Raw genomic sequence first — 113,485 nt, 5'->3', positions numbered from 1 at the left:
GCGCGCGTCTTGGCCAGGGTGGAGGTCATTACGACCGCTGGCTTGTTGCCCACCCGGACACCACGAGCATCGGCCTTGCCTGGGACACGCAGCGGGTGGACAACCTGCCCGTGGAAGCCCACGACCAACCGCTGTCGGCCATCGTTACCCCAACCCGCATCTACGGACCTTTCGGATGAGAGACGAACCCACCTGGCGTATCCCGGTTGGCCTGCTTGGCTTGCTGCTGGCCCTCACCGTCTACGGGCTCGTGATCGCTCGCTACGCCCCCGATCTAATCGGCGACTGGCCGACCCTTGTGCAGACCGTCATCTACATCGCCCTCGGCCTGATCTGGCTGCTGCCGCTCAGGCGATTCCTGATCTGGATGGAAACCGGCCGCTGGGGCTAATTGCCAAGCGGCCCGTGGGTCATTAGCCTTCCCTTCCAAAGGGAGAGAGCATGACCACACAGGCACTGGAGGGCGACAAGCCTTCCTTGGGGCTCAAGCTGGCCTACGGCTTCGGTTCCGTCGCGTTCGGCGTCAAGGACGGCGGGTTCAACTACTTCCTGCTGCTGTTCTACGGCACGGTGATCGGGCTCGAGCCGGGACTGGTCGGCCTCGCCATCCTGTGCGCTTTGGTGCTTGATGCCGTTAGCGACCCGCTGGTTGGCTATTGGTCGGACAACTTCCGTTCGCGTTGGGGGCGGCGCCATCCCTTCATGTACGCCGCCGCGCTTCCCGTCGCGGCGAGCTATTACTTCCTGTGGAATCCTCCCGACTGGAGCCAGGCGGCCCTGTTCGCCTATCTGTTGGGCCTTGCGGTGGTCATTCGCACCTTCCTGACCTTCTACGAGACGCCCAGCTCGGCGCTGCTGCCCGAGCTCACCGCGAATTACGAAGAGCGCACAAAGCTGCAGTCCTACCGCCTGCTGTTTGGCTGGGCGGGCGGCAATCTGATGACGGTGCTGATGTTCGGCGTGCTGCTGGTCGAAACGGCGCAATATCCCACCGGCACGCTCAACCGCGATGGTTATGCGACCTACGGCGTGATCGCTTCGCTAATCATGCTGGCGGCCATCCTGGTCTCGGCGATCGGCACGCACAGCCGGATTCCCCACCTGCGCCAGCCTGTCGAAGCTCCGAGGATCTCGGTCAGGCGAATTTTCAGCGAGATGTTCGAGACATTGCGGGAGAAAAGCTTCCTCGCGCTGTTCTGGGCCACGCTGCTCGGCTCGGTCGCTTCGGGCTTTTCGGCCGCGCTGGCGTTTATCATGTTGACCTATTTCTGGGGCTTTTCGAGCGAGCAGCAGTTCATCTGGACAGCGCTCGTCTTCTTCTCGGCGCTGATCGGCTTTGTCGTGGCGCCCGCCACGGTCAAGCTGTGGGGCAAGAAGAAGGCGGTCATCATCTTGGGGCTAGTGGCGTTCACCGTCGCGCCGGCGCCCGTCATCCTGCGGCTCTTCGGCCTCTTCCCGGAAAACGGGGACCCGATCCTGTTCCCGCTGGTCGCGGTCATCAACACGCTGGACCTGTCGCTAATCATCGCGCTGCAGGCGGTGCTCTATTCGATGATCGCGGATCTGGTCGAAAGCAGCGAGCTGCGCACCGGCAGGCGGTCCGAAGGCGTGTTTTACGCCGCCGTCACCTTCACCCGCAAATGCACGGTTGGGCTCGGCTCGTTTGCCGCCGGCATCGTGCTGTCGCTCGTCGCCTTTCCGCAAGGGGCGAACCGCGAGGACGTATCGGGCGCAACACTGTGGCAGTTGGGGGCATTCTACGCGCCGACTCTATTGCTGCTATGGATGGCGATGATCTTCGCGATCAGCCGCTACAAGATCGACAAGCAGGGCCACGAGGAGAACCTGCGCAAGCTTGCCGAGGCGCGCAAAGCGGCACCGGCTGAGTAGGCATCGAATTGTAGGAAAATCCCCAAGTGGCGCGAGTGACGGGGCTCGAACCCGCGACCTTCGGCGTGACAGGCCGACACTCTAACCAACTGAGCTACACCCGCGCAGCCACTTGGGAGCCGCGCATCTACGGGCGGCTCCGATTCCTGTCAATGAGGATATGACGCTTTTTTTGCTCTTTTTTCGAGCAGCGATTTGGCGACCCTTCGCAAGCGGTATTCCGGTATGAAAAAAGGCACCGGAGCCGCGCTCCGATGCCCTTTTTCCAGGTCTTTTCCGACCCCGTGAAAGCGGCGCGAAGCGCTAGTCGACGAGGATAAGCGCCGGTGTTTCCAGCAGCTTCTTGAGCGCCTGCACGAAACTGGCCGCGTCCCAGCCATCGACCACGCGATGGTCGCAGCTGATCGAAATGTTCATCAGCTTGCGCTTCTCGATCCGTTCGACGCCATCGCTGCCCGTGACATACATCGGGCGTTCGATGATGCGGTTGGGGCCGATGATCGCCACTTCGGGGCGATTGATGACCGGAGTGGTCGCCACACCGCCCAGCGGACCGAGCGAGGTGACGGTCAGCGTGCCGCCCTGCATCTCGTCGCTCTTTGCCGTGCCGGTGCGCGCCGCTTCGGCGAGACGCGAAATCTCACTCGCAAGCTGCCACAGGTTGCGCGCATGGGCGTTCTTGATGACCGGAACCATCAGGCCCGCATCGGTCTGCGCAGCCATGCCCATGTGCACCGCCCCGTGACGGGTCACCACGCCCGCTTCATCGTCGTAGCGTGCGTTGATCATCGGGAAGTCCGGCAGCGTCTTGCAGATCGCGGTGATCAGCAGCGGCAGGATCGTCAGCTTGGGCTTGTCGCCGCGGCTGGCGTTGAGCTGCGCGCGCAGCACCTCGAGGTCGGTCACATCGCATTCTTCGACATAGGAGAAATGCGGTATGTTCCGCTTGGAAGCGGCCATGTTCTCGGCAATGCGGCGGCGCATGCCGATGACCTTCTTCGCCTCGTCCTCGCGGGTCTTGGCGGCAGCGCCATAGCCCGAGTTGTAGGACAGGAACTGGTCAAGATCGCCGTGACGGATACGGCCGTCTTCGGCAGGCTTCACCTGCGCAAGGTCGACGCCGAGTTCCTTGGCGCGCTTGCGCACGGCCGGGGTCGCAAGGACCTTGGCATGCGGAGCCGGTTCGGGAGCCGGGGTCGGCGCGGGCAGCGGTTCAGGCTCGGGATCGGCGGCAAGCGCATCGTCTGCGTCAGAGGCGTCGGACGTCTCGACCTCGATACGCTCTTCGACCGCCTCCGCCTTAGGAGCGGGCGCTGGGGCCGGAGCTTCCTCGGGCACGTCTTCGGGAACGTCGCCCTCGACCTCGATCACGACCAGCATCGAGCCGATCGAGACCATGTCGCCCTCTGCGCCGGCGATCTCGAGGATCTTGCCATCGACCGGGCTTTCCATCGGCACGGTTGCCTTGTCGGTCATCATGTCGACGAATTCCTCGTCTTCACGGACCGTGTCGCCGACCTTTTTGTGCCACTGCACGATCTCGGCCTCGGCAATGCCTTCGCCGATATCGGGCATGTTGAAGGTGAATTTCGCCATGGTGATCAGTCCTTGAGGATCGTGTCGATGGCCTCGCCGATGCGGATCGGGCCGGGGAAATAGGCCCATTCGAGGCTATGGGGATAGGGCGTGTCGAAGCCGGTGACGCGTTCGACCGGAGCTTCGAGATGGTAGAAGCAGCGCTCGGTAACCAGCGCGGACAGCTCGGCGCCGAAACCGCTGGTGCGGGTGGCTTCGTGGACGATCAGGCAGCGCCCCGTGCGTTCGATCGAGGCTTCGATGGCCTCGATATCGAGCGGGACCAGCGTGCGCAGGTCGAGGATGTCGGCTTCGACGCCCTTCTCCTTGCACACCGCCTCGACCACGTGGACCATCGTGCCATAGGCAAGGATCGTGAGCTGTTCGCCCTCGGTCACCTGGCGCGCCTTGCCGAGCGGGATCTTGTAATACCCCTCCGGCACCACGCTGGCGTCGAAGTTCTTCCAAGGCTGCACCGGCTTGTCGTAGTAGCCGGAAAACGGACCGTTGTAGATGCGCTTGGGCTCGAAGAAGATCACCGGATCGTTGTCTTCGATGCAGCTGATCAGCAGGCCCTTCGCATCATAGGGCGTGGCCGGGATCACCGTCTTCAGGCCCGAGACGTGGGTGAAGATCGCTTCCGGGCTCTGGCTGTGCGTCTGGCCGCCGAAGATACCGCCGCCGAAGGGCGAGCGCACGGTCATCGGGGCGATGTATTCGCCTGCCGAACGGTATCGCAGGCGCGCCGCTTCACTGATGAGCTGGTCGAGGCCTGGGTAGATGTAGTCCGCGAACTGGATTTCCGGCACGGGGCGCAGGCCATAGGCGCCCATCCCCACCGCCGCGGCGATGATCCCGCACTCGGAAATCGGCGTGTCGAACACGCGGGTCTTGCCGTATTTGTCCTGGAGGCCCGCTGTGCAGCGGAACACGCCGCCGAAATAGCCAACGTCCTCGCCCATGATGATGACGTTGTCGTCACGCTCCATGGTAACGTCGAGCGCGTCGTTGATCGCCTCGATCATGTTGAGACGGCGTTCGCTCGTACCTTCGGATGCGGGCGCGTTCTGGGTTGCGGTGTCGCTCATCAGCCCTGCACTCCCTTCGCCGGAAGCCCTTCCGGGAACTTGGTCTCACGCTCGCGCACGGCCTGTTCGGCCTGTTCCTTAAGGTGCCAGGGCAGCTCTTCGAACACGTCTTCGAACATGGTGCGGAACGGGTGGTGGAGGCCGTGGCCGAGAATACCGTTGGCTTCGGCTTCCTTGGTGACCTTCTTGACGTGCTCGGCCGCCTCGAGGTCCATCTTTTCCTGCCGCTCTTCGTCCCATTCGCCGATCGCGATAAGGTGGTTCTTGAGGCGCATCACCGGATCGCCCAGCGGCCATTCCTCGCGCTCCTGCGCGCTGCGGTAGCCGGTCGGATCGTCCGAGGTGGAATGCCCTTCGGCGCGGTAGGTGAAGAACTCGATCAGCGTCGGGCCGGCGTTGGCGCGGGCGCGGTTGGCAGCCCATTGCTCAGCCGCGTAGCAGGCTAGCGCATCATTGCCGTCGACACGCAGACCGGCAAGGCCATAGCCCAGCGCGCGCGCGGCGAAGGTCGTCCGCTCGGCGCCGGCAAAACCGCTGAAGCTCGAGATCGCCCACTGGTTGTTGATCACGTTGAGGATGACCGGCGCGTTGTAGACGGTCGCGAAGGTGCAGGCCGAATGGAAGTCGCCTTCCGCGGTGCTGCCCTCGCCCACCCAGGTCGCGGCAATCCGGCTGTCACCCTTCATCGCGCTCGCCATCGCCCAGCCCACGGCTTGCGGGGTCTGCGTCGCGAGGTTGCCGCTGATGGTGAAGAAGCTGTGCTCCCGGCTCGAATACATGATCGGCAGCTGGCGCCCCTTCAGCTTGTCGCCCCGGTTCGAGTAGATCTGGTTGATCATCTCGATCATCGGATAGCCGCGCTGGATCAGGATGCCCTGCTGGCGATAGCTCGGAAACACCATGTCGTCCGCCGCAAGCGCCATGCTGGCCGAAACGCTGGTCGCCTCTTCGCCGGTGCACTTCATGTAGAAGCTGGTCTTGCCCTGGCGCTGACCGCGGAACATGCGCTCGTCGAAGGCGCGGGTCATGGCCATGTGGCCGAGCATCGCGCGCAGCGTGTCCGCATCCAGCTTGGGATCCCACGGCCCATGGGCCTGGTTGTCATCGCCCAGCACGCGGACAAGACCGAAGGCGAGATCGCGCATTTCGGCGGGATCGCAAGCCTCGTCGGGCCGCGGCGTGGTGCCGGCTTCGGGCACCTCGATATGCGAGAAGTCGACCGCGTCGCCGGGCCGGTATTTGGGTTCGGGAACGTGCAGCGAAAGCTTGGGGCGGTTGTCGCCCTTGGCTGCACTACCCTCGGGCCTGTCGGCCATAGAATCGTCTCCCAGACGTAATCTTACGCTTGCGCGTTATTTTATTTCGCTGGCAGGAAACGGTCAAGTAGGCCTGTGCATACGATTTCGTTCACACCGCGACGGGCGCCTTGATGGGCCCGTGCGGCGCATAGTCGTGAACCGCAAAATCCTCAATCGCGTAGTCGAAGATCGAGTTCGGGCGCCGCACTATCTCAAGGCGCGGATGGCCCTGCGGTTCCCTGGAAAGCTGTTCGCGGATGAGATGTTCGTGGTTGAGATAGAGGTGCGTGTCCCCGCCCATCCAGACAAACTCGCCCGGCTCCATGCCGGCCTGCTGCGCCAGCATCCGCTGCAACAGCGCTGCCGACCAAAGGTTGAACGGCAAGCCCAGCGCGACATCGCAGCTGCGCTGGTAGAGGAGGCCATTGAGGCGCGGCGCCCCGTCGCTGCCAGTACTTACGTGGAACTGGTAGGTCTTGTGGCAGGGCGGCAGCGCCATCTCCGGCAGCTCGGCCACGTTCCAGCCTTCGATGATGTGCCGGCGGCTGCCCGGATTGGCCTTGAGCGATTCGACCACTTCGGCGACCTGGTTGACCCCGCGCCCCTTGCGGAACAGCCCGCCTGCAACCGGCTTGTAGGTCGGCCAGTCGACCCATTGCTTGCCATAGACCGGTCCAAGATCGCCCCAGCGCGCGGCGAACTCCTCGTCGTCGCGGATGCGCTCGACGAAATCCTCCAGCGCAATGTCCTCACCCGTTTCCTCGACATAGCGCGCGTGCGGCCACTCGTTCCAGATCTTGACGTTCTGGAGCACGAGCGGGCGAATGTTGGTGTCGCCGGTGAGGAACCAGAGCAATTCGCGCGTGGCGGTCTTCCAGTAGACACGCTTGGTCGTCACCAGCGGCATCGCCCCGCCGGATAGGTCGAAGCGCAGAGTGGCGCCGAACACCGAGCGTGTGCCGACCCCGGTCCGGTCCTGGCGCTCGTCTCCCTCCAGCCAGATGCGGCGCATGAGGTCGAGATACTGCTCTTCGTAGTGCGGTTTGGACACGGGATTTCGGCTCGTTGACGGTGTCAGACGCCTGTAACGCGAATTTGTGGAAATTGCCCGCTTGCGCGCCCGCCAATCCACACCTATAGGGCGCGCCTGCCTCGCGGGGGACCACCCCGCAACGCATCCGGTCGGGGAGTAGCTCAGCCTGGTAGAGCACTGTCTTCGGGAGGCAGGGGCCGGAGGTTCGAATCCTCTCTCCCCGACCATTTTTGCACCATCGCGCGAAACGCTGGCTCGTCTTAGAGCCCGATCTTCACGCCAGCCCACACCGTGCGCGGCACGCCGAGGTCGATCGAGCCACCCTGGTTGCGCGTGACGATGGTCTCATCCAGCAGGTTCTCACCCCGCAGCACGATCGCAATGCGTTTCGTCACCGGCACTTGCGCATAGGCCGCCAACGTGGTCGCCGACGGCAGCACATTCGTTTCCAGGTCATCTTCGAACTGCGCGCCGGTATGGCGGACGGTTGCCGAGAACAGCCAGTTTTCTGCCGGACGGTAAGCGAGCGTAACACCGCCAGCAAAGCGCGGCGTCTGCGCCGGGCGGTTTCCATCAAGCGCGGCAGCGAAGCCAGTCCCTTGCGATTCGGCATCGGTCCAGGCGGCCGAAGTGTTGATGCTGAACTGCCCGAAGGTAGCGCGCGCGGCGGCCTCAATTCCGCGCGCATGGATTGCGTCGAGATTGCGGCGCTGGCGAAGGTTGGTGCCGATGGTCACATTGGCAATCGCGTTCTTCACGCGGTTGTCGAAACCGGTCAGCGACAAGGTGACATTGGGCACTGGCGTAATGTCGATACCCGCCTCGAAACCTTCGAGCCGCTCGTTTTCCAGCGCAGCATTGGCCTCTGTCACGACCGGGAAGACCACGAAGGGTCGGTAAAGCTCGTTCAGCGTGGGCAGTCGCAGGCCGGAATAGGCCGCGGCCCGCAGGGCCACCGCCTCGCTCGCGCGGAAAAGGATGCCGCCGCGGAAAGAGGCATCCCAGCCCGAACGGTCGGGATAGGTCGATGCGCTTAGCAACAGACCGCCCGCATCGCGCTCTGAATAGAAGCCGTCGCGGATCGTCCAGCGGTCCAACCGGGCCCCCGCTGTCAACACCAGTGCGCCGAGCGTCCAGTCATCCTCCACGAAGATGCCGAGATCGGTGTTGGTACCGCCGGCGTTTCGCCGCGCGCGGATCGCGCCGGTAAACGAGCTGATTGCATTCTCGTAAAGCTCTCCGTCGGAGCGCCGGTAATCGACCCCGACGCGCAGCACATGGCCGCCGCCGACCGGCGGGCGGACCTCGATCTTGCCTCCTATCCCCGTCGAGGGCGTGTTGCGCTGGTCGAGGACGGGCACGAAGCGGGTCGAGGAGATCACGCGGTTGGTGAAGTTGCGCGCCTGGATGTAGGCGATGGCGTCGAACTGCCAGGCACCGCGCCCAACCAGGCGCAGGCTCGCGTCCTGCCCTTCGATGCTGCTGTCGGCGCCCTCAAAGCGCAGCGTGCGTTCGTCGCGAAAGGCGAGGCCGCGAACCTGCAGCTCGACATCGCCCGAGACCGGCACGACACCGCGGATCTGGGCAGACCAGCCATCGAAACTTGCCCGCGCGGATGCCGGAACACGATCGGCGACAGGCGTGGTGTAGAAGCCCTCGCCCCGGTCCCAGCGACCCGAAGCGACGACAAAGCCGCTGCCAAGCCGCGTGGCGGCAGTTGCGGAGGCTTCGGTTTCTCCGCGATCATTGGCGAGGAGGTGGCCGGAAAACCCGTCGAGCGCATCGATGCCGGCGCTGTCGAGTTCGATGGTCCCGGCAAGCGCCCCGGCACCAAAGGGACCCGAGCCCCCGCCCCGCGTGATGCGGACCTGCTCCAGCCGTTCGGGAGCAAGCGCGCTGTAGGGCACATAGCCGAAAAAGGGATCGCTCATCGGGACCCCGTCGAGCAGGACGAGCGCGCGACTGGTGGCGTTGCCGCCGAGCGCTCTCAGCGTCGCTCCCTGCGCCGACGCGTTGGCCGAGCGGCTGTCGGAACGGCGGAACTGCTGGAATCCGGCGACCGAGGAAAGCGCATCCTCGATCCGGCCGGAGGAGACCGATTTCAGCTCCTCGCGCTCGATAACCTGCGCGTCGTAAGCGGGCGTGGCGGGCGTCTCTTCGAGCCCCGTTCCGGTGACAATTATGACACTAGCGTCATCCTGCGCGAAAGCGGGAGGGGCAGCGGCGAAAGCGAGGCCGCTGGCGGCGAACAGGTAACGGGAGAAAGCCATTGCCGCGCAGCCCTAACGAGGTGCCTTGAAAAATGCGAGCGCAAGCTAACCGTTTGCACGCGAGCAACGAATGCCTAGAGAAGTCCGTGAAAGAGGAGAGTGACGGCATGAGTGAAGCTGCGGACCGTTCGGAATGGGTGCATCGCCCCGCTGCGGCGATGGAGGGGACGAACTGCACCCTGGAGGACTACCAGGCGCTCTACGCTCGCAGCATCGAGGACACCGACCATTTCTGGGCCGGACAGGCCGAGCGGCTGGACTGGTTCACGCCTCCGACCAAGATCGCCAACTGGTCCTATGACCCCGTGTCGATCAAATGGTTCGAGGACGGGGTTCTCAACATCTGCCACAACGCGGTCGACCGCCATGTCGACGCCGGTAACGGCGATCGCCTGGCGCTGATCTTCGAGCCCGACGATCCCGAAGGCGAAGTCCGCCGGATTACCTATGCCGAGCTGCAGGCCGAAGTCATCCGCATGGCCAATACGCTCAAGGCTATGGGCGTCCAGAAGGGCGACCGGGTCACGATCTACATGCCGATGGTGCCGGAAGGCGCCTACGCCATGCTCGCCTGCGCGCGCATCGGGGCAATCCATTCGGTCATCTTCGGCGGGTTCAGCCCCGAGGCCATCGCGGGCCGTGTCGAGGATTGCGCAAGCGACTGGATCGTGACCGCCGACGAGGGTCTGCGTGGCGGCAAGCGTATCCCGCTAAAGGCCAATGTCGATGCGGCACTGGAAAAGGTTCCGGCCAAGGCTGTCCTTGTCCTGCGCCACACGGGCGGCGACATCTCCATGACCGAAGGCCGCGATCACTGGTATCACGAACTGTCCGATGGCGTTCCAGCCGAATGCCCCTGCGAGCCCATGAACGCGGAAGATCCGCTGTTCATCCTCTACACCAGCGGCTCGACCGGAAAGCCGAAGGGCGTTCTGCACACTACCGGCGGCTATGCCGTGTGGACCGAGACCACCTTCCGCTACATCTTCGATTACCGTGAAGGCGAAGTGTTCTGGTGCACCGCCGATATCGGCTGGGTCACCGGGCACAGCTACATCGTCTACGGCCCTCTGCAGAATGGCGCGACGGCGGTGATGTTCGAAGGCGTGCCCAACTATCCCGACCACGACCGCTTCTGGGCCGTATGCGAGAAGCTGGGCGTCAACATCTTCTATACCGCCCCCACCGCAATCCGCGCCCTGATGCGCGAAGGCGATGACCATGTGACCAAACACGATCTGTCCGCGCTCCGCCTGCTCGGCAGCGTGGGCGAGCCGATCAATCCGGAGGCCTGGCGCTGGTACCATGAGACGGTCGGAAAGGGCGCGCTGCCGATCATCGACACCTGGTGGCAGACCGAAACCGGCGGCTGCATGATCACCACCCTGCCCGGCGCGCACGACATGAAACCGGGCAGCGCCGGACGCCCCTTCTTCGGGATTATCCCGCAGCTGGTCGATAACGGCGGCAAGGAGCTCGACGGCGCAACCGAGGGGAACCTGTGCATCACGCGCAGCTGGCCGGGCCAGGCGCGCACGGTGTACGGCGACCACGACCGCTTCGTGCAGACCTATTTCAGCACCTACAAGGGCAAGTACTTCACCGGCGACGGCTGCCGCCGCGACGAGGACGGATATTACTGGATCACCGGCCGCGTGGATGATGTGATCAACGTCTCCGGCCACCGCATGGGAACGGCCGAGGTCGAAAGCGCTCTGGTGCTGCATCCCAAGGTCAGCGAGGCCGCGGTCGTGGGCTTTCCGCACGATATCAAGGGCCAGGGCATTTACTGCTATGTCACGCTCAACGCGGGCGAGGAGGAAAGCGAAGAGCTGACCGCCGAGCTGCGCGCCCATGTGCGCAAGGAAATCGGCCCGATCGCCACGCCCGACCACCTGCATTTCACCCCCGCCCTGCCCAAGACGCGTTCAGGCAAGATCATGCGCCGCATCCTGCGCAAGATTGCAGAGAACGAGTTCGGATCGCTTGGCGACACCTCGACACTGGCCGATCCCAGCGTTGTCGATGCCCTGATCGAGGGGCGCCGGAACCGCTAGCGGGAACCGCCCTCCTCACCCTGCATTGGCGAGAGCGTATGCCCTCTGCAAAAGTCCTGTTCGTCTGCCTAGGCAATATCTGCCGTTCGCCGCTGGCTGAAGCCGCTTTCCGCGAGGCCGCCGCGCACGCCGGCCTCGATGTGGAGGCGGACAGCGCGGGCACTGCCAATTACCACGTCGGCGAGCCGCCCGATCCGCGCAGCGTTGCCGAAGCCCGGGTCCACGGGATCGACATTACGTCCTACCGCGGGCGCCAGCTGACTTCAGCGGACTTTCACGAGTTCGATTTCATCCTCGGCATGGACCGCTCGAACATGGCGAATATCGCGCGGGTCGATCCGGGCGACGGCAAGGCCAAGGTCGCCATGCTGCTCGATCTCGTACCCGGCCAAGAGGGGCGCGAGGTAGCCGATCCCTGGTACGGCGAGGACGACGGTTTTCGCGCCACCTGGCACGAAGTCGACGCAGGCGCCCGCGCGCTTGTAGCCGCGCTGCTGGACGAGCATGGCTGACGAGGAGCGCAAGGGGCGCCACCGCGCCATTCCTGCTTCGCGGCTTTCGCGTCTCACGGGGTTCGGCCGGCTCGCAGGCGGCATAGCTGGCGGGGCGCTCAGTGAAAGCGCGCGGCGCCTTGCTGCGGGCGAACGTCCCCGGCTCGACCAGGTCCTGCTGACGCCCGGCAACGCCAAGCGGCTTGCCGACCGCCTGTCCCACCTTCGCGGCGCGGCGATGAAGCTGGGCCAGATGATCTCGATGGACGCCGGCGACCTCCTGCCACCAGAGCTTGCCACCATTCTCGCTTCGCTGCGGGACCGGGCGGATTTCATGCCCCCGCGCCAGCTCGACAAGGTCCTCGCCGAACAATGGGGCAGCGACTGGCGCCGCCAGTTCCGCAGGTTCGAACCGCGCCCAATTGCCGCGGCCTCCATCGGGCAGGTCCACCGCGCGATGACGCCTGATGGCGAGCTGCTGGCGATCAAGGTGCAATACCCCGGCATCGCGCAGAGCATCGATGCCGATGTCGACAACGTCGCCTCGCTGCTCTCGATGACCGGCCTCCTGCCGAAAGAGCTCGACATCGCGCCCCTGCTGGAAGCGGCCAAGGAGCAGCTTCACGAGGAAGCCGACTACCGTCGCGAAGGCGCAATGATGGAGCGCTTTGGAGAGCTGGTGGCCGACCGCGAGGAGTTCGTCGTCCCGCAGCTCGTGCCGGAGCTGACGCGCGACCGGGTCCTGGCGATGAGTTTCGAAGAAGGCCGCCCGATCGAGAGCCTCGTCGACGAACCGCAGGAGCTGCGCGACGAGGTCTTTGCCCACCTCATCGAACTTGTCGCTCGCGAGCTGTTCGAGTTCGGGATCATGCAGACCGATCCCAATTTCGCCAACTACCGCTACCAGTCGGCCTCGGGGAAGATCGTGCTGCTCGACTTCGGCGCTGCGCGACCGGTTTCGGACAAGCTTTCCGGGCACTATCGCCGCTTGCTTGAGGCGGGCCTGGCTGAGGACCGCGAGCGGGTGATGGACGAGGCGGTGGCTGCCGGTTTCGTCAATCCAGTCGCGCTCGAGCGGCATCCCGAACGGATGCGCCGCGCGGTCGATATCGTGGTGACGCAAATGGCGCGCGAACAGGCGCTCGACTTCGGGGACCGCGCCTTCGTGCCGGAGATCCGCGAGGAAGTCATGCCGATCGCGCAGGACCGGGCGAGTTGGCACCTGCCCCCGGCCGAAACGCTGTTCGTCCAGCGCAAGGTCAGCGGCACGGCCCTTTTGGGCGCACGGCTCGGGGCGCGGGTCGATGTGCGGGCCATCGTGCGCCGCATTCTCGACGCGACTGCCTGAGGCCCTAGCCCCCGCGAAGGGTCTTCACGCCGAAATCCCGCTCGAAGAGGTAGAGCAGGACCCGCGCCGCTTCGCCGCGGCTGCCCTCCAGCCCGCCGTCGCGTTCCATCAGCAGGCGCGCGTCGTCGTAAGCTGCGGGGAGCAATTCGGTAATCTGCTCCAGACTCGCGACGCTGAAAGGCGTATCGCCCGATTGCCGCGTACCCAGCAATTCGCCGCCGCCGCGCAGTTTCAGATCCTCTTCGGCGAGCCGGAATCCGTCCTGCGATTCGCGCATCAGGGCGAGCCGCTTCTGGGCGGTTTCGGACAATGTGTCGCCATGGAGGAGGACGCAGAAGCTCTTCTCGCTACCGCGCCCCACGCGGCCGCGAAGCTGGTGCAATTGCGCAAGACCGAATCGCTCCGCCTGTTCGATCACCATGAGGGTCGCATTGGGTACGTCCACGCCGACCTCGATGACCGTGGTGGCCACCAGAAGCTTGGCCTGCCCGCTGGCGAAGCGCTCCATCGCCGCGTCCTTCATTTCGGGCGCCAGCTGTCCGTGGACCATGACCACATCCTCGCCGAACCGCTCCTTGAGCGCCGCGTAGCGCGCCTCGGCAGCGGCGATATCTTCGGGGCCGTCCATTTCGCGCACCATGGGACAGACCCAATAGGCCTGCCGCCCCTCCGCAATCTGCGCCGCAAGCCGTTCGACCAGCGCGCCGATCTTGCCCTGCCCCATGACCACAGTGTCGATCGCCTGCCGGCCCGGCGGCAGCTCGTCGAGCTTGCTGACGTCGAGCTCGCCATATTGCGCCAGCGTCAGCGTGCGCGGGATCGGCGTTGCGGTCATCGCCAGCACATGCGGCGCGCGCTTGCCCTTGCTCGCGAGCATCAGGCGCTGACCGACACCGAAACGGTGCTGCTCGTCGATCACGACCATGGCGAGATTGCGATAGGCAACCTTGTCCTGGAAGATCGCGTGCGTGCCGACAACGATATCGATGCTGCCGTCGAGAAGGCCCATCAGCGTTGCCTCGCGCGCCTTGCCCTTGTCGCGACCCGTCAGCAGCGCGACCCGCGCGCCGGTGGGTTCGGCCATGCGGCGCAGGCTTTCGAAATGCTGGCGGGCGAGGATCTCGGTCGGGGCGAGCAGCGCCGCCTGCGCACTTGCCTCCACCGCGATCAGCATGGCTTCCAATGCGACCACGGTCTTGCCCGCGCCGACGTCGCCCTGAAGCAGGCGCAGCATGGGCGCTTCCTGCGCCATGTCGCCCTCGATCTCGGCAATCGAGCGCTGCTGTGCGCCGGTGAGCGGGAACGGCAGGTCGAGCTTGCCGCGATAGCTGCCGTCGCCCTTCAGAGGCTGGCCCTTGCGCTTGCGGTTGTCCGCCCGCACCAGCATCAGCGCCAGGCTGTTGGCGAGCAACTCGTCATAGGCGAGCCGGTCACGCGCGCCCTTGTTCTCGCCCTTGTGAGCCAGCACCAGCGCATCGCGCCATGCAGGCCAGCCTTCCTTGTCGAGCTGGGTCTTTTCGATCCACTCGGGCAGTTCGGGGGTGCGGGCGAGCGCCTGCTCGACCAGCCCGGCGATCTTGGGCTGTGTGAGCCCTTCCGACAGGCGATAGACAGGTTCGCACAGCCGCTGGAGCGTCTCTCCGCCTTCCTCGACGACATGGTCGGGATGGACGATTTGTAGCATGTCGCCGAACCGTTCCAGCTTGCCCGCGACCCAGCGCGCTTCGCCCACCGGCAGCTGCTTTTTCGCCGTGTAGGACGCGCGCCCGAAATAGGTCAGCGCCAGAATATTGCCGACAGCGTCCTGCGCCAGCACGCGGTAGGGCGCGCGCGGGCTGCGGCCGCCGCGGTGTTCGGTGACGGTCAGCTTGACGACGATCTGCTCGCCCTCGCCCGCCTCGTCGACATTTTCGACCGCCCGCCGCGTCACGAAGCGCTCGGGCAGGTGATAGGCAAAGTCGCGCAGCCGGGTCAGCCCAAGCCGGTCGAGCGGCTTCCTGAGCTTTGGACCTACCCCTTCGAGGGTCTCGCTCTCGGCAAACAGGGGATTGAGGATATCCGGGCGCATGGGGCGTGCTATAGCCGCTTGCACCGCTTTGGCGAGTGCCCTACCCGCTGCCTATGCCCGATCTCCTCACCTTCGATGGCCGCATCCAGCGCGCCAAGTTCCGCGCCTGGCACCGTGGCACGCGCGAGGCCGATTACATGTTCGGCGGCTTCTTCGACCGCTATCACGCGGAGTGGAAGGAAGAGGAGCTCGCCTGGTTCGAAGCGCTGCTCGAGGAAGACGATGTGGACGTGATGGCCTGGGCCATGAAGACCCAGCCTACACCGCCGCGCTTCCAGGGCGCTATGATCGAAGCGATGCAGCAGCTGGATTTCGTCGACATTCCGCGTTGACGCGGAGGCCCTGAGGCCTATCTCGCATCCATCACACGCGCCGCACCCCCTCTCCAATCCGGACAGGGGGCAATCGTGCGTGTGCGGAACGCTGCGCGCCCTCGAACGCTAGGAACACGATGCCCGACCTCTCCCGTATCCTGAAATCGGCCGAACCGCTCACGCTGGCACAGGTTGCGCGCGGCGCGCAGCCGCTTGTGATGGCCGATCTTGCGCGCGCCAGCAGGGGCCGCGCCGTGTTCATCGCGCCAGACGATGCCGCCATGCGCGGGATCGTGGACGCAGCCGCCTTCTTCGCGCCCGAGCTTGAGGTCATCGAATTCCCCGCCTGGGATTCGCTGCCTTACGACCGCGCCAGCCCCGCCCTGTCGATCAGCGCGCGCCGGCTTGCAGCGCTCCATCGCCTGCAAGCGGGCAAGGCAAAGGCGCAGCTGGTGGTCACCACCGCCAACGCCGTAATGCAGCGCGTCCTCACCCCCTTCCGCATTCGCGAAAGCGTGCGGGAATTCAAACCGGGGTTCGAGATCGGCCGCGAAAGTCTCGCCGCACTTCTCCAGCGGCAGGGCTATGGCCGCACCGATACGGTGATCGACAAGGGCGAATACGCCGTGCGCGGGTCGATCGTCGACATCTTCCCCTCCGGCATGGACGAGGCCCTGCGGCTCGACTTCTTCGGCGACGAGCTGGAGAGCCTGCGCACCTTCGATCCGAACACGCAGATGAGCACCGGGCGGCTCGAAAGCCATCTCCTCCTGCCCGCCAGCGAGGCGCTGCTCGATGAAGACAGCATCAAGCGCTTCCGTGGCCGCTACCGCGAAATGTTCGGCGCCAACGCCACCCAGGACCCGCTCTACGAAGCGGTCAGCGAAGGGCGCCGCCTTGCGGGTATGGAACACTGGCTGCCCCTGTTCGAGGAGAAGCTGGCGACGCTGTTCGACCATCTCTGGAAGGACGACCTCGTGGTCATCGACCAGGCTGCCCTTGCCGCAGCCGACGAGCGGGCAAAGGACGTGGCCGATTACTACGACCAGCGCACCGCCATCGCCGGGCAGGCCAAGGGCAATTACCGTCCGCTGAAGCCCGACGCACTTTACCTGCCGCTCGACGAATTCCGCGAAGCGCTGGCCGCTGTGCCCGCACACCGCGCAACGGTCTTCGACGAGCCGGAAAGCGACAGCGTGGTCAGCTTCGGCTTCCGTTCGGGCCGCGATTTCGCGCCGGAACGCGCGCGCGGCGACAATGTCTATCCCGTCCTTGCCGACCATCTGAAAGCGCTGTCGAAGGCCGGCAAGCGGCCGCTGCTTGCCGCCTATTCCAAGGGCAGCCGTTCGCGCATTGCCTCGATCCTGGAAGAAGCGGGAACGCCGGTGCAGATGGCCGACAGCTGGCAGGAGGCACTGGGCCTGTCAGCCAAGGGCAAACCGGCGGCCATGATCCTGCCGATCGAGGCGAGTTTCGCCAATGACGAGATGGAGCTGCTCACCGAGCAGGACATCCTCGGCGACCGCCTCGTGCGCCGCAAGAAGAAGCGCAAGGATGCCGACGCCTTCCTTGCCGAATTGCAGGCGCTCAGCGTCGGCGACCTCATCGTCCACACCGAACATGGTATCGGCAAGTACCTCGGCCTCGAGGCGATCCCGGTCGGCAAGTCGAAGCATGACTGTGTCCAACTGGAATACAAGGGCGGCGACAAGCTGTTCATCCCGGTCGAGAACATCGATGTACTGAGCCGCTACGGCTCTTCGGAGGAGGCGGTCATGCTCGACCGGCTCGGCGGCGAGGCATGGCAGAAACGCCGTGCGCGCCTGAAGGAACGCATCCGCGAGATCGCTGGCGAGCTGCTCAAGGTCGCCGCACAGCGCGCGCTGAAGAAAGCGCCCGTGCTGGAGGTGGAGGACGGCCCCTACAACCAGTTCCTCGACCGCTTCCCTTGGGAAGAAACCGACGACCAGGAACGCGCCATCCAGGACGTGCTGCGAGACCTGGAAAGCGGCAAGCCGATGGACCGTCTGGTCTGCGGCGATGTCGGCTTTGGCAAGACCGAGGTCGCTTTGCGCGCTGCCTTCGTAGCCGCGATGAACGGGCAGCAGGTCGCCGTGGTCGCCCCCACCACCCTGCTCGCTCGCCAGCATTACGAGAACTTCGCAAGCCGCTTTGCTGGTTTCCCGCTCAAGGTAGGGCGCCTGTCGCGCCTCGTTTCCGCCAAGGAGATGAAGGAAACGCGCCAGGGTCTTGCCGACGGGCAGATCGACATCGTGGTCGGCACGCACGCGATCCTCTCGAAGCAGACGAAATTCAAGGACCTCGGCCTCGTGATCGTCGACGAGGAGCAGCGCTTCGGAGTCACCCACAAGGAAAAGCTCAAGCAGCTGCGCGCCGATGTGCACATGCTTACGCTCACCGCCACGCCTATCCCGCGCACACTGCAAATGGCGATGACGGGCCTTCGCGAACTCTCCACCATCCAGACCCCGCCGGTCGATCGCCTCGCGGTGCGCACCTACGTCATGGAATGGGACGACATGGTGATGCGCGAGGCGCTGCTGCGCGAACACCATCGCGGCGGGCAGAGCTTCATCGTCGTGCCGCGAATTTCCGACATGGAAGGCATTGCCGACTGGCTGCATGAGAACGTGCCGGAGGTGAAATTCGTTTCCGCCCACGGCCAGATGAGCGCGGGCGAGATCGAAGAGCGCATGAGCGCCTTCTACGAAGGAAAGTACGAAGTCCTGCTCGCCACGACGATCGTCGAAAGCGGGCTCGACCTGCCGAGCGCGAACACGATCATTATCCACCGCGCCGACATTTTCGGCCTAGCCCAGCTCTACCAGCTGCGCGGGCGCGTGGGCCGCTCGAAACTGCGGGCCTATGCCTATCTAACCTACGAGAAGGACACGCAGCTTTCCGAAGTGGCCGAGAAACGCCTCAAAGTGCTTGGTGACCTCGACAGTCTCGGCGCGGGTTTCCAACTTGCCAGCCACGATCTCGACATCCGTGGGGCCGGCAACCTCCTCGGCGACGAACAGTCGGGCCATATCCGCGAGGTCGGCTTCGAACTCTACCAGTCGATGCTGGAGGACGCGATCCTTGCCGCCAAGGCAGGCGAACTGGGTCTGGAGGCGAAGCCGGAGAAAATCAGCCCGCAGATTACGGTCGATGCACCGATCATGATCCCGGAAGATTATGTGCCCGACCTCGCCGTGCGCATGGCGCTTTACCGCCGCCTCAACGATGCCGAAGACAAGGCCGAAATCGAAGCGCTGGCCGCCGAGATGATCGACCGCTTCGGCGACCTTCCGCCCGCCACCGCCAACCTGGTGAAGCTCATCGAGATCAAGCACCAGGCAATCGAAGCGAACATCGCCAAGATCGATGTCGGCGCGCAGGGCACGCTGGTCACCTTCCACAATGACGATTTCCCCGATGGGCCGGGCCTCATCGCCTATGTCGACCGGCTGCAGGGCACGGCCAAGCTGCGGCCTGATATGAAGCTGGTGATCGCGCGCGCCTGGAACTCACCCGAAAGCCGTTTGAACGGCCTGTTCCAGCTTACAAAGGGTCTGTCCGGGATCGTGCGCAAGGCACGAAAGCGCAATAAGAAGGCGGCTTAAGCCTCTACCAGATCAAGAAATTCCTGCGACCCCATCGGTGCGGCGCGCAGGAAGCCCTGATAGTATTCGCAGCCCTCGGCCTGCGCGAGCGCGCGCTGGCCATCCTTCTCCACGCCTTCGACCAGAACCTTGAGATCGAGCGCCTGCGCCATGGCCAGGATCGCGCGGAACACGGCGAGGTCGCGCTCGTCCTCGAGCACCCCGTCGAGCATGGAGCGGTCGAGCTTGATGCAGTCGATCGGCAGGACCTTGAGGTAGCGGAAATTGCAGAAACCGGCCCCGAAATCATCGAGCGCGATGCGTATGCCGAATAGCTTGAGCTGATCCAGCACGCCGCTGACCCGGTCGAGGTCGGCAAGCAGCACCTGCTCGATGATTTCCAGCGTAATGCGTTCGAGAGGAAAACCGGCCTTCTCCGCCATGCGCGCGAAATCGATGGCGAAGTTGTCCGCGGCGAGGTCCGCAGGCGTGATATTGAGCGAAAGGTGGAGATTATCGGGCCACTGGACGGCCTGCTCCAGTGCCCGCTTGGCGATATGACGCGAGAGGTGCGCCACATGGTCGGCCCGCTCCGCAATCTGGAACAGCGTTCCGGCCCCGACCCGCCCGATCACAGGGTGATCCCAGCGCGCCAGCGCCTCTGCGCCGATCAGCCTGTCATCCGAGAGTGCATACTGGGGCTGGAAGAGGATCTGGATTTCATCGCGATCGATGGCCGCCAGCAGATCGGCTTCGAGCTGCTGGTTCGAGCGGCCCGCACGCGCCACCGTGCCGGTCGACCAGTCGATCCGGCGCCGGTTGCTGTCGCGCATCCGCGCGGCCACTTCCGACAGACGGTCGAGCACGCTGTCAGGATCGTCGTTTTCCGTCACCCGCATCAGCGCCAGGCGCGGCCAGAGGCGCAGGCTTGCCCCACCTTCGGGATTGGCAATCGGCATGGCGATCGCGTCGGCCAGCGCTTCGGCCAGCCATTGCCAGCGCTCGCGGCTGCATTCCTGCCGGGCGACGAGGAGGAAATTGCCTCCGCTAAGGCGCGCCGCGATCCAGGCGCTGGAGCTTTCGAGTTCGTCCGCTGCGAAATGCTGGATGCGCTGCGCCACTTCGACCAGCGCCCCGTCCCCTGCGCTCTCGCCGAAAGCGACGTTCACGGTATCGATCCGGCCGAGCGTGATCATCATCGCCTGCATCGGACAGGCGATGGTGTCCTGCGGCCATTCGCGCTGCCATTGCGCAATGGTGGCACGGGCCAGGGCCTGGTCGGCCAGGCCGGTCAGAGTGTCGCGCGACTCAACCATCATATCGTTGGGCAAGCTTGCCATGCGGTGCCTCTTATCGCGACCTTGTCATCAGTTTGCCAGTTTTTCCCGCATGTTGCCAAATGGGACGGGCAACCATAGGTAGCGCCACGTGCCCGGAGCGATCCCGCCGGGACGGGAGGACACGAGAGGACCATGTCCACATTCAACCGCCTCGCCCTGCTGGTTTCCGATTCCGATCGCGCGCAGCAAGCCGCGGACAAGGAGTATCGCGAGCTGGCCGACTGGGTTCCGCTCGATGAAGCGGACGCCGTCGTCGTGCTCGGCGGTGACGGGTTCATGCTGCAAACCCTCCATGCCATGCTCGACAAGGGCCGGATCATACCGGCCTATGGCCTTAACCTTGGCACGGTCGGCTTCCTGATGAACCGCAATCGTAATCCGGAAACGCTCATCAAGCGCATCGGCAAGGCGAAGCCGCATACCATTGCTCCACTCCGGATGCGTGCGACGACGCAAAAGGGCAAGAAGCATACGGTCTGTGCGATCAATGAGGTCAGCCTGCTGCGTGAAACGCGCCAGACGGCGAAACTCGAAGTGACGGTCGACGACAAGGTCCGGATTCCCGAGCTGGTTTGCGATGGTGTGCTGCTGGCGACACCTGCCGGTTCCACGGCGTACAACCTGTCCGCCGATGGCCCGATCCTTCCGCTCGATTCGAACCTCTTGGCACTAACTCCGATCAGCCCGTTCCGCCCGCGCCGCTGGCACGGAGCCATCCTTCCCGATCGCAGCCGGATCAGCCTGAGCGTACTGGAGAGCGAGAAGCGCCCTGTCTCGGTCGTGGCCGACCAGCGCGAGCTGCGCGACATTGCCCAGGTGGACATCGAGATCGCCCGCGATGCGGAGCTCACCCTGCTGTTCGATCCCGGCCACGCGCTCGACGAACGCATTGTCGCAGAGCAGTTCGTGGTCTGAAATCCACACCTCCCGCCGCGGCCCAAAATTTTGCAAATTGCCCGCTTGCCAAACCGAAAAGTGACCCATATAGGCGCACCCCTGACTTGCTGAGGGAAACCTTGGCGGGCTGCTCCCCGATAGCTCAGCGGTAGAGTAGGTGACTGTTAATCACTTGGTCGTTGGTTCGAATCCAACTCGGGGAGCCATTTTTCTCACACATCGAAAAGCAGGCGCGCGCCAACCCACGCGGTGAGCGCGGCTGTGCCGATGCGTATCCAGCGCTGAGGCAGGTATTTGAGGGCCAACAGGCTGCCGACCTGCCCGCCGATCGCTACCGCGACCAGCAAGGGTAAGCCGAGGTCCACGGCGGCGCCCAACCTCCCCGCCCCGCCTTTGAGCAGCTGCCCCGCAAGCCCAAACAGCGAATTCACGAGAATGAAGAGGCTGGCCGTCGCGGCAATCGCGCGTGCATTGTCCCAGCGGGTCAGGTGCAGCAGCGGAGCTAGGAATATGCCCCCTCCGATCCCGACAAGCCCGGCAAGATAGCCCAGCGGCAGAGCGGCCACTGGCATGGCCCGCGCCAGCACGCTCTTGGGGCCTTCCACCTCGGTTCGCGGTGGAACCAGCAATGTCGCGGCAGTCAGCAACAGGCTGGCGCCCAGAAGCGCAAGGAACGTGATCTCATCGATTGGGGTGAGACCGCCGAGGAAAGCGGCAGGCGCCGCGACGCCGGTGAGCACCAGCGCGCCTTCCCAGGGCGTGACGCCCGCACGGCCGAACCGCACCGTGCTGCCAGCGACCACGACGATGTTGCAGCTCAGCGCCAGCAGGGGAAGGATGCGATAGTCGACCTCGGCCAATGCCAGCAGCGCGGTGTAGGTCGATCCTCCGCCGAACCCGACGCTGGCGTAGAGCAAGGCGGTCACCAGGAATGCAACGAAGAGCGCGGCCATCAGCCGTCTCTAGACCGCCGGGGTGCTGCGGGCTAGCGTTGCGCCATGGGAGGGATGATAATGGACGCAGGCGCCATCGATCTTGGGACAGAGTTGCAACGCGCAAGGCCCGCCGACGCGAAGCAGCTCGGCGATATCACCGCAGACGCGTTCCGCAACGATCCCTTCAACCTGTGGCTGTTCGGCCGGTTCGCGGGGATTCGCAGCCTGTTTCGCCTGCAAGCGAGGCGCATCTACGCACCACGCGGCTTTTGCTACACCCACGGAGACGAAGGTGCGTGCATGTGGATGCTGCCCGATGGGGACAGTAGCTTCGGGACCCGTGATTACGCTGAGTTTGCGCTGAAGACCGTGCTCACCTGCGGCATGGGCGCGGTCAAACGCGGGATCCGGACCGGTGAAGCGATGGATGCGCGCCACCCGACATTCCCGCACGCTTATCTCTTCAGCATCGGTGTGCGGCCCTCTGGCCAAGGCAAGGGGCTCGGCCGCAAGCTGATTGCGCCGATGCTAGAGGCTTGCGATCGCACCGGAACGCGCGCCTATCTGGAAAATTCGAACCCCGCCAACACCGGTTTCTACGCCAGTTGCGGGTTCGAAAACCTCGGCGAGCCGATCCATCCCGAACCGGGCAGCCCGCCCTTGCAGCCGATGGTGCGCGAGCCCCGCAGCGGCTAGCTGCGAGGCTCACAGGGCCGGTCAGGCCTTGGCGCCGATGGCGCCGTGGCAGTGCTTGTACTTGTTGCCCGACCCACAGGGGCACGGTGCGTTGCGGCTGATGTCCATGCCCGCATAGGGATTTTCGGTGATCGAACCGCCTGGGCCGACTGCGGCGCGCGAGCTGCCGGCAAGAGCGCCGAATAGCGCCTCGCGGCCACGCGAGCCGTCGTTGTCGTCCGAATTGTCGAGACCGGTGAGCGGGTCGATATGGCCAGTGAGGAAGTCCGGCAGCTCGGGAAGGTCCACTTCCGGCAGCGGAGCCGGTTCGACCAGCTCGAGGCGGATCAGCTTGTTGGTCACCGTCTCGCGCAGCTTGTCGAGCATGGTTTCAAAGAGGCTGAAGGCTTCCTGCTTGTATTCATTGAGCGGCTGCTTCTGCGCATGGGCGCGCAGGCCAACCACCTGGCGCAGCGCATCGAGCGTGGCGAGGTGGTCCTTCCACTGCCCGTCAAGCTCCTGCAGCAGCACGCTCTTCTCGATCCGGCGCCACATGGCGGGATCGGTCGCTGCCAGCTTGTTGTCCATGATGCGGTCGGCCTCGGCGGCGAGACGTTCCTCGATGATTTCCGGTTCGACCTGGTCTTCCTCGACCCATTCGTCGATCGGCGCATCGAAATTGAGCACCTCGTTGACCCGCGTACGAAGGCCTTCGACGTCCCACTGCTCGGGATAGGATCCCGGAGGGCAGGCTTCGCTGACCAGCGAATTGATCGCATCGTGGCGCATGTCGAGCACCACGTCGTCGACCGCTTCGCTGTCCATGATCTCGGCGCGCTGCTCGTAGATCACCTTGCGCTGGTCGTTCATCACGTCGTCGTACTGCACGACCTGCTTGCGGATTTCGTAGTTGCGCGCCTCGACCTTCTTCTGTGCGGTCTCGATGGCCTTCGACAGCCACTTCGAGCCAATAGCCTCGCCGTCCTCCAGGTTCGAGTTCATCATCTTCGCGAACAGGGTGTCCGGGCCGAAGATGCGCAGCAGGTCGTCTTCCAGGCACAGGTAGAACCGGCTGAGACCCGGGTCGCCTTGGCGGCCCGAACGGCCGCGCAACTGGTTGTCGATACGGCGGCTTTCGTGACGCTCGGTGCCGAGGACGAAGAGACCGCCCGCTTCGAGAACCTTCTCGCGCTCGGCCGCGACTTCGGCCTTGATGCGCTCGATCTCGAGGTCCTTGGCCGCACCGTCTTCCATCGCGCCGAGTTCATCGTCGATGCGAAACTCGACGTTACCGCCGAGCTGGATGTCGGTGCCGCGACCGGCCATGTTGGTTGCGATGGTGACCGCGCCGATGCGGCCGGCCTGCGCCACGATATGCGCCTCGCGCTCGTGCTGGCGGGCGTTGAGAACCTCGTGCTCTACGCCTTCCTGCTTGAGGAATTCGCTGAGCATTTCCGACTTCTCGATCGACACAGTGCCGACCAGAACCGGCTGGCCGATGGCATTCTTCTCGGCAATCGCCTTGGCGATGGCTTTGAACTTGTCCTGCGTGTTCTTGTAGAACTCGTCGTCCTCGTCGATGCGGGCGACGGGAACGTTGGTCGGGATCTCGACCACGTTCATCTTGTAGATGTCCCAGAATTCGGCCGCTTCGGTGGCGGCGGTGCCGGTCATGCCCGACAGCTTGGGATACATGCGGAAATAGTTCTGGAAGGTGATCGAGGCGAGCGTCTGGTTCTCCGGCTCGATCTTGACGCCTTCCTTGGCTTCGACTGCCTGGTGCAAGCCGTTCGACCAGCGGCGGCCGTCCATCATGCGGCCGGTGAACTCATCGATGATGACGACCTTGTCGTCCTTCACGATATAGTCGGTGTCCTTCTTGAACATGTGCACCGCGCGCAGCGCCTGGTCGAGGTGGTGGACGACCTGGGTGTTCTCGACGTCGTAGAGGTTCTCGGTTTCGAGCAGGCCCTTCTCGATCAGAAGCTTCTCGACCTCTTCCGTGCCCTCTTCGGTCAGCTGAATGTTGCGCTGCTTTTCATCCTTCTCGTACCAGTCATCGGGGAAGGTCTTCACCACCTCGTCGATCGAGATGTAGAGGTCGGACTTGTCCTCGGTCGGGCCCGAGATGATCAGCGGGGTGCGCGCTTCGTCGATCAGGATCGAGTCGACCTCGTCGACGATCGCGAAATTGAAGGGGCGCTGCACCATCTGGCTGCGCTCGTGCTTCATGTTGTCGCGCAGGTAATCGAAGCCCAGCTCGTTGTTGGTCGAGTAGGTGATGTCGGCGTTATAGGCTTCGCGGCGCGCCTGCTCGGGCAGGTTCGGCACGATCACGCCGATGGTCAGGCCGAGGAACTTATGGAGGCGACCCATCCATTCCGCATCGCGCGCGGCGAGGTAATCGTTGACGGTGACGACGTGGACGCCCTTGCCCTCGATCGCGTTGAGATAGGTCGCGAGAGTTGCAACGAGGGTCTTGCCCTCGCCGGTGCGCATTTCGGAGATTTCGCCGCGGTGGAGGACGATACCGCCGACCATCTGCACATCGAAGTGGCGCATGCCGAGCACGCGGACCGAGGCTTCGCGCACGGTGGCGAAGGCTTCGGGCAGGATATCGTCGAGCGTCTTGCCATCGGCGAGCTGTGCGCGGAACTTGTCGGTCTGCGCGGCAAGCTCCTCATCGGTGAGCGCCTGAAGCTGCGGCTCGAGGGCGTTGATCTTGTCGACGATCTTGCCGATCGATTTGACGTAGCGGTCGTTGGAGGAGCCGAACACGGCCTTGACGATGGAATTGAACATGTGAGGGGCCTTCGCGCCTTCCTGGAATACTGATGTGCTGGAAAAACACCCGCGCACGCCAAGGGTGCCGGGCGGAAATCAAATCTGGTCGGGTGAGCCTATTCGTAGGCGCGGTCGACACCCACCTGCACGGTCGGGATCAGGACCGTGATAGTGGGGCGGGCTCCGCAGGGCTCTGCCTTGCGGGGGCTGGCAAGCGACTGGCGCGTAGCCGTGCGGCATTCGCGCGCGGCGGCCTTGCCGGCTTTTTCCGTTCCGGCAGCGACTTCGACCCCGCTCGCCGCGTTGTACACAACGGCATGGGCAGGCGCACCGGCGGCAGCGAGGCCGGTCAGGAGCGCAAGCAGGGTGAGTATGCGGCGAAGCATTGCTCGATCCAGATAGGGTGTAGGCGCCGCCCCGTCCACCCCGCTTGACCGTTTACCCCGCGCCCGTCTGGCCCTATCGGCTCTGGCCATGGATCTACAGCGCTCCCCTCTCGCGCGTCCCTTCCCGGACCTGCCCGCCATCGACGGTGTCACCCTGCGCGTCGCCCGCGCCGGCTACAAGGAATGGGACCGCGCGGATCTGACCTTTGCCGAGCTGGCCGAAGGCACCGCCGTCGCGGGTGTTTTCACCCAGTCCGCCTGTGCATCGAGCGAGGTCGAGATGGGCCGCGAGCAGGTGCAACAGGGCCGCGCCCGCGCGCTGATCGTGAACGCCGGCAATTCGAACGCCTTCACCGGCTATCGCGGCCGCGAGGCGGTGGAGCAGATCGTGGCGCAGGTCTCCGAAGCGCTTGGTTGCAGCGGAGAGGAAGTCTTCGTTTCCTCGACCGGCGTGATCGGGGTGCCCCTTCCCAAAGACAAGGCGCGCGCCGGAGTTGCTGCCGTGCTGGGCGCCCAGCCCTGCGGCTTTGAGGACGCGGCCAACGCCATCGGCACGACGGATACCTTCACCAAGGGCGCGAGCGCGGCCGCCATGGTCGGCGATACGCGCATTACCTTGTCGGGCATCATCAAGGGCAGCGGCATGATCGCGCCCGACATGGCCACCATGCTCGGGTACATTTTCACCGATGCTGCGGTCGAGCCCGAATTCCTGCAAGAGATGCTGTCCAAGGCGAACGCAGAAAGCTTCTCCTGCATCACGGTCGATGGCGACACCTCGACCAGCGACACCGTGCTGGCCTTCGCCACCGGAGCGGCCGGTAACGCGCCCCTCGCCGCGTGGGACGATGCCGGGGCGGATGCCGTTTATGCAGCCCTGCTTGATGTGTGCCGCAGCCTCGCCCATCTGGTCGTGCGCGACGGCGAAGGCGCGCAAAAGTTCATCGAGATCGCCGTCAGCGGTGCTGCCGATGACGCGAGCGCGCGCCGTGTCGGCCTCGCCATCGCCAATTCCCCGCTGGTGAAGACCGCCATCGCCGGCGGCGACGCCAATTGGGGCCGCGTGGTGATGGCGGTCGGCAAGGCAGGCGAACCTGCGGATCGGGACAGGCTGTCGATCGGCTTTGGCGGCATCTGGGCCGCGAAAGACGGGCAGCCTCTGGCCGACTATGACGAGGCCCCGGTGGCCAAGCATCTCGAAGGGCAGGATATCCGCATGGATGTCGATCTGGGGATAGGCAACGGGCGCGCGACCGTGTGGACCTGCGATCTCACCCACGGCTACATTTCGATCAACGCGGACTACCGCTCTTGAGCGCCCTCGATGCGGAAATCCTCGCGCTGATGCAGCGCGCGACCGAGCAAGCCATCCTCCCGCGCTATCGCAACCTCGGCAAGGGCGATGTCGAGGACAAGGGCGGCAACGATCCGGTCACGATAGCCGACAAGGACAGCGAAGCGCTGCTGCGCGAAGGGCTGACCACGCTCGATGGAAGCCTCGCCTTCGTCGGCGAGGAAGCCGCGCACGCCGATCCCACCGTGCTCGACCGGCTCGACCAGCCCTGCTGGATCGTCGACCCCATCGATGGGACGCGCAATTTCGCCGCCGGGCAGCCGCCCTTCGGGATCATCATCGCGCGCGCCGATGGCGGGGAAACGCAGTCGGGCTGGATCTACGATTGCCTCACCGGCCGGTTTTGCGTGGCGCACAAGGGCCTCGGTGCCTTTGTCGATGGCGAGCGCGTGGAAGCGCGCGCCACTGGCAGGCAAACGCCCGTCGCGGCGATTTCGCTGATCTTCATGGACGAGGCGCGGCGCGAGGCGACCAAGCGTCATATCGCGCCCTCGTACGAGCTGGTGGACATTCCCTACTGCGCCGCCGAGCAGTACCCGCGCCTTGCGCTTGGGACGAACGATGTATCGATTTTCGAACGCACGCTCGCCTGGGACCATGCGGCTGGCATACTGTGGCTCAACGAAGCGGGCGGAAAAGCAGCAAGGCCCGACGGCTCACCCTATCGCGTGGACGAGGTGGGCCGAACGGGCCTGCTGGGTGCGGCGAGCCCTGCCCTGTGGGACGAGCTCGCCGATCGCTATGCGAAATTGGATTAAAGAGCCCCCTCGAGCCACTGCTTGAGCTGGCCTTTCGGGGCCGCGCCGCGCATCTGCGCTGCCGGTTCGCCGTTCTTGAACAGCACGAGGTAGGGGATCGACTGGACGCCCATCGAGCCCGGGATATCGGGGTTTTCCATGATGTCCATCTTGGCGATGGTGACCTTGTCGCCCAGTTCCTCGCTCAGCTCTTCGAGGGCCGGTGCTATCATCTTGCACGGGCCGCACCAGTCGGCCCAGAAGTCGACCAGCACGGGCTTGTCGCTTTCGAGGACATCGGACTTGAAGCTGGCGTCGGTTACGGCAGTGGTAGCCATGGGTATTCTCCTGGAACGTCGTGTGGCCATCGATGTGGGCACATCATGCAATTACTCAACCGGCGGGAGGGCAAAACTTTCCTGCGCGGCTGCAAACGCGCTCTTGTAAGCCGCCAGTTTCTCGCTCGGCAAGGCGAAGAGCTGCGGGGTCTGGGTATAGAGCACCGCCGCCTCCACCCGCCTGCCGGGGTAGATGGTTTCGAGCGCCGCGACATAGGCGGCCATCTGCTTCATCGTGCTGTCGGGAATGGCCTCGAGCCGGTCTGGCGGGCGGCGCGCGGTCTTGAAATCGACCACGGTGACCGCCTCAGATGTGATCAGCAGCCGGTCGGCCGTGCCCATCACCACCTGTCCTTCGACCGTGGCGGCCAGCGGGACTTCAGCCAGCGCATCGGGCCCGAAAACCGGCGCGAAGCGCGGGTCGGCGAGCACCTCCATCGCGCGGTCCAGCATTTCGGCACGATCCGCCTCGGCAAGGTCTGGCGCCTGCCGGGACAGCCACGCGCGAGCCTTCTCAGCGCGTTCCTCCAGCGCAACCTGCGGGAGCCGTTCGAGAAGCGCGTGGATCAACGTTCCGCGCCGCGCCGCTTCGGCAGCATGGGCCGGCGGCAGCGGCGGATCGCTCCCCTCGACCTCGCCAAGCCCGGAAGGGGCCAGCGGACGCGGCGGGCGCGGTTCGGGGCCCACGGGACGCACCGCCCATTGCGGCAGGTCAGGCTGCGCATCGGGTCCTGCCACCTCTTCGTGGGCAGGAACCGGCGCGGCGCGCTCGCCAATCTCCCAGCGCGCTCCCCAGATCGCGTCCTCGAGCCCCTCGTCTTCCCCGAACAGGGGTTTGAGCCGCGCGTACCAACTGTCGTCATGCGGCCCGTTCTTCGCATCACGCGGCCCCAGCGAGCCGGTGATAAACAGCGCTTCCTGCGCACGCGTGAGCGCGACGTAGAGCAGGCGCCAGTGTTCCTGCAGCGCCTTGGCAACTTCTGCTTCGTCGGCCTCGGCAACCGGCCCGACCTTCTCGTCTTTCCCGAGCGAAGGCAGCGGAATCTTGCGCGGCGAGACCTCGCCCGGCAGCGCCTCGGCCAGAACCAGATCGCCCGCGCCATCGGGGCGGATCGCCGCATCGGCAAGGATGACGATCGGCGCTTCGAGCCCCTTCGACCCGTGAACCGTCATCACGCGCACCTGCTCGTTCCCCTCGCCCGCTTCGCGCTTCAGCTCCCCATCGCCGGCGTCGAACCAGCGGATGAAACCCTGCAGGCTGGCAGTATGCGCGCTGGCGAAGGCGTTGGCGGCGTTGAGCAGTTCGTCGATCGGATCGTTCGCCTCGCGTCCCAGCCGCGCGACCAGCGCACGGCGACCATCCATCGGGCCGAGCAGTATCCAGTGCAGCAATTGCTGTGGGCTGTCGTAATCCGCCCGCCGCAGGATTTCGCGCAGCCGATCGACCGTCGCTGTGACAAAGCCATCCTCGCTTGCGCGCAGATGCTCCCAGAGGCGGGTTCGCGCGGGTCTGTGGCCATGTTCGAGAAGCTCTTGCTGGCTCCAGCCCACCAGGGGCGAAACGAGCAGGCTGGCAAGCGTCAGGTCATCGAGCGGCTGCGCGGCAAAGCGCAGCGCCGCCATCAGGTCCTTCACCGCCAGCGGATTGCCCAGCCGCAACCGGTCGACTCCGGCCACGGGCACACCGTGGCGGTAGAGGCGCGCGACAATCAGCGACGCCAGCTCGCGGCGCTTCTGGACGAGCACCATGATGTCGCCCGCCCCGGCGCGCCGCTTCTCGCCCTTGGACAGGGTGAAGCCATCGCCGTTGGGATCGAGCCACCGGGCGACCTGCTGCGCGATACGGTCGGCCAGCAGGCGGTCGTGCCGGGCGAGCCAGCCCTCGCGTTCGCCGTCCTCGTCCTCCTCCTCGGAGACCCGCACCACGTTCCACAGGCCCACCAGCCCCGGCTCCCCGCTGCCGCTGTGCGGATCGGCCGGGGTGTCGAGCCCGAAACCTTCGTAGCCAATCGCGTTGATGGCGCGATCGACAAAGCCCAGCACTTCCTGGTTGGTGCGATAGCTGCGGCCGAGGCCGTAGGTTTCCAGCTTGCGGATATCGGGCCCATCGCGCAGGCCGCGCGCCGCTTCGGCCGCGCGGGAGATCTTGTCGTCGAAATGGTCGCGAGCAAGGCGGAAGTTTTCCGGGCTGGTGCCCTGAAACCCGAAAATCGCCTGCTTGTAATCGCCCACCGCAAAGATCGTGCGAACGGTATCGCCGCGCGCGCTTTCGCCGTCGAAGAAGTCGTCCGCAAGCGCCTTGACGATAGCCCACTGGTCCTCGTTCGTATCCTGCGCCTCGTCGACGAGGATGTGATCGAAACTGCGGTCGAGCTTGTAGCGAATCCAGTCCGCCATCTCGCTGTTGGCCAGCAGCGTGGCCGCGCGGGCAATGAGGTCGTCGAAATCGACCAGCCCCTCGCGCTCCTTGGCCTTCTGCCAGGCAAGCGCAAAGGCCCTCCCCGCTTCGAGCTGCGGGGCGAGGAAGGCTGCAAGGCCAAGCAAGGCCTTGCGTTCGGCGACCACAGCCACCGCCTCGGCGATACGATCCTGGTTATCCGGGAATGCCGGGTCGACCTTTTCGGCGCCGCCCATCTTGCGCGGCGTGCCGTCTTTCTTGAGCAGTGTGTCGAAGAACCCGTCGAGTGTCTCAAGACGCGCCGCAGGGTCTGCCGCCAGCCAGCCTTGGATGAAGTCCGCAGTCTTCTGCCCTGTCGCAGCCTTCCAATCGCGTGTCGCCGCCTGGCAAGCACGCAAGGTGGAGACCCGAAAAGCATCGTCGGAGCAGGCCTCGGCAACCCAGGCTGCATCCGCGTCCGCAGGGATGCCGAGCAGGCGGTGCACGCGCGGCTGCATCGGGGGCTGCCAGCTTCCCGGCCCTTCCCACATATCGGCGTGGCGGGCGCAGCGCATCAGCCAGCCGCGCACCGCGTCTGGCCCCTTGCGCTTGCTCATCTCCGCAATCGCGCCGGTGACCCGCGGATCGCCCTCGCCAAGCAAATCGGCCAGCACATCGCGGCTGAGGAGGTCTCGCTCGCGGTCTTCCATCGGGCGCGAACCGGGCAGGATGCCCGCCTCTCCCGGAAAGGCCGCCAGCAGGTATTGCGCAAACGCGTGGATCGTATCGATCCGCAGCCCGCCTCCCGGGCAGTCGAGCACCCGCGCGAAGAGCGAGCGGGCCCGCGCGCGTGTTTCCGGGTCCGCCGGCGCGCCGAGATAGCCGAGTTCGATACCCAGCTGCTCATTCGCCATGCGCACCCAGCGGGCGAGCACGGCGTTGACCCGCACCGCCATTTCCGCCGCGCCGGCCTTGGTGAAGGTGAGGCACAGGACCTGCGCCGGGTCGGCCCCGGGTTCGAGCAGGAGGCGCAGCACGCGGGCGGAGAGCACCTGCGTCTTGCCGGTCCCCGCGCTCGCCGAAAGCCAGACGCTGCCCAGCGGATCGACCGCGAGGCGCTGCTTGTCCTGCAGCTCGTAAACCGCGCCGCTCATGACCCGTCCCCGTCCTGATGCGCGATCCATTCGTCGAGGCGCATGAGCTGGTCGAAGGTGTCGTAGGCCGGGTAATCGGGGTTCTCGCGCGCCAGGAACGGGTCGCGCCCCTTGATGAAGCGGGAAATGGTCAGCGCCAGCTTGTCGGCGGTGTGCGGCAGGAAATCCTCCGGCAGCACGCCGGAGGTCTTGCGTCCCACCTTCAAGGGGACCTCGGTGTAACCGAAGCCGAACGGATTTTCGTCCTTCGCCTTGCCTAGAGACCAGTATTCGTAGCCCCCGGGGTCGCCTGAAAGACCCTCGAACCCGTTGTCCTGCGCAATCAGTCCGAGGATGCCGAGCTGGAGCGCGAAACCCTGTTCGACCATGGCGGCGCTGGGCGGCTTGCCAGTCTTGTAGTCGATGATCGCGAGGCGTCCGTCCTCCATCCGGTCGATCCGGTCGGCGCGGCCGTGGACCTTCACGCCATCGAAGGTCATGCTGCCCTTCTTCTCAACGGCCAGGACCGCGCGGTCCTCGTAGCTTTCGACCTCGCTCTGGATCCAGCGTAGCGCCGCCTCGAGCCGGGGCTGCCACAGGCCGCGCATCAGCGGGTCGGCGTTCTCTTCATCGAGCACCTGCTCCATGATCGGCGCGAGCGGTGCCTTGGGATCGGTCTTGCGAGCAATATGCCAGCGCTCAAGGATCGTGTGCGCGACATTGCCCTGCCACAGGGGCGATGGCTCGGCGTCGAGCGGCTCAAGGTCGCCCAGCCCCATGATCTTGCCGGCGTAGAACTGGTAAGGATCGCCCAGCAGCCGGTCGAGCGCGGTTGCGGAAATCTCGACATCGCGCTGCTGCGGCGTCGGGTCGGGAGCTGGCCGCGGATAGCGGTCGGCCGCCGGAGCGCGTGTCATCGCGCGCGCCAGCTCGACTGTCTGCGTATCCTTGTAGGTGTCGAGCGTATCGCCCAGCAGCGCCTGTACCCGCAGCAGGAAGCGCGATGGGATGGCTGGGCCGCCCTCGTCCCGTTCGGCATGCGACAGCACCACTTCCGGCGCGCCCATCGCTCCGGCAAGGTCGTGCGCGGACAGGCCGATGCGGAAATCCGCGCCCGGAACGCCCAGCGCGCGGAGGACGGGCGGCGCTAGCAGCGCGTCGACCCCACCGCGTGCCGGCCACACCCCTTCGGTCAGCCCGGCGCAGATCACCAGTTGCGCCCGGTTCATGCGGCTTTCGAGAAGGCCGAGGACCTGCACCCGGGCGTGTCCGCCATAGGGTGGACGCACGGCGATCGGCTCCATCGCGTCGCGCAGTGCAAGCGCAGCCTCGTGCGGCGCGAGCGCAAAGCCCGCCTCACGCGCGTGGAGGCGCATGTCCTCGACGAACGCCGCCAACGCGCGGCCATCCTCCTTGGCCCAGAGCTTTTCGCCGCACAGCGACTCGCCCGCATCGGCGAGCGTGTCGAACACCTGCGCAAGCTCCACCCGCTCGCCCTCGCCCAGCGTGACAAGCGGACGGAGCGCCATCTCGACACTTTCAAACCATTCGGGAACTTGCGGGTGCTGCTCAGCCAGCACGCCCACGATCCCGGCCAGCGGAGTGAGCCCGCCGGCCTTGCGCGGCCCGCGCAGTGCGCGCTCAACGCGCCGCAGCTGCCGCAGCCAGACCCCGCGCTCCATGCCGCCATCGACCAGCGGATGGGCGAGCAGGCCCATCAGCGGCACCGGCGCGGCCTTCTCCGCCATGACCTCCGCCAGCAGCAGGAACAGGCGGCCTGCTGGTGTCTGCGAGAGGGGGCGGCCCGCGGAATCGTCGGCCATGATGTTCCAGCGATCGAGGTGGTGCACCACCCGCCGGGCAAGCGCGCGGTCGGGCGTGACCACGGCAACGCGCTTCTCCGGCTCTTCCAGCGACTCGCGCACCAGCAGCGCGATGGCCTGCGCTTCCTCTTCCGGGTTGGCGCTGGTCATGATGCGAACGCCCGCCATGCGCCGCTTTTCGGCCGGAAGGTCGACCCAGCGCTTGCTCGCTTCGGGCGGCAGGAACAGCGACGAGATCGCATGGCTGCGAACCGGCGGGGCCGCGGCCATGCCCTTGCGGTGCCAGGGTTGCACTTCGGCACGCGCGACGCTCATTCGGTTGAGCAGCAGCTTGAGATGGTATTGCGGATGGGTCACCGCATCCTCGCGGGCGAAGGGCGTATCGCCCGGCTGCGGCGCAGCGCCTGCGCGGCCAAGCTCGTCCCAAACGTCGTCCGCCATGGTGAGGTCGAAGTCGGGCAGGATCACCGCGCCATCTTTCAAATCGGCAATCACGCGGAGCAGTTTTGCAAGCGATGGCGCTGCGCTGGTGACGCCGGCGGCGACTATCGGTGTTTCCGGCGGCGCTTCCTTCCAGCGGCGCGCGGCCCATTCGAAAAGCCGGTTGCGGCGGGCAGCAGCGTCCAGCAGGCCTTCCTTTTCCAGCTTCTGCTTCCACAGGATCTGCACGGCGCTGAAATCGCGCAGGCTGTTCTGCCAATGCGCAGAAAGGTCGGGATAAATGCCGGTCACGCTATCATCCAGCAGGTCGCCCGGATCGACGCCCTCCACCAGCAGCCGGTCCATGGTAGCCCCCGCCTCGCGCGCAAGGCGCAGCAGGGTCGCCCCGCTCGGTGCGCGTTCGCCCATGACCTCACTCAGCAGAGCGGCGAGTTCGAACAGGCGGCGCTGGGGATCGATCGCGGGCGGAGTATCGGCCGCACCCAGCGGATCGAGCAGCGGGCCAAGCGTTTCGTCGAGATCGAGGTCGCCGATCACCGCCATGCGCGGCATGAGGAGGCCTGCGCTTCCCTGCTCGCCCGCGTGACGGATGAAGGCTTCGGATAAAGTCCGCCGCGCGCGGCTGCTCGGCACCAGCAGGGTTAGCTTGGCAAGGCCGAACTCGTCCTGTGAGTACCGCGGGACCAATCCGGCCACGAGCGCATCGGCAAACCCGCGGTGCGCGGCGATGGAATAGATGTTCGGCGCGGGCCTGTCAGCCACCCGTCAGCGCCTGCTCGGTCGGCCGGATATGCGCCGGCGTGCCCACTTCGTACCACTGGCCGGTAAAGGCGAGGCCGTAGAGCCGGTCTTCGGCAATGGCGCGGTCCCACAGCACATTGGTGGAGAACTTGCCCTCCGGCGCTTCGCGCAAAAGCCGGTGCGAGACGATCTGGATGCCGGTGTAGATGAAGGGCGCAATGCGGCCCGCCGTCTTGCGGGTCAGCCGCCCGGCCCCGTCCATGTAGAAATCGCCCGTGCCGTCGAAATTGTAGGCGCGCGCGTGCGTCACGACGAGCAGCAGCGCGTCCATCTTGTCCGGATCCCAGCGTGCCGAAAGATCGGCAAAGGCGTTGCGCGGCCCGTCAAGCCAGATGCTGTCTGCGTTGCAGGCGAAGAAGGGGTCGGGCAGCAGGCCGTCGGCGCTGGCCTTCACCATCCCGCCACCCGTTTCGAGCAGCAGGTCGCGCTCGTCGGAAAAGGTCACCGCCGGCATGGGACGCTGGCCGATATGGGCCTCGATCGCATCGGCGAGGTAATGAACGTTGACCACCGCCTTGCCGACGCCCGCTTCCTCGAGCCGGTCGAGCGCACGGTCGATGAGCGGCTTGCCGGCCACGCGCACCAGCGGCTTGGGCGTCGCGGCAGTAAGCGGGCGCATGCGCTTACCGAGGCCCGCCGCCATCAGCATGGCGGTGTCAGACACGAGGCCGGTCATGGCATCTTCCCTCCCGATGCATCGCGCAGCTCTTGCGGGATGTTGGCGGCAAACCAGTCGGCCACCGGGCCGAGCGCCGGATGCGCCAGATCGCGCTCCATCGCGTCCCACACGCGCGGGATCATGGCAAGGTAGCGGGCCTTGCCGTCTCGCTTTGCAAGCCGTGTGAAAATGCCAACAATCTTCGCGTTGCGCTGCGCACCAAGCCGGGCATAGTCCGCGTCGAAATCCTCGCCCGGCGCAGCCTTGGCGCGGTAATGCGCCAGCATCTCCGCCTCGAGCTCGGGCGAGACATCGCGCCGGGCGTCCTGCAGCAGGCTGACCAGGTCGTAGGCCGGATGGCCGACCAGCGCGTCCTGGAAATCGATCAGGCCCTGCCCGCCATCGGGCGGGAGCATGATGTTCTCGGCGTGGTAATCGCGCAGGACCGTTACGCCGGGCTGTTGCCGATCGAGGAGCGGCGCAAGAGCGGCTTCCCATGCCTGCCGATACCCCTCTAAGTCGACGTCCAGCCCCACCGCCGGACAGTACCATTCCACCAGCAGCATGGCTTCGCGCAGGTAAACCGCCATGTCGTAAGGCGGGAACGGGCCTGGCGGGATCGTGTGCAACTGCGCCAGAGTATCGATTGCAGCGGTATAGATCGCGCGTTCTTCGCCCGGGTGGGCATCGATCCATTCGCGCACGCGCTCGTCGCCGAAATCCTCGGTCAGCACCCAGCCGGCCTCCGCATCTTCTGCGATTATCCGCGGCGCGCGCAGGCCAACATCGGTGAGCCAGTGGGCTACGTGGAGGAAGGGTTTCGGGTCCTCATGCGGCGGCGGGGCGTGCATCAGCATCGCGCTTTCGCCCGACAGGTTCAGCCGGAAATAGCGCCGGAAGCTGGCGTCCCCCTCAAGCGGGGCAACCGTCGCATCGGCCCAATCGGTCTGGCCAAGGAATTCGTGGAGCCCGTCGGGCAGCGCATCACTCATGGCCAGCGGCTTTGCCAATTTGCGCCCGGCGTTACAACGGCTTCGCGCCCCTCGCCCACTTTTTCGAGCGCAATCGAAAGGCAGCCCGCCTCATGCGCGAAGCCGCCCGCGTGATCGGGCCATTCGGCGAGCAAGGCCGCACCCTCGCGGTAATCGTCGAGGCCCAGTTCATCGACCTCGGACGGGTCGTCGAGGCGGTAGAAATCGGCGTGCACCAGCGGCACGCGCAGCGCATCGTAGGTTTCGATGATCGTATAGGTCGGCGACGGCACTTCGCCCTCATGCCCCAGCGCAGCGAGGATCGCGCGCGCCAGCGTGGTCTTGCCTGTGCCAAGCGTGCCCGACAGCGCCACCACGTCACCGGGTCGAAGCTTGTCCGCAATGCGCGCGCCCAGCGCGTCCATCGCGTCTAGATCGGGCAAGGCAAGTCTCACGGCAGGGTGATCGTCGCCGTGGTGCCGGCGTTCTTGCGGCTGTGGATTTCGAGCGTCCCGTCATGCGCTTCGACAAGCTGACGCGCGAGCGGGATGCCGAGCCCCTGCCGCCGTTCGATGCCGCGCCCGTCGGCCGACATGCGGATCCCTTCGAGCGCGCGGGCAAGCTCGTGCTGGGTCATGCCCTTACCATTGTCGGCAATCACGATCTTGGTCTCTCCGCGCTTGCGCCCGATGTCCACCACGATGCGGCCGCCGCGCGGGGTGCCGAGAATAGCGTTGTCGAGCAACTGCGATATTGCGCGCCGTAGCTGCTGGGGATCGGCATTGACGGTCTTTTCGGGGTGCCCCTTGAGATCGAGCGTCAGCCCGCCATCGACAATGCGCTGTTCCTGCTTGCGCACGATCTGCGTGACGAACGGCATGAGTTCGACCTTCGTCTTGCGCAGCGGCATAAGTCCGGCCTCGGACTGTGACAGGTCGAGCACGTTCTCGACCTGCTCGGTGAGCTTGCCGACCGAGAGAGAGATCGCCTGCGCGTATTCCTTCGCTTGCGGCGAAAGCTCCCCGGCAATGCCGCTGGTGAGCAGTTCGGCAAAGCCGCCGATCGACGTCAGCGGGGTGCGGAATTCGTAGCTCATGTTTGCAAGGAAGCGGGTCATGACCGCATCGGCCTCCTCCAGCGCGCGGTTGCGCTCGCGCAGCGCCTCTTCGGCCTGGCGCGAGGCAGTGACGTCGAGGACGGTCAGCATGCCGTTCCCATCGGGCAGCGGGACGCCAGCAAAGTCGAGCGTTCGGCCATCGGCCAGTTCGATGCGCCCGTCGCTCTTCTTGCGATCGAGCGTCGCGGCGCGAATCACCTGGTTGATCGTGGCGATGTGCTCCGGATCGGAAAGGTTCTTGGCAATAGCCGCCAGCAGGGTTTCGGCCTGCGGGTGCCCATCGAGCACTTCGGGATCGATACCCCAGGCACCGGAGAAGCCGCGGTTCCAAAGCTCCAGATGCCCGTCCGGCGCAAACACGGCGAGCGCTTCGAAGAGGTTATCGAAAGTGGCCGTGCGGGTGCGCAGCAGAGTGTCGCGCGTGGCGGACAGCGCCAGCTGTTCGGTACGGTCCTCGGCAATCATCACAAGGCCGCCGTCGGGCAGCGGCTGGGCGACGATGCGCAGGTGCGTGCTGTCGGACAGCGACCAGGCTTCTTCGTGCGGCTCGTCGCGCTGGAACCACTCGGCCAGCTCGTTGCGCCAGGCCGGGAAGTCGCGCACTTCGGGAATCCGCCCGTTCTCGCGCGCGATCAGCAGCATATGGTGGAAAGTCGTACGGTCGTTGACCACACCGGGCGGCAGCGCGAAAACGCGGTGGAACGGCTGGTTGGCGAAGGTCATTCGATGCGCCGCATCGAACTGGGCCACCCCGATCGACAGCTGGTCGAGCATCGAGCGCTGCGCCTCGCGGAAGGCGCGGAATTCGCGCGCCTGCTCTTCCATTTCCTCGATATCGACGGCGTATCCGGCAATGCCCTCGCCCATCAGCGGCAGGTCGGTGACCCTGATGGTGCGGCGCGCCTTGTCGATGGTGGCGCTGACAATCCGCTCAATCGGCTGACGACGGTCCGCCGCCTGCTGCGCAACTTGCGAGGCGGTGCGGCCGTTGACGGTCTCGACCAGCTCGATCTGGTCAGCAACGACCTGGTCTGCGCTTTCCGCGCCCACGGCTGCGACATAAGCCTTGTTGACGAGGCGCAACTGCATGTCGCCACCACGGAACCACATGGGCATGGGAGCGGCTTCGATAAGCCCCACCAGCGCGCCGAAATCCTCGCGCGCCCGGGCCGCTTCTTCGCGCAGCTGGGACAGTTCCGCCTCGCTGTCGCTGAAATCGAAGACCCAGATCAGCGCCGCCCCGCCCGGCGAGACCGCCGGATCGGCAAGCGAGCCTTGCATGGCAAGCGACTTGCCCGACGTTGGCGACACGGTCAGCGCCATGCGGAACGGCTTGGCGGTCTTTTGCGTGCGGCGGACATTGCGCGTCAGCTCGTCCACCTGGTCTTCGCTGAGACCGCGCCCGTCCCCGCCCGCCAGTTCGCTGAGATATTCGGGGACCTTGTCGAGCCCGATCCACCGGGCGAGCCGATCCGGTGCCTCGATGCGGCCATCGGCCCGCACGAGCAGGGGGATCGCCGGCCCTTCCTCCAGCATGCGTGAAAGCCGCTGGGCGACCTTGCGCGTAGCGGAAGACTTCTGCTCGCGCCCGCTGGCGCGCAGCATCACCCACACCGCCCCTGCGGTCCAAAGCGCCAGCAGGAGGCCGATGATGGCCAGCAGAGCGGGTGAGGTTTCCATTACCTGCCAGCTATGCGGACGCGCGCGGGAGTGCAATGCCCCCGCGCGCGTTCATGCGATGGTTTTTCCGCCAGTTGCGGCGATCAGTAGCGGTAGTGCTCAGGCTTGTACGGCCCTTCGACCGGCACGCCGATGTAGTCGGCCTGCTTCTGGCTGAGCTTGGTCAGCTTCACGCCGAGCTTGTCGAGGTGCAGCGCCGCGACCTTCTCGTCGAGGTGCTTGGGCAGGACATAGACGTCGTTCTCGTACTCGTCGCCCTTGCTCCACAGCTCGATCTGCGCGAGTGTCTGGTTGGTGAAGGAGAAGCTCATCACGAAGCTCGGGTGGCCGGTCGCGCAGGCGAGGTTCACCAGGCGTCCCTTGCCGAGGATGATCAGTTCCTTGCCGTCGGGGAACTTCACCACATCGGTGCCGGGCTTCAGCTCGTTCCACTCGTAATTGTCGATGGCCGAGATCTGGATCTCGCTGTCGAAGTGGCCGATGTTGCAGACGATCGCCTTGTCCTTCATCGCCTCCATGTGGTCGGCGGTGATGACGTGCTCGTTGCCGGTCGCGGTGACGAAGATGTCGGCAACCTTGGCCGCGTCTTCCATGGTTACGACCTCGAAGCCGTCCATGGCGGCCTGCAGCGCGCAGATCGGGTCGACTTCGGTGACGAGAACACGGGCGCCGCCGTTGCGCAGCGACTGGGCGCTGCCCTTGCCGACATCGCCGAAGCCGGCAACGCAGGCGACCTTGCCCGAGAGCATCACGTCGGTCGCGCGGCGGATGGCGTCGACGAGCGATTCGCGGCAGCCGTAGAGGTTATCGAACTTCGACTTGGTCACGCTGTCGTTCACGTTGATAGCCGGGAACGGCAGCTTGCCCTGCTTGGCAAGGTGATAGAGGCGGTGGACGCCGGTGGTGGTTTCTTCCGAAACGCCGACGATGTTCTTGACCGACTTGCTGAGGTATCCCGGCTTTGCTGCGACAAAGGCCTTGAGCGCGCGCTGGAATTCGATCTCTTCGGCGTTCTGCGGCTCGGGCAGCTCTTCGCCGGCCTCGATACGCGCGCCCCAGAGGGCGAACATGGTCGCATCGCCGCCATCATCGAGGATGATGTTGGCGGTCTGGTCGGGATCTTCATCGGTCGACCAGTCGAAAATGCGGCCGACATAGTCCCAATAGTCCGACAGGCTCTCGCCCTTGATAGCGAACACGGGGATGTCCTGCGCAGCAATCGCAGCCGCCGCGTGGTCCTGGGTCGAGAAGATGTTGCAGGTCGCCCAGCGCACGTCCGCACCCAGCGCCACCAGCGTTTCGATCAGCACCGCAGTCTGGATCGTCATGTGCAGCGAGCCGGTGATGCGCGCGCCCTTGAGCGGCTTGTCGGCATATTCCTCGCGCAGCGCCATCAGGCCGGGCATTTCGGTTTCGGCGATGGCAATCTCGTCGCGACCGTACTTGGCCAGCGAAATGTCCTTGATGACGTAATCGGTGAATTCGGCCACGGGAAAATCCTTGATCTTTCGGGATGAAGGCCGCGCATAAGGAAGGGGCGCCGCCGCAATGGCGCCGCCCCTAGCCCCTCAGAGTGGCAAGGGCAATGGCCCCAGCCGGAGTGCGTCCCGAAAGGCCCTTAGCGAGCCGCGAACCGTCCGCCGTTCATTGGCGCGGCCGCAAGCAATTCGCTGGCCGCCAGCTTGAGATGCGACGGATCGCGCGATGCGGCGAGCTCGCTAGTGATCTCCTTCAGCTCGCTGCACTCCAGCCACGGGTGTCCTTTCCCGTACTGGTTTGCCATGCCCACACTCATCCGGTCGAGCGCCCGCTTGGCCCCGCGCGCGCCATGCTTGCGGGTAAGCCCCGCCTCAAGATCGCGCGCCGCCGTGTTCAGTGTCGGCAGGTGCGCTGCCGAAAACTTGCGGTAGTGCGGCTGAAAATCATGCGCGCCCATCCGGCAACGCAGCGAAGTAACCATCAGCATGATGTCGAGCTTGCGGATGTTCTCGGCATCGGCCGATCCCGCAGCCAGCGCAGGCGCCGGCGTCAGCAGCATTGCCGCGGCACCGGCCACGACGGCGAAAGTCTTGGAAAGTTGCATGTCCCTGGTCTCCCTGGCGGGCGCGTCCCGTTGCCCGCTGGGAATAAGGATCGGGAAAGGAGTTTACGGGAATTTAAAGCGTCGCAGTAAAGCGAAATTAACCACGAAGCAGTGGTTGCGCGGGCACGTCCGGAGCCCTAGGTCTCAGGCCGGACGGGAAAGACGGAGTTTCCACTATGACGATTTCGGTAGGCGACAAGCTGCCTGAAGTGACGATGGTCAAGGCGACCGAAAACGGCCCCGAACAGGTCAGCTCGGGCGACTATTTCAAAGGCAAGAAAGTGGCGCTGTTTTCGGTGCCGGGTGCCTTCACCCCGACCTGCTCGGCGCGCCACCTGCCGGGCTATGTCGAGAAAGCGGACGAGCTGAAGGCCAAGGGCGTCGACGAAATCGTCGCCACCGCGGTCAACGATGCCTTCGTGATGGGCGCATGGAAAAGTGCTGCCGGCAGCGACGACATCACCATGCTGGCAGACGGCAATGGCGACTTCGCCGAAGCCGTTGGCCTCACCATGGACGGTTCGGGTTTCGGCATGGGCAAGCGCGGCCAGCGCTATTCGATGGTCGTCGAAGACGGCGTCGTGACCCAGCTCAATGTCGAAGCGCCGGGCGATTTCTCGGTCTCGAGCGCGGAGCACATGCTCGGCCAGATGTAAGGCGCTCCAGCGCCGTTCCATTTGCGGACAACACCGGCGCCCCGTCTTGCCTCAGCGCAAGGCGGGGCGCAGTGTTTCTGCCCATGGAACAGGGGCAAAACGAACCGACCGCCGTGACCGATCCGGACCGCGATTTCGGCATCCTCCTCGGCTGGGAAGCCGACCCGGCAGGCGAACGCGTGATGCTGCGGATGCAGAGCGCCCGCAAGGCACCGGGTTCGGGAGACGACGTGCGCGAGTTCAAATACTTCATGACCAAGGAGCAGGCCGTGCTTCTTGGCAACTACCTTTACGGGCTAGCGGGCGAGACGGCGCCGACGCGCAAGCGGCCGGGACTGCTGGATCGCCTGTTCGCGCGCTAGTGCCTTAGCCATATCCCATCAGGCTAAGCACTTCCTTGCGGCTGCGGTGGTCTTCCAGGAAGCAGCCGCACAGGCGCGAGGTGATCATGCCGACACCGGGCGTGCGCACGCCGCGGCCGGTCATGCAGCCGTGCTGCGCCTCGATCACGACAGCGACGCCCTGCGGTTCGAGATTGTCCCAAATGCACGCCGCGACCTCGGCGGTCAGGCGCTCTTGGATTTGCAGGCGGCGGGCAAAGCCGTGCAGCACGCGGGCGAGCTTGGAAATGCCGACGACCTTCTTGTCGGGCAGATAGGCAATGGAAGCCTTGCCGGTGATCGGCGCCATGTGGTGCTCGCAGTGCGACTGGAACGGGATGTCCTTCAGGAGCACGACCTCGTCATAGCCGCCCACTTCCTCGAACACGCGGCTGAGGTGGATCGCAGGGTCTTCCTTGTACCCCTGGCAATATTCCAGCCACGCGCGCCCGACCCGCTTGGGCGTGTCGAGCAGCCCTTCGCGCTCCGGATCGTCGCCGGCCCATGAGATCAGTGTGCGGATCGCATCCTGAACATGATCGGGTACGTCGGGTTTCGCCGGCACACCGGGGTCGTCCACATAATCGCCTGCGTTGCTCACTTGCCCCTGATCCTCCTGAATTTCTCGCGATAACGCGCGAGCCTGCTCCCCTTGCGGAAAAGTCCGCCCTTTGCAAACGGCTCGAACATGTCGTTCGGGTCCTCGGGGTCCAGCAACGCGCTTTGCGCGAGCGTTTCCTGGACCGCATTGAGGTCTGGCGGATGGTACCGCTTCAAGGATCGATAGCTGTCGCCTTGCGAATGGTCGATCAGCCCTGCCATCGAGCCATAGCGCGACAACAATTCCCAAACGTCCCCTTCCGCGAGACCGCAGTGTTCGGCAATCAGCGACCGCCTCAGGCCCCCTATCGCCTCGCGCGCATGGCCGTTCCCTTCGCGGTTTGCATCGATGAAGACATCGCATTCGCTATCGAGACCCATCGACCGGTTATTGAGATTGGCCGAGCCGATACGCAGAATCTCGTCGTCGATGATCATGATCTTGGCGTGCACGTAGACGGGCGTTTCGCCTGAATAGGGAAACCAGATCGAGAAGCGTCCCTTGGTGTCGGCCTCTTCTATCGAGCGCACCAGTTCAGCGCGCGCGTGGTCCATCGCCTGCTGTTCCAGCCATCCATCGGCGTTGAGGGGATGGACGATCACGATCTCGGGTGGGTCGTCTTCGCGCAGCCGCGCAATCATCGCCTCAGCAATCGAACGCGAGGCGAAATACTGGCTTTCGGCGTAGATCCATTTCTTCGCGCCGGCGATCTGCTGCAGGTAGAGTTGCTCGATCTCGTCGACAGCCTCCCAATCGCGATAGGCGGCCCGCGTGCGCGCGATGCCGATCTCGACATTCTCGAACTGGGCATCGAGCGCTTCGGGCCACGGTGTGCCCGGGGTATCCTCGGTGTCGGGCAGCTTCCTGCCGCCCGCGCGCGTCCAGCGATCCTGGCCAAGCTCGGCGAGCGCAAGGGCAACATCGCCCTCCATCATCATGGTCGCATCGTGCCAGGGTTCGTACGGAACGCCGCGCGGCGTCTTGCGCCGCGGATCGTCTTCCTTGTGATCGCGGGTGTCCCAGCGCTTGTCGGTGATGTCGATCCCGCCGCACACGGCCAGCTTGTTGTCGAGCACGGCAATCTTCTGGTGATGCGTACAACCCACCGGATGCGCGGTGTCGAAGCGGAAATTGATCCGCGGATGGCGGACCCAGCGCAACAGGTCCCACCACATCGATGCGCGCCCCATGGTCGAAAGCGCGCCGACGCTCCACTTGAGGATGCGAATGTCGAGCTTCTTGCGGTGCCGGGCGAGCCAGGCGATGAAGCTGCCGAGGCGCGAGGGATAGCCGCGTTTCCATGGCCGCTGCCACCAGCGCCGGCCGCGCTCGAGGTGGATGCGCGTGTCGAAGTCCCAGCCAATAAGGAGGATCCGGCGGCGCGATCGCAGCATCGCGTCCTGCATAAAGGCGAAATAGTCCGCCGCGTCGACGACCACGCTTGCACGGGTCGCCTTCACATAACGCCAAACTCCCGGTTCGACCGATGGGTCGAGCCGGGAGGTGCGTTTGGGGTCCTGTTCCTCCGCGATGCGCGCGGCCCTCCGAACGGTCTGCTTAGTCCTTGGCGTCTTCCATCTTCTCTGGCGTTACCTCGGCGTCGGCCTTCTCTTCCTTCTTCCGGCGATCGAAGACGGCGCGCATGTGCTCCATGTCGGCTTCGTCCAGATGCTCTTCGAAATCGGGGAAGTGGTCTTCTTCCTCTTCCTCGATGTGGTGGCGATAGCGGTGCTCGAAGTTCTTGAACTTCTGCAGCCATGCGCCCGAACTCATGTCGGTGGCGGCAAGATCGTTGAGCGCTTCGTCGATCTCGTGATGTTCGGCGACAGAGTGACGGGTTTCGCCCGTGGTTGCGGGCTTCTTGAGCATGGTGGCGTACAGCGCCTGCTCTTCCGCCGCGGCGTGGCTCTTCAGCTCCTTGGTAAGCTCTTCGAACAGCGTTTCGCGCTGCTCGGTGTCGCCGCTCGTCTCGAGGAGCTTGTCGAGCAGCTCGCGGTGCTTGTCATGATCCTGCTTCAGGCGATCAAAGATCTCGGTCGTGTCGGTCATCGGGCAAATCTCCTTTGCCATTCCAACAGGTAAGACGCCGGTGTGTTCCAAGCTTGTGCGACCCCGGCGCGCATCCCATATCCCTTGGACGATGCACGATCGCCCCGGTCCCACGCAGCAGCAGATGCAGATCATGGCCGACGCCGCCTTTGCAGCGCTGCCGGCCGAATTTCGCGACCAGATGGGCGATGTCGTGTTGCGGGTCGAAGACTTCGCGACTGCCGAGCAGCTGGAATCGGTCGATCTCGACAACCGCTGGCACCTGACCGGCCTATATGAAGGCGAGCCGCTGCCCGACCAGTCGATTTGGCAGAGCGGCCGTATGCCGCCGCGCATCTGGCTGTTCCGCCAGCCGCTGATCGCCGAATGGCGCGAGACGGGCGTGCGGATGGACGACCTTGTGCGCCACGTCGTGATCCACGAAGCAGGCCACCACTTCGGCTTCAGTGACGAGGACATGCACTGGCTTGAAGACAACGCCGACTAAGGGCTGACCCGGCCGACACCCGCCCAGAACCAGAAAAGCCCACGACCATTTCTGGTCATGGGCTTTTCTGGCGCGCCAGGAAGGATTCGAACCTCCGACCGCCTGATTCGTAGTCAGGTACTCTATCCAGCTGAGCTACTGGCGCGCGTTGGAGGGCGCCAAATAGGCAGGTGCCCCAAGCTTGGCAATCCCTAAATCATGTTTTTTCGAACAAGCCGCGGGAAAGGGCGATATCGAGCGGCGGTTTCTCCAGCGCAGCCACTTCCTGCGGTGTGAACCAACCCACTTCACCCCCTTCGAGCGCTGCGACCGGGTCCCCGTTCCAGGGGCAGGTGTAAAGCAGGATGACAATAGGCGCTCGCCCTTGGGTTTGCGTTTCTTCTGCAAAACCCGCTTCGCTCAGCGAGCTGGATTTGAGTGTGAGGCCAAGCTCTTCCTGCGCCTCACGTACAAGCGCATCGCGCGGTTTTTCGCCGCTTTCGACCTTCCCGCCAGGAAATTCCCAGAGGCCGCCATGATGCTTGTGGAGAGGGCGGCGATGCATGAGCCAGCGCCCTTCCCCATCGTGGAGCGCCAGCGCTACCACACAGGTCCATGTCGGAATTTTTTCCAAACTTCGCGGTGTCCTCAACTCTTTTTTAACGGGATTGGCCGTAATCACTCGATGTCAGCTTAGACAAGTGACGAATGGGGCACCGACAATGGTCAAATTCCTGAAGAAACTGGGACGCGACACGCGCGGTGCAACAGCCGTCGAGTATGGGCTGATCCTTGCTCTTATCTTTCTCGCCATGGTTGGCGCGATTCAATCCTTCGGCACGTCGGCCATGGCAACATGGACCACAGTCGAGACCTCGGTGACAGCAGTTACCGGCGTTTGAGTGGGGAAACGGGTAACTCGAAGCAGTTAGGAGTTTCTCAACTTCTTCGAGGCAGAAAGCAAAATTGCTCGAACCACACTTTTCGGGTCGAGCCGGGAACGAAGACTGAACCAGGAGACATCACATGAAGTTTTTCAACAAGCTGCGCCGCAATGAAGAAGGTGCAACCGCCATCGAATACGGTCTCATCGCTGCCCTGATCGCCGTTGCTGCGATCACCGCGATGCAGAGCCTCGGCAACGAGCTGAGCACGACCTTCAACACGGTCTCGACCACGATGAGCTCGTCGAACGCGGTCTAATCCGTAACGACACTAGCTTGATAGCGAAGGCGGCGAGGGAAACCTCGCCGCCTTTTCTTATGCCTGAAGGATTTTTTGGCGGATCGCTTAGCGGGCGCGGACCACCAGCTTCACCTTCTGGCCGGCGCGCAGCGTATCGTTGCTGCCAAGTCCGTTCAGCACGCGGAAGCGTTCGACCTGGTTGCTGTCATAGGCCATCCGGCGTGCAAGCGAGGCGACCGTATCGCCGCTACGCACCGTCACCACATCCAGCACCCGCGGAACAACGCCTGCCGCTGTGCGAGCATCGATTCGCTGCATCGAGCGGAACATGTCGTTGAATGTGCCCGCCCGGCCGGCCGGTGTGATGGCAAGGAAGTGGTACGCGCGATCCTGCGCGAACTCATAGGCAAACACGGTCACATCGACCTGGCCGTTGTTCGAATTGACCCGCGCCGTTCCGTATGCGGCGCGCAAGCCGTTCACCGTTGTACGCTGGATCGATTGCGGGCGAATCGCCTGCTGCTGGCTCAGCCCCGAGAAGACGCTCGTGACGTAGCTGTCGAGGTCGCCGCTGTAGGGTGCGAGCGTGAACTGGGCTTGGCCGCTTTGCCCCTGGATTGTGACCGCGCGCGTGCCGTTGACCATGTAGAAGCCCTGCGGTGCCGTGAAGGCCAGGCGAAGGTCCGGATGGATGAACTGGCGTCCTTCGACCACACCCTGTGCCGGGTCGTCGCCATAGGTGAGCCCGTCGATCCGCGTGAGGAAGGTGTCACGGTTGGTAATGCCGCCCGTCGCGCCGGTCGCCTGCGCCTTGGACAGCGCGGTCTGGACGCGGCTTGCCGGATCAGGGTGGGTCGAAGCCCATTCGGGCAGCCGCGCGCTGTCCCTACCCTGCAAACGCGCATCGAGAGCGTTCTGGAGCGCAAGGCTCCGCAGCACCGTGCTCATCGCGCGCGGGTCGTAGCCCGCCTGGTTGAGATAGCGGATGCCGAGTTCGTCCGCCTCCAGCTCCTGCGTGCGCGAGAATCGCAGGGTCAGGAGTTGGGAGCCTTGCATGGCTGCCTGGCCAAGCTGCTGGCCCAAACCGCTGTTGCCCAGCAGGAGGCCCGAAAGGATCGCACCCGCCGCTCCAAGCAGCGTGTTGCGCTGGGCAGCAGCCTGACGGCGCTGCGAGTGGCGCGCTGCGACGTGTCCGACCTCATGGCCAAGGACGCCCGCAAGCTCCGCCTCGTTGTTCATCAGAGCAACCAGCTGGCGCGTCGTGTAGATATACCCACCCGGGATCGCGAAGGCGTTGTTCACCGGGCTGTTGAGCAGCGAAACGGTGAAGGATTCGCGCGCATTGCCGAGGCCGGACTGCACCGCGATGTTCTTGCCGACCTGCTCGACATATTGGGCCTGGCTTCCGCTCATCGCTCCGCCGAATTCGGCCAGCAACTGCGGGTGAGCCTCGGCGCCCGTCTGCGCTTCGCTCTGGGTGATGGGGGCCGAGGCGCTCGGAATCTCGCCTCCGCCCATGCAGCCAGCAAGCGCCAGCGACAGGGCACTCAGCGAAGCGGCGGCGGCAATCTTGGTATGCGACATGATGGGTTCCCCAATTCTGCTCATGCGCCGACCACCCCGACCGGGCGCCGACGCAAATGCGTGTATTTGGGGAAGAAACAGGATCGAGCGGGGCTTTGTTCCCGATTCGCCTGAAGAGGGCCTAGCTTGCGAGCGCCAGGAAGCGGTCTTCGCGCATGCGCCTGAGCTCGTGCGGTGGGTAGCGCCCCAGCATGTCGAGCTCTTCCGCAATGGCCGTGCCCAGCGCGCTGGCCGCAGCCTTGGGATCGCGATGCGCGCCGCCCACGGGCTCGTTCACGATCCGGTCGATTACGCCCAGTTTTTCAAGGTCTTGTGCAGTGACCTTCATGGCCTCTGCCGCATCGGGAGCTTTCTCGGCCGTGCGCCACAGGATGGAGGCGCAGCCCTCGGGCGAAATGACCGAATACACCGCGTGCTCCAGCATCAGCACGCGTTCGGCGCTGGCGAGTGCAACCGCGCCGCCCGAACCGCCCTCGCCCACGATAGCCGCGACCATGGGAACCGGAAGGGCGAGACAGGCTTCGGTCGAACGGGCGATGGCTTCTGCCTGACCGCGCTCTTCCGCCTCCACGCCCGGGAAGGCGCCCGAAGTGTCGACCAGGGTGACCACCGGTAGGCCAAATCGGCCAGCCATTTCCATCAGGCGGATGGCCTTGCGATAGCCTTCGGGCTTGCCCATGCCGAAATTGTGGCGAATGCGGCTGGCCGTATCGTTGCCCTTCTCATGGCCGATCAGGACCACCTTGCGTCCGTTGAGCTTGGCAAAACCGCCCAGGATCGCCTCGTCATCGCCATAGCAGCGGTCCCCGCCCAGCGGGATGAACTCGTCAAAGGCGTTTTCGACATAGTCGCGAAAGTGCGGGCGCGAGGGGTGGCGCGCGACCTGCGTCTTCTGCCAGGGCGTCAGCGCTTCGTAGGTGCTCGCAAGCAGGTCTGCGCTCTTGAGCTCCAGGCGCTGGAGCTCGTTCGAAATATCGACCTCGTCGCCTTCCGACGCGCTGCGCAGTTCGGCAATGCGCGCTTCGAGCTCGGCAACCGGCTTCTCGAATTCGAGATAGGAAATCATGCCGCCGCGCTAGTCGCTCGCGCGCCGCTGCGCAAGCGGGTGACGCTCGTTTACCAGCGCCACGAGCCGCGCAGCGTCGACATGGGTGTAGATCTGCGTGGTCGAGATATCGGCGTGCCCCAGCAGCGTCTGCAGCGCGCGCAGGTCCGCCCCGCCCTCCAGCAGATGCGTTGCAAAGGCATGGCGCAGCACGTGCGGGCTCAGCTTCTCTCGCGGCAAGTCAGCGCGCACGGCCAGGTCCTTGAGAAGCTGGAACAGCCTGACACGCGAAATATGCCCCGTTCGGGAGGGGAAAAGGAAAGCCGAATCCGGATCGCGCAGCGCCAGCCAGCGCGGCAGGACGGCACTTGCGCGCTGGCTGACCGGGACCATGCGGGCCTGTCCCCCCTTCCCCACCACCGTGAGAAAGGGCGCGTCGCGCGGCACGGCGGATACCGGGAGCGAGACGAGTTCGGTCGCGCGCAGACCCGAACCGTAGAGCAGTTCGAGCAGCGTAAGGAGGCGTACAGCGCCCGGCTTGTCGCCGCACGCCTCCTCCTCGGCCCGTGCGAAGAGCGCCTCTACTTCCGCGTGCGACAGGATCTTGGGCAAGGGCCGCCGCGTAGCCGGGCGCGGTAACGCGTGCGTTGGATCGTCTTGGCGCAAGCCCTCGTCGACCAGAAATCCGAAGAACTGGCGCAGCGCGGATATCTTGCGCGCCATGGTCGCGGGCGCGAGCGAGGCCCAGCCCTGCCCGAGCTTGGCAAGCTGCGCGGGACTTGCGCCGTCGAGCGCTGCGCCCAGCCATTCCTCGGCCTGTTCGAGATCGCGGCCATAGGCCAGCAGGGTGTTGCGCGCCGCTCCGCGTTCGGCAGCCAGCATCGCAAGGAAATCAGGGATCGAGGACACAGGCCCCGCCACGTCAGGCGCGCGCGACCGCCTCCGCGGCGATCATCCGGGCTTCCGCCTCAAGGCCCACGCGCCGCAAGGCAGAGACGATGTGGTAGAGATGGCGCGGGGTCATGCGGTCCCAGCTCGATCCCTGCATCCCGAGGCCTGCAAGCATCGCCACGAGCGCACGGTTGTCGACCTCGGCTGCACGCGTGATGAGCTGCGTCCAGCGGGTCTGCGCGGCGAGGTTGACGCTAAGCCGCTGGCTGTACTCGGCAATCTCGCTCGATTCGACGCGGCCGAGCCCGGCGAGTCCGGCAAGCAACATCTGCGACTTGCGCTGGCCCGCGCTGTCGTCGTTGTCGGAGAACTGGTCGAGCTCACCATCGGTCACGGCATTGGCCCGATCCGGATCGGCAACGGCCAGGAGGCCCCAACCAAGGCTTCCGGCGTCGAGCGCGCTCGCCCAGCGCATGGCATCGCGGTCGAGACCGGCGGCCAGCATCGAGGCAATCAGGCCAGCGGCATCGCCGCTGTAGGCCGAGTCGACCGGCATGCGCGCCGCCGCATAGGCGGTGAGCACCATGCGCCCGTAGGCGGTTGCTTCATCCCCTGCCCAGATATCGCGGATGGCTTCGAGCCGCGCTTCGGGATTGCTGCCCACATAGGCCTCGCGAAGGCGCGACGCCCTGACGGCGGCTTCGCCTTCCGCACTCTCCTCGGCGAAGATCTGGCTGTAGAGATCGACCATCGCCGAGGCGGACAGGATACCGCCGGATGCGGCCAGATCGGCCCCGGGCGCGCGCTGGATAGGCGAGAGCGCTGGGAAGAACGGGCTCGTGCGCAGAAGATCCGGTCCGGCGTCCTCGAGCAGGTCTTCAGGGATCGGTTCGCCAAGGGCGTTCGCCAGCGAATAGCGCCAGGGAGTGAGCCCGCTGGTGCCATCCCACTCGATCGTTACCGCGCGCCGTCCTCGCCCGGCTGATCCGGCAAAGCGCTGCGCCAGGAGCACATCGATCCGATCGTCTTCGGTGCGGCCAAGCAGGCGGCGCAGATCGTTCTGGGCCCGCGTTTCCTCGCCCGCATAAGCGTTGCAGATGCCCGAGAGCATTTCCCAGATCGTGTCTTCGCGCCCGGTATCCACGAGCCGGACCGATGGGCACGCTCCGACGATATCGCCGGTCGCAATATAGGCCGTCACCGCCTCGTTCGCGAGCGCCGGGGAGTAATTGCCGGTATCGACATCCTGCACCAGCGCGCGGGCAACCACCGCCTCGCCCATCGTGTTGAGGACACGGGTACGCAGTGTGGCAAATTCCACCGCGCTCATGCCTTCAGGCGCTTGCAGCCGGCTCGCCAGCGCACGGCGAAGGAGGATGTGGCCCCAGCGCGAAACCATCGGCTGGGTGGTCCCTTCCAGCACGGCGCGAACCAGCGCAGCCGGCTGGCGGGCAAGGGAGCCCGACGGCAGGCCGCCTTCGGCCGAACCAAGCAGGCCCACGCGTTCGGTCGAACGACGGGCGGCCGGGGGAATGTCGTAGGTCGGCTTGAGGCCGAGAAGGTCGTCGAGATCGTCGGTCGACATGGCCTCGAGCTCTTCGAGCGACGGCAGGTTCGAAAGGTCGAGGTCCGCCGTCGATGGCATGGGCTGTGTTGGCAGGGGTTGTACGATCTCGCCCGATTGCGTGGCACTCGCTTGCGGTGTGGCCGGCTGTCCGGGCTGCGCGGCCTGCGGTGCCTGCGCGGTTGGCCGCGGTGCCGGCGTGGGCGTCGGCGCCGGTGCCGGATCGTCGAATCCGGGCGGCAGGAGGTCGACCGGGGCGTCTTGCGCCACCACGACTGCGGAGCTCAGCGCGAAGACGGCCGCGCCAACCAGCCATGCCGATTTCATCGCAGCGCCTCCGGCGTTTCGATTGCCTGCTCGATCGGACGCAGCGGTTCCTCCCCGCCGTGGATCAGGGCCGCAACCAGGAGGAGTGCGCCAAGCAGCGCCGCTCCCCTGCCAATCGTCTTGCCGCTCATCGCCAAGTTTTTCGCGTCCCGCTCCAAGTGCTGATACCTTGCCCGCGCCCTAGCCCAGTTCTAGGCACGGCGGCAATGACCCATGCAAGCGCCATGACACCGGAAGAGATCGGCAACATTGCCCGGCGTATCGACCGGCCGGTGGTGCTGGTCGGACTGATGGGTGTGGGCAAATCCACGGTCGGAAGGCGGCTTGCGGCTATGCTGGGCACCGATTTCATTGATGTCGATGACGAGATCGAACGCGCGGCCGACCGCTCGGTCAGCGAAATCTTCGCCGCTCACGGAGAGGCCTATTTCCGCGATGGCGAGCGCCGCGTGATAGCCCGGCTGATGGACGAATCGCATGGAGTGATCGCGACCGGGGGCGGCGCCTTCGTCGATCCCGAAACGCGCGCCCTGATCCTGGAACGCGCCATCGCCGTCTGGCTCGATTGCGATATCGACACGCTGGTCGAGCGGACCTCGCGGCGCGATAACCGTCCGCTTTTACGCCAGGGTAACCCTCGCGAAATACTCACCGAACTGAAAGATCGGCGCGGCGCCTTCTATGCCGAGGCACAGGTCCATGTCGTTACCGATGACGGACCGCATATCGAAACCGCGCAGCGCATATTGGGGGCGATCGACGCATGGCTGTAATCGACGTCGAACTGGCGGGGCGCGAATACGAGGTGCGCGTGGGGCCGGGCCTGCTTTACGATATCGCCGGAGAGGCCTCCGCCTTCATCCGCAAGGGTTACGTCTGCATCGTTGCGGACGAAAACGCGCGCAAGAGCTGGGGCGAGACGGTCGCCCGCTCTCTGCAGAATGCAGGAGTAGAGCCGCGCTGGTTCGACGTGCCCTCAGGCGAGGCGTCGAAGAGCTGGGAGAGCCTCGCAAAGCTCACCGACTGGCTGCTGGAACAAGGCGTCGAACGCGGCGATCATGTCGTTGCTCTGGGCGGCGGCGTGGTCGGCGACCTGACCGGCTTTGCTTGCGCGATTCTCAAGCGCGGCTGCGGCTTCGTTCAAGTCCCCACCACCCTGCTTGCGCAGGTCGACAGCTCGGTCGGCGGAAAGACCGCGATCAACACAGCTGCGGGCAAGAACCTCATCGGGGCCTTCCACCAGCCCTCGCTCGTGCTTGCCGATCTCGATACGCTTTCCACCCTGCCCTCGCGCGAGCTGCGTGCCGGCTATGCCGAAGTGCTGAAATACGGGGTGCTCGGTGACCGCGATTTCTTCGAATGGCTGGAAGACCGCGCCTATGCGGTGCTCGCCCTGCAGCGCCAGTCGTTAGAGGAAGCCGTGGCGCAAAGCGTGGCGGCCAAGGCGCGCATCGTGGCCGAAGACGAACGCGAGACCACCGGCGCTCGCGCATTGCTCAACCTCGGACACACCTTCGGCCATGCGCTGGAGGCGGAAACCGGCTTTTCCGACCGTTTGCTGCACGGCGAAGCGGTCGCGCTCGGCATGGTGCTCGCCGCACGCTATTCCGTGCGCCGCGGCCTGATGGGCGCGGACGAGGCCGAACGGATCACCCGCGCGGTCGACGCTGCCGGTCTGCCTGCGGAGATCTCTGCGCTTGGCATCACCTGCAACGGCGCCGAGCTCACCGCGCATATGCTGCACGACAAGAAAATGGACGCAGGCATGCTGCCATTCATCCTGCTGCGCGGAATCGGGCAGGCCTTCCTAGACCGGGAAGTCCATCTGGGCGACGTAGCAGCCTTCCTCGACGAGCAATTGCAGGCCCACTGACCAGAGTCCCATGCTGCGCCAAATGCTGCGCAGCATTTTTCCACCAACGACTTGCCTAATCGCGCGACACCCGTGCAGTGCCGCGCTATTCCCTCGCCTTCGGACAGGAGAGGATGTGCCATGACCGTCGCCGAAGCGACCCCCGAACTGCATTTGTACGATGCCGAAGACACCAGCTTCCTCGGCCACCCCAAGGGCCTCGGCTACCTTGCCTTTACCGAAGCGTGGGAGCGGTTTTCCTTCTACGGCATGCAGGCGCTGCTGGTCCTCTACATGGTCAACTACCTGCTGCTTCCCGGTACCGTGGGCGAAGTCGCCGGAATCGAGCAACTGCGCAGCCTGTACGGCGGGCTCGAAGGGCAGGCCTTCGCCAGCGCGATCTTCGGCACTTATGCGGCCTGCGTCTACCTGACCCCGATCTTCGGCGGCCTGCTGGCCGACCGGGTGCTGGGCAAGCGGCGCACCGTTCTGCTCGGCGCGATCACAATGGCGCTTGGCCATTTCCTGATGGCCTTCAACGTCACCTTCCTGCTCGCCCTGCTGTGCCTGATCCTCGGCTCGGGCATGTTCAAGGGCAATATCTCGAGCCAGGTGGGCAGCCTCTACAAGCCCGAGGACCTGCGCCGTGCGGACGCTTTCCAGATCTTCTACCTCGGCATCAATGCGGGCGTGATCGCCAGTCCGCTGGTGGTCGGCACGCTGGGCGAAACCATGGGCTGGCACTGGGGCTTTGGCGCCGCAGGCGTCGGGATGGTGATCGGCCTGATCATCTACATCGCCGGACAAAAATACCTCCCGCGCGAGCATTTCGACGTGGCGGCGAAGGGAGCAGCGGCCGAACCCAAGGACCCGATGAGTCGCACCGACTGGCTCGCGACCATCGCCCTCCTCCTGCTCATCCCGGTGCTGGCGGTGGCAATCGTGCCGAACAACCAGATCTTCAACGCCTACCTCGTCTGGGGCGACCAGAGCTTCGCCCTCTACTGGGGCGAGGAGAAGCTGCCGACGACATGGCTGATCACGCTCGACGCGGTCGTGTCGGTCAGCTTCCTTGCCATCGTTGCCGGGTTCTATCGTTGGTGGAAGACCAAATGGACCGAGCCCGACGAGCTGACCAAGATCATCATCGGTTCGCTGTTCTCGATCGGCGGAATGGCGTGCCTCTACCTTGCCGCGGCCACCACGCCTGCAGGCGAGAAGATCGGCCTTTTCTGGCCGGTCATGTTCCATATCGTGAACTCGATCGGCTTTGCGCACATGCTGCCGGTCAGCCTCGCGCTGTTCGCCCGCCTCGCGCCCAAGCAGATCAGCGGCACGGTGATCGGGCTTTATTTCATCGCCTTCTTCCTCGGCAATTCGATGGTCGGCTATGTCGGCGGCTGGTTCGAGACCATGCCGGTGACGCAGTTCTGGCTGATCCATATGGGCTTTGCCGCGGCCGCCGGGGCCGTCTTCGTCCTCTTCAAGCTTCTCCTCGCACCGCGGCTGATGCATGATGCCGAGCCGGAGGACGCTGCCCTGTCATGACCCGTTTCATCGACCTTTCGATCCCGATCACCAACGACGTAATCTCTGACCCGGAGGTGATGCGGCCCAAGGTCACCTACATGACCCACGAAAGCACATGGCAACAGATCGCTATGTTCTTCCCGGGTCTGGAGAAGGACGATCTGCCCGATGGCGAAGGCTGGGCGGTCGAGATGCTGGAGCTGTCCACGCACAACGGCACGCACATGGACGCGCCCTGGCATTATCACTCGACGACCGATGATGGTGCCAGCCCTGCCCCGAGCATCGATGAAGCCCCGCTCGACCGGTTCTTCCGCCCAGGCGTAAAGCTCGATTTTTCGCACTTCCCCCATGGCCATGTGGTGAGCGCGAAGGAGGTCGAGGAAGCCTTCGATGCAATCGAGTATGCGCTGCAACCGCTCGATATCGTTCTGGTCCAGTCGGGCGCCGTTTACGGGACAGAGAATTTCACGGATCAGGGCGTGGGTCTCGGCGCAGAGGCCACCCTGTGGCTGACCGAGCATGGCGTAGAGGTCGTCGGCACCGATGCCTGGAGCTGGGACGCGCCGTTCAGCCACACGGCCAAGCGCTGGGCCGAGACGAAGGATCCGGCGATCATCTGGGAAGGCCATAAGGCTGGCCGTATCCGGCCCTACTACCAGATCGAGAAGCTCACCAACCTCGAAAGCCTGCCAGCCCACGGCTTCACCTTCAGCTGCTTCCCGGTGAAGATCGAACGCGCCAGCGCGGGCTGGATCCGCGCGGTGGCGATGGTGGAGGAGTAAAATACCCCGTACGCGGTGAGCTCCGTCGTATCCTGTTGATTATCCGGGCCAAAGGTCGACGTTCGGAAGTATTCGTCTAGAGTTCGGGCAACACTACACCAAGTGCACCACGACGTTGAACAATGGGGATCTCAGATGAAATACATGACCGGATTGGCTCTCGCGGTGTTCTTCGCCCTCCCGGCCCAAGCGCATGACACTACGTTGGACATCCTATCGGTTCCCAGCGAGGCGGATTTTGCCGCTGCTCAGAGCATAGCGGATGAACGCATCAGGCAGATCGAAGCCGGGAAACATGAAGATGCGATTTCCGACACGGTCGCGGCAAGCGAGCTCCTGGCCGCAAAGACTTCGGAGAAGAATCTCCTAATCGGGCAGGCACGGACAAGCGTTGAGCTTTACGGACCGGTCGAACGCTGTGTCCTGGCAACGCGCGAACACTTCTCGGCGCTTCGGATAACCCTCAACTACGTCTGCCAGCACGAACAGCTTCTGCTCCTCTGGACCTTGCGTGTCGACAACCTTCCCCAAGGCTGGACCATTACGAACCTGAAGTTCACCGACTCGTATTGATCGCCGGCCTTTAGGACGGCCAGAGAACCCGGCCTGCCGTCTCCCCGTCAGACGTTCAGCCGCGTGACTTTGCCGGACCCGATCGGCTGGTAATCCCCCAGCATCGTATCGTGTTCGGCAAACAGCCGTTCCAGCTCGCCGCGCTTGGCGAGCAAGGTTTGCGCTATTCCCGGTGCGAGGCTTTCGCCCTCGCCGATCTTTCCAAGGAGGCTGGCGAGGTCGCTGACCGTCGCCTCTTCCGGAGTCTTGAAGTAATGCCCCCGGCTATCGAAGAACCCTGTACCCTTCTGTGCCATCAACCCTGCTCCTGTTTCGTGTGTGTCAGAAGCGATCCGAAGAAGGCGAGTATCCCTCGCGGCGGCTTATCCTAAAAGCCGCTTAACCCTCTTTCCTTGGGATAGGCCGGAAATTAGCAGGATTCGGTCGCCGGAGGCAAAGTTTCTTGCCTCCGGTCGCCCTGAAACGGTCTGCCGCGCTTTCCTATTCTAGCTCGAGGATGACCTCGTCTACTGCCAGGGAATCGCCTTCAGAGGCGTTGATAGTGCCGACGGTCGCCTGTTTTTCGGCGCGCAGGATGTTCTCCATCTTCATCGCCTCGACCGTGGCAAGCGGCTGGCCCGGCTGGACTTCCTCGCCCTCCGCCACATGCAGCTTCACCAGCAGGCCCGGCATCGGGCAGATGAGCATCTTGGAAAGGTCGGGCGGTTCCTTCTCGATCATGTGCGATGCGAGATGGGCGATGCGGGTCTGCAGGATCCGCAAGTGGTGCGTCGCACCGCGCGTGGTGATGGCGTAGCCGGTGCGCGTGGGCTTGAGCTGGAAGGTGAAGGTCTCGACCGGCTCGGCTTCCTCGTCGGCGCCGTTCTCAAAGAGGGCCACGTCCACCAGCGTTTCACCGGGGGTGTACTGCATCTCGATAGTGACCTGCTCGCCATCGACGGTCAGGGCGTTCTCTTCGAGCCGGACGTCATGCGTGGTCGAACCTTCTTCACGCTCCCCGATGCGGATGGTCCAGTCGCCCGGCGCATAGTTGTCGCTGTCGAGCTGCTGGTCGATCCGGCGCGCGCGGTCGGCATCGGCAGTGGCGATCACCCCGCCGACGGCTGCCAGGACCCTGGTGAGCTCATCGGAGGCCGGCGCACCCTCGAAGCCATCAGGATATTCTTCCGCGATGAAGCCGGTGGTCAGCTCACCCGAACGGAAGCGCTCGTGCTGCATGATCGCGCTGAGGAAATCGACATTGTGGCCGAGCCCCTCGATGCGGAAGGCGTCGAGGGCCGCGATCTGCAGGTCGGCTGCCTCGTCGCGGGTCTCGCCCCAGGTCACCAGCTTGGCGATCATCGGGTCGTAGAACATCGAAACCTCGCCGCCTTCGAAGACGCCATCGTCGACGCGGATACCGTCGACTCCGCGGCGCCCGTTCTCCGCGCCATCGTCAGCCCACGGCTCGACCGGCGGCTGGTAGCGCACCAGGCGGCCTGTGGAGGGCAGGAAGCCGCGATAGGGGTCTTCGGCGTAGACGCGGTTCTCGATCGCCCAGCCGTCGATTTTGACGTCGTCCTGCGTGATCGAAAGCTTTTCGCCTGCCGCGACGCGGATCATTTGTTCGACCAGGTCGACGCCGGTGATCGCTTCGGTAACGGGATGCTCCACCTGCAGGCGGGTGTTCATTTCAAGGAAGTAGAAGCTCTCGCCGGTCTTGTCCGCGCCCGAGACGATCAGCTCGACCGTGCCCGCGCTGTGATAGCCGACAGCCTTGGACAGGGCGACGCACTGTTCGCCCATGGCCTTGCGCATCTGCGGGGTCACAAAGGGCGACGGTGCCTCTTCCACCACCTTCTGGTGGCGGCGCTGGATCGAGCATTCGCGCTCGTTGAGGTAGATCACATTGCCGTGCGTATCGCCGAGGATCTGGATCTCGATGTGGCGCGGGTCCTCGATGAATTTCTCGATGAAGACGCGGTCGTCGCCGAAGGAGTTCAGGCCCTCACGCTTCACGCTTTCGAAGCCTTCGCGCACGTCCTTTTCCGAGTACGCCAGGCGCATGCCCTTGCCGCCACCGCCGGCGCTGGCCTTCATCATCACCGGGTAGCCGATGTCGTTCGAAATCTCGACCGCGTGGTCGGTATCGCGGATTTCGCCGACGAAGCCTGGGACGACGTTCACACCCGCCTCGCGCGCGATCTTCTTGGATTCGATCTTGTCGCCCATTGCGGCAATCGCGTTGGCCGGCGGGCCGATGAAGGCGATGTTTTCGGCGGCCAGCGCCTCGACGAAGCTCGCGCGTTCGGACAGGAAGCCGTAGCCCGGGTGGACGGCCTGGGCGCCGGTCTGCTTGCAGGCAGCGATGATCTTGTCGGCTATCAGGTAGCTTTCGGCTGCCGGTGCCGGGCCGATATGCACCGCCTCGTCCGCCATGCGCACGAAAGGCGCGCGGGCATCGGCATCGGAATAGACCGCAACGGTTGCGATACCCATGCGCCTGGCCGTCTTGATGACCCGGCACGCGATTTCGCCGCGGTTTGCGATGAGGATTCTTGTGAACATGCCGAGTTACCGTTCTTCCTGAGTATAGATGGGAACCTGCGTCGGGGTGCAGGCCATGCGCCATTCGGTTTCTGTGCGGCGCGTTTCTGACCAAGCGAAGCTGAGCCGCATAGTTGCAGTCGCTTCGGATCGGTCGAAGGCAAACTCGCACCGCGTCGCTGCTTTCCAACCCTCGGGGCTGGCCCAGCTGACCCGAATGGCTGCGGGTGAAAATTCCATGGCCTTACCGCTCGATCCGATCGCGCAGATGTTCTCGAACTCGCTCCGGCGCGGCATGGCGCGCAAGGCGATGTTGGAACTCTCGCTGAAGACAAAGATCTGGTCGGGCAAATCGAAGGTTTGGGTATCGGTCTTTCCGTCGCTGACGGACGTGTGAAGGGTATCTCCGCGACACTCTACCGCAAAGGTGTCCGGCGCCGTGGGGGCGCTGGCCACAAGGGCCGTCGTGAAGAGGAGTGCCTTCACTCGGCCGGTTCCGCCACCTTGCAGGCCCTGAGGGGTTCTTCCTGCGCCAGCGCCGTCAGGCCAAGCTTTGCGAACAGCGCGCTATCGCTGTCGTCGCCCGCATTGGGTGCGGTCAGCAGCTTGTCGCCGGTGAAGATCGAGTTCGCACCCGCGAGGAAGCAGAGAGCCTGAGTGGCTTCGCTCATGCTCTCGCGGCCTGCGGAAAGCCGCACCATGCTCATCGGCATGGTGATGCGCGCCACCGCCACGGTACGAACGAACTCGATATCATCGATCTTGGCGAGCGGCGTGTCGGCCAGCATGTCGCCCAGCACTGTTCCCTTGACCGGCACGAGCGCGTTCACCGGCACGCTTTCGGGATGGCGTTCGAGCGTGGCGAGTGTGTGGACGAAGCCGACACGATCTTCGCGCGTTTCGCCCATGCCGACGATCCCGCCGCTGCACACATTGATCCCCGCATCGCGCACGTTCTGCAGCGTGTCGAGCCGGTCCTGGTAGTTGCGGGTCGAGATCACGCGCTCGTAATATTCCGGCCCCGTGTCGACATTGTGGTTGTAGTAATCGAGGCCCGCTTCCTTGAGCATATCCGCCTGCTTCGGCGTCAGCATGCCCAGCGTCATGCAGGTCTCCAGCCCCATGGCGCGTACGCCCTTCACGATCTCGACGATAGCAGGCATGTCGCGGTCCTTGGGGTTGCGCCATGCCGCGCCCATGCAGAAGCGCTGGCTGCCTGCATCCTTGGCCTGCGCCGCGCGCTGGAGGACAGACTGCACCTCCATCAGCTTGGTCGCCTCGACGCCGCTATCGGCCTTCACCGACTGCGAGCAATAGCCGCAGTCCTCCGGGCACCCGCCGGTCTTGATCGACAGCAGCGTGCAGAGCTGGATCTGCTCGGGCGGATGGTACTCGCGGTGGACACTGGCGGCTTGGAAGAGCAGCTCGGTAAAGGGAAGGTCGAACAGCTCCGCGATTTCCTCGCGGGTCCAGTCGGTACGGGTCTGGGTCATACGGGCTTTCTGGCTAGGTAGAGGCCGATTGCCATGACCACCAGGCCGAGCGCACGCTTGGGCGTAATCGCGCTCTGGATGGAGCCAAGCAGGCCGAAATGGTCGATAATGGCCGCCGCGACGATCTGGCCGAGCAGCACGAAGAAGATCGCGTTGCCGAGCCCGATCCGGGGCGCTGAGAAGGCCACCGATGTGGCGTAGAAGAGCATCACCACGGCCCCGATCCAGAGCCACGGCTTTTCGAAGGTGAAGGCGCTTGCCGGGGGATAGCCGGTGAAGGTCAGCATCACGGTGGCGATCACGAAGCCGATGGCAAAGGTCACCGCCGTTGCCGCGACCGGCCCGCCCAGTTGCTGGCCCAGCCCGGCGTTGAGCGCGGCGAAAACGGGGATGCCCAGCCCGGCGGCAAACATCATCGCCGCAATCGGAACAAAGGCGCTGGAGGAGGAGGCGCTCACTCCGCCGCCTCGTCCAGATCCTCGCCGGCTGGCGGCATGTTGTGGCCGAGCAGGCGCAGCACGTCGGCCGCGCATTCGATCACGTTGCTGCCCGGGCCGTAGATGCCCTGCACCCCGGCATCGCGCAGGAAGTCGTAATCCTTCTGCGGGATCACGCCGCCGGCGATCACCTTGATATCCGGGCGGCCCGCTTCCTTGAGGAGCGTGATCAGTTCCGGGATCAGCGTCTTGTGACCGGCCGCAAGGCTGCTCGCGCCGATGGCGTCGACATCGTTTTCGAGCGCCATGTCGCGGGTTTCTTCCGGCGTCTGGAACAACGGGCCGGAAACGACCTCGAAGCCCATGTCGGCAAAGGCGGAGGCAATCACGTTCGCTCCGCGGTCGTGGCCGTCCTGGCCCATCTTGGCGACCATCAGCTTGGGCGCGCGGCCAAGGCGGCGTTCGACCGCCTTCACGCCTTCGATCACCTGGTTGTAGCGCGTGTCCTCGGCATAGGCCTCGGAATACACGCCGCGCACAGGCTTCGGCATGGTGTCGTAGCGGCCGTAGGCGTCTTCCATCGCCTGGCTGATTTCGCCGAGCGTCGCATCGTGGCGCGCGGCTTCCACTGCGAGTTCGAGGAGGTTTCCTTCCTTCTGCGCCGCCCCGCGAGCGAGCGCATCGAGCGCGGCCTTGCAGGCAAATTCGTCGCGTTCCTCGCGCACCGCCTTGAGGCGCGCGATCTGGCTCTGGCGAACGGCGTGGTTGTCGATGTCGAGCGTGTCGATATCGGCCTCTTCGGGGAGGCGGTACTTGTTGACGCCCACGATCACCGTGTCGCCCTTGTCGACGCTCGCCTGCTTGGCGGCCGCCGCTTCCTCGATCTGGGCCTTGGGCTTACCGCTGGCGACATATTCGGTCATCCCGCCTGCCGCCTCGACCTCGTCGAGAAGCTTGCGGGCTTCCTCCACCAGAGCGGCGGTAAGGCTTTCGATGTAATAGCTGCCGCCCAGCGGATCGGCGACATTGGTGATGCCGGTCTCTTCCTGGATCACGAGCTGCGTGTTGCGCGCGATGCGGGCGGAGAAGTCGGTCGGCAGCGCAATCGCCTCGTCGAGCGCATTGGTGTGGAGCGACTGCGTGCCGCCCAGCACCGCTGCCATCGCTTCGATCGTGGTGCGGATGACGTTGTTGTAGGGGTCCTGCTCCTGCAGCGAGACGCCGCTGGTCTGGCAGTGGGTCCGAAGCATCTTCGACTTGGGGTTCTGCGCCCCCAGCCCTTCCATCACATCGTGCCACAGCGCGCGCGCTGCGCGCATCTTGGCGATCTCCATGAAGAAGTTCATGCCGATGCCCCAGAAGAAGGACAGGCGCGGCGCGAAAGCGTCGATATCGAGCCCCGCTTCCATCGCTCGGCTAGCGTATTCCTTGCCGTCGGCGATGGTAAAGGCCAGTTCCTGCACCGCCGTGGCGCCTGCCTCGTGCATGTGATAGCCTGAGATCGAAATGCTGTTGAATTTCGGCATGTTGGCCGAGGTATATGCGATGATGTCGGAGACGATCCGCATGCTCGGCTCGGGCGGATAGATATAGGTGTTGCGGACCATGAACTCCTTGAGGATGTCGTTCTGGATGGTCCCGGCCAGCTTCTCCTGGCTCACCCCCTGCCGCTCCGCCGCAACGATGTAGAACGCCATGACCGGGATCACCGCGCCGTTCATGGTCATCGAGACGCTCATCTGGTCGAGCGGGATCTTGTCGAACAGGATTTCCATGTCGCGCACGGTGTCGATGGCGACGCCCGCCTTGCCGACATCGCCGACGACGCGCGGGTGGTCGCTGTCATAGCCGCGGTGCGTGGCAAGGTCGAAAGCGACCGAGAGGCCCTTCTGACCCGCCGCGAGGTTGCGGCGATAGAAGGCGTTCGATTCCTCGGCAGTCGAGAAGCCCGCATACTGGCGGATGGTCCACGGGCGGCCGGTGTACATCGAGGCATAGGGTCCACGCGTGAACGGCGCGATGCCCGGCACGCCGGGATCGATGCCCTGCGTATCCGCGCTCGTATAGAGCGGTTTCACGGCGATCCCTTCCGGCGTGTTCCAGATGAGATCGCGGCCCTTCACCTCCTTGTCGGCGAGGGGCTTCCAGTCGTCATAGCTTGGCGTGTCACTCATGCCCTGCCCCTAACCACAATCGTATGCACGAGGGAAGAGAGCGCGGCTGTTTTACGCGCCCTTGAAGGCCGGTTTGCGCTTTTGCAGGAAGGCCATGCCGCCTTCCATCGCGTCCGCGCTGGCCCCGGCGATGCGCTGCCCTTCGGCCTCGGCCAGCAGCACTTCGGTTAGGTTGCCATCCATCGCGATGGCGATGTTCTTCTTCATCGTGGCGTAGGCAAGCGTCGGGCCGTTGGCGAGCTTTTCGGCCAGCGCTTTGGCCTCATCCATAAGAGCATCGTCTTCGGTGCACTTGTAGATCAGGCCCCAGTCTTCCGCCTGCTCGCCGCCGATCTTCTCGCCCAGCATCATCATGCGCGTGGCGCGCGCACGGCCGATGGCGCGCGCGAGCAGCCAGGTCGAACCGCCGTCGGGCACGAGGCCGATGTTGACGAAGGCCTGGAGGAAATAGGCGCTCTTCGATGCGAGCACGAAATCGCCCGCCAGCGCGAGGCTGCAACCGACACCGGCCGCGGGGCCATTCACCGCGCAGATCACGGGGACAGGCGCGCGCAGCACCATGTTCACCGCCGGGTTGTAGTGGTTCTGCAAGGCGCGGTGGCTGCCGCCCTTGCTGTCGAGAGCGCTGCGTTCACCCCGCGCGGCCAGGTCCGCGCCCGAGCAGAAGCCCTTGCCCGCGCCGGTGATCAGCACCGCGCGGCTATCGCCGAGGTCATAGAAGGCCGCGCCGATCTCGTCCGCCATCTGCGGCGGCATCGCGTTCAGCCGGTCGGGCCGGTTGAGCGTGATGGTGGTTAGCGGGCCGTCCTTTTCGACGATGATGGTTTCGTAGCTCACGTCTCTCTCCCAAGAAGCGATCTGTCTGGTTTCTTTTCGCAACCGAGTGTGGCTGCGACGCGCGCTTAGCGCAAGTGCGTTACGGCGCGCGTCGTCCGATCAGGCCTGCGCGCTGCGCCGCGCGGACACGCGCTCGTGCCAACTGGCAAGGTTTGCGCAGCCCTCGGGCATCTCAAGCCCGACGAACTTGGCGAAATCGACCGTCGTCAGCAGCAGGATGTCGGCTGCGGAGTAGCCGTCGCCGGCAAGGAACTCGCGGCCTTCGAGCGATTCGTCGAAGAACTCCATGGCCGATCCCACGCGCGGGCGATTGGATTCGCCCCACTCCGCGTTGCGTCCCGGCAGCGCGGCTGTGAACGGGTGGGTATGGACCCAGACGGCGCCGATAGGTGGCATGAGGATCATCTCGACCCGGCGGCACCACATCTCGATTTCCGCGATTTCGCGGCTGGTGGTGCCAAACAGCGGCGGTTCGGGATGCTCGGCTTCGAGATAGCGCATGATCGCCACGCTTTCGGCGATCACCGTGCCGTCATCGAGCTCGAGGATCGGCGTCTGCCCGCGCGGGTTCTTGGCGACGTATTCGGGCGCCTTCTGCTCGCGCTTGGGGATGGAGACTTCCTGCATCGGAAGCTCGATGCCCTTCTCGGCGGCGAAAATGCGCACGCGGCGCGGATTGGGCGCCGGGTTGGGGCTGTCGTAGAATAGCATTCGAGGGTCCTCTCTCCCCTTGGCCGCGCCGGATCAGTTCGACCAGTGCGCACCGTCCTTGGGCGTTTCCATGATTTCGGTCAGCTGGCCCATCATGTCCTTGGGGTGGAGGAAGAAGATGGGCGTGCCATGCGCGCCGATACGCGTGGGGCCGAGGATGCGCTTGCCCATATCCTCGAACCACTTGCGGGCGTCCTCGATGTCCTCGACCTCGTAGCACAGGTGGTGCTGCCCCCCGGCGGGGTTCTTGGCGAGAAAGCCGGTCAGCGTGGACTGCTCGCCCAGCGGCTCGATAAGCTCGATCTGCGTGCCGTGGGTGCCGTTTTCGCCGGGTGTGTCGATAAAGCAGACCTTCACGCCCTGCTCTTCCAGATCGAAGGGCTCATGCGTGATCGTCGCGCCCATGACGTCGCGATAATAGCGCAGCGATTCCGCGATCGAGGGCGTCGCGACGCCGATATGGTTGAGACGGCCGAGTTTCATTTTCTCTCTCCGAAAATCTGCATTGCGCGATCAGCAACCGGACCTGATCGTCCCGATGGCCGCAGCCCCATGTACTCTGTTTCGACAGTCGTCAGGTATGCTTCGATCTCAACTTTTGACTTACCCGATTGAACAAGGCTCAAAAGCTGCGGTGCGTAACTGTCGTACTCATCGTCGGGCCAATCACCCTCGCCATCATTCACGCCAATTGGATCCCATTCCTCCCACAGTAGAGCCTTAAAGGTCCGAAGAAGTGAGTTGGCGTCACAGCGGGATATTGTCATGCTTCTTCCACGGGTTCTCGAGCTGCTTCGTCCGCAGCTTGCGTAGCCCCAGCACGATGCGCTTCCGCGTCGAGTGCGGATAGATCACCTCGTCGATATAGCCGCGCTGGGCTGCCACGAAGGGGTTGGCGAAGCGGTCTTCGTATTCCTTCGTTTTCTCGGCGATCTTGTCGGGATCGTCGCGGTCCTGGCGGAAGATGATCTCCACCGCGCCCTTTGCGCCCATCACGGCGATTTCGGCGGTGGGCCAGGCGTAGTTGAGATCGCCGCGCAGGTGCTTGGACGCCATCACGTCGTATGCACCGCCATAGGCCTTGCGGGTGATGACGGTGATCTTGGGCACGGTCGCCTCGGCATAGGCGAAGAGCAGCTTGGCGCCGTGCTTGATGATGCCATTGTGCTCCTGCGCCGTGCCGGGAAGGAAGCCGGGCACGTCGACGAAGGTAAGGATCGGGATTTCGAAGGCGTCGCAGAAGCGCACGAAGCGCGCGGCCTTCTTGGACGAATTGATGTCGAGCACGCCGGCAAGCACCATCGGCTGGTTCGCCACCACGCCCACCGTGCGCCCCTCCACCCGGCCGAAACCGCAGATGATGTTGGCGGCATGGTTCGGCTGGATTTCGAAAAAGTCACCCTCGTCCAGCGTCTTGCGGATGACTTCGTGCATGTCGTAGGGCTGGTTGGCGTTGTCGGGGATCAGCGTGTCGAGGCTCGGCTCCTCGCGGTCCCATGCGTCCGAAGTCGGGCGCTCGGGCACCTCCTCGCGGTTAGACAGCGGCAAGTAATCGAAGAAATTGCGCGTCGCGAGAAGCGTCTCGATGTCGTTTTCGAAGCTGTTGTCGGCGACGCTGGTCTTGGTGGTGTGCGTCTTCGCCCCGCCGAGTTCCTCCTGCGTGACGACCTCGTTGGTCACGGTCTTCACTACGTCGGGGCCGGTGACGAACATGTAGGAACTGTCCTCCACCATGAAGATGAAATCGGTCATGGCCGGCGAGTACACCGCGCCGCCCGCACATGGCCCCATGATGAGGCTGATCTGCGGCACCACGCCGCTGGCCAGCACGTTGCGCTGGAACACCTCGGCATAGCCGCCGAGCGAGGCAACACCTTCCTGAATGCGCGCGCCACCGGAATCGTTGAGGCCGATCACCGGCGCTCCGACCTTCATCGCCGTGTCCATCACCTTGCAGATCTTCTCTGCATGGCGCTTGGATAGAGAGCCGCCGAAGACGGTGAAATCCTGGGAGAAAACATAGACCAGGCGGCCGTTGATCGTACCTGAGCCGGTGACCACGCCGTCGCCCGGGATCTTCTGCGTTTCCATGCCGAAATCGGTGCAGTCGTGTTCGACATAGGTGTCGAGCTCTTCGAAGCTGCCTTCATCGAGCAGGATATCGAGCCGCTCGCGCGCGGTCAGCTTCCCCTTGGCGTGCTGCGCGGCGATGCGTTTCTCGCCCCCGCCCATCCTGGCGGCTTCGCGGCGGCGTTCCATTTCGGCGATATTGGCGGACATGCTCTCTCCAGTAATCCGTTTGGCAAAGCGCCTAGCCAGCGCATTGCCGCAGCGTCAATCGCGGAGAGCGGAAATCAGGAATTCGACATTGCCTTCCGGCCCCGTAATCGGGCTCTGGACGATGCCCTGAACATCGAAGCCGAGCCCCTCGACCCATGTCCGCACTTCGTCGCAGACACGGGTGTGAAGCGCTGGATCGCTGACCACGCCCTTCTTGCCCACCTCCTCGCGCCCGACCTCGAACTGCGGCTTGATCAGCGCGACGAGGCGGCAGTTGCGCTCGGCGAGCTCCAGCGGGCGTTCGAGCACCTTGGCAAGACCGATAAAGCTCGCATCGCACACCACCCAGGTGACGGGCCGGTCGATCATCTCGCGCGTCAGGATGCGCGCGCTGGTCTGTTCGAGCACGGTCACGCGCTCGTCCTGCCGCAGCTTCCACGCGAGCTGGTTGGTCCCGCTGTCGACCGCGAACACGTGCTCCGCCCCGCCCTGCAACAGCACATCGGTAAAGCCGCCGGTGGAGCTGCCGATATCCATTGCGGTGACGCCAGTCGGATCCAGCTCGAAATGCTCGATAGCGTGCGCCAGCTTGATCCCGCCGCGCGAAACCCAGGGATGGTCGCGCCCGCGCACATCGAGCGGTGCGTCTTCAGAGAGCTGCTGGCCGGGCTTGGCAAGCTTCTGCTCGCCGCTGAAGACGAGCCCCGCCATTACCAGCGCCTGCGCGCGCGTGCGGCTTTCCACGAGCCCGCGGTCCACCAGCATCTGATCGAGGCGTTTCTTTTTCGGCATCGGAAACATGGCCGTTAGCGATCATTGACCAGTCATGAAACCAGTCCTTTTCTCCCAGTGGGTGCATCTCGCCGGCGCGCTGGCCGCCACCGCCCTTTCCGCTTCCTGCGCCTCGGCACAGGATTCGCCCGCTCCAACCGAGGCAACGCCGACCTACATCCCGGTCACGGTGACGCCCGCACCGACATCCGTGGCGGAGCTCGAAGGCGATCTTTCATGGGAAGACTGGATTGTTCGGCCGCGTACGCCCGGCGATTGGAGCTACACGGCAACGCCAACCGGAACCGCCGCGATTTATGGGCGCGCCGGCGAACGCCCCGAATTCGCCGTAAGCTGTCCCTTCAGCACCCGCCGGATTGTCTTCACCCGATACGGCGACACGCTGAGTGAGGGCGCGCCGCTGGTCATTCGCACCGAAACGGCCACCGGATCGCTCACGCTTGGCCCCGGGAACAGCGCGGACGCCAAGAGCGCGAACCTCGCGGCGACCGACCCCTTACTCGATACGATGGCGCTCACCCGCGGGCGGTTTGCGGTGGAGACTGCGGGCATGCCGGCCATCTACCTCCCCGCATGGGCGGAAGTGACCCGCGTGATCGAGGATTGCCGCTAGCGAGTCGGCCCGTGCGTGGCTGTGGATAACTCGATTCGCCCGGCGCTTTGTTCCGCAGGGCGGTGCTGTGTGACACCGGCGTTGCAGGCGAAAAGCCGCAGCTATCCTTAGTTCGGACATGAAAAAGGCCCGGAATCCGCTCCGAGCCACAAACATCAATTCTGACGTGGGAAAACTTTTTTTCAAGCCTTGTTTTCACGCCCCTCGCGCAACAAATTGAAATCAAGATCAGCGGCGAAACGCGGTCTTGGACCCCGGTGAAACGGCGGTTCTTAGCTCACTAGCGCGAAAGGAGGTGATCCGATGTCTCATGGTTCAGCAGAGAGGTCGGCAAGTTCCCGCGCGAGGTACTATCGGTAAGCAGATATCGATAGAGACTTCGTGAGCGGCACTTCCCGCCGCTGACCATGCGAAGGGCGATCCTCCTACGGGCGAGGGTCGCTCTTCTCATTTCTGGCTTCAGAAACCTTGTCCTGAGGGCCTATTCCAACTAATCGCGCCCCATGGAATTCGAGCACCTTCCCCACCCCGCCCCGATCGCCAGCGACGCCCGCGACAAGGCGCTGGAAAACCCCGGTTTCGGCACGCTGTTCACCGACCACATGGTCGTGATCGACTACGATGCGGACAAGGGTGGCTGGCACAAGGCAACGCTCGGCCCGCGCGAAGCGATCAGCCTCGATCCCGCGGCCGCCGTGCTCCACTACGCCCAGGAAATTTTCGAGGGCATGAAGGCTTACAAGCAGGCGGACGGCAGTCTGTCGCTGTTCCGCCCGGAACAGAACGCGCGCCGCTTCAACGACAGCGCGCGCCGCATGGCGATGCCGGAGCTTCCCGAAGAGCTGTTCCTCGAATCGATCCGCCAGCTGGTCGCCAAGGATCGCGACTGGGTGCCGGGCGACCCCGATGGCTCGCTGTACCTGCGCCCCTTCATGTTCGCGTCCGAAGCCTTCCTCGGCGTGCGCCCGGCGCGGCAGTACAAATACATTCTGATCGCTTCGCCCGTCGGCCCCTATTTCAAGGGCGGCGCAAAGCCGGTGAAGATCTGGGTCAGCCGCAACTATACCCGCGCGGCGCCCGGCGGCACGGGCGCGGCCAAGACGGGCGGCAATTACGCCGCCAGCCTCGTGCCCCAGGCTGAAGGGATCGAAAACGGCTGCGACCAGGTGGTCTTCCTCGATGCCGTCGAGAAGAAGTGGATCGAGGAACTGGGCGGCATGAACCTGTTCTTCGTGTTCGATGACGGCACCGTCATCACCCCGCCGCTCACCGGCACGATCCTGCCTGGCATTACTCGCGCCAGCCTGATCGAGCTGCTGCGCGAAGAGGGGCTCCAGGTCCGCGAGGAGCCGTACAGCATCGACCAGTGGCGCGCCGATGCGACCGAGGGCCGCCTGCTGGAAACCATGGCCTGCGGCACCGCTGCGGTGGTGACCCCGGTGGGCACCGTGCTCGGCCCGGATGGCGAATTTGCGATTGGCAGCGGCGGGATCGGCCAGATGACCCACAAGATCCGCGAAAAGCTCGTCGGCATCCAGAAGGGCTCTGTCGAGGACACCCACGGCTGGACCATGAAGCTCGCCTGATCAGAAGCGCGGCCGAACCAGGAAGCGGCGGGTAAAGGTCTCGCTCGGCCGCAGCACGATGATGGCCACACCGAGCAGCGCGATTGCGCCGCCGATGATCAGCCGCTCGCCAATCGCATCGCCGGTCAGCCAAGCGCCAAAAGCGATGGTCAGGATCGGCGTGAACAGGGTGAGCGGCACGACCACATTGGCGTCGTGCTCTTGTAGCAGGCGGTAGTAGGCGGTGTGCGCGCCGATCGACACAACGACGGCAGCAAAGAACAGGCAGGCTGCAAGGCGCCAGGGCGCGTTGGCGAGCGATTCCACCTGACCGGCTTCGACGCCAAAAGTGAGCGGCAGTAGAACCGCGACCGAGGCCACCGCGGCCCAGGCCTGCAGCCGGATCGAGGGTATGTCGAGCCGCTTCACGAAGACCGAGCCAAGCGCCCCGATCACGGCGGACAGGAACACGAGCAGCAGGCCCGTGCTGGTCTCCATCTGGTTGTCGCCCATCATGGCAAACAGCACCCCGCCAAAGGCAAGGCCGATGCCCAGCCCGCGGCGCCAGCGCACTCGCTCGCCAAGGAACAGGATCGCGAACAGCACGGTCATCGGCGCGCCGGTCAAGCTGACCACGCCCGCAGCCGAAGGGCTTGCCGTTGCCAGCCCCATGAACAGCAGCGCAAACGAGCCGCCGCTTATGGCGAGGCCAACCAGCAGCACTTGCCAGAGCTTTGCCGGCAGCGGCCGCAGCAGCGGGATCAGCACCAGCGCCACGACTACCGAGCGCAGCAAGGCGTAAAACAGCGGCGGCGAGCCAAGATCGGCAATCGCGATCTTGCTGACGACGACGTTGAGCGCCCAGACGATGTTGCACAGCGTCATGATCAGCAGCGCGCGAACTGGCATGGTCAGTCGCCAGCAGGAGGAAGGGCAACGGCGAGCTCCGCCAGCCAGGTGTCGGCCACCGCATCGCTCGGCGCGCGCCAGTCGCCGCGCGGGCTCAGCGCGCCGCCTGCGCTGACCTTCGGCCCGTTGGGCAGCGCGCTGCGCTTGAACTGGCTGAAGCCGAAGAAGCGCTTGAGGAAATTCTCCAGCCACTTGGCAATCGTGGGAAGGTCGTAGGTGTTCTTCGCCGCATCTGGGAAGTCGATCGGCCACAGGCCAGCTTCCGCATCCTTCCACGCATGCCAGGCCAAAAAGGCCACATGGCTCGGCTTCTGACCCCAGCGGATGATGTGGTGGAGGAAGAAATCGTTCAGTTCGTACGGGCCGATGATGGACTGCGTGCTCTGGATCTGGCCATCCTCGCCCGCGGGCACGAGCTCGGGACTGATCTCGGTGTCAAGCACATCGGCCAGCACCGCGTCGACGCCTTCGTCGAACTGGCTCGTCTGCGTGGTCCAGCGGATAAGATACTGGATCAGCGTCTTGGGCACGCCCGCGTTGACGCCGTAATGGCTCATGTGATCACCCACGCCATATGTGCACCAGCCGAGCGCCAATTCGCTGAGATCGCCCGTCCCCACAACCCAGCCGCTGTGCTGGCCGGCCAAGCGGAAAAGGTAATCGGTGCGCAGGCCCGCCTGAACGTTCTCGAAAGTCACGTCATAGACCGGCTCGCCATCGGCAAAGGCGTGGCCGATGTTCTCCAGCATCATCGTCGCGGTTGGCTTGATGTCGATTTCCTCGGCCGTGATGCCGAAGGCTTCCATCAGGCGCCAGGCGTTGGACTTGGTGCCGTCCGATGTCGCAAAGCCGGGCATGGTGTAGCCGCGAATATCGGTGCGCGGGCGTCCCAGCCGGTCCATTGCCTTGGCGGCAACGATCAGCGCATGCGTGCTGTCGAGCCCGCCCGATATGCCGATCACGAGGCACTTGGGGTTGGTCGCCTGTATGCGCCGCATGAGCGCATCGACCTGAATGTTGAACGCCTCGTAGCAATCCTCGTCCAGCTTGTGCGCCCGGTTGGGCACGAAGGGGAACCGGCGGATCGGGCGGACAAGGCCCGTGTCATCGCCCGGAGCTGCCAGATCGAATGGGATCGTGCGGTACCAGTCCTCAGGCCGCCCCGCCGCTTCAGCCGCGTCGTTGAAGGTCTGCATCCGCATGCGTTCGGACAGGATGCGCTGGGTATCGATATCGACCACGCACAGTTCGGGATCGAGATCAAAGCGCTGGCTTTCGACCAGCAGGTCGCCAAGCTCGTAGATCATGCCCTGCCCGTCCCACGAAAGGTCGGTCGTGCTCTCGCCGTGCCCGCTGGCCGAATAGGCGTAGGCGCACACGCTGCGGCTGGAACTTGCACGGCACAGCAGGTGCCGTTCGTCCGACTTGCCGATGGTGATGTTGGAGGCCGAGGGATTGAGGAGGATCGTGGCCCCGGCCAGCGCTGCCATGGTACCCGGCGGATTGGGCGACCAGTAGTCTTCGCAGATTTCCACCCCGAAGGTGAAACCGGGCAGGTCGCTGGCCGCAAAGACCAGGTCGGTACCGAAGGGCACCTGCTTGCCGCCGGCTTCGATCGTCAGTCCGATGCATTCGCGCCCGTGGGCGAACCAGCGCTTTTCGTAATACTCGCGGTAATTGGGCAGATAGCTCTTGGGCACCACGCCCAGCACCGCACCCCGCGCCGCAACGACCGCGCAATTGTAGATGCGGCCGTTCCTGCGCAGCGGAGCGCCAAAAACAAGGACGGGCGCCAGGTCGCGCGAGGCTTCGACAATCGCCGCCAGCTGGGTGTCCACCGCATCGAGCAGCGCCGCCTGCATGTGCAGGTCATCGAGCGCGTAGGACGACAGGGAGAGCTCGGGATAAAGCAGCAGGTCGACGCCCTGCTCATGCGCCTTGCGCGCCTGTTCGAGGATGCCTTGTGCGTTGTATGCCACATCCGCGGTGCGCACCTTGGGGGTGCTGGTCGCAACCCGGACGAAGCCATGCGTCTGCCGGGCGAAAAAGGGATGTGTGACGCTGGCGCTCATGGGCGCGGGACCTTTCTGATCGGGGGCGGAAGGGGCCGGTTCGAGCCAGTCGGCCGGCTCGCAGATACCCAGTTGGGCGAGGCGCTTTTGCACCGAGGCGCGGGCGATCTTGCCCTTGGCTTCCCAGCCATAGACGGTGCGGCTGGGCCAGGGCGCGGGCTCGCCGAAGCGCGCGCCGAAATCTTCCGCGCTAAGCGGCGGATCATGGGCTTCGCGAAACGCGCGGATCTTGGAGCCTGCACGGTGCATGTCCCGCCCAGTATCCCTTAAGGATACCACTGGCAAGGCAAATCAGGCGGCGAGCAGTTCCGCCGCCGCCGGGCTTTCTTGGAGCAGCTCTATCAGGCCGCGCTCCTCGCGCGAGAGCCAGCGGGTCGCACGGGGCAGCGAAACCGACGCGCGCCATTCCTCCTGGCGTTCCACCAGGTCTATGACCGCAGGGTGGATGTAGCTCTTGCGCGTCACCGCAGGCGTGTTGCCGAGCCGTTCGGCCACGCAGTCGAGCAACGCCTTGAGCGGCATCGCCCCCTCGCCTTCGAGCAGGCACTGGAACGCCATGACGCTGCCGTGCCAGGTGCGAAAATTCTTGGCCGTGAAACGCTCGCCCATGGCCTCGGTGAGATAGTCGTTCACATCGGACGAGCCGACCGTCTGCACATCGCCCTCCTCGTCGACATATTTGAACAGGTTCTGTCCGGGCAGGTCCTGCATTCGCCGCACGAGCCGCGTGAGCGCACCGTCGGACAGGGCCACCTCGCGCAGCTTGCCGCCCTTGCCCCTATAGCGCAGCTTCAAGGTCCGGCCTGTCAGCTCGGCGTGGCGCTGCCGCAAGGTTGTTGCCCCGAAACTCTTGTTCGAACGCGAGTACCCTTCGTTGCCGACACGAACAGCGCCGAGATCAAGCAGCCGCACGACGCTCGCCACCGCCCGTTCGCGCGTCAGCGTCCGACCGCGCAGATCGTCCTCCACGCGCTTGCGCACCAGCGGGAGGAGGCTGCCGAAACGCACGCAGCTGTCGAATTTCTCGCCCTCGCGCGCGGCACGGAACTCAGGGTGATAGCGATACTGTTTACGTCCACGCGCATCGATGCCGGTTGCAAGGATATGGCCGTTTGGCGCGGGGCAGAACCAGGCGTCTGTATAGGCCGGTGGCAGCGCCACGGCGTTGAGACGGCGCTTTTCCGCAGTGTCGGTGATCAGTTCACCCTTGGGATCATAATAGGCCCAGCCCTTGCCTGCCCCCTTGCGGGTGATGCCGGGCAGGCTGTCGTCGACATAGATGAGCTTCGTCATGGCGAAGGCAAGAACCGTGGGATCGCTGTCACGGTTCCCCACCTTGCGACGAACAGTGGAGTGAATTAGCCACCCCACTTGAAGGAGAACGACATTGGCCGATCCCACCTACACCCCGCCCGAAGTCTGGACCTATGACGCCGAGAACGGCGGGCGCTTTGCCAGCATCAACCGCCCGACCGCCGGCGCGCGCGAAGAGAAGGACCTGCCGGTCGGCGAGCACGACTTCCAGCTCTATTCGCTTGCCACGCCGAACGGCGTGAAGGCGACGATCATGCTCGAAGAGCTGCTCGAAGCCGGCCATTCGGGCGCCGAGTACGATGCCTGGACGGTGAACATTGGCGAAGGCACGCAGTTCACCTCGGGCTTTGTCGACCTCAACCCGAACTCCAAGATTCCCACCCTGCTGGACCGCAGCGGAGCCGAGCCGGTCCGCGTCTTCGAAAGCGGTGCAATCCTGATGCACCTGGCGGAAAAGTTCGGCGCCTTCCTGCCGACCGATCACACCCGCGCCGAAGTGCTCAGCTGGTTGTTCTGGCAGGTCGGCAGCGCGCCCTTCATCGGCGGCGGCTTCGGCCACTTCTACGCCTACGCGCCCGAAAAGTACGAATACCCGATCAACCGCTACGCCATGGAAACGAAGCGCCTGTTCGATGTCGCCGACAAGCGCCTCGCCGAAACCGAATACCTTGGCGGCAAGGACTACACGGTTGCCGATATCGCGACGTTTCCCTGGCTGGCCCCCTTCGTCTTCGGCGGCATCTACGGCGAGGCGCGCACATTCCTGTCCATACACGAATACACGAACGTCGAGCGCTGGGTGAAGCAGATCGCCGAGCGTCCCGCCGTGCGTCGCGGCCGCATCGTCAACAAGACCTGGGGCGAAGAGGACGAACAACTCCTCGAGCGCCACTCGGCCGCCGACTTCGAAGGCAAGAAAATCTGACGCTCGTCGGGATTGGCTTGACACCGGCCCTCTCATGACATCCCCATAGGTTGCATGAGAGGACCCAAAACGTGACAGAGCCAATCCCGCCAGCGACCCGGCTGGAGAAGATCGGCTACGGGATAGGCGACCTCGCCTCGTCCTTTTTCATCAATTTTTTCAATATCTACCTGCTCTACTTCTTCGTGGAGCTGGGCGGCGTCGGGCCTGCCGCCATGGGCCTGATGTTGCTGTTGACCAAATTCTTCGACGCCGTGACCGACCCGGTCATGGGCGCCATCGGGGATCGTACGCGCAGCCGCTGGGGCCGCTATCGCCCGTACCTGTTGTGGGGCGCCGTCCCCTTCGGCCTCAGCGGTGCGGCGATTTTCGCGGCTCCCGAAATGTCCGGCAGCGGCATGCTGGTGTGGGCCTATGTCACCTACACGCTCACGATGATCGCCTTCACCGCGACCAACGTGCCCTACTCCGCCCTCATGGGGGTGGTCTCGCCCAACGCCGACACCCGCTCCTCCTTTGCCGCCTATCGCATGGTCTTCTCGGCCCTTGCAGTGGTGGCTGTCGCGGTCATCGCCACAACGCTGGTGCGCGAGCTTGGCGCGGGCGACGAGAGACGCGGCATCATGCTCACCATGTTCCTGATCGCAGGCGCCGGCACGCTTTCGCTGCTGATCGCCTTCGCCGCGAGCAAGGAGCGCATTCCCCCTGCGCCCACCAATGGGCGCGTGCGCGACGATATCAAGCTGCTCGTGCGAACCCCGGCCTGGATCGCTGTGGCCATCGCGGCGGTCCTCACGCCGGTCGCCCTCGCCTCGCGGGCCGGCAGCGCGCTCTTCTGGTTCCGCTATGTGGCAGGCGACGATGGCGGCCCGATCTTCCTGTTCCTTGACCGGATCGGGCTGTTCTACACCGCCTTCGCGCTCGGGCAGCTGGTTGGCGTGATCTTCGCGGCCGTCATGGCCAGGCGCTTCGACAAGGCGCATCTGCTCATCCTCGCCGGATCGATCGAGGTTGCGGCCATCACCATCTTCCACTTCATGCCCCTGGACGCGATCTGGCCGCAGACGGTGGCGCAGGTGTTTGTCGGGATTGGCCTCGGTATGATGATGATGCTGGCCTATTCGATGTTCACCGACATTGCCGAATACCTCGAGTGGAAAACCGGGCGCCAGATGACCGGTCTGGCCGTGTCCGGGGCGGTCTTTGCGATCAAGACCGGCGTTGCTTTCGGCGCGGCGCTGCCCGGCATGCTGTTTGCCCTCACCGGCTTCGAGGCGGGCGTCGTGCAGACAGAAGAAGCGAAGGCCGGGATCGACCTCGCCTTCGCCATCGTGCCGGCCGCGATCATCGTTCCGGCAGGCGCCGTCATGTTCTTCTACCGGCTCGACCGGCAGACCATCGCACGCCTCGAAAGCGAGCTGGCGGAGCGTCGCAAGCAATCCGTCTCACCCCCCTTCCCTTCCGCGCCCGAGACGTTATAGGGGCGCGCACCTGCTGGGGTGTAGCCAAGTGGTAAGGCATCGGTTTTTGGTACCGACATTCGCAGGTTCGATCCCTGCCACCCCAGCCATTCTTCTCCATCTTTCGGTTGCGACCTGAAACGCACTTGCTAGGCAAGGATGCGAGAGGAGAGACGCGTGAGCGAGCAGGACCCGGAACGCATTCCCGTTATTGTCGGTGTGGGCCAGATCAACGACCGGCCCGAGGACCCTGGAGACGGGCTCGACCCGATCCACCTCATGGTCGAAGCGCTGCGGCGGGCAAACGACGACGCCGGCGGCGGCTTGCTGGCCGATTGCGATTCCCTGGCGGTTGTCGCGCAGCTCGCCTGGCCGCAGCTCAATCCCGTTGATGAAGCCGTGGCCGAACTGCTCGGAATGGAGCCGGCCCATCGCATGCAGACCGCCATGCCCAATGGCGACAGCCCGATCCTGCTGCTCCACGAAGCCGCCAACCGGATCGCCCGCGGCGAGGCGAAGATTTGCGCCATCACCGGCGGCGAGGCGCTGCGCACCGCCGGCCAGCTTGCCGCAATGAAGAAGCGCGAGGATGGCGAGAAACCCAACGCCCTGCGCGATGCGAGCCACCGGGTGAAGAAAGGCTATGCGCAAAGCTACGGCCTCGTCGTGCCGACCGATGTCTACCCGCTCTACGAAAACGCAGGCCGCGCGGCCTATGGCCAGAGCCTTGCCGAAGGGCAGGCGGAAAGCGGCGCGATCTGGTCCGGCATGAGCGAGGTCGCCGCGCACAGCGAGGGCGCGTGGATCCGCAAGCCTGTCAGCGCGCAGGACGTGGTCACCCCGTCCGAGCGCAATCGGCCGATCGCCTTTCCTTACACCAAGCTGCAGGTCGCCAATTCATCCGTGAACCAGGGCGCAGGCTTTATCGTTGTCTCGCTGGCCGAGGCGCATCGCCGCGGCATTCCCGAAGACCGCATGGTCTGGCTCGGTCACGGTGTCGCCGCGCATGAAAGCGGCAATTTCCTCAACCGCGACCGCTACGACGCCTCGCCCAGCCTTGCGACCTCGATAGAGCGCTGCATGGAGCTGAACAGTGTGACCGCGGACGACCTCGCACATGTGGAGCTTTACAGCTGCTTCCCCTGCGTTCCCAAGATGGCCCGCCGCGTGCTGGGCTGGCCGCTCGACAAGCCCGCGAGCGTGTTCGGCGGCCTGACATTCGGCGGCGGACCGATCGGCAATTACATGAGCCATGCCGTCGTCGCGATGGTAGAGAAGCTGCGCGGCACTAAGGACAAAGGCCTGCTGTTCGCGAATGGCGGCTACGCGACGCACAACCACACGATCCTCGTCTCCGGCGCTCCCACCGGGGCGGTGTTTCCGCAGGACTTCGACTACCAGGCCGAAGCCGATGCCCGGCGCGGCGAGGTCCCTCCGCTGGATCAGGACTACACCGGCGATGCGACGATCGAGAGCTATACGGTCCACTACGGTCGTGACGGGACGCCCAAGTCCGGCGTGATCGTGGCCAAGACTCCGGACGGTGCGCGCACGCTCGCCAGCGTGCCGGGAAGCGATACTGCCATGATCGCGTTCCTCACCGACGGCGCGCTCGAACCGGTCGGCACGCAAGGGACAATTACCCGCGAAGGCGAAGAGCTGGCGGTCTGGTCGAACGCCTGAGGCTAGAACAAGAGGGCGCTGACGTTTTCGCCGGCCGCCAGCGCAGCTTGCCCGGGCGGGCAGCGGATCAGCCAGTCGGCGCGGGCAAGGCCGCCCTGCACACCGCTGTCCTGATTGCCGAGCGGGCGGAGGCCCCTCTCCATCCACTGCGCCCGCGCAAAAGTCTCGCGGTCCCCGGTTGCCGGCAGGGGCTCGGTCAGGAGCATACGCTTCCATTCGAGTGTTCCCTCACCGCCTTGGAGGCGCGCGAGCAAGGGCTGCAGGAAAAGGCGAGCCGTCACCATGGCGGAGGTCGGATTGCCCGGCAGGCCGAGCACCCAGACCTTGCCCACGCGGCCCAGCCACACCGGTTTACCCGGCTTGATCGCCACCTTGCTGAACACGAGCTCGAGCCCGTGGGCTTCGAACATGGGCTTGGCAAAATCATGCTCGCCAACCGAAGCGCCGCCAGTCACCACTATGAGATCGGCGCTCTCGACCAGTTCACCGGCCTGCCGCTCCAGCGCGGGCAGATCATCGGCGGCCCGATGGCGTTGGACCACGTGCCCGCCTTGCCCCGCAATCATCGCCTCGAGGCCAAGCGTGACGCTGTCTGGAATGGTGAAAGACGCCCGGCGGGCTTCACCCGGCGCGACCAGCTCATCGCCCGTTGCAAGCAAGCTCACGCGGGGAGATGCGTGGACGCTCAGCTTGGCGACATCACCCGACGCAGCGGCGAGCAAGGCCTTGCCATCAAGCCGCGCCCCCTTGGCCAGGAGCCGATCGCCTGCATTGAAATCATGCCCCATGCGGCGAATGTGACGTGACGGCCCATGCCCGTCCTCAAAGCGCACGGTGCCGCCATCCCGCAATGCGTACTCCTGGATGATCACGCAGTCCGCGCCTTCGGGGATCGGAGCGCCTGTGAAGATGCGAACCGCTTCCCGCGCCCCTAGCGCAGCTGTATGCGGCAGTCCCGGCCGGGCCTCGCCCGCCACAAGCAGCGTGGGCGCCTGATCGAGATCGGACAAGCGAACCGCGTAGCCGTCCATGGCCGAGACATGGGACCGTGGCGACGCGATCTGCGCGAAAACATCCTCCGCCAGCCACCGACCCGCCGCGCGATCGAGGGAAACGCGTTCTCGCCCCAGCGGGTCAACGCGCTCCTCAAGCAGCGCCTGCGCCTCGTCGAAAGCGATCATCCGCGCGTCCAGCTGCCCGACTTGCCGCCCTCCTTCGCGGTGACCTCGATGCCTCCGATTACCATCGTCTTGTCGACCGCCTTGAGCATGTCAAACAGTGTGAGACTTGCCACTGAAACCGCTGTAAGCGCTTCCATTTCCACGCCCGTCCGGCCTTCGGTGCGGACCGAGGCCTCGATTGCGAAGCCCGGTAGCATCTCGTCCATCGCGATGACGACCTCGACATGCGAAATGGGCAGCGGGTGGCACAGCGGAATCAGGTCGGATGTGCGCTTGGCGCCCATCACCCCGGCGAGCTCCGCCGTCGCGATAACGCTTCCCTTGGGCGTCTTGCCGGCCTTCACCAGATCGAGCGTTGCGGGCGCGCAGGTGAGCGTCCCCCTCGCCCAGGCTCGCCGCGCCGTGGCCCCCTTGTCGCCCACATCGACCATGCGCGCCTGCCCGGCTTCATCAATATGCGTCAGTTTGCCCACTTGGCGGATCCTCGATCCAGTTTCTGCTTGGACGCCTATCGAGCATGGCGTGGAGGTCGTGTCGAGGCCTTAACTCCCACCGGCCAGCGCACCGCGTGCGACTGTACTCGGTGTCAGAACGCAAAGCTCACCGCGCCGCCAAAGGTCCTCGGTTCGGAACGGAAGGTGTTGTAGCCGATGAAGCCATAGCCCGAGACCGCGTAGTCGCGGTTGGTCAGGTTGCGGCCCCAGATGCTCACTTCGATCCCGGGGCCGTCGAAAGCGAGGCTTGCGCGGCTGGCTAGGGTCAGTACATCGCCCTGGCTGCGTTCGATCAGGCCCGAAGGATCGAGGTAAAAGCGGCTGCGGAAGTTGCCGCTTGCGCTCAGCGCTAGCCGCGCTCCTTCGGAAACACGCGTTTCGTAACGCACACGGCCATTGGCCGAGAATTCGGGCGCGAAGGGCAAGGGGTTGCCGTCGAAGATGTCGGCGTTCCCTCCGATGGAGCTGTCCTGCCGAACGCGGGTACGGTTCCACACCGCGCCGACATCGAGGTCGAGCCCTGCCAGCGGGCTCCATCCAAGCTGCCCTTCGATCCCGTAGGACCGGGCGGCGTCAAGGTTTGAGAGGGAATTCGAAACGATTGTCGAACCATCGGGCAGCGCGAACTCGACGAAGATACGTGCCTGCGGATCCTGGTAGTCGTTGAAGAAACCCGCCAGCGCATAGCGCAACGCTCCGGTTCGTCCCTTGGCGCCGATCTCCACGGTTGTGACGGTCTCTGCGCCGAACAGCCCTTCGTCCGCATAGTGCAGCGCGTTGTTGGCGACCTCGCCGTTGAAGCCGCCCGACTTGTAGCCATTGGTAATCGAGAGGTAGAGGTTTGCGCCGCCAAGTGCGTAGCTGAGCGCCGCGTTGCCGCTCAGGCGTGTGGTCTCGATGCGGTTGGCGCCTTTGGCCGCGCCCAACCCATCACGGTTGTTGAAGGCGGTCACCCCGTCGCGGAAGATGTGCACCCCCTGCCCTTCGCCGCGAATGTCCTCATGCGTCAGCCTGAGCCCAGCAGTAAGGGTCAAACGGTTTGTCAGGTCGAATGTGTTGTAGGTGAATGCCGCCAGCGAGAGGCGGTCCTGCGCAATGTCGGTGACCAACGTCGACACCGGCGCACTGCTTGCGGGAGACGGCCCCACACGGCCCGGCGCGCCGACATAATTGCAGCTGCCGATGAGCGTCTGCGGGTCGAGCTCGCCGCACCAGATCGTGTAGCGTTGGCTGAAATCCTCAAGTGAGGCGGCAAGGCCGAGCAGCACGCTGGCCCCGCCAAACTTGCGGCTGAGGCGCAGTTCCTCGGAGAACTGTGCGAAATCGCGTGCGTAGGAAAGGTTGGCGTTGAGCGACGCAACACCGAACGGCGCCAGCGTCCCGTCAAAGTCGAAACCGTAGTTCTGGTCGTAGCCTTCGAACGCGGTGAGCGAGAACAGCTCCCATTCGCCAAGCTGCATCACGAATTCGGCGGACGCGCCATAGAAGGCGTTGTCGCTGTCCTGCACGCCATCGCCAGCGGACTGGATCTCGTGCTTGCCGAGATCGAGCGCGCTGTTGCGCGGCATGGTGTTGATGCCGCTGTCTTGCTCGAAATGGGCGCGCACAAGCAGACTGGGCCCGCCCCGATCGAGCAACGCCGACAGGCGCAGGCCGAACTCTTCGGTCTCGCCCCCGGCCTCTGGCGGGTCAGCAACATTATCGAGAACCGGCGAGCGCCGGACATAGGTGGTAGCAAGGCGCGCAAAGGCGCTCTCGCCGATTTCACCGCCAAAAGCGGCGTCGAGATCGAACCGGTCGAAATTTCCGTATCCGATGCGCGCGTAATTGGCGCCCTGGGCATCGGGACGGCGAGAGATGAGGTTTACTGCCCCGGCCGAGGCGTTGCGGCCGTAGAGCGTGCCTTGCGGTCCCTTGAGCACCTCTACCCGCTCCAGGTCGTAGAGCAGCGCGCTGGTCTGCACATTGGTCGCGAGGAAGACGCCATCCGAATAAACGGCCGCCGCGGTCGGGGTCAGCGCCTGGTGATCGACCGCACCGATCCCGCGGATCTGGAAGGCGACCTGCGTCCCATTGGCAACCGCCGCCTCCACTCCGGGCAGCAACTCGGCGAGGTCTTCCGCGCCCGTGAACCCCTGGGCCTGTTCGAGCTCGGTTGGGCCCAGAAGAAGAACCGAACCCGCCACCTTATCGATCGCGATGGGCTGGCGGGTCGCGGTAACGACAATGGTCTCGCCGGCGTCCGCTTCAGCGGGGGAGGAACTCTGCGCCGCGGCGCTGACAGGAACACACAAGGCGACCAGCGACAGGGCCGCGCAACCGGAGGATTTCATTCAGGATCTCATTGATGTCTCGCGCCGGGGGGCGTGGCGCCGTGGTCGGCTAGGTCCTTGTTCGACCGTGCGAAATCCGTTCGTCCGACTTCTCCACAGCGCGCAGCTGATCACCCCGCTACTGAAGCTCTAAATTCAAGCATCTGCGAAGATGAGATTTTCCATGAGTCCAGCGGTTGAACTCTGTGAGATGAAATGTCTGCCTAAGTGCGCCCCTTCGGCAATTCGATCCCGTCCTGAACAACGGCGCTTTTGCGCGAAGCCGCATAAAGCAGGAAGCCGAAGGCAACGAAGGCAAGCGTGGGAAGCACCGTGTCCCAAGGCACTTGCGAGAACAGCCACAGCACGAAGCAAATGGCGATCGCAATGATGATCAGCCAATGCGCGCCCATGCTCCCTCGAAGCCCGGCATCGTTGCGCCGCCACATGACGATAAGCGCGGTGATGCTCGATGCGAACAGGATCTGCTCGACGCTCACCATCAGCGTCGCGAGAAGCGTAAAGCTGCCCGACAAGGCAAGCAGGGTAACCACCATTCCATAGGCTGCGATGGCGGCAATCGGCGTCTCGAAGCGAGGGGAGACGTAGGCCAGGAAATGCGGCATCAGCCCTCGCCGCGCCATGCCGTAGGCGATGCGCGGAAGGGCGACGAACACGTTCAACTGGAACGTTGCGACCGAGAAAATCGCGGCAACGCTAATCATCAGCGTACCTGCCGGACCCATGGCCTTTTCAGCAGCGGCGGCCAGCGGCGTGTCCTGATTGGTCGAATCGGCACCGATCGCGATGTAGGCCCACATCACCAATGCGTAGATGACCGCCACCCCGCCAAGGTTGAGGAAGATAGCACGCATCAAGGTCTTGCGGGGTTCCTTGGTCTCGCCGGCCGCGGCGACCGCTACATCCGCGCCCGAAAACGCGAAGGCCAGCAGGAGCGCGATGGTTTCAAACTCGGAAAACACCGGAAGACTGACTTCGGTCGGAAAGCCGTTCTGTGCAAAGCCGAGCAGGCAGAGCAGCAAGAGCGGCGCCAGCTTGAGGACGGTGCCGAGCTTGATCGCCCCGATGGAGCGGCTCGTGCCGCTGATGCTGATCGCAGTGAACAGCAGGATCAGCGCTGCGATCGTTGCCAGCCGTACGACGGGATCGGCGAAGAAAGGAAAGACCGCCGTTAGATAGGACACGAGCACGTGAAAATTGGCCGATGCGCCAATCATGTTGGTCACGAGCGCGAGCCATCCTGCCTGGAATCCGATGGCGGGCCCGAAGGCGTGTTGCGCGTAGAGCTGCGCCCCGCCCGACTGCCGGAAGATCGTCGACAGCTTGGCGATGACCGCCATGACGCAGCCGTAGAAGCAGGCGAACACCAGCAAGGCGTAGGGCGCAAACGTACCAGCGGCGGCGAAGAGCAGCGCTGGCAGGGCGAAAATGCCCGAACCGACCACGGCGTTGAGATTGATGACGACGGCGCCCGCGAGGCCTATCGCGCGTGGCGGCTTCTGGTCATACCCGATAGTCCGTCCCCCCATAGGACACGACCCCAGAGCATGAGGCTAGGCCAAACATGGGAAGTGTAAAGAGATTTCGCGCCGCCCTCGACGGCGTCGGCTACTCCGGCTGCGGTTGCTCCGCCGCGCCCCCCATGGGCACCACGCGAAGGATCCGGCTCGTCAAATCCGGCTCTTCGGTCAGCAGGTAGAGGTAGCCGTCGGGTCCTGTTCGCACGTCCCGGAAGCGGACGTCGAGCTCGCCGAACAGTTCACGCTGTTCGCCAAGCGACCCGTCGGCGTTCATGTCGACATGGCGCACATGGCGCAGCGCCAGAGCGGACAGGAACAGATCCCCCTGCCAGTCCGGAAACGCCTCCCCCGCGTATTGCGCGAAGCCCGATGGCGCGATGGAGGGGGTGAAATGGACCAGCGATTGCTCGGTCCCCTCGAGCGCTTCGAAGGGCGAGACGCGCCCGCCCGAGTAGTCGAGCGCATAGGTCACGGTCGGCCAGCCATAATTCGCGCCGCGGGTGATGTGGTTGATCTCGTCGCCGCCTGCCGGGCCATGCTCGTTTTCCAGCACGCGGCCATCTTCTGTGAGGATGATCCCCTGCGGGTTGCGATGGCCGTAGGACCAGATCTCCGGCAGCGCACCATCCTGGTCCACGAAGGGATTATCCGCCGGAACGCTGCCATCGTCGTTGAGGCGCACGATCTTGCCGAAATGATTGTCGAGCTCCTGCGCTTCTTCCCGGAAGTGGAAGGCATCGCCAACCGGCATCAGCAGCGTGCCGTCGGGCAAGAAAACGAAACGCGCGCCGTAATGGTTGCCCTGGATGCGCGCAGGCGACGCCGCGAAAAGCTGCTCGCCGTCGGTCAATTCGCCATCGCTATAGCGAAAGCGCATCAGGAACAGCGTGTTCTCGCCTTCCCCGGCCTTTCCGGCGAAGGAGACGTAGAAGAGGCTGTTCTCGGCAAATTCGGGATGCAACACCACGTCGAACAGGCCCGCCTGCAGGCCATCGCCGTAATGGACATCGGGAAAATCGCCATTGTCGTTGAAGTCGCGAACTAGCCGCTTTGCGCCATCCGCGCCGACCAGCAGGAGCTTTCCGGTACGCTCGGTCACCAGCATGTCGCCGTCGGGCAGGAATGCGAGCGACCATGGGTGATCGAGACCTTCCGCAACCGTCTCTATCGCGTACTCGATCTCGCCTGCATCGACGCGCCCGGCGAGCTGGCTGGTCTTCTCGCCCGCATCCGATGCGCCCTGGTTCGAGCATGCAGCCAGTAACAGGCTGGCCGTAATTCCCAGCATTGACGGAAGCAGGCGCATCGGGATTCCTCTTGCAGTGCTCGAAGAGGTATCCAGCGATTGCCGGGCTTTGTCTACCTCATCCTCTGGACTTGATGGCAGCGGCGTAGCATCAAGCACCCTACGGATAAGGGAAGACCGCAAATGACGATACTGCGCTGGATTGTCGCTCTGATAGCCGCCGCACTTGGCACCTATGTGCTGGGCGTAATCGTCAACTCGCAATTCGTGATGAACGCGCACGGCGTGCCGATCAGCGTCTCGGACCGGCTCAACATGACAGCCTTTGACGTGTCCAACATGTATCTCTATTTCGTCATCATCTTGGTGACGTTTCTGCTCGGATTCCTGATTGCGACCGTGGTCCGGCGCTTCCTGCCGGGCCTCGCCCGCGTGGCCTATCCGGTAGCCGGTGCTGCGGCTATTGCGACGGCTCTGGGTCTCATGTGGATGCAGTTCCAGACTGTCCCCATCAGCGGCGCGCGCTCGACAGCGGGCTTCCTCGCGCAGGTCCTTGCCGGAGGCGTCGGCGGATGGATCTTCGCAAAGATCGCCGGGCAGCGCGCAGGCGCCGCGAATTGACTGCAGAAGGTCATGGGATTTGGTAGCGGAGGAGGGACTCGAACCCCCGACACGCGGATTATGATTCCGCTGCTCTAACCACCTGAGCTACTCCGCCCCAAAGAGGCTTGCCGGGGCGCGTTGGGTGGAACCGCCCGCTCGGCAGGCGGCGCATTTAGGGCGATGCGGGCACGCGGTCAACCGCGCAATTACGCCTCGCCAGAGTTTTCTTGACCACCGCCCGATGCAGCGTCGTTCATGCGCCGGACCTTGGCCGCAAGACCGCGGTTCAGCGCGTGCGTCAGCGCTGTATCCACCTCGGGCACCGCGCGGGCGTATTGGGCCAGAGCATCGCGGTCGAAGGTCGCAATGCGCGAGCGTTCGGCAACAATTGCCGTGGCCGACGCGGTCTGGCCCGAAACAAGGCTCATCTCGCCAAGGAACTCCTCTGCGCCGCACAGGCCCACGGTCTTCCCATCGCATTCGACCCGCGCCGATCCGCGCGCGACGTAAACGAGCGGCGGATTGGTCTGCCCCTGGGTCATCAGCACCTCGCCCTCCTCCACATCGCGCCACTCCATGAGATCGCGCAGGCGCTGCTGGCGCGCAGGGTCCTCGATGCCAAGCATGCGATCGAACAGGCCGAGCTCTTCCTCCAGCATGGATCCGCGCTTGGCCCGGCGCCGCAACACAGCGATCTGCACTGCGTTCACCGCGACGAAGAAGAAGGTGACGATTGCCCACACAATCTGCCCGCCAAGGATAGAGTGCCCCAAGGCGCCCAGACCAGCCACCAGGAGGGCGTAGCGCATGCGCCGGATCGATGTCGCCGCCATGGCGACGATCGCGACCAGAGCGGCCCCGTAGATCAACATGCTCGACAGCGAGTCCATGGCTTCTCCCCCCAAAAGCTCTGCAGCGTGTTATGGCGCGCCTTTTCCCCGAAATGCAAACGCCTTTACCGGCTCCCACGGCCCGCCCCGGTAGCGGAAGAGCTCTATCCCGCGAAAGGCGAAGGCCTGCGGCGCGATCGTCCCGGCAAGGGCTGCCTGCAACGCCTTGGCTTCCTTGCCCGTAACCTTGTTCTGGATCGTCACATGGAGCCGCGGGATGTGCTGGTCCTGCTGGGTCAGCATTCCGCGGAAATGCTCGGCGATCATACTGCGCAGGGCGAGCATATCGGGGCTATGGAGCTTGATCGCGGTACCCCCGCCAAGCGGCATGAGCCCTTCGACCTGTCCGGCAACGGGCGCGAACTCGGTGGCGAGCCGCTTCAAGTGCGTCAGCGCCTCGCCTTCGCACATCGCGGGCAGCGCGTGGAACAGCGTGACATGCGCTTCAAGGTAGTTGCGCTCAGGCGGGAAATGCGCCGTCCGCAGGGCGGTGAAACGGGCGTGGAGATCGCGCGGCAGTTGCGCGGTAACGATCAGCGGAGCCTCGCCCGCGCTGCTCACATTTCCCCGCGCTGGCGGCGTATTTCGAACCACTTGGCAACCGCCCGGTTGTGCTCTTCCAGCGTTTCGGAAAAAGCATGCCCGCCAGTGCCATCCGCCACCATGTAGCGCGCGCTGGTCTCCGCCGGATCGAGCACTGCAGCTATCGCCTCGCGCCCCGGGTTGGTGATCGGGCCCTTGGGCAGCCCGACCATGGTGTAGGTGTTGTAATCGTTGATTGCGGCGATTTCCGACTGGCGAATGCGTCGCCCCAGCGGCTTGCCCTTGGTGATCGGGTAGATGATCGTCGGGTCGGCCTGGAGCAGCATGCCGTCCTTCACACGGTTGGAATAGAGCCCGGCGACCATGCGCCGTTCGCTGGGCTTGCCGGTTTCCTTCTCAACGATGGAGGCAAGGATGACGGCATCGCGCACATTGTCGACCGCAATGTCCGATGCGCGCTTGGGCCAGGCTTCGGCGAGGTAGTTCTGCATAGCCGCCTGCATCCGCGCGAGCACCGCCGCGCGTTCTTCGCCGCGCTCGAAATCGTAGGTGTCGGGAAGGACCGAACCCTCGATCGGTACGGGAATCTCGCCGGTCAGCAGCTCCTCGGCCATCAGCCGTTCGTGCACGAGGATCGACGGCATGCCTTCGGGAATGGTGACGAAGCGCCGGATGACATCGCCGCTCTGGAAAATCTGCAAGATCGAAGCGTTGCTCGCGCCTACGGGGAGCAGGAACTCGCCCGCCATGATCGGATCGGACGAGCCGAATATCTTGGCGCGCAGCAGGAAACCGTCGGCGCTGCCGATCAGCCCTTCGTCTTCCAGCTTGGAGGCAACCGAGGTGAGGCTTGCGCCGGAAGGCACGATGAAGTTCGTGTCCTCCTCGACATCCGCCTCGCCCCACCAGCCGGTCAGGAACCAGATCGCGCCAATCGCAAGGACCAACGCAAGGACGCCCGCAAGGAGGCACCCGGCCTTCTTCACCTTAGTCGACCTTCTTGACGATCAGCGAGGCGTTGGTGCCGCCAAAGCCGAAGCTGTTGTTGAGCGCGGCCTTCACCTCGCGCTGCTTCGCCTTGAGCGGTACGAGGTCCACGCCTTCGGTGCCGTCGTCCGGGTTATGGAGGTTCAGCGTGGGCGGAACCACCTGGTCGCGGATGGCGAGGATGCAGAAGATGGCTTCGACCGCACCGGCGCCGCCCAGAAGGTGGCCGATGGCCGACTTGGTCGAGCTCATCGATGCGCCGCCCAGATCATCGCCCAGCACGCGCTTCACCGCGCCCAGCTCGATCGTGTCGGCCATGGTCGAGGTGCCGTGGGCGTTGACGTAATCGATGTCGCCCGGTTCCATCCCGGCCTTCCTGAGCGCCATGCGCATGGCCAGTTCCGCGCCCTTGCCTTCTGGGTGCGGAGCGGTGACGTGGTAGGCGTCGCCCGACAGGCCGTAGCCCACGACCTCGGCGTAGATCTTCGCGCCGCGCGCCTTGGCGTGCTCGTATTCTTCCAGCACCACGACACCGGCGCCCTCGCCCATGACGAAACCGTCGCGGTCCTTGTCGTAGGGGCGGCTCGCCTCGGTCGGGCGGTCGTTCATGCTCATGTTGAGCGCGCGCGCCTGGGCAAAGCCGGCCACGCCCAGCGGGTTGATGGTGCTTTCCGCACCGCCCGCCAGCATCACGTCGGCATCGTCGAGCGCGATCATGCGCGCAGCATCACCGATCGAGTGTGCGCCGGTCGAACAGGCGGTCACGACAGCGTGGTTGGGCCCCATGAGGCCGTATTTGATCGAAACCTGGCCGCTGATGAGGTTGATCAGGCGGCCGTGGACGAAGTGCGGGCTGACACGGCCGGGGCCGCGTTCGTGAAGGACGATCGATTCGCTCTCGATGCCCGGCAGGCCGCCGATGCCCGAACCGATCGACACACCGGCACGCTGCTTGAGCGCATCGTCCATCTCGGCAAGGCCGGCGTCTTCGAGCGCCTGGCCAGCGGCGTCGATACCGTAGACGATGAACGGATCGACCTGGCGCTGCACCTTGTGGTCGACGCGCTTGTCCGCATCGAAGCCCCAGGGGTGGTCTTTCGCCTTAACCTCGCAGGCGATCGTCGCCTTCTGGTTCGAGGCGTCGAAACGGGTGATCTGCCCCGCTCCGCTTTCACCCGCGATCAGGTTCTTCCACGAGGTTTCGACATCGGCGCCCAGGGGGGTGACGAGGCCAAGTCCGGTAACGACCACACGACGCATGCTATTCTCCGCAAAAAGACAACAGGCCCGGCCCAGTTAGCGGGTCGGGCCTGTCCGAACCCGCGCGCTGGCGGGCATGAAGGCAGCTGGGGCTTAGCCCTTGTGCTCTTCGATGTACTTGGTTGCGTCGCCGACGGTGGTGATCTTCTCAGCCGCGTCGTCGGGGATTTCCACGCCGAATTCTTCTTCGAAGGCCATCACCAGCTCGACGATGTCGAGGCTGTCTGCACCGAGATCATCGATGAAGCTGGCTTCCTGGGTGACCTTGTCGCCTTCGACACCGAGATGCTCGACGACAATTTTCTGCACGCGGTCGGCAGTATCGCTCATTTTTATCCCTCTCGAAAAATGGGGGTTATGGAATTGCCTGTCGCCCTAATGAACGGAGCGCCCTTAGGCAAGTGCAACCGGCCGGACCACATGTGGGAAGCCCGGCCGGGAATGTGAAGGTGGGCCGGTTTACTGCCCGCCGCTCTGGTCGACCCGTGTGGCTTCCGCACCCTGGGGCTTGGGAGCCTCCACCGTGCGGATGTGCACATCGCGCAGCTGGCGCGGGCTGACGAGCGACGGAGCGCCCATCATCAGGTCCTGCGCCTTCTGGTTCAGCGGGAAGGCGATCACTTCGCGGATGTTCGGCTCGTCGGCGAGCAGCATCACGATACGGTCGATACCCGGGGCCGAGCCGCCGTGCGGCGGTGCGCCCAGCTTGAACGCCTCGATCATGCCCGAGAAGTTCTCGTCGACGTCGGCCTGGCTGTAGCCGGCGATTTCGAAGGCCTTGTACATGATGTCCGGGCGGTGGTTACGGATGGCGCCGCTGGACAGCTCGTAGCCGTTGCAGACGATGTCGTACTGCCAGGCGAGGATATCGAGCGGGTCCTTGGTTTCCAGCGCTTCCATCTCGCCCTGCGGCATCGAGAAGGGGTTGTGGCTGAAGTCGACCTTCTTCGCCTCTTCGTCATACTCGAACATCGGGAAATCGACGATCCAGCAGAACTTGAAGCAGCCCTCCTCGATCAGCTCGAGTACCTCGGCAACACGGGTGCGCGCAGCGCCGGCCAGCTTGGCGGCATCCTTCTCCTTGCCCGCTGCAAAGAAGAGGCCGTCGTTTTCGCCAAGGCCGAGCTCGGCATAGAGCTTTTCCATGCCTTCGGTGCCGTGGTTCTTGGCGATCGGGCCGCCGAACTCGCCGCCCTTGCGGGTGACGTAGCCAAGGCCGGCAAAGCCTTCCTTGCGCGCCCACTCGTTCATCTCGTCAAAGAACTTGCGGCTCTTTTCATGGGTGTTCGGAGCCGGGATCACGCGGACCTTGCCGCCGGTGCCGACGATCTTCTCGAACAGGCCGAAACCGCTCTTCTCGAAGTGATGCGTCACGTCGCTGATGATCAGCGGGTTGCGCAGGTCGGGCTTGTCGGTGCCGTACTTCAGCATCGCTTCGGCGTAAGGGATGCGCGGGAATTCACCGGCAGGCGTCACGCTCTTGCCGTTCGCGAATTCCTCGAACACGCCCGCGAGGACCGGTTCGATCGCCTGGAAGACATCTTCCTGCGTCACGAAGCTCATCTCAAAGTCGAGCTGGTAGAATTCGGGGCTGCGGTCGGCGCGCAGGTCTTCGTCGCGGAAGCAGGGTGCAATCTGGAAGTAGCGGTCGAAACCGGCGACCATCAGCAGCTGCTTGAACATCTGCGGCGCCTGCGGAAGCGCGTAGAAGCGGCCCGGATGGAGACGGCTCGGCACGAGGTAATCGCGCGCACCTTCGGGCGAGGACGCGCCGAGGATCGGGGTCTGGAACTCGCTGAAGCCCTGGTCGGTCATGCGACGACGCAGGCTGGTGATCACCTGGTTGCGCAGCATGATGTTCTTGTGAACGCGCTCGCGGCGCAGGTCGACGAAGCGGTACTTGAGACGCGTTTCTTCCGGATAGTCTTCCGCCGAGTTCACGATCAGCGGCAGGTCATCCGCGCGGCTCTGCACGCTGACATCGCGGGCGAACACTTCGATCTCGCCGGTCGGCAGGTTCGGGTTCACCGCCACATCGGCGCGCGCCTTGACCGTACCGTCGATCGTGACAACCGATTCCAGCTTGATCTTGTCGAGGATCGGCAGCGCCGGGCTGTCTTCGTCGGCAACGATCTGCGTGATCCCGTAATGGTCGCGCAGGTCGACGAATAGGACGCCGCCATGGTCGCGCTTGTTATGCACCCAGCCCGACAGGCGAACGGTTTCGCCGACATTGTCCTTCGTCAGCTGTGCGCAGTTGTGGGTACGATAGGCGTGCATCTAAAATCTTTCCATTTTCGGAGCTATGGCGCTAGGGGCGCGTCGCGCGCTCCTCTAGCAGGAAACGCGCGCGCTAACAGGGCACCGGCGGGTTTTTGTCAAGGCTTGCGACGGCGCTGTGAATCTGGGCCATCGGGCCCGAGGGCGGCACTCCGCCCCGACCAAGAATTGAGAACGATGAAAATACACGACCTAATTACCGAGACCGAACCGCTCGCCGAACTGTGCGAGCGCCTGGCGAAAAGCGATTTCGTCTGCGTCGATACCGAGTTCATGCGCGAGAACACCTATTGGCCGGAACTGTGCCTGGTGCAGATCGGCAATGAGGAAGAAGCAGCCGCGATCGATCCGCTGGCAGACGGCATCGATCTGACCCCCCTGTGGGACCTGATGTGCGAAAACGAGGACGTGCTCAAGGTCTTCCACGCAGGCGGGCAAGACGTTGAAATCGTCTATAATTTCACCGGCAAGACTCCGCACCCGATCTTCGACACGCAGATCGCGATGATGGCGATCAGCCAGTCCGAACAGATCGGCTATGCAAACCTCGTCGAAAGCTGGCTCGGCTTCCCGATCGACAAGGGTGCGCGCTTCACCGACTGGAGCCGCCGCCCGCTTACGGAGCGCCAGATCGAATACGCCATCGGCGACGTCACCCATCTGGCGAATATCTTCCCGCGCATCCTCAAGAAGCTGATCAAGACCGGCCGCGGCGCCTGGCTCGATGCCGAGATGGAAAAGCTCGCCGATCCGGAAAACTATGCCAACGATGCGGGCAAGGCCTGGCAGCGCATCCGCTCGCCGGGCCGCAACCCCGCCGTGCTCGGCCGCCTCAAGGCACTGGCCGCCTGGCGTGAGAGCGAAGCGCAGCACAAGAACATCCCGCGCGGCCGCATCATGCGCGACGAGACGCTGGCCGATATTGCCAGCCATCCGCCCAAGAAACAGCCGGACCTGACCAAGGTGCGCGGCCTGTCGAATGCGTGGAAAGACAACGACATAGGCAAGCGCCTGATGAAAGTGCTCGAAAAGGCCGAGCCACTTTCAAAGGACGAGATGCCCGACAAGCCGAAACGCGGCGCGCCGCTCGGCAAGGAAGGCGCGCTGGTTGCCGACCTGCTCAAGCTGCTGCTCAAGATCCGCGCCCGCGAGATCGACGTCGCCGCTCGCCTGCTGACCAAGGCCGACGAGATGGAAGCGCTTGCGGCCGGTGTGCGCGACCTCAAGATTCTCGAAGGCTGGCGCTACGACGTGTTCGGCAAGGACGCGCTGGAACTGGTCGAAGGCCGCCTCGCCTTTGCGGTGAAGGACGGGCGATTGCTCATGACCCATGTCGACGAGGTTCATGCCGGCATGGTCGAATCGCAGGCGGCGGAATAGGCCTCGCTGCGTGAGCACCTACCTCCCCACCCTCAAGCAGCTCCAGTACCTCGTCGCTCTTCACGAGCACGGGCACTTCGGCCGCGCTGCGGAGGCGAGCTTCGTATCCCAGTCGACCTTGTCGGCAGGGATTCGCGAACTGGAATCACTGCTCGGCGTCACGCTGGTTGAGCGCAGTCGGCGCGTCGTCCGGTTCACCGCGCTCGGCAACCAAGTGGTGGAAAAGGCCCACCGCATCCTGCGCGAAGCGGAAGAGCTGGCGGATCTCGTGCAGGCCGCGGGCAAACCGCTTGCCGGGCAGTTGCGCATGAGCGTGATCCCCACGATCGCGCCCTTCCTGCTGCCGCGCTTCCTGCCGCGCCTGCGCAAAGAACGTCCCGAGCTACAGCTCTTCCTGCGGGAAGAGACCAGCCAAGATGCTGTGGAATCGCTCCAGCATGGACGGGTCGATTGTGTGCTGCTGGCGCTCCCCTTCGCCACGGGGGAAGTCGAGAAAGCGCATATCGCCGACGACTCGCTCTATGTTGCCTTCCCGAAGGACGATCCGCGCGATCCGCCCGACACGGTCCCGCCCAGCATGATCGACGAGGGACGCCTGCTCCTGCTCGAAGACGGGCACTGCCTTAAGGACCATGCGCTGGCGGCCTGCAATCGCCCCGAAATGCGCGCCTCTGCCACCATGATCGGCACCAGCCTGCACACGCTGGTCCAGATGGTCGACAACGACCTTGGCCTGACCATGCTGCCCAAGATGGCCGTGGACGCCGGGATCCTAACCGGAACCGAGGTCGTCGCGCGGCCGCTCAAGAGCAAGACCGCGACGCGCGAGATTGCGCTGATCTGGCGCAAGAACTCTCCACGGCGCGACGACTTCGAATTGCTGGCCGAGGAATTGCGGGCTGGGTGAGCGGAAACCTCCGGGCAACTATAGTGTGAATCATTGCGGGACACAGCCTCTCGCGCCCCTTTGCAAAACCCTCGCGGCAGCTAAACGCTGACCATGGTCTCAACGCTCGACATCACGCTCTTTGAAGCGGCCAACCAATTGGCTGGCCGGAGCTTCACGCTCGATGCGTTGATGGCGCTCGCGATGGAAAACCCTGTGATCAAGGGCGGGCCGCTTGCAGCCTGTTTCCTCTTTGCATGGTGGCACCGCGCCGATGACAAGACTCAGGCGCGCCGCCGCGCCACCTTGCTGGTGACGCTGGCCACTCTCTTCCTGATCGCGCCGCTCATGAAAGTCGTTTCGACCGCGACCGACATGTCACCCCGTCCGCTGGTCATGGCGGAGCAGGTCGTGATGTACGAAGACGGCGCGCTTCATGTTCAACCGCGCGTGGCGTACACGCCGCCCGCTACAGGCCTCGCAGCCCGTCTGGCGGCCGATGCGCGCGCGGGCCGCGTTGCGAATAACGATCTTGCCTCCTTCCCGAGCGACCACGCCGCCCTGTTCGTCGCCTTCGCGGTGGGCATTTTCCTCGCCACGCGCTCGGCCGGCATCTTCGCGCTGGGCTGGACTTTTCTAGGCATCCTGCTTCCCCGCGTGGCGACCGGAATGCACTGGCCAAGCGACATGGCCGCCGGCGCTCTGGCCGGACTTGTCATCCTGGCCGTGACGGTCCTTGTCGCGCGCGGGCCCGCCAGAGGGCTTGTCGATCGGGTCGCTGCTCTTGCAGACCGGCACAGAGGATGGGCCCAGGCTGCCCTGTTCCTCCTCCTCGTCGAAGCGGCGAGCGCCATGGAAACCCTCCAGCGCCTGGTCGAACTCGTTATCGGGATACTTACGCGATGAGAGCTCTTGCTGCCCTCGCCTCCCTCACGCTTGCCGCTTGCTCTGCGCCGGGCGACGAAGCCGCCGTGGTCCTTTACGACCGGGGCTACGCGCTGGAGACCGTGCTCGAAACCGCGGATGGCATCACCTCGCCCGATGGCCTTCTGTGGCATGAGGGGAGCCTCTACATCGCAGACGAAGGCGGCTCCGCCATCCGCAAATGGGACGGGCGGCAGCTCACCACCCTGGCTGATGCCTCCTCCGGGCTCATGTCGCCCGAAGACTTGCGGATAGCGAGCGACGGGCAGCTTTATTTCACCGACGACAGCGCAGGCGGGCTGTGGCGTGTGTTGCAGGCCGGCGGAGCGGAGCGCGTTGCCGCTGGCGCGATCCTTGCCGGTAGCGAGGGAATTGCAGTTGATCCCGAGGGCGGCGTCGAGGTCGGAAGCGGCGAATCCGAGCGCATCCTCCGTGTTCTGCCAACAGGTGAGACCGAACCGTTCCAAGGCCGCCGCTGGGGCGTTGCCAAGCCGGAAAGCATGGTTCGCGCTGCGGATGGATCGCTGCTGGTGGCCGATAACCGGGAAGATCGCCTAATCCGAATTTCCAGCGCGGGCGCGATGCGCGAACTTTCCATCCCTGCGGACCTTTCGCCTGAGTCGATCGCGCTTGCCGGCGACGTCCTGTGGATCACCGACAGCCACAATGGCCGGCTCTACCGGATGGAGCGCGACCAGCCCCCGGAAACCGTGGCGCTGTTCCTTGGCGACTTCGCCAACATCAACGGTGTCGCCGCGACTGCTGAAGGAACGATCTACGTCTCGATCCAGTCCGATCTCGACGCTGGTGAAGGCTATATCGTCCGGCTCGTTCCCGGTTCTGTGGCAGGGGCCTCGAGCCCGTGAACGCGCCCGTCCTCGTCTTCGGTTCCGATACAAACGCCTTTCTGGGCACCGTGCGCTCGCTCGGTAGGGCTGGCGTTCCCGTCCATTCTGCCGGCTGCGACGCGCACATGCCGGCGTCATCGTCCCGCTACATCGTCGCCGACCATGAGATACCGCTCTACACAGGCGACGGCATGGCCTGGGTCGAGCGCATCAAGGCGCTTATCGAGCAGCACGGCTTCTCCCTTCTCGTACCGACCAGCGACGCCTCGATCGCGCAACTGGCGGCCCACCGCGCCGATTTGGGCGAACATCGGGTGGCGGCGCCGAGCGACGCCACGCTGGAGATCCTGGTCGACAAGGGCGCCACACGCGAGGCGGCGCGTAAGTTGGGCGTGCCCACCGCGTCCGGTCGCCTGTCGAGCGCCCCGCATGACGCGGATCAGCTCGCACACGAACTGGGGCTTCCGCTGATCGTGAAATCGCCACGCTCCTATTCGCTCGGCGAAGCCAGCCAGAAAACCGGCGTTGCGCTGGTTGAGAGCCGCGAGGAGATCGCCGATGCACTTTCCGGCCGGGAGACCGCGCTCGTAGAAGGATTCCTGCCCGGTTTTTGCCGCGGCGTATCGGTGCTCGCCAAGGACGGAGAAGTCCTGCAAGCTTTCCAGCACAAGCGCCTTCGCCAGGAACACGCGACAGGCCCGAGCAGCTGGCGTGTTTCGGAAGACCTCGACCCCGCCCTGCTGGAGGCGTCACGCAGAATCGTCGCACACTCAGGCCTCACCGGGGTCGCGATGTTCGAATACCGCTGCAACGACGAGACCGGCGAGTTTGCGCTGCTCGAAGTGAACCCGCGGTTCTGGGGCTCCATGCAACTCGCCGCCGATGCAGGTGCGGACTATCCGGCGCTCCTCCATGACATGCTGATCGAAGGGCAGGTGCCCGGGAAGCGCTTCGATTTTCCGTCAGGCCTGCAAAAGCGCTCTGTCTGGGGAGAATTTGACGCGCTATCGCAGGCATTCGAAACCGCCGGCGGGGGGCTTGAGAGAATCGCCTTCATGAGGCGGCTCACGCAATTCCTAGGTGCGCTGGCCAAGCGCGAAGGGTTCGACAGCTACGCAAAGGACGATCCGGAGCCCTTCGAGCGCGAGCGAGCGCAGGTTCTCGGGCGCTTCCGCTCGCGTATTACCAACAATGCCCCGATCGGCGGGCGAACGACGAGCCGCGACCGGTGAGCGACCCTTCCGGAAAGAAGACCGGCGACGTGTACCGCGGCGCGGCCTTGGCCGTAGCCCTTACATGGAGCCTTCGCGCCATCGGGCTGGTTTCGGTCTTCATCCTCGCCCGGCTTCTTACACCGGCGGATTTCGGCGTTGTCGGGCTGGCGATGACGGTGGTCGCGCTGGTCGAGACTTTCTCGTTGCTCGGCCTGCGGCAGACACTGCTGCGCATGGAAGCGCCCACGCGGGACTATTACGACACCGCGTGGACGATCCAGTTCATCATCTTCGCCGTGCTCGCCCTGGTGCTTCTCGCCATCGCCGAACCTGCTGCGGCATTCTATCAGGAACCGCGGGTCGAGCCTGTCATCCATGCCCTGTCGCTGCGCTACGTCATGCTCGGCCTGACCAATATCGGCGTGGTCGAATTCGACCGAGAGATGGACTTCGGACGTGATCTCAAGATGCGGGCGAGCGCGCGTATCGTTTCCTTTATCGTAACGGTGGGCCTCGCGCTGACGCTACGCAGCTACTGGGCGCTGGTTGCCGGGATGATCGTCCAGTCACTGGCGCTCACCGCGCTCTCCTATGTCATGCAGCCCTTTCGCCCCCGCTTCTCGCTCGCACGGCGTGCGGAGATGCTGGCCGTTTCCTTGTGGATCTTCGTCGGCACCGCCGCGCAGATCGTCTATTCGCAGGTCGAACGCATCGCAGTCGGCCGCACAGCCGAAACGGGCGCTGTTGGTGCCTTTGCGGTGAGCAAGGACGTTTCGAACATCCTCACGCAGGAAATCGCGACCGCGCTCAACCGGGTAACTTTCGTGCAGACGGCCCGCAGCGGCGACTTCAAACAGCAAGGCGAGCGCATTGCCCGATCGCTTGGCGGCTACGCCATGATGGCAGCGCCGATGGGGTTCGGCCTCGCGGCGGTCGCAGCCAGCTTCATCGCAGTTTTCCTCGGCGATCAGTGGGGGGCGGCGGTCACGCTGGTGATGCCGATCGCCACGGCGAGCGCGCTGATGGCCGTCTACAAGCTGATCGCGTCCTCGCTTCAAGCCGGGGGCTTCGAGCGGACATCGGGGATAATGAGCCTTTCGGGGCTGGCCGTCCTCGTCCTGGCGGTTGCTCGCACAGCGCAGCAATCGGGCTCGCCCCTTGCCATTGCGATGGTAGGCCTCGCGGTCACCTTTGGGCTGCTCGTCGCCGGGATCTTCGTGATAGCCTGGCGCTCGCGGAGCTCTGCCTGGCGGTACTTGGCAGCCGTTGCGCGGCCCTTCCTCGCCGGCGCAGCCATGTTTGCCCTCTTGCAGCGATTGCCGGGGCTCTCGCCCACACCCCTCTTCGAGCTTGCCTGGCGCGGCCCGCTCGGCGCTGTGATCTATTTTGCCGTGCTGGGCCTGCTCTGGCTGGCCAGCGGCAGGCCGAACTCCGCAGAGGCGGAACTGGGCCGTTTCGTAAAGCGGCGCCTGACGCGCGCCTAATCCATGTGCTTGAGACCGACCCTCAGGTAATCCCATCCGGTAATCACCGTCAGCACCGCCGCTGCCCAGAGCGTGGCAAGCCCGACCGTGTGCGGCACATTCGCTTCCACCGTGCCGATCATGACCGTCCAGCCCGGAAGTCCCTGGCCGCCGATCAGCGAGCCCAGCGAGACCATCTGGAAGGTCGTCTTCCATTTCGCGAGCTTCGACACGGGCACCGACACCTGGAGCGGGCCGAGAAATTCGCGCAGGCCCGAAACGGCAATCTCACGCGCAAGAATGATGAGCCCGGCCACCACATGGGCATCGCCCACATAGGGCCCGCGCAGCACGCCCTGCGCCGCCAGCACGAGGATGACGGAGGCGACCATGATCTTGTCGGCAATGGGATCGAGGAAAATGCCGAGCTTCGAGACCGTACCGCTGGTGCGGGCGAGGTAGCCGTCGAAATAGTCGGTGATGCCCATCGCGCAGTAGAGCGCGAAGGCGAGCAGATAGCCCGTCTCCCAACCCGGCCACCACAGGAAATAGGCGAGCAAGGGAATCGCGAAAATGCGCGTCAGCGTCAGTATGTTGGGCAGCGTCAGCATCTTGGGCGAACGCCCTAGCGGTATTCGGCCTGTCGCAAAAGCCGCTCATTGGCCTTGTCCGCGACCGCGTTCTCTCTAGAGTCGCGAGCGAGAGAATGGGATTTTCCCCGGGGGGTCATGCTTACATCCACGCATCTGCTCAGCCGCAGGCGTTTCCTGCCGCTGTTCGTCACGCAGCTTTTCAACGCCTTCAACGACAATCTCTACAAGACCACCATGGTCCTGTTCGTCGTCTACGCGGTGTACAGCGACCCGGCGACCGAAGCGAGCTTCAGCGGGCTGGCCTCGGGCCTGTTCATCCTGCCGTTCTTCATCCTTTCGGCGCTGGCCGGCCAGCTTGCCGACATGCGCGACAAGGCGAAAATCATCCGCACGGTGAAGCTGTGCGAAATCGGCCTGATGATAATCGGCGCGACCGGGCTCTACATGGCCTGGCAGGGGATCATGGTGAACACGGTGGCGATCCCGCTGCTGCTGCTGGCGCTGTTCCTGACCGGCGTGCAGTCGACCTTCCTCGGCCCGATCAAATACGCGATCCTGCCCCAGCACCTGAAGAAGGACGAAGTGCTGGCCGGCACCGGGCTGGTCGAAGCCGGCACCTATATCGCCATCCTTGCCGGGACCATCCTCGCGGGCCCGCTGGCCGTCGACTACACCGGCTGGGCCGCCATCGGGATCATCGTCACGGCGTGCATCGGCTACCTCGTCAGCCGCCAGGTGCCCCCCGCCCCGCCCATGGGCGAGGTCGAAAAGCTCGACTGGCACATTCTGCGCGCCTCGGTGAAGCTGGTGCGCGACACGATGCATAACGCGGAAGTCTATTACGCCATCCTCGCCATCAGCTTCTTCTGGACCATCGGGGCGGTGCTGTTCATCCAGTTCCCGCCGCTGGCCAAGAACACGATCATGGCCAGCCCCGAAGTCGCCAGCCTGTTCCTCGTCGTCTTCTCGATCGGTGTGGCGATTGGCTCGGTGGCCGTGAACGCGCTGCTCAAGGGCAAGGTGTCGGCGCGGTATTCGCCCGTTTCGGTGATCGTGATGGGCCTCTTCGTGGTGGCCTTCTACGTGGTCGCCAAGATCTGGGAATCCGACCAGCCGGACACCCTGCTCGGCGTGACCGAGTTCCTCGCCTGGCCCATGGCGACAGTGCTGCTACTCTGCCTGCTCGGTATTTCGGTGGCGGGCGGCATGTTCGTGGTCCCGCTCTACGCCTTCCTCACCACGCGCGTTTCGCCCGACAAGGCCTCGCGCACCATTGCGGCGAACAACATCGTCAATTCCGGGGCCATGGTAGGCGGCTCGCTCGTCGCCATGGCGCTGAGTGCGGCGGGTGTGCCGATTACCGAACAGGTCCTGCTGTGCGCGGCGATGTGCCTGTTTTCGGCATGGCTGGGCAAGCGCCTGATCGCGGCCGAGAAAGAGGCGGCCGAACAGGCCGCCGCGGCAGGCGCGTAAGCGTCAGACGATAAAGGCGAGAACCGCCGCGACCGTTGCGAAATAGGTCGTCGCGACCCCGCGGACGTCGTCCGCCGTCAGCCGCCAGTCGATCGTACCGCTCGCCGGAAGGTCCGCAAATTGGCTGCGGCGCTGCGGCAGGCTGGCACGGAACCAGTGGCGTGCGGCTTCGCTGGTAAGGACTAATGCGCGTCTCATGATGACGGGTTAACGCTTTTTTAACGCTTTGGTATCCTTTGCTCTTGCGTCTGTCCCCGGATGGCACGGTTTTCCCGATATTAACCATGATGGCTGCGATTGCGCCGCGTCATCAGGCGGGCTAACCGCCGGAGCCATGACCGCACCTGTTACGCCACAAGCCGCCCAGCTCCTCGTCGACTGCCTGATCGAACAGGGCTGCGACAGGGTCTTCACCGTGCCCGGAGAGAGCTTTCTCCAGGTCCTCGACGGGCTCGGCCAGCAGGAGACAATCGATGTCGTCACCTGCCGCCAGGAGGGGGGCGTTGCTTTCATGGCCTGCGCCGATGGCGCCATGACCGGCCGACCCGGTGTCGCCTTCGTCACGCGCGGCCCCGGCGCGACCAACGCCAGCATCGGCGTGCATGTCGCCATGCAGGATTCTCAGCCGATGATCCTGTTCGTGGGCGATGTCGACAGCGAGATGCGGGACCGAGAAGGCTTCCAGGAGGTCGACTTCGCGGCCTTCTTCGGGCCGATCGCCAAATGGGCCGCCCGCATCGATTCGGCCGACCGCATCCCTGAGTATATCGCGCGCGCCTACGCCACGGCGGTTTCGGGACGCCCCGGCCCGGTCGTGCTTGCCCTGCCCGAAGACATGCTGAGCCGCGCTACCGATGCGCGCCCTCGCCCGCGCGCAGAGCGCCCTGCACAGGCCCCCTGCCCTGACGCAATGCAGGCCATGATGGCGCTGATCGCCGATGCCGCATCGCCCGTCGCCATCATCGGCGGTGCGGGCTGGAATGCGAAGGCGCGCGAACACTTCCAGCTGTTTGCAGAGCGCCTGGGCATTCCTGTGGCCACCGCCTTCCGGCGTCAGGACGCAATCGCGCCGTCGAGCCCGGTCTATGCCGGTAACCTCGGCTATGGCCCCAATCCAAAACTGGTCGAGCGAGTAAAGAACGCAGACCTCATCCTCGCGGTTGGCGCGCGTCTCGGCGAGGCGACGACCGACGGCTACACTGTGCCTCCGCTCACCGCGCCCGATCGCACGCTGATCCACATTCATCCCGATCCCAACGAGCTTGGTAGCGTCTATCCCGCTGACCTCGCCATTTGCGCCGCCATGGACGATTTCGCCGAAAGCGCGGCGCTGTGGGACGATGGCGATGCGATCGATTTCGACGCCGGGCGCGAAGCCCACGCGGAATGGGAAGCGTGGGCGACCGCGCACCCCAACGATCACGCGCTAGACATGGGCCAGGCGGTGCAGTTCATGCGCGACACGCTGCCTGCCGATACGATCATCTGCAACGGAGCCGGTAATTTCTCCGGCTGGTGGCACCGCTACTGGCGCTACGCCGGCTTCCCGACCCAGCTCGCGCCCACCTGCGGCGCCATGGGCTACGGCGTCCCCGCAGCGGTTTCGGCCGCACTCCGCTTTCCGGACCGCACCGTCGTTGCAGTGGCCGGCGATGGCGATTTCCTGATGAACGGGCAGGAGCTTGCAACCGCCGCGCAGCACGGTGCCAACATGATCGTGATCGTGGTCGACAACTCCGCTTACGGGACCATCCGCATGCACCAGGAACGCGAGTTTCCGGGTGAAGAACGGATCAGCGCCACGCGCCTCGCCAACCCCGATTTCGCCGCGCTCGGTGCAGCCTTCGGTGGCTGGTCTGCCAGCGCCGGGACGACGCAGGAGTTCAAGGATGCGCTTGTCGCGGCTCAGGGCCGCAGCGGGCTACGCCTCATTCATTGCACGATCGACATCGAACAGCTCGCCGCCAGTGGAGCGAGTGTCAGCGGTTTGCGCAGCCGCTAGGCCTCAACGCATCGTCATTCCGCCATCGACCATGTATTGCGAACCGGTGACGTAGCTGGACTGATCGGAAAGAAGGAACAGGGCGACCTGCGCCGCTTCTTCCGATGAGCCGAACCGGCCAAGCGGGACCTGCTTCTTGATCTGCTTGCTGAAGCCTTCGACCTCTTCGTCCGACAACCCCATCCCTTCGAAGAAATTGGTCTCGATCGGGCCAGGCGCGATGGAGTTCGCGCGGATATTCCGTCCAGCGAGGTCGGCGGCCCAGGCACGGGTCAGCGCTGTGACCGCGCCCTTCGTCGCGGCGTAAACGGCGCCCTGCGGCTGCCCGAGATACGGTGAGACCGAGGCCGTCACGACGACCGATCCGCCATCGGAGATGAGCGGAATGAGCTGCGCCATCTGGAGGACCGGACCGCGCACATTGACGTTGGTCATGCCATCGAAGGTATCCGCATCGATCTTGGTATTGTCACCGAACTTGCCAAAGCCGGCGTTGAGCCACACGCCGTCGATCGAACCCATCTGTTCCTTGACCTTGGCGCCGAGTTCCTTGGCTGCTTCGGGATCGGAGGCGTCGTTGCGCAGGACAAGCGATCCGGAAGGCAGCGCTTCCCCGGCTTCGTCGAGATGGCCCTGGCTGGTCCCGGTAACGGCGACCTCTCCGCCCTCCTCGACAATCATCTTGGCACCAGCAAGCCCCATGCCGCTCGTGCCACCCGTGATAAGGATGCGCTTGCCTTCAAATCGCTTCATGTCCGGTCTCCGTCGTTAGGGGTTTCAACCCTAACGGGAGATTTCAGCAGAGCGTTCCTTCAACCTGGCGGGTCAAATGCCCGCCATGGCGCAGATCACGGACCATTCGTCGGGCGTGATCTCGGCAACCGACAGGCGCGAGAGCTTGACCAACTCGCAATTGGCAAGCTGGGGCTCGGCCTTGATCTGCTTCAACGTAACCGGATGCGGCAGCTTGGTCTTGGGCTTCACCTTGACTGCCGCCCATTTGCCTTCCGGATCGGTGGGGTCGGTGATGCCGGCAACGCTGACCTCACAAATGCCGACGATCTCGAGCCCCTCGCGCGAATGGTAGAAGAACGCCTGGTCACCCACTTCCATGGCAGCGAGATTGTTCTTCGCCCGATGGTTGCGAACCCCGTCCCACGTACCCTCTTCTTCGGCGACGAGATCGTCCCAACTGTATTTGAAGGGTTCGGACTTCATCAGCCAGTAGCGCATCGGGGCCTCTCCGTGATTGACTTGAAGTGCGGCGGTTAGACCGTGGGGACCGCGCTGGCCAGCCCGCAGATGCCCGAGATTAACGCCTTTTTAGGCGCCGCGGCCCTACAAACGATCGGCGAAAGACTCCAGGGGGCGGGATTGGCCGCGAAGACTGAACATGAACGGGAAAATCGGCGCTTGAGCGGCGGAAGGGATGCTTCCGGCCGCGAGCACGACTTGATTACGCTGGGCATCGCCTTTGCCGCGATCATTCTGTTTGTCGGCACCGCAGGTGTGGTTCTGCCGAACCTCACCAAGGCCTGGCAGGGCGATGCTGCGTCACTCGACGTCGCACTGACCAATGCCCTGCTCCTGAACATCGCCCTGATCCTCCTCGGCTGGCATCGCTACAAGGCCCTCAACACCGAGCTTCAGGCCCGTCGCCAATCGGAAGAAGAGGCGCGCCGGCTTGCCGACATCGACCACCTCACCGGCTGCCACAACCGCCGCAGTTTCACAGCCGTCCTGGGCGATCTGCTGGCGGATCTTCAGAAGCGCGAACAGGCGCTGGCGGCCGTTGCGGTCGACCTCGACAATTTCAAGCAGGTGAACGACCTTCACGGGCACCAGGCGGGTGACGAAGTCCTGCGCGCAACCGCAGCGCGGATCCAGCGCCTGCTTCCCGATGGCGCGGTTGTCGCCCGGCTGGGAGGCGACGAATTCGTCTGTGTCGTCCCCTACCATCCGCAGGTCCCCGACCGGGTCGACCAACTTGCCACGCGCATGATCGAGCAGGTCGCGCGTCCGGTCGAATGCGCAGAAACCGCTATCGATATCACCATTTCGATCGGGATCGCTTCCAGCACCCAGATGGACGACATGCACAACGGCACCGCATCGGCACAGAAGCTGATGCACAAGGCCGATATCGCGATGTACCACGCCAAGAAGCAGGGCAAGAACCGCTTCTACTGGTTCGAAGCGCCGATGGAAAATGAGCTGCGCTTCCGCAACGAACTGGAAGCGGGCATCCGCAAGGGCATCGCACGCGGCGAATTCCGTCCCTATTACGAACAGCAGGTCGATCTCGACACGGGCAAGCTGGCCGGTTTCGAAATGCTCGCGCGCTGGGAATCGCCCGAAATGGGCGTCGTCGGTCCCGACATCTTCATTCCCATCGCCGAGGAAATCGGCGTGATCGGCGAGATGAGCGAGCGGCTGATCTCGCAGGCCTTCGAGGATGCGAAGGAATGGGATTCGGAGCTTACCCTTTCGGTCAACATTTCGCCCGTGCAGATGCGCGACCCGTGGTTTGCGCAAAAGCTCCTCAAACTGCTCGTCGCGCACAACTTCCCGCCACATCGCCTCGACATCGAAATCACCGAAAGCTGCCTGCATGAGAATGTCGGCATGGTCCGGTCGATGATTACCTCGCTGCGGAACCAGGGCGTGCATGTCAGCCTGGACGATTTCGGAACCGGCTACTCGAGCCTTTCGCAGCTGCGCAGCCTTCCCTTCGATCGCCTCAAGATCGACCGCGCCTTCATTTCCGAACTCAAGGAAGAAGAGCACGGCGCCAAGCTGGTCGATGCGATCCTCGCCATGAGCGACGGCCTCAAGCTCCCGGTCACCGCCGAGGGCATCGAGAACGAGGTCGTGCTCGATGCGCTCAAGCGCATGGGCAAGATGAAGGGCCAGGGATACCACTACGGCCGCCCGGAACCGGCCGCCGACGTCCTTGCGCGCCTTGGCAAGCAGGACCTGCTGGCCAAGGACAAGCTCGACAACGTAACCGAGGTCGATTTCACCTCCGCCAGCCCTTCGCGCAGCGGAGACAAGGCCGCGGGCTGACGCGCCCACTGGACGCTGCCCGCCCGAGTGCATAGATGCGGCCACGCTATGCGGGTTGATTTCACCAAGATGCACGGTCTGGGCAACGACTTCGTCGTGCTCGACGCACGCACCCAGGCCCTGCCCGCTATGACCAACGCGGCCGCCAAGGCCATCGCTGACCGGCGAACGGGCATCGGCTGCGACCAGCTGATCCTGCTCGAACCGAGCGATGCAGCGGATTTCCGCATGCGCATTTTCAACCATGACGGCGGCGAGGTGGAAGCTTGCGGCAACGCCAGCCGCGCAGTTGCGCTTCTCCACGGCGAAGCGGCCAGCGTGGAGACCAGCGGCGGCACGATCCATGTCGAACCGCACGCCATGGGCGCCAGCGTCGACATGGGCACTCCGCGCTTCGACTGGGACGCGATCCCGCTCGCTTATGGCATGGATACGGCGGTCATGCCGGTGGGCTGGGAGGGCCTGGACCAGCCCGGCGCGGTCAATGTCGGCAACCCGCATGTGATCTTCTTCGTCGAAGACACCGATGCCGTGCCGCTCGAAAAGCTCGGCCCGGAAATCGAGCACGATCCGCTCTTTCCCGAACGCGTGAACGTCAACGTCGCCACGATCGAGGACCGCACCCACATCCGCCTGCGCGTATGGGAGCGCGGCGTGGGGCTCACGCGCGCCTGCGGCACCGGCGCCTGCGCCACGGCCATCCACGCCATGCGCCGCGGGCTGGTGGAGCGCGAGGTGACCGTCACGCTTCCCGGCGGCGACCTCGTCATCGCCTGGGACGAAAGCAACTGCATCCGCATGACCGGCCCGGCCACCGAAAGCTATCGCGGCAGTTTCGAATGGGACCACTTCGGGTGAGCGAGGCGCAAGTCATTTCGCTCGGCTGCCGGCTCAACATTTCCGAAAGCGAGCAAATCCGCGCCATGCTGGCGAAGGAAAGCGACCTCGTGGTGGTGAACAGCTGCGCCGTGACCAGCGAAGCCGTGCGCCAGACCCGTCAGGCGATCCGCCGCGCGCGACGTGCCAATCCCGATGCGCGGCTGCTGGTGACCGGCTGCGCCGCCGATATCGAGCGCGAACAGCTCGCCGCCATGCCCGAAGTGGACGGGCTGGTCGCCAACACGCAAAAGCTCGACGCGCGCGCCTGGAACGTGCCGGCCGAAGCCCCGCCCGTGCCGCAGGACCGCACCCGCGCCTTTATCGCCATCCAGAACGGCTGCGATCACGCCTGCACCTTCTGCGTCATCCCGCAGGGGCGCGGCGCCAGCCGTTCGCTGACTATCGCTCAGGTCCTGTCCGAAGTGGAACGCCACCTCGACCATGGCGCGCCGGAAATCGTGCTCACCGGCGTGGATGTCACCTCATGGGGGCATGACCTGCCCGGCGCCCCTCCCCTGGGGGAGCTTGTCCGAGCGGTGATCGACTCCTTCCCCCAGCTCAAGCGCCTGCGCATGTCCTCGCTCGACGGGATCGAGATCGACCCGCTGCTGTTCGAGCTGTTTGCGAGCGAGGAACGGGTGATGCCGCACCTCCATCTCTCGCTCCAGCACGGGCACGACCTCATCCTGAAGCGCATGAAACGGCGGCACTTGCGCGGCGATGCGGTGGAACTCGTCAGGCGCCTGAAAGAGCAGCGCCCCGAAATCGCAATCGGCGCCGACCTCATTGCCGGTTTCCCGACGGAAAGCGAGGAGCATCACGCGGCCAATCTCTCGATCATCGCCGAACTCGGGATCGTCCACGGCCACATCTTCCCTTATTCGCCCCGCCCCGGCACGCCCGCAGCGCGCATGCCGCAGGTCGAGCGCCAGACGGTCAAGCGCCGCGCGGCCGAACTGCGCGCGGCCACCTCGCAGGCGCGCGACGAGTGGCTGGCGTCGCTCGTCGATAAGCCCCACACCGTCCTCGCCGAGCGCGACGGGACAGGCTACACACCCCATTTCGCCCGTGTGGCGCTGCCCGACAGCACGCCCGCAGGCTCCCTTGTCACGATGACGCCGACCAAGCACGGAAATGGCCTTCTAGAATGACCGAGAAGCAGAGCTGGACCGACCGGCTGTTCGGAGGCTTCCGCAAGACCTCCGAAAAACTCACCAGCAACCTCACCGAAGTGGTGAGCACGGCCAAGCTCGACGACGCGACCTTGGACGATGTCGAAGACGCGCTAATCCTCTCCGACCTTGGCCCCGCCGCTGCAGCGCGCATCCGCGAGAAACTGCGCGAAAAGCGCTTCGGCCTCGAAATCAGCGAGACCGAACTGAAGGAAGCGGTGGCCGAGGAAATCGCGGCCATCCTGCGCCCCGTAGCCAAACCGCTGGAGATCACCGCCTTCCCCCGTCCGCAGGTGCTGCTGGTCATCGGCGTCAACGGCAGCGGCAAGACCACCACGATCGCCAAGCTCGCGCATCTCTTCCAGGAAGACGACTACGCCGTCATGCTGGCAGCGGGCGACACTTTCCGCGCGGCCGCCATAGGCCAGCTGCAGACCTGGGCGGACCGGATCGATGTTCCCATCGTGCGCGGCCCCGAAGGCGGCGACCCGGCAAGCATCGTGTTCGATGCGGTCAAGCAGGCGACCGATGTCGGCACCGACGCGCTGATCGTCGACACCGCCGGGCGCCTCCAGAACAAGCGTGAGCTGATGGACGAGCTGGCGAAGATCCGCAAAGTCCTCGGCCGCCTCAACCCCGAAGCGCCGCATGACGTGGTCCTCGTGCTCGACGCCACCAACGGCCAGAACGCCTTGAGCCAGATCGACGTGTTCAAGGAAGTCGCCGGGGTCACCGGCCTCGTCATGACCAAATTGGACGGTACCGCGCGCGGCGGCGTGCTGGTGCAGGCGGCCGAGCAATACGGCCTGCCGATCCACGCCATTGGCGTCGGCGAAAAGATCGACGATTTGCGCCCCTTCGATCCCGACCTTGTGGCGCGCGTGATTGCAGGGGTGGCCTGATGACCGAAGAGACCAAGCCCAAGCCCAAGTCCGGCTGGCTCAACATCCTCGTCGACTATGGCCCGCTGCTGGTCTTCCTCGGCGTCTACAAGTTCTACCAGCCGCCCGAGACATCGACCTTCGGCGAGATCGCGGCGGTGATCTACGGCACGATCGCCTTCATGATGGCGGCGGTTGCGGCGCTGGTCTTCAGCAAGCTGAAGTTCGGCCACGTCAGCCCGATGCTGATCCTCTCGACCGCGCTGATTGTCGGCTTCGGCGGCCTCACCATCTGGCTGCAGGACGAGAAGTTCATCCAGATCAAGCCGACCGCGATCTACCTGCTGTTCGGCGCGCTGCTGATCGGCGGGTGGATGCGCGGCAAGGCGCTGCTGCAGATCCTGCTCGAGGCGGCCTTCGAGGGCGTCGACAAGGAAGGCTGGCTCAAGCTGTCGCGCAACTGGGGCATCTTCTTCGTGTTCATGGCCGGGTTGAACGAAGTCCTGCGAATGCAACTGAGCTTCGAAAGCTGGCTCTGGGCCAAGCTGTGGGTCTTCATGCCATTGAGCTTCCTCTTCACCTTCACGCAAATCCCGATGCTCCTGCGCCATGGCCTCGCGCTGGAGGAAAAGGACGAGGTGCTGAAGGACGAGCCGCCGACCGCGTGAGGTAAATGTCCACTCGTGGGTGGCAAACTGCCAATCCGCTTTCGCTGCTCGTTGTGAAAAGCTAGGGTGCGCTCACACCGATTGGCTAGGCGAAAATGGCACGCGAAGTGCGAACACTTCTAAAGATATTCTCTTGTTTTTGCGTAGTAGGCTGTGGGGTGCCTAAGGACAATCACGTTCCGGATCGAATGGAGGCTGCGGTTCTGGATAGCGAGCTACCTGTAAATCCCGTTGCCGATTACTCTCAGTATTACTTCGAGCACGAGGACGGCTCGGTAGAGGGCATCTTCGTGATGCACTTTCCAAACAGTCAAGAATGGCGGAAGATGGTCAAGGCGGAATGTGAACGCCAAGGCCATGGCGAGTATCCTTGCGACCAAGCGGACTATGGAATCGCGGACGCGGGCGATAAGAAGTGGGTTCCAACCGAATTCGATTTACCTGTGAGGCTAGGCGGGGGGTGCAGCGTCGTCACAATTCATCTGAGCGCACCTCCTCAAACACTCTCAGAACCAGAATGTAACGGGCCACACTAGACGGCCGGATGCGGGTCGCTAGCAGAATGACCGCTTTCTTCTACCGGAGCTAAATCTCCACCTGGCTCCCCAGCTCCACCACACGGTTGGTCGGCAGGCGGAAGAAGTCCATCGCCGTCGCCGCGTTGCGCAGCATCCACGCGAAGATCTTCTCGCGCCAGATCGGCATGCCGGGCTTGTCGCTCGGCAGCAGGGTCTGGCGGCTCAGGAAGAAGCTGGTGTGCATCATGTCGAACTCACCGCCGCAGCGGGTCATTTCCTTCAGCCCCTGCGGCACGTCGGTTTCCTGCATGAAGCCGTAGTGCAGGATCGCGCGGTAGAAGCCGTCGCCAAGGTCCTGCATCTCGCACCGCTCGCTCGCGTCGACATAGGGCGTATCGGCGATCAGCACGGTCAGGATCACCACGCGTTCGTGCAGCACCTTGTTGTGCTTGATGTTGTGCAGCAGCGCCGAAGGCACGCCGGCGGTCTGGCTGGCCATGAAGATGGCCGTGCCCGGCACGCGCGTGGCGGAATTCTTGGCGCTCTTGGCGAAGATCTCGATCGGCAGCGCGGTCTCGCTCATCCGGTCGCGCATCAGCTTGCGCCCGCGCGCCCAGGTGGTGAGCAGGGTGAAGGCTACAAGGCCCACGACCAGCGGGAACCAGCCGCCCTGTGGAACCTTGAACAGGTTTGCCGCGAAATAGGCCCCGTCGATGATCAGGAAGAAGATCACCACGGGGGCGGCGTACCACCATTTCCACTTCCAAACGCCAACGAACAAGACGCCCATCAGCAGCGTATCGATCGTGACCGCGCCGGTCACGGCAATGCCGTAAGCAGCGGCGAGGTTGGACGAGCTCTGGAAGGTCAGCACGAGGATGATGACCGCCACCATCAGCGCCCAGTTGATCACCGGGATATAGATCTGGCCCGCCTCGGTCTCGCTGGTGTGGCGGATCGTCATGCGCGGCATGAAGCCCAGCTGCATGGCCTGGTGGGTAATGCTGAACGCGCCCGAGATGACCGCCTGGCTGGCGATGAAGGTCGCCACGGTAGCGAGGATCACCAGCGGCAGGCGGAATTCCTCAGCTGCCAGCAAGAAGAACGGGTTGCGAACCACTTCGGCTGCCTGCTCGGGCGGAAGCGAAGCGATCATGGCTCCCTGCCCGAAGTAGTTGAGCAGCAGGCACGGCATCACGAAACCGAACCAGGAAAGGCGCATCGGACCGCGCCCGAAGTGCCCCATGTCCGAATAGAGCGCCTCGGAACCGGTGACTGCCAGCACCACGGCGCCCATCGCGAGGAAGGCGACGAACCCGTCGGTGACGAAGAACATCACCGCGTAATAGGGATTGAGCGCCCACAGGATCTCGGGGTGCTGGATGATCTGGTTAAGGCCCAGCCCGGCAAGCGTCGCGAACCAGACGATCATCACCGGCGCGAACAGCGCGCCGACCTTGGCGGTCCCGCGTTGCTGCAGGACAAACAGGCATACCAGCAGCACCAGGGCGATCGGAATGACGTAGGATTGCAGGCCAGGATCGACGACGGTCAGGCCTTCGACCGCGGAGAGCACCGAGATCGCCGGCGTGATCATGCTGTCGCCGTAGAACAGCGAGGTCGCAAAAACGCCCAGCAAGACGACCAGCCAGGCGTATTTCGTCTGGCCGATATGGCGGCTGATCAGCGCGATCAGGGCGAGGCTGCCGCCCTGCCCCTTGTTGTCCGCCCGCATCAGAATGGTGACATATTGCAGGGCCACCACGATCACCATCGACCAGAAAATCAGGCTGACGACGCCGAGCACATGCAGGCGGTCGATCGCAATGTTCGCCGCTCCGGCAAAGGTTTCGCGGAACGCGTAGAGCGGGCTCGTACCGATGTCGCCGAAGACCACGCCGATTGCGCCCACGGCCAAGGCGGCCTTGGATCCGGAATGGCCATGACCATGCTGCCCCTTGGCGGAGTCGCCCTCGGGGATCGGGTCTAGCGCTGGCGCGGTGTCGTTCATGAAAGATTGGATTCCGATTGCATCGGGTCACTCCACCATGGCGGCGAAGGCGCGGGAACTAGCAGCAAGGCTTCGCACCCGCAACACGCGAGGCAAGTTTCTGCTTTGTAACGCCTTATTCCGGAATCTGCGACGCCGGCATCCCGAGAATGTCCTGCAGCCGTGCGAGTCGGGCCTCGAGGGCGGGCCTCCAGGGTGCGTCCTCGGGCGCGCTTTCGAGCAGCTCGCGCCATAGCGCGAGGGTCCGGCCCGGCTCGCCCGCCCGCAGATAGGACAGGCCGAGGAAGTAGGTCGGCGCGGGGTTACGGGGCGCGACCTGCTCGGCCCGCGAAAAGGCGAAAAGGGCGGCGGCCGTCAGCTGGCCATCCGCGTGTTCGACCAGCGCGTTGCCCAGCGCGATCCACGCTTCTCCGTCGTTCGGGTTCTCGGCAACGGCGTTGCGCAGGAAGTTGGCTGCCTGCTCGTGCTGGCCGCGGCGCGTAAAGGCGTCTGCCGTGACCACAAATCGCGAAGGAAGCTGGCTTTCCGAATAGAATTCACGCCGCGCCTCGACCATCAGCTCGCCCGTTTGCGAAGCTGCTTCGATACTCGGCGCGGCGGGAGATGCGGCCTGCCCCGGATTGCCCTGCATCGCGTAGCCGGCAAGACCGAACAGCAGGGTAGAGCCAAACAGCATCCACAGAGTGCGCGGAATTTTGAGAAGCACCACCGCCAGCCCGAAAACGAGGACCGCCAGGAGAAGGACCGGAAGCCAGGTCATGCGCGCCTCCGGTAGCGGCTAAGCAGCACCCCGAGCGCAAGCAGGATCAGGGCCACCGGAATGGCAAACAGCGGCCAGGTCGCCGCGTTGATCTCCGGTTTGTAGCTGACGTAGTCGCCGTAGCGCTCGACCAGCCAGGCGCGCACATCTTCGGGATTCTCGCCCGCAGCGATCCGGATGCGCACCTGGTGGCGCATATCGCCGGCCATGGGCGCATCGCTGTCCGCGATCGATTGCGACTGGCACTTGAGGCAGCGCAGCGTCTCCATCAGCTCCTGCGCGGCGGCTTCCTGCGCGGGATCGTCGAGCTGGCGGTAGGCGAAGGGCGCCGGAGGCATGGTCTGCTGGGCGATGGCCGGTGCACACAGGGCCACCAGCAGCGCTGCGAGGAGTGCGCGGATCATCGGGCTTTCTCCAGCTCGGCCAGCAGGATCGGCACGTCGTTTGCGCGGATATCTCCGATGTGCTGGTACCGGATCACCCCCTCGCCATCGATGACGAAGGTTTCGGGCACGCCCGAAGAGCCAATCGCAAGCTGCACCTCGGACAAGTCGTCGGCGG

102 protein-coding genes and 6 tRNA genes (2 of these 108 running past the window's edge) are annotated in these 113,485 nt (G+C 64.6%); 44 read left to right on the top strand and 64 right to left on the bottom strand.

The window, feature by feature from the left end; translation table 11 throughout:
* The 3 genes in view from KUV82_RS07165 to KUV82_RS07155 are tightly spaced (at most 50 nt apart) and all read left to right on the top strand, a layout consistent with a single transcriptional unit that may run on beyond the window.
* Positions 1–179 carry the final stretch of a 5-formyltetrahydrofolate cyclo-ligase gene (locus tag KUV82_RS07165; protein WP_219953631.1) on the top strand. It extends 394 nt beyond the left edge of the window, so the window shows 179 of its 573 coding nt (coding positions 395–573); its start codon lies beyond the left edge, outside the window; its stop codon occupies positions 177–179.
* The gene (locus tag KUV82_RS07160) at positions 176–391 is read left to right on the top strand and encodes a DUF2842 domain-containing protein (RefSeq protein ID WP_219953630.1); all 216 of its coding nucleotides are present in this window, start codon (positions 176–178) and stop codon (positions 389–391) included. Before KUV82_RS07165 ends, KUV82_RS07160 begins: the two co-directional genes overlap by 4 nt.
* 50 nt (positions 392–441) lie before the next feature.
* Positions 442–1,890 carry an MFS transporter gene (locus KUV82_RS07155; protein WP_219953629.1) on the top strand — a complete coding sequence of 483 codons (1,449 nt, stop codon included), beginning with the start codon at positions 442–444 and terminating at the stop codon, positions 1,888–1,890.
* Positions 1,891–1,917: 27 nt separating this feature from the next.
* On the opposite strand, the gene KUV82_RS07150 is transcribed toward KUV82_RS07155, so the two are convergent.
* The 5 genes from KUV82_RS07150 to thyA form a co-directional block, all read right to left on the bottom strand.
* Positions 1,918–1,994, bottom strand: a tRNA-Asp gene (locus KUV82_RS07150).
* Between the two features lie 199 nt (positions 1,995–2,193).
* Positions 2,194–3,486: a dihydrolipoamide acetyltransferase family protein gene (locus tag KUV82_RS07145; RefSeq protein WP_219953628.1), complete on the bottom strand. Its 1,293-nt coding sequence runs from the start codon at positions 3,484–3,486 to the stop codon at positions 2,194–2,196.
* Positions 3,487–3,491: 5 nt separating this feature from the next.
* The gene (locus tag KUV82_RS07140) at positions 3,492–4,553 is read right to left on the bottom strand and encodes an alpha-ketoacid dehydrogenase subunit beta (protein WP_219953627.1); all 1,062 of its coding nucleotides are present in this window, start codon (positions 4,551–4,553) and stop codon (positions 3,492–3,494) included.
* The gene (locus KUV82_RS07135; protein WP_219953626.1) at positions 4,553–5,869 is read right to left on the bottom strand and encodes a 3-methyl-2-oxobutanoate dehydrogenase (2-methylpropanoyl-transferring) subunit alpha; all 1,317 of its coding nucleotides are present in this window, start codon (positions 5,867–5,869) and stop codon (positions 4,553–4,555) included. Before KUV82_RS07135 ends, KUV82_RS07140 begins: the two co-directional genes overlap by 1 nt.
* A 91-nt stretch (positions 5,870–5,960) precedes the next feature.
* Positions 5,961–6,902 (bottom strand): thymidylate synthase, encoded by a 942-nt coding sequence (gene thyA / locus KUV82_RS07130; RefSeq protein ID WP_219953625.1) that lies wholly within the window; start codon positions 6,900–6,902, stop codon positions 5,961–5,963.
* 132 nt (positions 6,903–7,034) lie between these two features.
* On the opposite strand from thyA, the gene KUV82_RS07125 reads away from it, so the two are divergent.
* Positions 7,035–7,111: transfer RNA gene (locus tag KUV82_RS07125), tRNA-Pro, on the top strand.
* Positions 7,112–7,144: 33 nt separating this feature from the next.
* Here the strand turns inward: KUV82_RS07125 and KUV82_RS07120 are convergent.
* Positions 7,145–9,154 carry a TonB-dependent receptor gene (locus KUV82_RS07120; RefSeq protein WP_219953624.1) on the bottom strand — a complete coding sequence of 670 codons (2,010 nt, stop codon included), beginning with the start codon at positions 9,152–9,154 and terminating at the stop codon, positions 7,145–7,147.
* A gap of 107 nt (positions 9,155–9,261) precedes the next feature.
* Here KUV82_RS07120 and acs point away from each other — a divergent pair, with 107 nt between their 5' ends.
* The 3 genes from acs to KUV82_RS07105 are packed head-to-tail and all read left to right on the top strand — an operon-like array spanning position 9,262 to position 13,050.
* Positions 9,262–11,211 (top strand): acetate--CoA ligase, encoded by a 1,950-nt coding sequence (gene acs / locus KUV82_RS07115; RefSeq protein WP_219953623.1) that lies wholly within the window; start codon positions 9,262–9,264, stop codon positions 11,209–11,211.
* 38 nt (positions 11,212–11,249) lie between these two features.
* Positions 11,250–11,723 carry a low molecular weight protein-tyrosine-phosphatase gene (locus KUV82_RS07110; protein WP_219953622.1) on the top strand — a complete coding sequence of 158 codons (474 nt, stop codon included), beginning with the start codon at positions 11,250–11,252 and terminating at the stop codon, positions 11,721–11,723.
* On the top strand, positions 11,716–13,050 hold the full coding sequence (locus tag KUV82_RS07105) for an ABC1 kinase family protein (protein WP_219953621.1): 1,335 nt from the start codon (positions 11,716–11,718) through the stop codon (positions 13,048–13,050). The genes KUV82_RS07110 and KUV82_RS07105 overlap by 8 nt, the downstream gene beginning before the upstream one ends.
* Before the next feature lie 4 nt (positions 13,051–13,054).
* Here the strand turns inward: KUV82_RS07105 and recG are convergent, their stop codons facing one another.
* Positions 13,055–15,118: an ATP-dependent DNA helicase RecG gene (recG, locus tag KUV82_RS07100; protein WP_219953620.1), complete on the bottom strand. Its 2,064-nt coding sequence runs from the start codon at positions 15,116–15,118 to the stop codon at positions 13,055–13,057.
* 53 nt (positions 15,119–15,171) lie between these two features.
* Between recG and KUV82_RS07095 the strand changes: the two genes are divergently transcribed.
* A complete protein-coding gene (locus tag KUV82_RS07095) occupies positions 15,172–15,450 on the top strand; it encodes an FAD assembly factor SdhE (RefSeq protein WP_219953619.1) in 279 nt (92 codons plus the stop codon).
* A gap of 119 nt (positions 15,451–15,569) precedes the next feature.
* Positions 15,570–19,061, top strand: a complete 3,492-nt coding sequence (gene mfd / locus KUV82_RS07090; RefSeq protein WP_219953618.1) for a transcription-repair coupling factor — start codon at positions 15,570–15,572, stop codon at positions 19,059–19,061.
* On the opposite strand, the gene KUV82_RS07085 is transcribed toward mfd, so the two are convergent.
* Positions 19,058–20,380 (bottom strand): GGDEF domain-containing phosphodiesterase, encoded by a 1,323-nt coding sequence (locus tag KUV82_RS07085; RefSeq protein WP_219953617.1) that lies wholly within the window; start codon positions 20,378–20,380, stop codon positions 19,058–19,060. The genes mfd and KUV82_RS07085 overlap by 4 nt on opposite strands.
* A gap of 132 nt (positions 20,381–20,512) precedes the next feature.
* Here KUV82_RS07085 and KUV82_RS07080 point away from each other — a divergent pair, with 132 nt between their 5' ends.
* Entirely contained in the window at positions 20,513–21,295 is a 783-nt protein-coding gene (locus tag KUV82_RS07080) for an NAD kinase (protein ID WP_219953616.1), read from the top strand.
* Between the two features lie 113 nt (positions 21,296–21,408).
* Positions 21,409–21,483, top strand: a tRNA-Asn gene (locus KUV82_RS07075).
* A gap of 6 nt (positions 21,484–21,489) precedes the next feature.
* Here KUV82_RS07075 and KUV82_RS07070 read toward each other — a convergent pair.
* Positions 21,490–22,230: a sulfite exporter TauE/SafE family protein gene (locus KUV82_RS07070; protein WP_219953615.1), complete on the bottom strand. Its 741-nt coding sequence runs from the start codon at positions 22,228–22,230 to the stop codon at positions 21,490–21,492.
* 60 nt (positions 22,231–22,290) lie between these two features.
* Between KUV82_RS07070 and KUV82_RS07065 the strand changes: the two genes are divergently transcribed.
* Positions 22,291–22,908, top strand: coding sequence for a GNAT family N-acetyltransferase (locus KUV82_RS07065; RefSeq protein ID WP_219953614.1), 618 nt, complete (start codon positions 22,291–22,293; stop codon positions 22,906–22,908).
* Between the two features lie 21 nt (positions 22,909–22,929).
* Here KUV82_RS07065 and secA read toward each other — a convergent pair whose 3' ends face one another.
* The gene (gene secA / locus KUV82_RS07060; protein ID WP_219953613.1) at positions 22,930–25,689 is read right to left on the bottom strand and encodes a preprotein translocase subunit SecA; all 2,760 of its coding nucleotides are present in this window, start codon (positions 25,687–25,689) and stop codon (positions 22,930–22,932) included.
* A 98-nt stretch (positions 25,690–25,787) separates the two neighbouring features.
* Complete coding sequence (locus KUV82_RS07055; RefSeq protein ID WP_219953612.1) at positions 25,788–26,057, bottom strand: hypothetical protein; 270 nt, start codon at positions 26,055–26,057, stop codon at positions 25,788–25,790.
* Positions 26,058–26,145: 88 nt separating this feature from the next.
* Between KUV82_RS07055 and argJ the strand changes: the two genes are divergently transcribed.
* Both argJ and KUV82_RS07045 read left to right on the top strand, forming a co-directional pair.
* On the top strand, positions 26,146–27,372 hold the full coding sequence (gene argJ / locus KUV82_RS07050; RefSeq protein ID WP_219953611.1) for a bifunctional glutamate N-acetyltransferase/amino-acid acetyltransferase ArgJ: 1,227 nt from the start codon (positions 26,146–26,148) through the stop codon (positions 27,370–27,372).
* 29 nt (positions 27,373–27,401) lie between these two features.
* A complete protein-coding gene (locus KUV82_RS07045; RefSeq protein WP_219956244.1) occupies positions 27,402–28,169 on the top strand; it encodes an inositol monophosphatase family protein in 768 nt (255 codons plus the stop codon).
* Here the strand turns inward: KUV82_RS07045 and trxA are convergent.
* The 9 genes from trxA to KUV82_RS07000 form a co-directional block, all read right to left on the bottom strand.
* Entirely contained in the window at positions 28,166–28,486 is a 321-nt protein-coding gene (gene trxA / locus KUV82_RS07040) for a thioredoxin (RefSeq protein ID WP_219953610.1), read from the bottom strand. The genes KUV82_RS07045 and trxA overlap by 4 nt on opposite strands.
* A gap of 51 nt (positions 28,487–28,537) precedes the next feature.
* Complete coding sequence (gene addA / locus KUV82_RS07035) at positions 28,538–32,017, bottom strand: double-strand break repair helicase AddA (protein ID WP_219956149.1); 3,480 nt, start codon at positions 32,015–32,017, stop codon at positions 28,538–28,540.
* Positions 32,014–35,022 carry a double-strand break repair protein AddB gene (addB, locus tag KUV82_RS07030; RefSeq protein WP_219956148.1) on the bottom strand — a complete coding sequence of 1,003 codons (3,009 nt, stop codon included), beginning with the start codon at positions 35,020–35,022 and terminating at the stop codon, positions 32,014–32,016. Before addB ends, addA begins: the two co-directional genes overlap by 4 nt.
* The gene (locus KUV82_RS07025; protein ID WP_219956147.1) at positions 35,015–35,737 is read right to left on the bottom strand and encodes a nucleotidyltransferase family protein; all 723 of its coding nucleotides are present in this window, start codon (positions 35,735–35,737) and stop codon (positions 35,015–35,017) included. Before KUV82_RS07025 ends, addB begins: the two co-directional genes overlap by 8 nt.
* On the bottom strand, positions 35,734–36,711 hold the full coding sequence (locus tag KUV82_RS07020; RefSeq protein WP_219956146.1) for an aminoglycoside phosphotransferase family protein: 978 nt from the start codon (positions 36,709–36,711) through the stop codon (positions 35,734–35,736). Before KUV82_RS07020 ends, KUV82_RS07025 begins: the two co-directional genes overlap by 4 nt.
* Positions 36,708–37,145, bottom strand: coding sequence for a tRNA (adenosine(37)-N6)-threonylcarbamoyltransferase complex ATPase subunit type 1 TsaE (gene tsaE / locus KUV82_RS07015; RefSeq protein ID WP_219956145.1), 438 nt, complete (start codon positions 37,143–37,145; stop codon positions 36,708–36,710). Before tsaE ends, KUV82_RS07020 begins: the two co-directional genes overlap by 4 nt.
* The gene (locus KUV82_RS07010) at positions 37,142–39,487 is read right to left on the bottom strand and encodes a sensor histidine kinase (protein WP_219956144.1); all 2,346 of its coding nucleotides are present in this window, start codon (positions 39,485–39,487) and stop codon (positions 37,142–37,144) included. Before KUV82_RS07010 ends, tsaE begins: the two co-directional genes overlap by 4 nt.
* An 83-nt stretch (positions 39,488–39,570) precedes the next feature.
* Positions 39,571–40,977 carry an adenosylhomocysteinase gene (ahcY, locus tag KUV82_RS07005; RefSeq protein ID WP_219956143.1) on the bottom strand — a complete coding sequence of 469 codons (1,407 nt, stop codon included), beginning with the start codon at positions 40,975–40,977 and terminating at the stop codon, positions 39,571–39,573.
* A 128-nt stretch (positions 40,978–41,105) separates the two neighbouring features.
* Positions 41,106–41,570 carry an S-adenosyl-L-homocysteine hydrolase gene (locus KUV82_RS07000; protein WP_219956142.1) on the bottom strand — a complete coding sequence of 155 codons (465 nt, stop codon included), beginning with the start codon at positions 41,568–41,570 and terminating at the stop codon, positions 41,106–41,108.
* Between the two features lie 176 nt (positions 41,571–41,746).
* On the opposite strand from KUV82_RS07000, the gene KUV82_RS06995 reads away from it, so the two are divergent.
* Entirely contained in the window at positions 41,747–42,226 is a 480-nt protein-coding gene (locus tag KUV82_RS06995) for a peroxiredoxin (RefSeq protein WP_219956141.1), read from the top strand.
* Between the two features lie 71 nt (positions 42,227–42,297).
* Positions 42,298–42,588 (top strand): hypothetical protein, encoded by a 291-nt coding sequence (locus KUV82_RS06990; protein ID WP_219956140.1) that lies wholly within the window; start codon positions 42,298–42,300, stop codon positions 42,586–42,588.
* A gap of 4 nt (positions 42,589–42,592) precedes the next feature.
* Here KUV82_RS06990 and folE read toward each other — a convergent pair whose 3' ends face one another.
* The 3 genes from folE to KUV82_RS06975 all read right to left on the bottom strand — a co-directional run bounded on the left by folE (position 42,593) and on the right by KUV82_RS06975 (position 45,256).
* Entirely contained in the window at positions 42,593–43,207 is a 615-nt protein-coding gene (gene folE / locus KUV82_RS06985) for a GTP cyclohydrolase I FolE (protein WP_219956139.1), read from the bottom strand.
* Positions 43,204–44,667, bottom strand: a complete 1,464-nt coding sequence (locus KUV82_RS06980) for a phospholipase D-like domain-containing protein (protein ID WP_258319876.1) — start codon at positions 44,665–44,667, stop codon at positions 43,204–43,206. Before KUV82_RS06980 ends, folE begins: the two co-directional genes overlap by 4 nt.
* A 97-nt stretch (positions 44,668–44,764) precedes the next feature.
* A complete protein-coding gene (locus KUV82_RS06975) occupies positions 44,765–45,256 on the bottom strand; it encodes a hemerythrin domain-containing protein (protein WP_219956138.1) in 492 nt (163 codons plus the stop codon).
* Positions 45,257–45,347: 91 nt separating this feature from the next.
* Here KUV82_RS06975 and KUV82_RS06970 point away from each other — a divergent pair, with 91 nt between their 5' ends.
* Positions 45,348–45,743: a metallopeptidase family protein gene (locus tag KUV82_RS06970; protein ID WP_219956137.1), complete on the top strand. Its 396-nt coding sequence runs from the start codon at positions 45,348–45,350 to the stop codon at positions 45,741–45,743.
* A 68-nt stretch (positions 45,744–45,811) separates the two neighbouring features.
* On the opposite strand, the gene KUV82_RS06965 is transcribed toward KUV82_RS06970, so the two are convergent.
* Positions 45,812–45,888: transfer RNA gene (locus tag KUV82_RS06965), tRNA-Arg, on the bottom strand.
* Between the two features lie 51 nt (positions 45,889–45,939).
* Positions 45,940–46,404: an NUDIX domain-containing protein gene (locus tag KUV82_RS06960; protein WP_309148100.1), complete on the bottom strand. Its 465-nt coding sequence runs from the start codon at positions 46,402–46,404 to the stop codon at positions 45,940–45,942.
* Between the two features lie 40 nt (positions 46,405–46,444).
* Here KUV82_RS06960 and KUV82_RS06955 point away from each other — a divergent pair, with 40 nt between their 5' ends.
* Together KUV82_RS06955 and KUV82_RS06950 are read left to right on the top strand one after the other, a co-directional pair.
* Positions 46,445–46,624 (top strand): Flp family type IVb pilin, encoded by a 180-nt coding sequence (locus tag KUV82_RS06955; RefSeq protein WP_219956136.1) that lies wholly within the window; start codon positions 46,445–46,447, stop codon positions 46,622–46,624.
* 124 nt (positions 46,625–46,748) lie between these two features.
* On the top strand, positions 46,749–46,925 hold the full coding sequence (locus KUV82_RS06950; RefSeq protein ID WP_219956135.1) for a Flp family type IVb pilin: 177 nt from the start codon (positions 46,749–46,751) through the stop codon (positions 46,923–46,925).
* Between the two features lie 87 nt (positions 46,926–47,012).
* On the opposite strand, the gene KUV82_RS06945 is transcribed toward KUV82_RS06950, so the two are convergent.
* The 5 genes from KUV82_RS06945 to KUV82_RS14210 form a co-directional block, all read right to left on the bottom strand.
* On the bottom strand, positions 47,013–48,491 hold the full coding sequence (locus KUV82_RS06945) for a M48 family metalloprotease (RefSeq protein ID WP_219956134.1): 1,479 nt from the start codon (positions 48,489–48,491) through the stop codon (positions 47,013–47,015).
* Positions 48,492–48,612: 121 nt separating this feature from the next.
* Positions 48,613–49,557 carry an acetyl-CoA carboxylase carboxyltransferase subunit alpha gene (locus KUV82_RS06940; protein ID WP_219956133.1) on the bottom strand — a complete coding sequence of 315 codons (945 nt, stop codon included), beginning with the start codon at positions 49,555–49,557 and terminating at the stop codon, positions 48,613–48,615.
* 9 nt (positions 49,558–49,566) lie between these two features.
* Positions 49,567–50,418 (bottom strand): tyrosine recombinase, encoded by an 852-nt coding sequence (locus KUV82_RS06935; RefSeq protein ID WP_258319887.1) that lies wholly within the window; start codon positions 50,416–50,418, stop codon positions 49,567–49,569.
* 40 nt (positions 50,419–50,458) lie between these two features.
* Positions 50,459–52,318, bottom strand: a complete 1,860-nt coding sequence (locus tag KUV82_RS06930; protein ID WP_219956131.1) for a hypothetical protein — start codon at positions 52,316–52,318, stop codon at positions 50,459–50,461.
* Positions 52,315–52,449, bottom strand: a complete 135-nt coding sequence (locus KUV82_RS14210; protein ID WP_258319875.1) for a hypothetical protein — start codon at positions 52,447–52,449, stop codon at positions 52,315–52,317. The genes KUV82_RS06930 and KUV82_RS14210 overlap by 4 nt, the downstream gene beginning before the upstream one ends.
* 75 nt (positions 52,450–52,524) lie before the next feature.
* Here KUV82_RS14210 and KUV82_RS06925 point away from each other — a divergent pair, with 75 nt between their 5' ends.
* The 5 genes from KUV82_RS06925 to KUV82_RS06905 all read left to right on the top strand — a co-directional run bounded on the left by KUV82_RS06925 (position 52,525) and on the right by KUV82_RS06905 (position 57,058).
* On the top strand, positions 52,525–53,091 hold the full coding sequence (locus KUV82_RS06925; protein WP_219956130.1) for a shikimate kinase: 567 nt from the start codon (positions 52,525–52,527) through the stop codon (positions 53,089–53,091).
* Positions 53,082–54,191 carry a 3-dehydroquinate synthase gene (gene aroB, locus KUV82_RS06920; RefSeq protein ID WP_219956129.1) on the top strand — a complete coding sequence of 370 codons (1,110 nt, stop codon included), beginning with the start codon at positions 53,082–53,084 and terminating at the stop codon, positions 54,189–54,191. Before KUV82_RS06925 ends, aroB begins: the two co-directional genes overlap by 10 nt.
* A gap of 120 nt (positions 54,192–54,311) precedes the next feature.
* Positions 54,312–55,718 (top strand): peptide MFS transporter, encoded by a 1,407-nt coding sequence (locus tag KUV82_RS06915; protein ID WP_219956128.1) that lies wholly within the window; start codon positions 54,312–54,314, stop codon positions 55,716–55,718.
* The gene (locus KUV82_RS06910) at positions 55,715–56,485 is read left to right on the top strand and encodes a cyclase family protein (RefSeq protein WP_219956127.1); all 771 of its coding nucleotides are present in this window, start codon (positions 55,715–55,717) and stop codon (positions 56,483–56,485) included. The genes KUV82_RS06915 and KUV82_RS06910 overlap by 4 nt, the downstream gene beginning before the upstream one ends.
* 135 nt (positions 56,486–56,620) lie before the next feature.
* Positions 56,621–57,058: a hypothetical protein gene (locus KUV82_RS06905; protein WP_219956126.1), complete on the top strand. Its 438-nt coding sequence runs from the start codon at positions 56,621–56,623 to the stop codon at positions 57,056–57,058.
* A gap of 47 nt (positions 57,059–57,105) precedes the next feature.
* Here the strand turns inward: KUV82_RS06905 and KUV82_RS06900 are convergent, their stop codons facing one another.
* From KUV82_RS06900 to KUV82_RS06850, 11 genes are all read right to left on the bottom strand, one after another.
* Positions 57,106–57,354 carry a hypothetical protein gene (locus KUV82_RS06900; protein WP_219956125.1) on the bottom strand — a complete coding sequence of 83 codons (249 nt, stop codon included), beginning with the start codon at positions 57,352–57,354 and terminating at the stop codon, positions 57,106–57,108.
* A 184-nt stretch (positions 57,355–57,538) separates the two neighbouring features.
* Positions 57,539–59,605 (bottom strand): acetyl-CoA carboxylase biotin carboxylase subunit, encoded by a 2,067-nt coding sequence (locus tag KUV82_RS06895; RefSeq protein WP_219956124.1) that lies wholly within the window; start codon positions 59,603–59,605, stop codon positions 57,539–57,541.
* 6 nt (positions 59,606–59,611) lie between these two features.
* On the bottom strand, positions 59,612–60,070 hold the full coding sequence (locus tag KUV82_RS06890) for a hypothetical protein (RefSeq protein ID WP_219956123.1): 459 nt from the start codon (positions 60,068–60,070) through the stop codon (positions 59,612–59,614).
* Entirely contained in the window at positions 60,067–61,077 is a 1,011-nt protein-coding gene (bioB, locus tag KUV82_RS06885) for a biotin synthase BioB (protein WP_219956122.1), read from the bottom strand. The genes KUV82_RS06890 and bioB overlap by 4 nt, the downstream gene beginning before the upstream one ends.
* Entirely contained in the window at positions 61,074–61,535 is a 462-nt protein-coding gene (locus tag KUV82_RS06880; RefSeq protein WP_258319874.1) for a DMT family transporter, read from the bottom strand. The genes bioB and KUV82_RS06880 overlap by 4 nt, the downstream gene beginning before the upstream one ends.
* A complete protein-coding gene (gene scpA, locus KUV82_RS06875; protein ID WP_219956121.1) occupies positions 61,532–63,688 on the bottom strand; it encodes a methylmalonyl-CoA mutase in 2,157 nt (718 codons plus the stop codon). The genes KUV82_RS06880 and scpA overlap by 4 nt, the downstream gene beginning before the upstream one ends.
* Before the next feature lie 51 nt (positions 63,689–63,739).
* Positions 63,740–64,525, bottom strand: coding sequence for an enoyl-CoA hydratase-related protein (locus tag KUV82_RS06870; RefSeq protein ID WP_219956120.1), 786 nt, complete (start codon positions 64,523–64,525; stop codon positions 63,740–63,742).
* Positions 64,526–64,624: 99 nt separating this feature from the next.
* The gene (locus tag KUV82_RS06865) at positions 64,625–65,236 is read right to left on the bottom strand and encodes a glutathione S-transferase family protein (protein WP_219956119.1); all 612 of its coding nucleotides are present in this window, start codon (positions 65,234–65,236) and stop codon (positions 64,625–64,627) included.
* Between the two features lie 33 nt (positions 65,237–65,269).
* On the bottom strand, positions 65,270–65,719 hold the full coding sequence (mce, locus tag KUV82_RS06860) for a methylmalonyl-CoA epimerase (protein WP_219956118.1): 450 nt from the start codon (positions 65,717–65,719) through the stop codon (positions 65,270–65,272).
* A 264-nt stretch (positions 65,720–65,983) separates the two neighbouring features.
* Positions 65,984–67,516, bottom strand: coding sequence for an acyl-CoA carboxylase subunit beta (locus KUV82_RS06855; RefSeq protein ID WP_219956117.1), 1,533 nt, complete (start codon positions 67,514–67,516; stop codon positions 65,984–65,986).
* 54 nt (positions 67,517–67,570) lie between these two features.
* Positions 67,571–68,308 carry a TlyA family RNA methyltransferase gene (locus tag KUV82_RS06850; protein ID WP_219956116.1) on the bottom strand — a complete coding sequence of 246 codons (738 nt, stop codon included), beginning with the start codon at positions 68,306–68,308 and terminating at the stop codon, positions 67,571–67,573.
* A gap of 34 nt (positions 68,309–68,342) precedes the next feature.
* Here KUV82_RS06850 and KUV82_RS06845 point away from each other — a divergent pair, with 34 nt between their 5' ends.
* Together KUV82_RS06845 and KUV82_RS06840 are read left to right on the top strand one after the other, a co-directional pair.
* Complete coding sequence (locus tag KUV82_RS06845; RefSeq protein ID WP_219956115.1) at positions 68,343–68,921, top strand: hypothetical protein; 579 nt, start codon at positions 68,343–68,345, stop codon at positions 68,919–68,921.
* A 503-nt stretch (positions 68,922–69,424) separates the two neighbouring features.
* Entirely contained in the window at positions 69,425–70,507 is a 1,083-nt protein-coding gene (locus KUV82_RS06840; protein WP_219956114.1) for a branched-chain amino acid aminotransferase, read from the top strand.
* On the opposite strand, the gene KUV82_RS06835 is transcribed toward KUV82_RS06840, so the two are convergent.
* The 3 genes from KUV82_RS06835 to KUV82_RS06825 all read right to left on the bottom strand — a co-directional run bounded on the left by KUV82_RS06835 (position 70,508) and on the right by KUV82_RS06825 (position 74,760).
* The gene (locus tag KUV82_RS06835; RefSeq protein WP_219956113.1) at positions 70,508–71,395 is read right to left on the bottom strand and encodes a DMT family transporter; all 888 of its coding nucleotides are present in this window, start codon (positions 71,393–71,395) and stop codon (positions 70,508–70,510) included.
* A 2-nt stretch (positions 71,396–71,397) separates the two neighbouring features.
* Positions 71,398–73,467: an NAD(+) synthase gene (locus tag KUV82_RS06830; protein WP_219956240.1), complete on the bottom strand. Its 2,070-nt coding sequence runs from the start codon at positions 73,465–73,467 to the stop codon at positions 71,398–71,400.
* 291 nt (positions 73,468–73,758) lie between these two features.
* A complete protein-coding gene (locus KUV82_RS06825; RefSeq protein ID WP_219956112.1) occupies positions 73,759–74,760 on the bottom strand; it encodes a DNA topoisomerase IB in 1,002 nt (333 codons plus the stop codon).
* A 94-nt stretch (positions 74,761–74,854) separates the two neighbouring features.
* Between KUV82_RS06825 and yghU the strand changes: the two genes are divergently transcribed.
* The 4 genes from yghU (at position 74,855) to KUV82_RS06805 (ending at position 78,849) form a co-directional block, all read left to right on the top strand.
* Positions 74,855–75,706, top strand: a complete 852-nt coding sequence (gene yghU, locus KUV82_RS06820; RefSeq protein WP_219956111.1) for a glutathione-dependent disulfide-bond oxidoreductase — start codon at positions 74,855–74,857, stop codon at positions 75,704–75,706.
* Positions 75,707–75,777: 71 nt separating this feature from the next.
* Positions 75,778–77,187, top strand: a complete 1,410-nt coding sequence (locus KUV82_RS06815; RefSeq protein ID WP_219956110.1) for an MFS transporter — start codon at positions 75,778–75,780, stop codon at positions 77,185–77,187.
* A 14-nt stretch (positions 77,188–77,201) separates the two neighbouring features.
* Positions 77,202–77,276: transfer RNA gene (locus tag KUV82_RS06810), tRNA-Gln, on the top strand.
* A 67-nt stretch (positions 77,277–77,343) separates the two neighbouring features.
* Positions 77,344–78,849, top strand: coding sequence for an acetyl-CoA acetyltransferase (locus KUV82_RS06805; RefSeq protein ID WP_258319873.1), 1,506 nt, complete (start codon positions 77,344–77,346; stop codon positions 78,847–78,849).
* 2 nt (positions 78,850–78,851) lie between these two features.
* Here KUV82_RS06805 and KUV82_RS06800 read toward each other — a convergent pair whose 3' ends face one another.
* The 5 genes from KUV82_RS06800 to KUV82_RS06780 form a co-directional block, all read right to left on the bottom strand.
* Entirely contained in the window at positions 78,852–80,030 is a 1,179-nt protein-coding gene (locus KUV82_RS06800; protein WP_219956108.1) for a molybdopterin molybdotransferase MoeA, read from the bottom strand.
* Entirely contained in the window at positions 80,027–80,503 is a 477-nt protein-coding gene (gene moaC, locus KUV82_RS06795; protein ID WP_219956107.1) for a cyclic pyranopterin monophosphate synthase MoaC, read from the bottom strand. Before moaC ends, KUV82_RS06800 begins: the two co-directional genes overlap by 4 nt.
* 113 nt (positions 80,504–80,616) lie before the next feature.
* Positions 80,617–82,857, bottom strand: a complete 2,241-nt coding sequence (locus tag KUV82_RS06790; RefSeq protein WP_219956106.1) for a TonB-dependent receptor — start codon at positions 82,855–82,857, stop codon at positions 80,617–80,619.
* A 203-nt stretch (positions 82,858–83,060) separates the two neighbouring features.
* Entirely contained in the window at positions 83,061–84,386 is a 1,326-nt protein-coding gene (locus KUV82_RS06785; protein ID WP_219956105.1) for an APC family permease, read from the bottom strand.
* Between the two features lie 79 nt (positions 84,387–84,465).
* The gene (locus KUV82_RS06780) at positions 84,466–85,683 is read right to left on the bottom strand and encodes a PQQ-dependent sugar dehydrogenase (protein WP_219956104.1); all 1,218 of its coding nucleotides are present in this window, start codon (positions 85,681–85,683) and stop codon (positions 84,466–84,468) included.
* Positions 85,684–85,806: 123 nt separating this feature from the next.
* Here KUV82_RS06780 and KUV82_RS06775 point away from each other — a divergent pair, with 123 nt between their 5' ends.
* Complete coding sequence (locus tag KUV82_RS06775) at positions 85,807–86,244, top strand: hypothetical protein (RefSeq protein ID WP_219956103.1); 438 nt, start codon at positions 85,807–85,809, stop codon at positions 86,242–86,244.
* Between the two features lie 20 nt (positions 86,245–86,264).
* On the opposite strand, the gene KUV82_RS06770 is transcribed toward KUV82_RS06775, so the two are convergent.
* From KUV82_RS06770 to aspS, 7 genes are all read right to left on the bottom strand, one after another.
* Positions 86,265–86,341, bottom strand: a tRNA-Met gene (locus tag KUV82_RS06770).
* Between the two features lie 91 nt (positions 86,342–86,432).
* Positions 86,433–87,116 (bottom strand): Crp/Fnr family transcriptional regulator, encoded by a 684-nt coding sequence (locus KUV82_RS06765; protein ID WP_219956102.1) that lies wholly within the window; start codon positions 87,114–87,116, stop codon positions 86,433–86,435.
* Between the two features lie 30 nt (positions 87,117–87,146).
* Positions 87,147–87,677, bottom strand: a complete 531-nt coding sequence (locus KUV82_RS06760; protein ID WP_258319872.1) for a 2'-5' RNA ligase family protein — start codon at positions 87,675–87,677, stop codon at positions 87,147–87,149.
* Complete coding sequence (gene mltG, locus KUV82_RS06755; protein ID WP_219956100.1) at positions 87,674–88,645, bottom strand: endolytic transglycosylase MltG; 972 nt, start codon at positions 88,643–88,645, stop codon at positions 87,674–87,676. The genes KUV82_RS06760 and mltG overlap by 4 nt, the downstream gene beginning before the upstream one ends.
* Before the next feature lies 1 nt (position 88,646).
* Positions 88,647–89,906 (bottom strand): beta-ketoacyl-ACP synthase II, encoded by a 1,260-nt coding sequence (gene fabF / locus KUV82_RS06750; RefSeq protein ID WP_219956099.1) that lies wholly within the window; start codon positions 89,904–89,906, stop codon positions 88,647–88,649.
* Between the two features lie 93 nt (positions 89,907–89,999).
* A complete protein-coding gene (locus KUV82_RS06745) occupies positions 90,000–90,236 on the bottom strand; it encodes an acyl carrier protein (RefSeq protein ID WP_219956098.1) in 237 nt (78 codons plus the stop codon).
* 129 nt (positions 90,237–90,365) lie between these two features.
* Complete coding sequence (gene aspS, locus KUV82_RS06740) at positions 90,366–92,186, bottom strand: aspartate--tRNA ligase (protein ID WP_219956097.1); 1,821 nt, start codon at positions 92,184–92,186, stop codon at positions 90,366–90,368.
* Positions 92,187–92,363: 177 nt separating this feature from the next.
* Between aspS and rnd the strand changes: the two genes are divergently transcribed.
* The 6 genes from rnd (at position 92,364) to KUV82_RS06710 (ending at position 98,922) form a co-directional block, all read left to right on the top strand.
* On the top strand, positions 92,364–93,566 hold the full coding sequence (gene rnd, locus KUV82_RS06735) for a ribonuclease D (RefSeq protein ID WP_219956096.1): 1,203 nt from the start codon (positions 92,364–92,366) through the stop codon (positions 93,564–93,566).
* A 10-nt stretch (positions 93,567–93,576) separates the two neighbouring features.
* Positions 93,577–94,473 (top strand): hydrogen peroxide-inducible genes activator, encoded by an 897-nt coding sequence (locus tag KUV82_RS06730; RefSeq protein WP_219956095.1) that lies wholly within the window; start codon positions 93,577–93,579, stop codon positions 94,471–94,473.
* Positions 94,474–94,566: 93 nt separating this feature from the next.
* On the top strand, positions 94,567–95,358 hold the full coding sequence (locus KUV82_RS06725) for a phosphatase PAP2 family protein (RefSeq protein ID WP_219956094.1): 792 nt from the start codon (positions 94,567–94,569) through the stop codon (positions 95,356–95,358).
* Complete coding sequence (locus KUV82_RS06720) at positions 95,355–96,242, top strand: SMP-30/gluconolactonase/LRE family protein (protein ID WP_219956093.1); 888 nt, start codon at positions 95,355–95,357, stop codon at positions 96,240–96,242. The genes KUV82_RS06725 and KUV82_RS06720 overlap by 4 nt, the downstream gene beginning before the upstream one ends.
* A 173-nt stretch (positions 96,243–96,415) precedes the next feature.
* Positions 96,416–97,456 (top strand): ATP-grasp domain-containing protein, encoded by a 1,041-nt coding sequence (locus KUV82_RS06715; protein WP_219956092.1) that lies wholly within the window; start codon positions 96,416–96,418, stop codon positions 97,454–97,456.
* A complete protein-coding gene (locus KUV82_RS06710; RefSeq protein ID WP_219956091.1) occupies positions 97,453–98,922 on the top strand; it encodes an oligosaccharide flippase family protein in 1,470 nt (489 codons plus the stop codon). Before KUV82_RS06715 ends, KUV82_RS06710 begins: the two co-directional genes overlap by 4 nt.
* Here KUV82_RS06710 and pgsA read toward each other — a convergent pair.
* On the bottom strand, positions 98,919–99,512 hold the full coding sequence (gene pgsA, locus KUV82_RS06705) for a CDP-diacylglycerol--glycerol-3-phosphate 3-phosphatidyltransferase (RefSeq protein ID WP_219956090.1): 594 nt from the start codon (positions 99,510–99,512) through the stop codon (positions 98,919–98,921). The two genes, KUV82_RS06710 and pgsA, sit on opposite strands and share 4 nt — an antisense overlap.
* A 117-nt stretch (positions 99,513–99,629) precedes the next feature.
* On the opposite strand from pgsA, the gene KUV82_RS06700 reads away from it, so the two are divergent.
* Positions 99,630–100,967: an MFS transporter gene (locus KUV82_RS06700; RefSeq protein WP_219956089.1), complete on the top strand. Its 1,338-nt coding sequence runs from the start codon at positions 99,630–99,632 to the stop codon at positions 100,965–100,967.
* A 3-nt stretch (positions 100,968–100,970) separates the two neighbouring features.
* Here KUV82_RS06700 and KUV82_RS06695 read toward each other — a convergent pair whose 3' ends face one another.
* On the bottom strand, positions 100,971–101,165 hold the full coding sequence (locus tag KUV82_RS06695) for a hypothetical protein (RefSeq protein WP_219956088.1): 195 nt from the start codon (positions 101,163–101,165) through the stop codon (positions 100,971–100,973).
* Between the two features lie 136 nt (positions 101,166–101,301).
* Here KUV82_RS06695 and KUV82_RS06690 point away from each other — a divergent pair, with 136 nt between their 5' ends.
* Positions 101,302–102,969: a thiamine pyrophosphate-binding protein gene (locus KUV82_RS06690; protein ID WP_219956087.1), complete on the top strand. Its 1,668-nt coding sequence runs from the start codon at positions 101,302–101,304 to the stop codon at positions 102,967–102,969.
* A gap of 3 nt (positions 102,970–102,972) precedes the next feature.
* Here KUV82_RS06690 and KUV82_RS06685 read toward each other — a convergent pair whose 3' ends face one another.
* Both KUV82_RS06685 and KUV82_RS06680 read right to left on the bottom strand, forming a co-directional pair.
* Complete coding sequence (locus KUV82_RS06685; protein WP_219956086.1) at positions 102,973–103,722, bottom strand: SDR family oxidoreductase; 750 nt, start codon at positions 103,720–103,722, stop codon at positions 102,973–102,975.
* A gap of 72 nt (positions 103,723–103,794) precedes the next feature.
* The gene (locus tag KUV82_RS06680; RefSeq protein ID WP_219956085.1) at positions 103,795–104,202 is read right to left on the bottom strand and encodes an EVE domain-containing protein; all 408 of its coding nucleotides are present in this window, start codon (positions 104,200–104,202) and stop codon (positions 103,795–103,797) included.
* 180 nt (positions 104,203–104,382) lie between these two features.
* On the opposite strand from KUV82_RS06680, the gene KUV82_RS06675 reads away from it, so the two are divergent.
* Genes KUV82_RS06675 through KUV82_RS06655 form a run of 5 tightly spaced genes read left to right on the top strand, consistent with a single transcriptional unit; the run spans position 104,383 to position 109,635 of the window.
* Positions 104,383–106,035, top strand: coding sequence for a putative bifunctional diguanylate cyclase/phosphodiesterase (locus tag KUV82_RS06675; protein WP_258319871.1), 1,653 nt, complete (start codon positions 104,383–104,385; stop codon positions 106,033–106,035).
* Between the two features lie 48 nt (positions 106,036–106,083).
* Entirely contained in the window at positions 106,084–106,893 is an 810-nt protein-coding gene (gene dapF, locus KUV82_RS06670; protein WP_219956083.1) for a diaminopimelate epimerase, read from the top strand.
* The gene (locus KUV82_RS06665) at positions 106,890–108,065 is read left to right on the top strand and encodes a MiaB/RimO family radical SAM methylthiotransferase (RefSeq protein WP_219956082.1); all 1,176 of its coding nucleotides are present in this window, start codon (positions 106,890–106,892) and stop codon (positions 108,063–108,065) included. The genes dapF and KUV82_RS06665 overlap by 4 nt, the downstream gene beginning before the upstream one ends.
* Positions 108,062–108,988 carry a signal recognition particle-docking protein FtsY gene (gene ftsY / locus KUV82_RS06660; RefSeq protein WP_219956081.1) on the top strand — a complete coding sequence of 309 codons (927 nt, stop codon included), beginning with the start codon at positions 108,062–108,064 and terminating at the stop codon, positions 108,986–108,988. Before KUV82_RS06665 ends, ftsY begins: the two co-directional genes overlap by 4 nt.
* Positions 108,988–109,635, top strand: coding sequence for an inner membrane-spanning protein YciB (locus KUV82_RS06655; protein ID WP_219956080.1), 648 nt, complete (start codon positions 108,988–108,990; stop codon positions 109,633–109,635). Before ftsY ends, KUV82_RS06655 begins: the two co-directional genes overlap by 1 nt.
* A gap of 585 nt (positions 109,636–110,220) precedes the next feature.
* Here KUV82_RS06655 and KUV82_RS06650 read toward each other — a convergent pair.
* From KUV82_RS06650 to KUV82_RS06635, 4 genes are all read right to left on the bottom strand, one after another.
* Positions 110,221–112,164, bottom strand: coding sequence for a potassium transporter Kup (locus KUV82_RS06650; protein WP_219956079.1), 1,944 nt, complete (start codon positions 112,162–112,164; stop codon positions 110,221–110,223).
* A gap of 115 nt (positions 112,165–112,279) precedes the next feature.
* Positions 112,280–112,924, bottom strand: a complete 645-nt coding sequence (locus tag KUV82_RS06645; protein WP_219956078.1) for a tetratricopeptide repeat protein — start codon at positions 112,922–112,924, stop codon at positions 112,280–112,282.
* Positions 112,921–113,328, bottom strand: coding sequence for a cytochrome c-type biogenesis protein (locus tag KUV82_RS06640; RefSeq protein WP_219956077.1), 408 nt, complete (start codon positions 113,326–113,328; stop codon positions 112,921–112,923). Before KUV82_RS06640 ends, KUV82_RS06645 begins: the two co-directional genes overlap by 4 nt.
* Positions 113,325–113,485: the final stretch of a DsbE family thiol:disulfide interchange protein gene (locus KUV82_RS06635; RefSeq protein WP_219956076.1), read on the bottom strand. Its footprint extends 364 nt past the window's final position; only the last 161 of its 525 coding nucleotides appear in the window; its start codon lies beyond the right edge, outside the window; its stop codon occupies positions 113,325–113,327. Before KUV82_RS06635 ends, KUV82_RS06640 begins: the two co-directional genes overlap by 4 nt.

The organism is Qipengyuania flava (assembly GCF_019448255.1).
Taxonomy (GTDB): Bacteria; Pseudomonadota; Alphaproteobacteria; order Sphingomonadales; family Sphingomonadaceae; genus Qipengyuania; species Qipengyuania flava_A.
Note: the sequence above shows the minus strand (reverse complement) of the source record. Positions and strands in the feature narration are given on the sequence as shown.

Coding starts and splice junctions, on each gene's coding strand:
- KUV82_RS07160 (WP_219953630.1), top strand. CDS start 176: ATGAGAGACGAACCCACCTGGCGTATCCCGGTTGGCCTGCTTGGCTTG.
- KUV82_RS07155 (WP_219953629.1), top strand. CDS start 442: ATGACCACACAGGCACTGGAGGGCGACAAGCCTTCCTTGGGGCTCAAG.
- KUV82_RS07145 (WP_219953628.1), bottom strand. CDS start 3,486: ATGGCGAAATTCACCTTCAACATGCCCGATATCGGCGAAGGCATTGCC.
- KUV82_RS07140 (WP_219953627.1), bottom strand. CDS start 4,553: ATGAGCGACACCGCAACCCAGAACGCGCCCGCATCCGAAGGTACGAGC.
- KUV82_RS07135 (WP_219953626.1), bottom strand. CDS start 5,869: ATGGCCGACAGGCCCGAGGGTAGTGCAGCCAAGGGCGACAACCGCCCC.
- KUV82_RS07120 (WP_219953624.1), bottom strand. CDS start 9,154: ATGGCTTTCTCCCGTTACCTGTTCGCCGCCAGCGGCCTCGCTTTCGCC.
- acs (WP_219953623.1), top strand. CDS start 9,262: ATGAGTGAAGCTGCGGACCGTTCGGAATGGGTGCATCGCCCCGCTGCG.
- KUV82_RS07110 (WP_219953622.1), top strand. CDS start 11,250: ATGCCCTCTGCAAAAGTCCTGTTCGTCTGCCTAGGCAATATCTGCCGT.
- KUV82_RS07105 (WP_219953621.1), top strand. CDS start 11,716: ATGGCTGACGAGGAGCGCAAGGGGCGCCACCGCGCCATTCCTGCTTCG.
- recG (WP_219953620.1), bottom strand. CDS start 15,118: ATGCGCCCGGATATCCTCAATCCCCTGTTTGCCGAGAGCGAGACCCTC.
- KUV82_RS07095 (WP_219953619.1), top strand. CDS start 15,172: ATGCCCGATCTCCTCACCTTCGATGGCCGCATCCAGCGCGCCAAGTTC.
- mfd (WP_219953618.1), top strand. CDS start 15,570: ATGCCCGACCTCTCCCGTATCCTGAAATCGGCCGAACCGCTCACGCTG.
- KUV82_RS07085 (WP_219953617.1), bottom strand. CDS start 20,380: ATGGCAAGCTTGCCCAACGATATGATGGTTGAGTCGCGCGACACTCTG.
- KUV82_RS07080 (WP_219953616.1), top strand. CDS start 20,513: ATGTCCACATTCAACCGCCTCGCCCTGCTGGTTTCCGATTCCGATCGC.
- KUV82_RS07070 (WP_219953615.1), bottom strand. CDS start 22,230: ATGGCCGCGCTCTTCGTTGCATTCCTGGTGACCGCCTTGCTCTACGCC.
- KUV82_RS07065 (WP_219953614.1), top strand. CDS start 22,291: ATGGACGCAGGCGCCATCGATCTTGGGACAGAGTTGCAACGCGCAAGG.
- secA (WP_219953613.1), bottom strand. CDS start 25,689: ATGTTCAATTCCATCGTCAAGGCCGTGTTCGGCTCCTCCAACGACCGC.
- KUV82_RS07055 (WP_219953612.1), bottom strand. CDS start 26,057: ATGCTTCGCCGCATACTCACCCTGCTTGCGCTCCTGACCGGCCTCGCT.
- argJ (WP_219953611.1), top strand. CDS start 26,146: ATGGATCTACAGCGCTCCCCTCTCGCGCGTCCCTTCCCGGACCTGCCC.
- KUV82_RS07045 (WP_219956244.1), top strand. CDS start 27,402: ATGCAGCGCGCGACCGAGCAAGCCATCCTCCCGCGCTATCGCAACCTC.
- trxA (WP_219953610.1), bottom strand. CDS start 28,486: ATGGCTACCACTGCCGTAACCGACGCCAGCTTCAAGTCCGATGTCCTC.
- addA (WP_219956149.1), bottom strand. CDS start 32,017: ATGAGCGGCGCGGTTTACGAGCTGCAGGACAAGCAGCGCCTCGCGGTC.
- KUV82_RS07025 (WP_219956147.1), bottom strand. CDS start 35,737: ATGACCGGCCTCGTGTCTGACACCGCCATGCTGATGGCGGCGGGCCTC.
- KUV82_RS07020 (WP_219956146.1), bottom strand. CDS start 36,711: ATGAGTGATGCGCTGCCCGACGGGCTCCACGAATTCCTTGGCCAGACC.
- KUV82_RS07010 (WP_219956144.1), bottom strand. CDS start 39,487: ATGGAAACCTCACCCGCTCTGCTGGCCATCATCGGCCTCCTGCTGGCG.
- KUV82_RS07000 (WP_219956142.1), bottom strand. CDS start 41,570: ATGCAACTTTCCAAGACTTTCGCCGTCGTGGCCGGTGCCGCGGCAATG.
- KUV82_RS06995 (WP_219956141.1), top strand. CDS start 41,747: ATGACGATTTCGGTAGGCGACAAGCTGCCTGAAGTGACGATGGTCAAG.
- KUV82_RS06975 (WP_219956138.1), bottom strand. CDS start 45,256: ATGACCGACACGACCGAGATCTTTGATCGCCTGAAGCAGGATCATGAC.
- KUV82_RS06970 (WP_219956137.1), top strand. CDS start 45,348: ATGCACGATCGCCCCGGTCCCACGCAGCAGCAGATGCAGATCATGGCC.
- KUV82_RS06955 (WP_219956136.1), top strand. CDS start 46,445: ATGGTCAAATTCCTGAAGAAACTGGGACGCGACACGCGCGGTGCAACA.
- KUV82_RS06950 (WP_219956135.1), top strand. CDS start 46,749: ATGAAGTTTTTCAACAAGCTGCGCCGCAATGAAGAAGGTGCAACCGCC.
- KUV82_RS06945 (WP_219956134.1), bottom strand. CDS start 48,491: ATGTCGCATACCAAGATTGCCGCCGCCGCTTCGCTGAGTGCCCTGTCG.
- KUV82_RS06940 (WP_219956133.1), bottom strand. CDS start 49,557: ATGATTTCCTATCTCGAATTCGAGAAGCCGGTTGCCGAGCTCGAAGCG.
- KUV82_RS06935 (WP_258319887.1), bottom strand. CDS start 50,418: ATGCTGGCTGCCGAACGCGGAGCGGCGCGCAACACCCTGCTGGCCTAT.
- KUV82_RS06930 (WP_219956131.1), bottom strand. CDS start 52,318: ATGAAATCGGCATGGCTGGTTGGCGCGGCCGTCTTCGCGCTGAGCTCC.
- KUV82_RS14210 (WP_258319875.1), bottom strand. CDS start 52,449: ATGAGCGGCAAGACGATTGGCAGGGGAGCGGCGCTGCTTGGCGCACTC.
- KUV82_RS06925 (WP_219956130.1), top strand. CDS start 52,525: ATGACCCATGCAAGCGCCATGACACCGGAAGAGATCGGCAACATTGCC.
- aroB (WP_219956129.1), top strand. CDS start 53,082: ATGGCTGTAATCGACGTCGAACTGGCGGGGCGCGAATACGAGGTGCGC.
- KUV82_RS06915 (WP_219956128.1), top strand. CDS start 54,312: ATGACCGTCGCCGAAGCGACCCCCGAACTGCATTTGTACGATGCCGAA.
- KUV82_RS06910 (WP_219956127.1), top strand. CDS start 55,715: ATGACCCGTTTCATCGACCTTTCGATCCCGATCACCAACGACGTAATC.
- KUV82_RS06905 (WP_219956126.1), top strand. CDS start 56,621: ATGAAATACATGACCGGATTGGCTCTCGCGGTGTTCTTCGCCCTCCCG.
- KUV82_RS06900 (WP_219956125.1), bottom strand. CDS start 57,354: ATGGCACAGAAGGGTACAGGGTTCTTCGATAGCCGGGGGCATTACTTC.
- KUV82_RS06895 (WP_219956124.1), bottom strand. CDS start 59,605: ATGTTCACAAGAATCCTCATCGCAAACCGCGGCGAAATCGCGTGCCGG.
- bioB (WP_219956122.1), bottom strand. CDS start 61,077: ATGACCCAGACCCGTACCGACTGGACCCGCGAGGAAATCGCGGAGCTG.
- scpA (WP_219956121.1), bottom strand. CDS start 63,688: ATGAGTGACACGCCAAGCTATGACGACTGGAAGCCCCTCGCCGACAAG.
- KUV82_RS06865 (WP_219956119.1), bottom strand. CDS start 65,236: ATGCTATTCTACGACAGCCCCAACCCGGCGCCCAATCCGCGCCGCGTG.
- mce (WP_219956118.1), bottom strand. CDS start 65,719: ATGAAACTCGGCCGTCTCAACCATATCGGCGTCGCGACGCCCTCGATC.
- KUV82_RS06855 (WP_219956117.1), bottom strand. CDS start 67,516: ATGTCCGCCAATATCGCCGAAATGGAACGCCGCCGCGAAGCCGCCAGG.
- KUV82_RS06850 (WP_219956116.1), bottom strand. CDS start 68,308: ATGCCGAAAAAGAAACGCCTCGATCAGATGCTGGTGGACCGCGGGCTC.
- KUV82_RS06845 (WP_219956115.1), top strand. CDS start 68,343: ATGAAACCAGTCCTTTTCTCCCAGTGGGTGCATCTCGCCGGCGCGCTG.
- KUV82_RS06840 (WP_219956114.1), top strand. CDS start 69,425: ATGGAATTCGAGCACCTTCCCCACCCCGCCCCGATCGCCAGCGACGCC.
- KUV82_RS06835 (WP_219956113.1), bottom strand. CDS start 71,395: ATGCCAGTTCGCGCGCTGCTGATCATGACGCTGTGCAACATCGTCTGG.
- KUV82_RS06830 (WP_219956240.1), bottom strand. CDS start 73,467: ATGAGCGCCAGCGTCACACATCCCTTTTTCGCCCGGCAGACGCATGGC.
- KUV82_RS06825 (WP_219956112.1), bottom strand. CDS start 74,760: ATGACGAAGCTCATCTATGTCGACGACAGCCTGCCCGGCATCACCCGC.
- KUV82_RS06800 (WP_219956108.1), bottom strand. CDS start 80,030: ATGATCGCTTTCGACGAGGCGCAGGCGCTGCTTGAGGAGCGCGTTGAC.
- KUV82_RS06790 (WP_219956106.1), bottom strand. CDS start 82,857: ATGAAATCCTCCGGTTGCGCGGCCCTGTCGCTGGTCGCCTTGTGTGTT.
- KUV82_RS06785 (WP_219956105.1), bottom strand. CDS start 84,386: ATGGGGGGACGGACTATCGGGTATGACCAGAAGCCGCCACGCGCGATA.
- KUV82_RS06780 (WP_219956104.1), bottom strand. CDS start 85,683: ATGCGCCTGCTTCCGTCAATGCTGGGAATTACGGCCAGCCTGTTACTG.
- KUV82_RS06775 (WP_219956103.1), top strand. CDS start 85,807: ATGACGATACTGCGCTGGATTGTCGCTCTGATAGCCGCCGCACTTGGC.
- KUV82_RS06765 (WP_219956102.1), bottom strand. CDS start 87,116: ATGGACTCGCTGTCGAGCATGTTGATCTACGGGGCCGCTCTGGTCGCG.
- fabF (WP_219956099.1), bottom strand. CDS start 89,906: ATGCGTCGTGTGGTCGTTACCGGACTTGGCCTCGTCACCCCCCTGGGC.
- KUV82_RS06745 (WP_219956098.1), bottom strand. CDS start 90,236: ATGAGCGATACTGCCGACCGCGTGCAGAAAATTGTCGTCGAGCATCTC.
- aspS (WP_219956097.1), bottom strand. CDS start 92,186: ATGCACGCCTATCGTACCCACAACTGCGCACAGCTGACGAAGGACAAT.
- rnd (WP_219956096.1), top strand. CDS start 92,364: ATGAAAATACACGACCTAATTACCGAGACCGAACCGCTCGCCGAACTG.
- KUV82_RS06725 (WP_219956094.1), top strand. CDS start 94,567: ATGGTCTCAACGCTCGACATCACGCTCTTTGAAGCGGCCAACCAATTG.
- KUV82_RS06720 (WP_219956093.1), top strand. CDS start 95,355: ATGAGAGCTCTTGCTGCCCTCGCCTCCCTCACGCTTGCCGCTTGCTCT.
- KUV82_RS06715 (WP_219956092.1), top strand. CDS start 96,416: ATGGCCTGGGTCGAGCGCATCAAGGCGCTTATCGAGCAGCACGGCTTC.
- pgsA (WP_219956090.1), bottom strand. CDS start 99,512: ATGCTGACGCTGCCCAACATACTGACGCTGACGCGCATTTTCGCGATT.
- KUV82_RS06700 (WP_219956089.1), top strand. CDS start 99,630: ATGCTTACATCCACGCATCTGCTCAGCCGCAGGCGTTTCCTGCCGCTG.
- KUV82_RS06695 (WP_219956088.1), bottom strand. CDS start 101,165: ATGAGACGCGCATTAGTCCTTACCAGCGAAGCCGCACGCCACTGGTTC.
- KUV82_RS06690 (WP_219956087.1), top strand. CDS start 101,302: ATGACCGCACCTGTTACGCCACAAGCCGCCCAGCTCCTCGTCGACTGC.
- KUV82_RS06685 (WP_219956086.1), bottom strand. CDS start 103,722: ATGAAGCGATTTGAAGGCAAGCGCATCCTTATCACGGGTGGCACGAGC.
- KUV82_RS06680 (WP_219956085.1), bottom strand. CDS start 104,202: ATGCGCTACTGGCTGATGAAGTCCGAACCCTTCAAATACAGTTGGGAC.
- dapF (WP_219956083.1), top strand. CDS start 106,084: ATGCGGGTTGATTTCACCAAGATGCACGGTCTGGGCAACGACTTCGTC.
- ftsY (WP_219956081.1), top strand. CDS start 108,062: ATGACCGAGAAGCAGAGCTGGACCGACCGGCTGTTCGGAGGCTTCCGC.
- KUV82_RS06655 (WP_219956080.1), top strand. CDS start 108,988: ATGACCGAAGAGACCAAGCCCAAGCCCAAGTCCGGCTGGCTCAACATC.
- KUV82_RS06650 (WP_219956079.1), bottom strand. CDS start 112,164: ATGAACGACACCGCGCCAGCGCTAGACCCGATCCCCGAGGGCGACTCC.
- KUV82_RS06645 (WP_219956078.1), bottom strand. CDS start 112,924: ATGACCTGGCTTCCGGTCCTTCTCCTGGCGGTCCTCGTTTTCGGGCTG.
- KUV82_RS06640 (WP_219956077.1), bottom strand. CDS start 113,328: ATGATCCGCGCACTCCTCGCAGCGCTGCTGGTGGCCCTGTGTGCACCG.